Source organism: Streptomyces sp. NPDC007905, assembly GCF_042959345.1.
Taxonomy (GTDB): domain Bacteria; phylum Actinomycetota; class Actinomycetes; order Streptomycetales; family Streptomycetaceae; genus Streptomyces.
On record NZ_JBIBKS010000015.1, the window covers coordinates 1 to 112,391 of the forward strand.

The following is a 112,391-nucleotide window of genomic DNA, read 5'->3' on the forward strand; positions in this document are numbered from 1 at the left end:
ACGTAGCCGCGACCGCGCTCGACGGTCAGCTCCATCTCCAGCTTGCCCTTGCCGTTGAGCGTGGCGAGGACGAGGTCGGGGTTGTGCACCTCGACACCGGCCGGGGGCGCGATGTCGGCGGCGGTGACCAGACCCGGGCCCTGCTTGCGCAGGTACATCACGACCGGCTCGTCGTGCTCCGAGGAGACGACCAGCTGCTTGATGTTGAGGATCAGGTCGGTGACGTCCTCCTTGACGCCCGGCACGGTGGTGAACTCGTGCAGCACGCCGTCGATGCGGATGCTGGTGACAGCGGCACCCGGGATCGAGGACAGGAGGGTACGGCGGAGGGAGTTGCCGAGGGTGTAGCCGAAGCCCGGCTCCAGCGGCTCGATCACGAACCGGGAGCGGAACTCGTCGACGACCTCTTCGGTCAACGAGGGACGCTGAGCGATCAGCATGTGTGGATCAGATCCTTCTTTCGTGGACGCCCGCTATTTGACGTCCGACGGAAACCGCACCCATGAACAGCGCGGATACTGCAAGGGTACGGGCGGCACGGCCCGAAGGAGCCGTACCGCCCGGAACCCGAAGCCTGACGAAGGCCGTGCGTCAGACGCGGCGGCGCTTCGGCGGACGGCAGCCGTTGTGCGGGGTCGGGGTGACGTCCTGGATGGAGCCGACCTCGAGGCCCGTGGCCTGCAGGGAGCGGATCGCGGTCTCACGACCGGAACCCGGGCCCTTGACGAACACGTCGACCTTGCGCATGCCGTGCTCCTGGGCGCGGCGGGCGGCCGACTCGGCAGCCATCTGCGCGGCGAACGGCGTGGACTTCCGGGAGCCCTTGAAGCCGACGTGGCCGGCGGAGGCCCAGGAGATCACGTTGCCCGACGGGTCCGTGATGGAGACGATCGTGTTGTTGAACGTGCTCTTGATGTGCGCGTGGCCGTGAGCGACGTTCTTCTTTTCCTTGCGGCGCACCTTCTTGGCAGCGCCCTGACGTCCCTTGGGGGGCATCTACTAACTCCTACGGGAGGTGGTCGGTCCTACAGCGAAGACCGTGGACAGAGGTCCGCTGCGGACTACTTCTTGCCCGGCTTCTTCTTGCCGGCGATGGCGCGACGCGGGCCCTTGCGGGTACGAGCATTGGTGCTGGTGCGCTGACCGCGGACGGGCAGACCGCGACGGTGACGGAGACCCTGGTAGCAACCGATCTCGACCTTGCGGCGGATGTCGGCCTGGATCTCGCGACGGAGGTCACCCTCGGTCTTGATGTTGTTGTCGACGTACTCGCGGATCGCGACCAGCTGCTCTTCGCTCAGGTCACGAACACGGGTGTTCGGGTCGATGCCCGTCTCCGCCAGCGTCTGCTGCGAAAGGGTCCGGCCGATGCCGAACACGTAGGTGAGGGCGACCTCCACGCGCTTCTCGCGCGGGATGTCAACACCGGAAACGCGTGCCATTCAATGGCTCCTGGTGATCTTCGGAGGTCTTCCGCAGAACCGGCTCCCGGCCGCCGTACCAGGTACGAACCGGGTCCCCGGCCTCCGAACCGGGGGTGTCGAGCTGGAGGGCTCGGGTTCTGCGTATGAACATATTCAGCTTGCGTCGCGCGAATCTCTGCGATGGGTGCAGAGGGTTCGGTCGTGCGTCAGCCCTGGCGCTGCTTGTGGCGCGGGTTGTCGCAGATGACCATGACCCGACCGTGACGGCGGATCACCCTGCACTTGTCGCAGATCTTCTTGACGCTCGGCTTGACCTTCATTGGGTGAGGTTCTCCGGGTCAGTGCCATCGCTCCGGGCGGACCCGGGGCTCGGGCAAGATCTACTTGTACCGGTAGACGATCCGGCCACGCGTCAGGTCGTACGGAGACAGCTCCACCACGACCCGGTCGTCAGGGAGGATACGGATGTAGTGCATACGCATCTTGCCGCTGATATGTGCCAGGACCTGGTGGCCGTTCTGGAGCTCGACCTTGAACATGGCGTTCGGCAGAGACTCGACGACAGTGCCCTCGATCTCGATGGCACCTTGCTTCTTGGCCACGCTTCGCCCTTCGAATCGACTACCTTGATCGACTCTCTTGCTTTCCCTTATGGGCGCATGCGGACATGCGGGTGCACGAGAGCCGACGAGTCAGTCTACGTCAGGGCACCCGGAAACACGAATCGGGGAAGTCTGCCCCACAGCGGAGATCCTCATGCAGGGGAGAGCCGGAGCGACCGTCGTTCCGTCGTCCGCCGCAGGACCCTGCCGTCCGTCGTGACGTCGGTCCGGTCGACCCGTCCTCGACGCCGCCCTCGCGGGGCTCGGCGCCAGGAGCGTCCTGAAGGGCTTTCGAGCGGCTGCGCCGGCCTGTGACCGGCGTCTCACGGGCGCGGGCCGTCGTCATGCCAGCGGGTCGGGCGCCGCCGTCACGCCGTACTCCGCCAGCTTCGCCCTGCCGCCGTCCGTGGCCGTCAGCACCAGAGGACCCTGCTCGGTCAGCGCGACCGAGTGCTCCCAGTGGGAGGACCACGTGCCGTCCGTCGTGATGACCGTCCAGTCGTCCGACAGCACCTCGGTGCGCGGGGTGCCGAGGGAGACCATCGGCTCGATCGCGAGGCAGAAGCCCGGGACCAGCTTGGGGCCCTTGCCCCGGCGGCGGTCGACGTAGTTCAGCAGGTGCGGGTCCATGTGCATCTCGGTGCCGATGCCGTGGCCGCCGTAGTCCTCGATGATCCCGTACTTGCCGCCGCCGGGCTTGGGCTGGCGGCGGATGTACGTCTCGATCGCCCGGGAGATGTCGACCAGGCGGTTGCCCTGCTTCATGGCCGCGATGCCGGCCCACATGGACTCTTCCGTGACCCGGGAGAGCTCGATCAGCTCCGGGGCGTGGCCGGAGCCCACGAACGCGGTGTAGGCGGCGTCGCCGTGCCAGCCGTCGACGATCGCGCCGCAGTCGATGGAGATGATGTCGCCGTCCTTCAGGACGACGTCCTCGGAGGGGATGCCGTGGACGACCACGTCGTTCACGGAGGTGCAGATGGTGGCCGGGAAGCCGCCGTAGCCGAGGAAGTTCGACTTGGCGCCGTGCTCGGCGAGCACCTTGCGGGCCACCTCGTCCAGGTCCTTGGTGCTGGCACCCGGCACCGCCGCCTCCCGAGTGGCCGCGTGGATCGCGGCGACGACCAGGCCCGCCGCACGCATCTTGGCGATCTGCTCGGGGGTCTTGATCTGCACCATGGGGGTCCTGCGCTCTCCGTCACACGTCGACTGGGTTACGTACACAACACTACGGCCGCGGCACCCGGGGGGGGGGCACCGCGGCCGGAAGGACCGCGATCTACTTGTTCTCGGCCTTCTCGCGCTTGAGGGCCTCCAGCGCCCGCTCGGTGACCTCGTCCACCGGGCCCAGCGCGGAGATCGTACGGACCAGGCCCTGCGACTTGTAGTAGTCGATGATCGGCTCGGTCTGCGTGTGGTAGACCTCCAGCCGCTTGCGGACGGTCTCCTCGGAGTCGTCGTCGCGCTGGTACAGCTCCCCGCCGCAGACGTCGCACACGTCGTCCTGCTTCGGCCGGCTGTACGTCACGTGGAAGACGTGGGACGAGTCGTTGCGGCAGATGCGCCGGCCGGCGATCCGCTTGACGACCTCCTCCTCCGGGACCTCCAGGTCCAGGACCGCGTCCAGCGTGATGCCCTCGTTCTCCAGCAGCTGGTCCAGCGCCTCCGCCTGCGAGACGTTGCGCGGGAAGCCGTCCAGCAGGAACCCGTTCTCCGCGTCCGGCTGCTCCATGCGGTCCTTGGCCATCGCGATGGTGACCTCGTCGGGTACAAGGTTGCCGGCGTCCATGTAGGACTTCGCGAGCTTGCCCAGCTCCGTCTGCCGACTGATGTTGGCCCGGAACAGGTCGCCCGTGGAGATGTGCGGGATGCCCAGCTTCTCTGCGAGTCGGACGGCTTGCGTTCCCTTACCGGCACCCGGCGGCCCGACGAGGACGATACGCATCAGCGGAGGAACCCTTCGTAATTGCGCTGCTGGAGCTGGCTCTCGATCTGCTTCACCGTCTCGAGACCGACACCCACGATGATCAGGATGCTGGTCCCGCCGAACGGGAAGTTGTTCGACGCGTTGAACCCGACCAACGCCATTGTTGGCACGAGAGCAATCAGACCCAGATACAGCGAACCCGGCCAGGTGATCCGGTTGAGCACGTAGCTGAGGTACTCAGCGGTCGGTCGGCCAGCCCGGATGCCCGGGATGAAGCCACCATACTTCTTCATGTTGTCGGCGACTTCCTCGGGGTTGAAGGAGATCGCCACGTAGAAGAACGCAAAGAAAACGATGAGCAAGAAGTACAGAGTGATGTAAATCGGGTGACTGCCCTTGGTCAGATTCTGCTCGACCCAGGTCTTCCAGCCCGAATTGCCTCCCGCGAACTGCGCCACCAGCGCCGGAATGTAGAGCAGCGACGAGGCGAAGATGACGGGAATCACACCCGCCTGGTTCACCTTGAGCGGGATGTACGTGGACGTACCACCGTAGGAACGACGGCCGATCATGCGCTTCGCGTACTGCACCGGGATGCGGCGCTGGGCCTGCTCGACGAAGACGACGAGCCCGACCATCACCAGGCCGACCAGGATGACGGTGCCGAACTCGATCCAGCCACCGGCCAGGGTGCCCTGCTTCTTGATGGCCCACAGCGCGGACGGGAAGGTCGCGGCGATCGAGATGAACATCAGGATCGACATGCCGTTGCCGATGCCACGGTCGGTGATCAGCTCACCGAGCCACATCACGACGGCCGTACCGGCGGTCATGCAGATGACCATGGTGATGGTGGTGAAGATCGCCTGGTTCGGGACGATCGAGCCGGCGACCTGGCAGCCGTTGAACAGCGCGCCGCTGCGAGCGGTGGCCACCAGACCGGTGCCCTGGAGGATGGCGAGTGCCACCGTCAGGTAACGGGTGTACTGCGTGATCTTCGCCGTACCCGCCTGACCCTCCTTCTTCAGGGCCTCGAGGCGCGGAATGACCACGGTCAGCAGCTGAAGGATGATGCTGGCCGTGATGTACGGCATGATGCCGAGCGCGAAGATCGTGATCTGCAGCAGCGCGCCACCGCTGAACATGTTGACCAGTCCGAAGAGGCCCTGGTTGGCGGACGCCTCGTCCATGCACTGCTGGACTGCCTTGTAGTTGACGCCCGGGATCGGAACGTGGGTACCCACCCGGTACACCACGATGATGCCCAGCGTGAAGAGCAGCTTCTTACGCAGGTCGGGCGTCCTGAACGCCCGGGCGAACGCGGTGAGCACGGTGCCTCCTGCGACCCCCGCGCAACTGCGTCAAGGGTGACGGTCTTGAGGTTCGACGAATGACTAACGGCCAACTGCCGCTCAGAGTGCCCCATGGGAAGCACTCCGTGAAAGTGGGCAGTGCAGGCCACCTTACCTGTGCGACCGCTGCCCTAGGAACGACCGACCGGGGATACCCCTATCTGTGGAGTATCCCCGGTCGGGGTGGTTCACGTCATCAAGGCGTCCGAGGGACTCAGACGAGCTCGGTGACCGTACCGCCGGCGGCGGTGATCTTCTCCTTGGCGGAGCCGGAGACGGCGTCGACCGTCACCTGCAGCGCCACGGAGATCTCGCCCTGGCCGAGGACCTTGACGAGGCTGTTCTTGCGAACGGCACCCTTGGCCACGAGGCCCTCGACGGTGACCTCGCCACCCTCGGGGTACAGCGCGGCCAGCTTGTCGAGGTTCACGACCTGGAACTCGGTCTTGAACGGGTTCTTGAAGCCCTTCAGCTTCGGGAGGCGCATGTGGAGGGGCATCTGGCCACCCTCGAAGCGCTCCGGAACCTGGTAACGGGCCTTGGTGCCCTTGGTACCACGACCGGCCGTCTTACCCTTCGACGCCTCACCACGACCCACACGGGTCTTGGCGGTCTTGGCGCCCGGGGCGGGACGGAGGTTGTGGATCTTGAGCGGGTTGTTCTCCGCCATGATCAGTCGACCTCCTCGACCGTCACGAGGTGGCGGACGGTGTGCACCATGCCGCGGAACTCGGGACGATCCTCCTTGACGACCTGCGTGTTGATGCCCTTGAGACCAAGGGAGCGCAGGGTGTCACGGTGGTTCTGCTTGCTGCCGATGTACGACTTCGTCTGCGTGATCTTGAGCTTGGCCATTACGCAGCACCAGCCCCGGCACGCGCACGCAGCAGAGCCGCGGGGGCGACGTCCTCGAGGGGCAGACCACGGCGGGCCGCGATCTCCTCGGGACGCTGCAGGCCCTTGAGGGCCTCCACGGTCGCGTGCACGATGTTGATCGCGTTCGACGAGCCGAGCGACTTCGACAGCACGTCGTGGATACCGGCGCACTCGAGCACGGCACGCACCGGGCCACCGGCGATAACACCGGTACCGGGAGACGCGGGCTTGAGCAGAACGACGCCGGCAGCCTTCTCACCCGTGATCGGGTGCGGGATGGTGCCCTGGATACGGGGGACCTTGAAGAAGTGCTTCTTGGCCTCCTCAACACCCTTGGCGATGGCGGCCGGCACCTCCTTGGCCTTGCCGTAACCGACACCCACGGTGCCGTCACCGTCGCCCACCACGACCAGCGCGGTGAAGCTGAAGCGACGACCACCCTTCACAACCTTGGCGACGCGGTTGATCGCGACAACGCGCTCAACGTACGCGGTCTTCTCGGCGGCAGCAGCGCCGCCGTCACGGCCCTTCCGGTCCCGCCGCTCGCCGCCACCGGCACCGCCACCGCGGCGCTGGGGTCCAGCCATTGGAATTACCTCTCTCTGTTTCCGCTAGCTACGGCAGGCTCAGAACTTGAGCCCGGCTTCGCGGGCGGCGTCCGCCAGGGCGGCGATGCGCCCGGCGTACTGGTTGCCACCACGGTCGAACACGACAGCCTCGACGCCGGCGGCCTTGGCACGCTCGGCGACCAGGGCGCCGACCTGCTTGGCCTGCGCGGACTTGTCGCCCTCGCCACCACGGACCGACGCGTCCAGAGTGGACGCGGAAGCAAGGGTGTGGCCCTTCAGGTCGTCGATCACCTGCGCCACGATGTGGCGGTTGGAGCGGGTCACGACCAGACGGGGGCGCTCCGCCGTACCGGAAAGGTTCTTGCGGATCCGGATGTGACGGCGCTTGATCGCGGCGCGCTTGTAGGCGTCGCCCTTGAGGATCTTCTGCCCGTATGCCATGGCTTACTTACCCGCCTTTCCGACCTTGCGGCGGATGACTTCGCCCTCGTACTTGACACCCTTGGCCTTGTACGGGTCGGGCTTGCGCAGCTTGCGGATGTTGGCCGCAACCTCGCCGACCTTCTGCTTGTCGATGCCCTCGACCTGGAAGCGGGTCGGGGTCTCCACCTTGAAGGTGATGCCCTCGGGCGCCTCGACGACGATCGGGTGGCTGTAGCCGAGCGCGAACTCGAGGTTCGAGCCCTTGGCCGTCACGCGGTAACCGACACCGCTGATCTCGAGCTTCTTCACGTAACCCTGGGTCACGCCGGTGATCATGTTCGCCACCAGCGTGCGGGACAGGCCGTGCAGGGCCTTGTTCTGACGCTCGTCGTTCGGGCGGGTGACGTTCAGAACGCCTTCCTCACCCTTGACGATCTCGATCGGTGCCACGACGGTGTGGGTCAGCTCGCCCTTGGGGCCCTTGACCGAGACCGTACGGCCGTCGATGGTGACGTCCACGCCGGCGGGAACCGTGATGGGGAGCTTGCCAATACGCGACATAGCTGTTTCCTCCGTTCCCTTCCGCTACCAGACGTAGGCGAGGACTTCCCCACCCACGCCCTTCTTGCCGGCCTGCTTGTCGGTGAGGAGGCCGTGCGACGTGGAGATGATCGCCACGCCCAGGCCGCCCAGCACCTTCGGCAGGTTGGTGGACTTCGCGTACACCCGGAGACCGGGCTTGGAGATCCGCTTGATGCCCGCGATGGAGCGCTCACGGTTCGGCCCGAACTTCAGCTCGAGGACGAGGTTCTTGCCGACCTCGGCGTCCTCGATCTTCCAGCCCGTGATGAAGCCCTCCTGCTGGAGGATCTCCGCGATGTGCGACTTGATCTTCGATGCCGGCATCGTCACGGAGTCGTGGTATGCCGAGTTCGCGTTACGCAGACGCGTAAGCATGTCTGCGATCGGATCAGTCATGGTCATGAATTGGCCTTCGGCCTCTCTCGCCGGGGTTTCCTGGTGCGCCATCCCTCTCCCCGATCCGAGACGGGACGGGTGCGGCGCGGTGGACCTACGGCGTAGTAAGTCGTACGGGCGACCGTCAGGCGCCCAACCCTCCAAGCCTAAGCCATGGAGAGGAGGGCGCCTGACACGCCCATTGCTTACCGAGAGCCCTGGAATCCCTAAATAAGGGGGATTACCAGGAGCTCTTGGTCACGCCCGGCAGCTCGCCACGGTGAGCCATCTCACGAAGGCACACGCGGCACAGGCCGAACTTGCGGTACACGGAGTGCGGGCGGCCACAGCGCTGGCAGCGGGTGTAGCCACGCACACCGAACTTCGGCTTGCGAGCAGCCTTAGCGATCAGAGCCTTCTTCGCCATCTCGCTCACGCCTCCTTGAACGGGAAGCCGAGGTGACGAAGGAGCGCACGGCCCTCAGCGTCGTTGGTCGCCGTGGTCACCACGGTGATGTCCATACCCCGGGTGCGGTCGATCTTGTCCTGGTCGATCTCGTGGAACATGACCTGCTCCGTGAGACCGAAGGTGTAGTTGCCACGGCCGTCGAACTGCTTGGGGGACAGGCCGCGGAAGTCGCGGATGCGCGGCAGCGCGAGCGACAGGGTGCGGTCCAGGAACTCCCACATGCGGTCGCCACGGAGCGTGACGTGGGCACCGATCGGCTGGCCCTCACGCAGCTTGAACTGCGCGATGGACTTGCGGGCCTTGGTGACGGCCGGCTTCTGACCGGTGATCGTGGTGAGGTCGCGGATCGCGCCCTCGATCAGCTTGGAGTCGCGGGCGGCGTCGCCCACACCCATGTTGACCACGATCTTGACGAGGCCGGGAACCTGCATGACGTTCTCGTACTTGAACTCGTCACGCAGCTTGCCCGCGATCTCCTCGCGGTACTTCTGCTTCAGACGCGGAGTGGTGGTGGTAGCCATCAGATGTCCTCACCCGTCCGCTTGGCAACGCGGATCTTGTTGCCCTCGTCGTCGAAGCGGTAACCGACACGCGTGACGACCTTGTTGCCGTCCTTCTCCACGACGAGCTGAACGTTGCTCACGTGAATCGGGGCCTCGGTCGTGACGATGCCACCGGCCTGCGAACCGCGAGCGGTCGGACCGGCCTTGGTGTGCTTCTTGACCCGGTTGACACCCTCGACCAGGACACGGTCCTCGCGGGGGTAGGCCGCGATGACCTTGCCCTGCTTGCCCTTGTCCTTGCCGGTGATGACCTGGACCAGGTCGCCCTTCTTGATCTTCATGCTTACAGCACCTCCGGAGCCAGCGAGATGATCTTCATGAACTTCTTCTCGCGCAGCTCACGCCCGACCGGGCCGAAGATGCGGGTGCCGCGAGGGTCGCCGTCGTTCTTCAGAATGACGGCGGCGTTCTCGTCGAAGCGGATGTACGAGCCGTCCGGACGGCGGCGCTCCTTGACGGTGCGAACGATGACCGCCTTGACGACGTCACCCTTCTTCACGTTGCCACCGGGGATCGCGTCCTTGACGGTGGCGACGATGACGTCACCGATGCCCGCGTAGCGGCGACCGGAGCCACCGAGCACACGGATGCAAAGGATCTCCTTCGCACCAGTGTTGTCGGCGACACGCAGTCGCGACTCCTGCTGGATCACGTCTATCTCCTGATCGTCTGCCGGTTCCCGGCAGGGGCCTCAGTCACGAGGACCCCTGCCGAGCCTGGCGGAACTGACCTGCGGGGTTGGTCCCGCAGGAAATTACTTGGCCTTCTCGAGGATCTCGACGACGCGCCAGCGCTTCGTCGCGGACAGCGGCCGGGTCTCCATGAGGAGGACGCGGTCGCCGACGCCCGCAGCGTTCTGCTCGTCGTGCGCCTTGAGCTTGTTCGTACGGCGGATGACCTTGCCGTACAGCGCGTGCTTGACGCGGTCTTCAACGGCGACGACGACGGTCTTGTCCATCTTGTCGCTGACGACCAGACCCTCGCGGGTCTTGCGGAATCCGCGTGCCTCGGTGTTCTCAGTCACGTTGCTCTCGCTCATCAGGCGCTCTCCACCGTCTCGATGCCCAGCTCGCGCTCACGCATCAGGGTGTAGATCCGCGCGATGTCCTTACGGACGGCCTTCAGCCGACCGTGGTTCTCGAGCTGGCCCGTCGCCGCCTGGAAGCGGAGGTTGAACAGCTCTTCCTTGGCCTCGCGGAGCTTGTTCAGAAGCTCCTCGTTGCCCAGCTCGCGCAGCTCGGACGCCTTGGTACCGGCCGACATCACGCTTCACCTGCCTCGCGCTTGACGATCCGGCACTTCATCGGCAGCTTGTGGGCCGCACGGGTCAGCGCCTCACGGGCGATTTTCTCGTTGGGGTACGACAGCTCGAACATGACGCGTCCGGGCTTGACGTTGGCGATCCACCACTCCGGAGAACCCTTACCGGAACCCATGCGGGTCTCGGCGGGCTTCTTGGTGAGGGGACGGTCCGGGTAGATGTTGATCCAGACCTTGCCGCCACGCTTGATGTGGCGGGTCATCGCGATACGAGCCGCCTCGATCTGGCGGTTCGTCACGTAGGCCGGGGTCAGCGCCTGGATGCCGTACTCGCCGAACGCAACCTGCGTTCCACCCTTGGACATACCGTTGCGCTTCGGGTGGTGCTGCTTGCGGTGCTTGACCCTACGGGGGATCAGCATGTCGGTCAGGCCTCCGTTCCGGTGCTCTCAGCCGGAGCGGACGCGGGAGCCTCGGCCTTGGGGGCCTCGGCGCCGGCAGCCTGCTGCGGCTTGCGACCGCGCCGCTCGCCACCACGGCCACCACGGGCCGGGCGGTCTGCACCGCCACGGGCCGGGCGGTTACCCGCACGGGCCGCAGCGTTCTCGGCGCGGACCTCGGCGATGTTCTTGACGTCGCCCTTGTAGATCCAGACCTTCACGCCGATGCGGCCGAAGGTCGTCTTGGCCTCGAAGAAGCCGTAGTCCACGTTCGCGCGGAGCGTGTGCAGGGGCACGCGGCCCTCGCGGTAGAACTCCGAGCGGGACATCTCGGCGCCGCCGAGGCGGCCACCGCACTGGATCTTGATGCCCTTGGCGCCGGCCTTCATGGCGGACTGCATGCTCTTGCGCATGGCCCGACGGAAGGAGACGCGGGAGGAGAGCTGCTCGGCGACGGCCTGGGCAACCAGCTGAGCGTCGGTCTCGGGGTTCTTGACCTCGAGGATGTTCAGCTGGACCTGCTTGCCCGTGAGCTTCTCGAGGTCACCGCGGATGCGGTCGGCCTCGGCGCCACGGCGGCCGATGACGATGCCCGGACGAGCGGTGTGGATGTCCACACGCACGCGGTCACGGGTGCGCTCGATCTCAACCTTCGAGATGCCGGCGCGCTCCATGCCGGACGTCATCATCCGACGGATGGCGACGTCTTCCTTGACGTAGTCCTTGTACAGCTTGTCGGCGTACCAACGCGACTTGAAGTCGGTCGTGACACCGAGCCGGAACCCGTGCGGGTTTACCTTCTGGCCCATTACCGGGTTCCTTCCTTGCTGCTGACGACCACGGTGATGTGGCTGGTCCGCTTGCGGATCCGGTAGGCACGGCCCTGGGCACGCGGACGGAACCGCTTCAGGGTCGGGCCCTCGTCGACGTAGGCCTCGGAAACGATGAGGCTGTCGACATCGGTGTGGTCGTAGTTGTGCGCGGCGTTGGCGATGGCGCTGTCGAGCACCTTGCCGACGGGCACGGAGGCTGCCTGCGGAGCGAATCGCAGAACAGCCTGAGCCTCCGTGGCGTCCATGCCACGGATAAGGTCCACCACGCGGCGGGCCTTCATGGGCGTGACGCGGATGTACCGCGCCTGGGCCCTGGCTTCCATGGTTGTCCCTTCAGTTACTTACGTGTCTGAATGCGATCCGCTACTAGCGGCGCTTCGACTTCCGGTCTTCCTTGACGTGGCCCCGGAAGGTGCGGGTCGGCGAGAACTCGCCGAGCTTGTGGCCGACCATCGACTCGGTGACGAACACCGGGATGTGGGTCTTGCCGTTGTGCACCGCGATCGTGTGGCCGAGCATGGCCGGGACGATCATCGAGCGACGGGACCAGGTCTTGATGACGTTCTTAGAGCCCGCTTCGTTCTGGGCGTCCACCTTCTTGATCAGGTGGTCGTCGACGAAGGGTCCCTTCTTCAAGCTACGAGGCATCTCAACCCGTCCTTAGCGCTTCTTGTTCGTCTTGCGGCGGCGGACGATGTACTTGTTCGACGCCTTCTTGGGCGAACGAGTACGGCCTTCCTTCTTGCCCCACGGGGACACAGGGTGGCGACCACCGGAGGTCCGGCCCTCACCACCACCGTGCGGGTGGTCAACCGGGTTCATGACCACACCACGGACGGTCGGGCGAACGCCCAGCCACCGCTTGCGGCCCGCCTTGCCCCAGTTGATGTTGCTCTGCTCGGCGTTGCCGACCTCGCCGATGGTGGCGCGGCAGCGGACGTCGACCAGGCGGATCTCACCGGACGGCATGCGGAGGTGGGCCATCGAGCCCTCCTTCGCGAGCAGCTGCACGGAGGCACCGGCGGAGCGGGCGAACTTGGCACCGCCACCGGGACGGAGCTCGATCGCGTGGATCGTGGTACCGACCGGGATGTTGCGGAGGGCCAGGTTGTTGCCCGGCTTGATGTCGGCCCCGGGACCGTTCTCGACGCGGTCACCCTGCTGCAGGTTGCGCGGGGCGAGGATGTAGCGCTTCTCGCCGTCGGCGTAGTGCAGCAGCGCGATGCGCGCGGTGCGGTTGGGGTCGTACTCGATGTGCGCGACCTTCGCCGGCACGCCGTCCTTGTCGTGACGACGGAAGTCGATCACGCGGTAGGCGCGCTTGTGTCCGCCACCCTGGTGGCGAACGGTCACACGACCGGCGTTGTTACGGCCGCCCTTGCTGTGCAGAGGGCGGACCAGCGACTTCTCCGGCGTGGACCGCGTGACCTCGACGAAGTCGGCGACGCTGGCGCCACGACGGCCCGGCGTAGTCGGCTTGTACTTGCGGATTCCCATTTCTCAGTCCTCGTCCGATATCGGACGATCCGACCCGCTTACGCGGTCGGACCGCCGAAGATGTCGATACGGTCGCCCTCGGCGAGGGTCACGATCGCGCGCTTGCTGCCGGCACGCTGACCGAAACCGGTCTTCGTGCGCTTGCGCTTGCCCTGGCGGTTGATCGTGTTGACCCCGGTGACCTTGACCGAGAAGACCGCCTGGACGGCCTGCTTGATCTGGGTCTTGTTGGCGTTCGGGTCGACGATGAACGTGTACTTGTTCTCGTCGAGAAGCGCGTAGCTCTTCTCGGAGACGACCGGCTTCAGCAGGACGTCACGGGGGTCCGTGTACGACTTGCTCAGCGGGGTCTCGACGGTGTTCTTGCCCTCGGTGGCGTGGCGACGCGCCTTGGCGACGCGCGCGGCCTTGGCGGCCTTGGCAGCCTTGGAGGCAATGCTCGGGTGACGCGTAGCCATCAGGCCTCGCTCCCTTCGGTGTCAGCGGCCTTGGGGCCAGACACGAAGGACTCGAACGCGGCCTGGGTGAAGACCACGTCGTCCGAGACGAGAACGTCGTACGTGTTCAGCTGGCCCGGCTCCAGGATGTGGACCTGGGGCAGGTTGCGGGCGGACAGCCACGCGGCCTCGTCGGCGCGCTCGACGACCAGGAGCAGGTTCTTGCGCTCCGAGATCTTGCCGAACAGGCTCTTGGCGGCCTTGGTGCTGGGGTTCGCGCCCTCGACCACGCCGGAGACGACGTGGATGCGGTTGTGACGCGCCCGGTCGGTGAGGGCGTGGCGCAGGGCCGCGGCCTTCATCTTCTTCGGGGTGCGCTGCGAGTAGTCACGCGGCACGGGACCGTGCACGACGCCACCACCGGCGAACTGCGGCGCGCGGGTCGAACCCTGACGGGCGCGACCGGTGCCCTTCTGGCGGTACGGCTTCTTGCCGCCACCACGGACTTCACCGCGACGCTTGGTCTTGTGCGTGCCCTGACGGGCAGCGGCGTTCTGCGCGACGACGACCTGGTGGATCAGCGGGATGCTGATCTTCTCCACGCCGAAGATCTCCGCGGGGAGCTCGACGCTACCGGTCTTCTCGCCGGCAGGCGAAAGGATGTCAACAGTGCTCATCGGTACCTCAGGCCCCCTTGGCCGCGGTGCGGACCAGGACGAGGCCGCCGTTCGGACCGGGAACCGCGCCCTTGATGAGCAGCAGACCCTTCTCCGCGTCAACGGCGTGGACGGTCAGGTTCTGGGTGGTGACCCGCTCGTTGCCCATGCGACCCGCCATGCGGAGGCCCTTGAACACGCGGCCCGGGGTGGCGCAGCCACCGATGGAACCGGGCGAGCGGTGCTTGCGCTGGGTGCCGTGTCCGGCGCCGAGGCCCTTGAAGTTGTGACGCTTCATGACACCGGCGAAGCCCTTGCCCTTGCTCTTGCCGGTCACGTCGACCTTGATGCCGGCCTCGAACACCTCGGCGGTGATCTCCTGGCCGAGGGTGTACTCGCTGGCGTCAGCGGTACGGATCTCGACGAGGTGGCGGCGGGGAGTGACGTCGGCCTTGGCGAAGTGGCCCTTGAGGGGCTTGTTCACCTTGCGCGGGTCGATCTCGCCGAACGCGATCTGGACGGACTCGTAGCCGTCGACGTCGTTCGTGCGGACCTGGGTGACGACGTTGGGGCCGGCCTTGACGACGGTGACCGGAACAACACGGTTGTTCTCGTCCCACACCTGCGTCATGCCGAGCTTCTCGCCCAGGATGCCCTTGATCTGCTTAGCCATCGTTCAGATCACCGGCCTCAGAGCTTGATCTCGATGTCGACACCGGCCGGGAGGTCGAGTCGCATCAGAGAGTCAACGGTCTTGGGGGTCGGGTCGAGGATGTCGATCAGGCGCTTGTGCGTGCGCATCTCGAAGTGCTCGCGCGAGTCCTTGTACTTGTGCGGCGACTTGATGACGCAGTACACGTTCTTCTCAGTGGGCAGCGGCACCGGGCCCGCGACCGACGCACCAGTCCGGGTCACCGTCTCGACGATCTTCTTCGCCGAAGAGTCGATGACCTCGTGGTCGTAGGCCTTGAGCCGGATGCGGATCTTCTGTCCCGCCATGGCTACTCAGTAGTCCTGTCTCTTCTCACGCTCTGGAACCCGGCGGATTCCCTCTGCTGCCTTCGCTTCTCCGACCCACGCGGTCGGGCGTGTCGCGCTCCCGCTGACACAGATGTCCCTTGTTCGAACATCCCTGCGGGGAATGCACACGGCCCTTCCGGAACCGCAAGCCGGGGGCGGAAGGCCCACCGGGCGCCTGGCCGGTGCCGCGCCCACGCTTCCCGGAAGATTCCCGTACGTCCGCCCCAGTGCTGCCATCAGGCAGTTAGGACGACGAGTACTGTGGGACTCGCTTCCGGTCCTCCCGGCGGGAGGCGCGCAGCATCAACACTCGACCGAGCAACTCGGACAGTCTGCCATATGGGGCAGGGGCCTGGCCAATCGGGTCGAAGAGATTACCCCGAAGGTGATGTAGGTCAAACCGGTGTGCTCTCCGGACGGCTACGGAGCGGCCGCCGGGCCGGCCACGGGACCTCACCGGGCGGGCCCGCCCGGGAGCCCACCGTCCTGGACGCCGACTCACTCACGGCACTCCCCGTCTTCTGCCCCTCAGCCACACCCGAGAGTTCCAACAGTGGCCGGGAAGTAGGCACGCATGAACTTTTCGATGTCGTTGCGGTAACTACGGTCGACAGGATTGGCCTTTTCCAGCAGGACCGTGAGGGTGAAGCAAGAACCAATACTGGTCTCGCAACGGGCAGTGGAGATCGCTCCATTATTACCCACAGTGGTCTCGTACGTAGCGTTCAGGCGAACTGGCTCTGCGATGCTCGAAACAGAGTTGCCGGCTTGCGCGACCTCATAGGGGTCAACTGCGTCCGGATGCCAGGCAAACCTCATGGAGAGAGCGCTCTCCCCATTGGTGAGAACCTCACACCACGAGGAGGGCTGCGGCTTAAGATGGTCAACTTTATTGCGTTCGGTCACCGTGCCCCGTGCCCGCAGAAGTGCCCGGGAGAGGCTCCGGCTCACTTCAGTTCCACACAACGAGCCAGGCAGCTCTGCGTCATCGCTGCGCGTCCCAAACCAGACTCCAGCCCCAACTGCCGGAATCAGGGCCGCAAACGGAAGTAGGATCTTGAGAGAGCGCGTCCCTTGTCGACCTCCCCGGACACGCCCCGCGCGTGATCGATGCCGGCTTCCACAGACTTCTCCGCCAGATCCTGTCGAGCATAGGACGGCTCATTTCCAACCGTGGGCTTTGCTCCATTCCTCGGCGAGCGCGGTCAGCTGGCCATTCCTGTGCTGGTAACTCGCGAAGGTGTCCTTTGCCTGCTGATCATCCAGCCGCTTCTGTTCATCGGCCAACCACTTCTCCGTGACGAAGTCGAACCCCTCCTGGACATCATCACTCGCCACCGGGATATAACTGATCGCCTTGTCGAAGAGTGGCTTCGCTTCGAATTCTGCTGTTTTGGGGTCTCCCTGCGCCTGGATGCGGGCCTCCTCCAGGAAGCCGACCGTGCGCCCGGCGCGGGTCAGGGATTCCGAGGAGTTCGAGTGGTCCTTGTAGATGTCCGAGACCATCGCCTGGTTGAGGCCACCGTTCAGCGTGCCGTAGGCGTCCTTGTCCTTGGAGATCTGCTTGGCCACCTCGAAGAGCTGGTCCTGTTTCAGGGGGGAGTGCGCGATGTCGATCTCGCTCATGGACGCGTGGACCGTGGCGCCGTGATTCACCAGGAGGTCGGCCATAGGCTTGCGCAGCGCCGGAGGGAAGTCATCGCCGCTCTCCGCGAGGTAGCCGAGGGCTGACCTGACAACCGCCTCGTTCTGCTTCCCGTGCGACTTCCCGTGTGACACGTAGTGCGCATGCCCGGGGCCGCCGGGTCGATCCCGGTCGCCGCCGCCTGGAGCGCCGCACCGAAGCCCGCCCGGTTGTCCGCGTCGAGGCCGGTCGCGTACGTGGTGGCCGTCGGCCCTTGCCGTACGTGCAAGGTGACGTCCCAGTCCCGGTCCTTCATCAGGTACTTCATGTGCGCGTCCGAGGACAGACAGTGCGCCGCGGTGGCAGGGTCCCAGGTCATGAGGCCCAGCGCGCCGTCCACCGGGTCGTTGGCGAACCAGACCGCCCCTCGTCCACCCCTCACCGCACACCGTGCTGCAGCCGCCGACTCTCCGGCGGACCCAGGCACAGCGCCGGCAGCCCTTCCGTGTCGATCAGGAGCCGTTGCAGCACCACCGTCGGATCCACCCTCCAGAACCTCAACCGGTGAACGCCGATCCTCGTCACGGTGTGTTGTGTGGGCGTCGCGTTGACGTTGTCCGAGGTGGTCCGCGCCCGGACGGGAGGGGCCGGTCGGTCCGGGAACCGGTCGTGGCCGCCGTGGCAGCCGTGGCCGCCGGTAGTTTCGGAACCGCTTCCGGGAACGCGAAGGGGCCCGCACGACCGAAGTCGTACGGGCCCCTCCGACAGCTACCAGGTCAGAGACCGGGCCGGGTCAGTTCAAGATCACTTGTTGATCTTGGTGACCTGGCCGGCGCCCACGGTCCGGCCACCCTCACGGATGGCGAACTTCAGGCCCTCTTCCATGGCGACGGGCTGGATGAGCTCCACCGTCATCTCGGTGTTGTCACCCGGCATGACCATCTCGGTGCCCTCGGGGAGGGTCACGACGCCGGTCACGTCCGTCGTACGGAAGTAGAACTGCGGACGGTAGTTGTTGAAGAACGGCGTGTGGCGGCCACCCTCGTCCTTGGAGAGGATGTAGGCCTGCGCCTCGAACTCGGTGTGCGGGGTGACCGAGCCCGGCTTGATGATGACCTGGCCGCGCTCGACGTCCTCGCGCTTGATGCCACGGAGCAGCAGACCGACGTTCTCACCGGCCTGGCCCTCGTCGAGCAGCTTGCGGAACATCTCGATGCCGGTGACCGTGGTGGTGGTCTTCTCGGTCTTGATGCCGATGATGTCGACGGTCTCGTTGACCTTGAGCACACCGCGCTCGATACGACCGGTGACGACGGTGCCACGACCGGTGATCGTGAAGACGTCCTCGATCGGCATCAGGAACGGCTTGTCGACGTCACGCTCGGGCTCCGGGATGGAGGTGTCCACGGCGTTCATCAGGTCCAGGACCGACTGGGTCCACTGCGCGTCGCCCTCGAGGGCCTTCAGCGCGGAGACACGCACGACCGGCAGGTCGTCGCCCGGGAACTCGTACTCGGAGAGGAGCTCACGGACCTCGAGCTCGACGAGCTCCATGATCTCCTCGTCGTCCACCATGTCGGCCTTGTTCAGGGCGACGACGATGTACGGAACGCCGACCTGGCGGGCCAGGAGCACGTGCTCCTTGGTCTGCGGCATCGGGCCGTCGGTGGCGGCGACCACGAGGATGGCGCCGTCCATCTGCGCCGCACCCGTGATCATGTTCTTGATGTAGTCCGCGTGACCCGGGCAGTCGACGTGGGCGTAGTGACGCGCCTCGGTCTGGTACTCGACGTGCGCGATGGAGATGGTGATACCGCGCTGACGCTCCTCGGGCGCCTTGTCGATGTTGTCGAACGGGGTGGCCTCGTTCAGGTCCGGGTACGCGTCGTGCAGCACCTTGGTAATGGCGGCCGTGAGGGTCGTCTTACCGTGGTCGATGTGACCGATGGTGCCGATGTTGACGTGCGGCTTAGTCCGCTCGAACTTCGCCTTCGCCACTGGGGTCCTCCTGTGGAGTGGTTCTGTACGCCTTACTTCATCGGCGCCAGGTGATCTTTGCTGTAAAGGCCCGGAACCCGGGACATTCCTCCGCGTTTACGGCGGAATGCCCCTGGAGGCTCCGGAGTCAAGCCTACGGCGTGTTAACGCGGTGCGTTACTCGCCCTTGGCCTTCGCGATGATCTCCTCGGCGACGTTCCGCGGAACCTCGGCGTAGGAGTCGAACTGCATCGAGTAGCTTGCGCGACCCGACGTCTTGCTGCGGAGGTCGCCGACGTAGCCGAACATCTCCGACAGGGGCACGAGGCCCTTGACGACGCGGGCACCAGCCCGCTCCTCCATGGCCTGGATCTGGCCACGGCGGGAGTTGATGTCGCCGATGACCTCACCCATGTAGTCCTCGGGCGTGGTGACCTCGACGGCCATCATCGGCTCAAGGAGCACGGGCGAAGCCTTGCGCGCGGCCTCCTTGAAGGCCTGCGAACCGGCGATCTTGAAGGCGAGCTCGGAGGAGTCGACCTCGTGGTAGGCACCGTCGTGCAGGATCACGCGGACACCGGTCATCTCGTAACCGGCGAGGATGCCGAACTGCATGGCCTCCTGCGCACCGGCGTCGACCGAAGGGATGTACTCCTTCGGGATACGACCACCGGTCACCTTGTTCACGAACTCGTACGAGGTGTCGCCACCCTCGAGCGGCTCGATGCCGATCTGCACCTTCGCGAACTGACCGGTACCACCGGTCTGCTTCTTGTGGGTGTAGTCGACGCGCTCGACGGCCTTGCGGATCGTCTCGCGGTACGCCACCTGCGGCTTGCCGACGTTGGCCTCGACCTTGAACTCACGGCGCATACGGTCGACCAGCACCTCGAGGTGCAGCTCGCCCATACCACCGATGATGGTCTGGCCGGTCTCCTCGTCCGAGTGGACCTGGAAGGACGGGTCCTCCTCGGCCAGGCGCTGGATCGCGACGCCCAGCTTCTCCTGGTCGCCCTTCGACTTGGGCTCGATGGCGACCTGGATGACCGGCGCCGGGAAGTCCATGGACTCCAGGATCACCGGCTGCTTGTCGTCGCACAGCGTCTCACCGGTCGTGGTCTGCTTCAGACCCATGACGGCGATGATGTCGCCGGCGCCCACCGAGTCGATCTCCTCACGCTTGTTCGCGTGCATGCGGTAGATCTTGCCGATGCGCTCCTTCTTGCCCTTGACGGAGTTCAGCACCGAGGTGCCGGACTCCAGGCGGCCCGAGTAGACCCGGACGAAGGTGAGCTTGCCGAGGTGCGGGTCGCTCATGATCTTGAACGCCAGCGCGGACAGCGGCTCGTCGTCGGACGGCTTGCGCTTGACCACGACCTCCGGGTCCTTCACGTCGTGGCCCTCGATGGCCTCGACGTCCAGGGGGGAGGGGAGGTAGCGCACGACCGCGTCGAGCAGGGGCTGGACACCCTTGTTCTTGAACGCGGTACCGCAGAACACCGGGGTGACCGTGGTGTCCTTGGACTTGCCGGACGCGATGGTGATGCGACGGATCGCGGCGTACAGCTGCTCCTCGGTGGGCTCCTGGCCCTCCAGGTACAGCTCCATGATCTCTTCGTCGTTCTCGGCCACGGCCTCGAGCAGCTTGCCGCGGTACTCCTCGGCAGCCTCGGTGTGCGTGTCCGGGATGTCGACGACGTCGTACATCTCACCCTTGGTGGCCTCGGCGGACCACACGAGCGCCTTCATGCGGACCAGGTCCACGACGCCCTTGAAGTCGGCCTCGGCACCGATCGGGAGCTGCATGACGATCGGCTGCGCGCCCAGGCGGTCGCTGATCATGTCGACGCAGCGGTGGAACTCGGCACCGGTCCGGTCGAGCTTGTTGACGAAGCAGATACGCGGAACGCCGTAGCGGTCCGCCTGACGCCACACCGTCTCGGACTGGGGCTCGACGCCGGCGACGCCGTCGAACACCGTCACGGCACCGTCGAGCACGCGCAGGGAACGCTCCACCTCGACGGTGAAGTCGACGTGGCCCGGCGTGTCGATGATGTTGATCGTGTGGTCGACGTCTTCGAGCGGCCAGTGACAGGTGGTGGCAGCAGAGGTGATCGTGATGCCACGCTCCTGCTCCTGCTCCATCCAGTCCATGGTGGCAGCGCCGTCGTGGACCTCACCGATCTTGTAAGACACACCGGTGTAGAACAGGATCCGCTCGGTGGTGGTCGTCTTGCCCGCGTCGATGTGGGCCATGATCCCGATGTTGCGGACCTTGGCCAGGTCAAGTGAAGTGGTAGCCATAAGGCTTCAGTCTTCTCTCGGTCTCGATGTGGGTAGCGACTACCAGCGGTAGTGCGCGAAGGCCTTGTTGGACTCGGCCATCTTGTGCGTGTCCTCGCGCTTCTTCACAGCGGCACCGAGGCCGTTGGAGGCGTCGAGAAGCTCGTTGAGCAGCCGCTCGGTCATGGTCTTCTCGCGGCGGGCGCGGGAGTAACCGACCAGCCAGCGCAGCGCGAGCGTGTTGGCACGACCGGGCTTGACCTCGATCGGAACCTGGTACGTCGCACCACCGACACGGCGGGACTTGACCTCGAGGGTCGGCTTGATGTTCTCCAGCGCGCGCTTCAGCGTGATGATCGGGTCGTTGCCCGTCTTCTCACGCAGACCCTCCATGGCGCCGTAGACGATGCGCTCGGCGGTGGAGCGCTTGCCGTTCAGCAGCACCTTGTTGATCAGGGAGGTCACCAGAGGAGAACCGTAGACCGGGTCGATGATGACCGGGCGCTTCGGGGCGGGGCCCTTACGAGGCATTCTTACTTCTCCTTCTTGGCGCCGTAACGGCTGCGAGCCTGCTTGCGGTTCTTGACACCCTGGGTGTCGAGCGAGCCGCGGATGATCTTGTAGCGAACACCCGGCAGGTCCTTCACACGGCCGCCGCGCACGAGCACGATGGAGTGCTCCTGCAGGTTGTGTCCCTCACCCGGAATGTAAGCGGTGACCTCGATCCCGCTGGTCAGACGCACACGCGCGACCTTACGCAGGGCCGAGTTCGGCTTCTTCGGGGTGGTCGTGAACACACGCGTGCAGACGCCGCGACGCTGAGGGGAACCCTCGAGTGCGGGCGTCTTGTTCTTCTCGACCTTGTCCTGCCGGCCCTTGCGGACCAGCTGCTGGATCGTAGGCACTACTTCTCCGGTTTCTGTGTGCCGAGTAAAGCTAACCTGGAACTTCTCCGACCCACGCGGTCGGGTGTGTCGAATCCCGCAGACCTTCGCCGCCAGGCGAAAAGGGCGCAGATTTCGGTGGCCGGTGACGGCTCGCCATGCGGTTGAAGGCACGCACGAGAGCCAGGGCACACCCCAGGCACAAGGTCTGAGCGTACCTACCCAGTCGAGCTCGGTCAAAATAAAGAGGGTTCATATGCGCGTGCACCGGTTTTCGCAACCCACCGTGACCCGGAAGAGCCCCGGGTAACCTCCGGCCATGCGTTTACACCCCAGACTGACACCAGACGCCGCATTAGCCGATTTCGTCGTGGATGTCGCCAACGTCGTACGAGAGACGACGCTCGGCGGGAACCGGGGCGCGGATCTCGGCCGGTTCCTCGCGCTGCTCGACGGGCTCGCCGCGTTCGCCGGGGACGACACCGCACAGGTGTACGCCGTATGCGACCGCTCGCTGCTCACCGACGGGCGGCTGACGCGCGAGGAGCGGCAGACCCTCACCGGGTGGCACCGGGCCGGGCTACTGGCCGTGTGGGACGTGGCCGACCACCCGATCATCCAGGCCGCCGAGGCGACGACGGCGCAGGTCGTCACGTACGACGGCTTCGTCGACTTCCACCGCCGCCACCCCTGGCTGTACGGCAACCGCGACCGGTTCGTGGAGCCGTTCCCCGGTCCCGGCGGCACCGTCTCGGTCCGGCGCCGGATCATGCCGGAGCCGGAGGACTGGCAGATGTCCCGCAAGGAGGAGGAGAGCGCCCTGATGGCGGCCGGCCTGTACGACCGCCGGGACGGCACCGGTCCCCGCACGGAGCTGCTGCTGCGCAGGTGGCGCTGCCCGGAACCGGACTGCCCGGCGTTCGGTCCCGCGGCACCGGGGACGCTGCCCAAACGGCAGGGCCGGGGCGGGCGGGTGGTGTGCCCCGAGCACCTGACGGAGCTGACCGATCTCGGACGCCGGCCCCGCCAGATGCAGCTGAAGGTCCGGGTGGACGGCACGGTACGGCACCGGTTCCTCGTCACCGAGGGCCAGGACCTGGCGGTCGGACGTCATCCGCGCGCGGAACCGGGCGAGCGGCTGCTGCCCTGGCTGCCCGAGCGGTCCCCGGCCCGCTCCTGGATCAGCCGCGACCACGCGCTGCTGCGAGTCTCCGGGACACGCCTCCTGGTCAGCGACACCAGCACCAACGGCACCCGGATCCGGCTGCCGGACGGCCGGACGCACCGGGTCCCGACCGGCGGTTTCCGGGCCGTCGGCCGCCGGGACGCCGTGCTGTTGCACGACACGGTGCGACTGGAGGTCAGCGGACGGTCGTTCTTCTACGAGGAACGGGCCGAGGGCGAGCCGGCACACCGCCCGCTGCCCGGGAACACGGGGGAGGCTCAGCAGCGGACCATGCTGGCGCCGCCCCCGCCCCGGTCCGGTGGCGGCCGGGGCAAGCAGCCCGGGGCAGGCCGGAAGCGGCGGCGACGATGAGATCGGGAACGCTGGTCCTCGGCCGGTACGAGATCGAACGGGAACTGGGGCACGGCGGCCAGGGGACGGTCTACCGGGGCCGGGACACCCGGCTGGGCACGCGCCGGCTCGTCGCGGTCAAGGCCCTGCGCACGGCCCCCGGCGAACCCACCGCACACCGCTGGATGATGGCGAAGCGCTTCGACCGCGAGGCGGAGATCCTCGCCGATCTCCAGCACGACCACATCGTGACGGTGTACGACCGGGGAGAACACGACAGGGCACCTCTGCTGGTCATGGAGTACGTGACCGGGTCGTCCTTGGCCGCGCGCATGGCGGCCCCGGTACGGCCCGAGGCGGCAGAGGTGGCGGCCTGGGGGGCGCAGGCGGCGACCGGGCTGCTCGCCGCGCACCGGGCGGGCGTGTCGCACCGGGACATCAAGCCGTCCAACCTGCTGGTCAGCGGAACCGGCCTGATCAAGATCTGCGACTTCGGTCTGGTGACGCGGCCGACTCCACAGTCCGCGCAGCTCACCACAGTGGGCGAGGGCGTACTGGGCTCCCCCGGATACATGTCCCCCGAGCAGGCGGCCTGCCGGCCCGGAGACCCCCGCTCCGACGTCTTCTCCCTGGGAGTGACGTTGTACGCGCTGCTCGCGGGCGGGTCTCCGTTCGCCGCCGAGAACGCCGCGCGGGCCCGGGTGCGCGTGCTCGACGAGACCCCGCCGCCCGTGTCCTACTGGCGGCCGGACGTCCCCGCCCCGCTCAGTGACCTGCTCGCCGCCATGATGACGCGGGAGCCGGTGGGACGCCCGCAGTTGCCGGAGGTGCTCGCCGCGCTGCAGGGTCTCGCGCGGCTCCCGGTCCACGGTCCTGTGCGGGATGCGGTAAGGGAGCTGCACGCGTCCGCACCGGCACCGGCACCGGCACCGGCACCGGCACCGGCCCTGAGCGTCGACGAGCGGGACGTACCGACGGGAGGACCCGGTCCGCGGTCCGACCGTCTCACCGAGAAGTACTGGCCACGCCTCGAGAAGGCGGAGGGGTTGTTGCAGCTCGGCTGCTGGGAACAGGCAGACGAGGCGTTCCGCGACCTCGCGCTGGACATCACCGCCGAAGGGGGGCGGGCGCAGGATCACGCGGCGCTCTTCGCGGCCCTGTACGGGCGGGTGCGCGCGCTGGAGGGACGAGGGCGGCGGATCCAGGCGGCCCAGCGGCTGGATCGGCTCCGGCGGCGGGTCGGGGCCGCCCTGGGGGAAGGGCACCCCCTCGCCCGCGTGGTGTCGGCGCACCGGGTTCCCCCGGGGCCCTGAACGGTGTCACGAAGGGAGGCCCTTCAACCAGTTCTTGAACTTGGCCAGTTTGGTACCTGAGTTCGGCTCCACCTGCTGTACGACACTTTCGGGGGCTTCTTCTGCGCGTTCGGGGCGGCCTGAGGCTTCTTGGTCTGCGTCTTGGTCTGCGTGGCCTTGACCGGTGTCTTCTTCGTCTTCGGCTGGGGGGCCTTCGGCTGGGCCGGCCTCGACTGGGTGGACTTCGACTGGGTGGACTTCGACTGGGTGGACTTCGATTTCGATGGCGCGGGCTTCGATGGCGCGGGCTTCGATGGCGCGGGCTTCGATGGCGCGGGCTTCGATGGCGCGGGCTTCGATGGCGCGGGCTTCGATGGCGCGGGCTTCGGCTGCGCGGCGCTCTTGGCGGTCTTCGCTGTCTTGGCTGCCTGCGCTGCCTTGGTCGGCTGAGCCGTCTTGGCAGTCTGTGCCGATTTCGACTTCTTGGCGTCGGCCGCCTTGGCCTGGGCGGCGGCCTGTCGGCGGGCCAACGGGAGGAGGGCCGCTTCCACCGCCGCGCCCTGCCTGCTGCCATGCCCGCCCAGATCGGCCAGGACCGGCGCGAACCACGCACTCCTCGGTCCCGGCTTCGCGACCTCCTTGCCGGCCGCCTCGCTCAGTCTCCGCCAGGCGTGATCGGTGTCCAGACCGAGCAGCAGTCCCGCCGCGAACACCTGGTCGGTGCGCTCGACCGGAGTCACCCCGTGACGCCCCAGGACGCGCCACAGCGTTCGCTGGAACTTCACCTGCTTCTCTCCCGCGGGGCCCAGGGCGGCGAGGGCGGGGAACCCTCCCAAGGCGTCCAGGGCCAAGGGCGCGGCGAGCGCCCGTACGAAGGGGTGGGCTTTGGTCTCGCCCTTCCTGTCCAGTACGGGCACACATGCGTCGATCACGCCCTGCACGGTGACGTTGCGGCCGCCATACAGGGCGGCACCGCCCGGGTCGAGCCAGCGCAGCAGGTACAGCAGCTTCACGTCCGTAGCGGCTCCGCCGGTGAGCCTTTGCCGGAGGCTGTCGAGCGAATCGACGCGGCCCTTGGGACTCTCCTTCAGGGTGCGCAGCCACGCCGCCAGCTCCCCCGCGCGCGGCGCACCGGGCGCGCGGAGGAAGACGCGCATGGCCTCGTCGTGGTGCGTCCGCAAAGCCCGGGCCAGTTCCGCGCCGGTTCGGTGCCGTCCGTGGAAGTCCAGGAACGGCACGGAGACGGGCTGGGTCTGCGCCTTCGGCTGTGCTTTCGGTTGCGTGTGCGGCTGTGCCTTCGGCTCCGGCTCGACGGCTGCTGCCTTCTCCGCGAGGGCGTTCTCGTGGGCGGCCGCCAGCGCCACGGGCCCGCAGACGGCCCGTACGACCATGCCCATCGCACTGTCGCGTCCGCCGAACCGCAGGACAAGGGCGTCGTACCAGGGCACTGCCGTCCCGGCCGGAGCGGACTGCGACTGTGCCCGTTGCCGCACGGCGGTCTCGGCGCCGGGATAGGGCAGCAGGGCCAGCAGCATCAGCGCCTCGACGACGGACTGCGAGGGTTCGAGCAGTCGCCGCACGTGAGGGCTCTGCTCGGTGACGGCCCGCTCCCATTCGCCGAGAGCGGACCGCCACGCGCGGTGGACCTGCTTGAGCGCCTCGAAACCGGGACAGTGCTTCCAGTGCGCCAGCAGGTTGCCGCTCCTGATGACGGCCATCGCCCGGCGGTCGGAGGCATCGGCCACCGCCTCACCGGCCCGGGCGCAGAGTCGCACCAGAGTGGCCGGCCGGAGCGGTCCGGCCTCCAGGACCGGCGGGCTCATCGGGTCCAGCCAGTACAGCAGGTGGTTGAGCCGGACGATCGGCTCCTCGGTACCCGACGCGATGTGCGGCGGGAGGCTCTTCCCGGCCCAGGTGGCGAGCGCGCGCAACCGGGCGGTGGCGTCGGCCGCGGGCAGTCCGAAGAACTCCTCGACCGCGCGTTTGGGCCGTCTGGCCAGCGTGGCGGCCAGATCCTGCGCGGACCGGTAGCGCTTGCCCTCGTACGCGAAACCTCCGGTCCCGCTCTGCCCGGCCGGCTCGGCCTTCGGCCGCGGCGGGGCCGTCACCGGCTTCGGGGAAACGGGTGCAGGGCGCACGGAAACGGGGTCGCGGACCGTGTCCGGGAGGCCCGCGCCGACCGGCTTGAGGACCGGCGCCTCCTCGCCGTGCATCCAGGCCAGGGTCTCGCTGCTGCCCCAGCGGCGGTCGCGGTCGGCCACCAGCAGTCCGGTGCACAGCGCTCGCCATCGAGGAGGCAGTTTGTCCAGGTGGGTGATCTCGCCGGCGCGCACCAGCGCCTTGATCTCCGTGGGGCTTCGACCACCGAACAGAACGGCACCGGTGGCCAGTTCGTAGACGATGGCCCCCAGTGACCACCAGTCCCAGGCAGGAGTGATGATCTGGTCGTGCGCCTCGGGTGGCGCGTATCCGACCGTGTAGGCGATGCGGGTCTGCTGGAGCGGCGCCCGGCTGATGCCGAAGTCGGTGATCTTCACGGCCTGGGTGGCCGGGTCGTAGAGGATGTTGGACGGTTTCAGGTCCCGGTGGACGATGTCGACGGTGTGCAGTTGGTTGATGCCGCCGATGAGTTCGCACACCACTGCGAACAGCTCGCTCTGGGGCATCGGGCCCTGGCCCTGGAGGCTGCGCCAGGGGAGGTACGGCATGACCTCGTAGTCGCGTCCGTCCGACAGCTGGCCGGTGGGCTTGATGTGCATCAGAGCGCGGTGGGTGAGCGATTCGAGGCGGTCCCAGACCCGCCGGTCGGCCGCACCCTGCTCGTGGTAGATCTTCAGCGCGCATTCCCGGCCCTCCCGGTCGAGAGCGCGGTAGACAACGGCCTCTCCGCCGCTGCCGATCTGTTCCAGCACGTCGTACCGCGAGCCGAGGGGTTCCGGTAACCGCATCAGTGATCACCGTCCGGTACGACCCGCGCCTCGACGTCCCTGGCCAGCCGCAGCAGGACCCCCGGGCGGAGTGCGGTCCTGGTGTGCGGGGTGAGGCGCCGGCCGTCGAGGAAGGTGCCGTTCATGGAGCCCTCGTCCCGGACCCAGGCCGTTCCGTCCTCGTCCACCTCGACCGTGGCATGGCTGCGGGAAAGGTTCCGGTGCACGCCGAGGATCTTCGAGCGGCCCTCGGTGCGGCGCCCCAGCAGCACCTGGCCGCCGACCGGCACCCGTACCACTCCCACCCGGAATTCCAGCCGTAGACCACGAGCCGGGCGCTCCCGCGCCGTGAGCGTCCCCCGGGCGTCGCCGCCGTTCGCCGGGTCGCCGGTGAACGACAGCGGTGTCAGACATGATCGACACACCAGCTGCCGCGGCCGCTCCGCCTCGGCCCCGCAGCCGTGGCACCGCCCGCACGCCCCCATTGGTCTACCTGCCCCCCGAACCACACGGAACCGCTCCATCGTAGCGATCCGGGCCCCGACGCGTCCGGCAACGCCGAAGGGCGGCCACCCCGGATGGGGTGACCGCCCTTCGGTTCAAGCTGCCCGCTTACTGGTTGTACGGACCGTAGTCGTAGTCCTCCAGCGGAACGGCCTGGCCGGAGCCGGTGCCGAACGGCGAGTAGTCGATGTCGTCGTAGCCGACGGCCGAGTACATCGCGGCCTTGGCCTCCTCGGTCGGCTCGACCCGGATGTTGCGGTAGCGGGACAGACCCGTACCGGCCGGGATGAGCTTACCGATGATGACGTTCTCCTTGAGGCCGATGAGGCTGTCGGACTTGGCGTTGATCGCCGCGTCCGTCAGGACTCGGGTCGTCTCCTGGAAGGAGGCGGCCGACAGCCAGGATTCCGTCGCCAGCGAGGCCTTGGTGATACCCATCAGCTGCGGACGACCGGAGGCCGGGTGACCGCCCTCCTGGACCACACGACGGTTCTCGGTCTCGAACTTCGAGCGCTCGACCAGCTCGCCGGGCAGCAGCTCGGCGTCGCCCGACTCGATGATCGTCACGCGGCGGAGCATCTGCCGGATGATGATCTCGATGTGCTTGTCGTGGATCGACACACCCTGCGAGTTGTAGACCTTCTGGACCTCGCCGACCAGGTGGACCTGGACGGCACGCTGACCCAGGATGCGCAGCACGTCGTGCGGGTTGGTGGCACCCACGGTGAGCTGCTGGCCCACCTCGACGTGGTCGCCGTCGCGGACCAGGACCTTGGCACGCTTGGAGATCGGGTACGCCGTCTCGTCGCTGCCGTCGTCCGGGGTGACGATGATCTTCTTCGTCTTCTCGGTCTCCTCGATCCGCACGCGGCCGGAGGCCTCGGAGATCGGGGCGACACCCTTCGGGGTACGGGCCTCGAAGAGCTCGACGACACGGGGCAGACCCTGGGTGATGTCGTCACCGGCCACACCACCGGTGTGGAAGGTACGCATCGTCAGCTGGGTACCGGGCTCACCGATGGACTGGGCGGCGATGATGCCGACCGCCTCACCGATGTCGACCAGCTTGCCGGTGGCGAGCGAACGGCCGTAGCACATCGCGCAGGTACCGACGGCGGACTCGCAGGTCAGGACCGAGCGGGTCTTGACCTCCTCGACGCCACGGCCGACGAGCTCCTCGATGAGGACGTCGCCCAGGTCGGTGCCGGCCGGGGCCAGCACCTGGCCGTCGACCACGATGTCCTCGGCGAGGCAGCGCGCGTACACGGACGTCTCGACGTCGTCCGTCTTGCGCAGCACGCCGTCCGCGCCCCGCTCCGCGATCTTGAGCTTGAGGCCGCGGTCGGTGCCGCAGTCCTCCTCGCGGATGATGACGTCCTGCGAGACGTCGACCAGACGACGGGTGAGGTAACCCGAGTCGGCGGTACGCAGGGCGGTGTCCGCCAGACCCTTACGGGCACCGTGCGTGGAGATGAAGTACTCCAGCACGGACAGGCCCTCGCGGAAGGACGCCTTGATCGGACGCGGGATGGTCTCGTTCTTCGCGTTCGACACCAGACCGCGCATACCGGCGATCTGCCGCATCTGCATCATGTTTCCTCGGGCACCCGAGTCAACCATCATGAAGATGGGGTTGGTCTTGGGGAAGTTCTCGTTCATCGCCTCGGCGACCTCGTTGGTCGCCTTGGTCCAGATCGCGATGAGCTCCTGCGTGCGCTCTTCCTTGGTGATCAGACCGCGCTCGTACTGCTTCTGGACCTTCTCGTCCTGCGCCTCGTAGCCGCGGACGATCTCCTTCTTCGCCTCGGGAACGACGACATCGGAGATGGCCACGGTGACACCGGAACGGGTCGCCCAGTAGAAGCCGGCCGCCTTCAGGTTGTCGAGCGTCGCCGCCACGATGACCTTGGGGTAGCGCTCGGCCAGGTCGTTGACGATCTCGGAGAGCTGCTTCTTGCCCACCGAGTAGTCGACGAACGGGTAGTCCTCGGGCAGCAGCTCGTTGAAGAGCGCGCGACCCAGGGTCGTACGCAGCCGGAACGAGTCACCCTGCTGCCACTCGGGCTCGCCCTCCTCGCGCGCCGGCGGCATCCAGCCGCGCGGCGGGATGGTGCCCACCGGGAAGCGGATGTCGATCTGCGACTGCAGCGCCAGCTCGCCGGCGTCGAACGCCATGATCGCCTCGGCCGTGGAGCCGAACGCGCGGCCCTCGCCCTTGGTGTCACGCAGCTCGCCGTCGGTGGTGAGGAAGAACAGACCGAGGACCATGTCCTGGGTCGGCATCGTCACCGGACGGCCGTCGGCCGGCTTGAGGATGTTGTTCGAGGACAGCATCAGGATGCGGGCCTCGGCCTGCGCCTCCGCGGACAGCGGCAGGTGCACGGCCATCTGGTCACCGTCGAAGTCCGCGTTGAACGCGGTGCAGACGAGCGGGTGGATCTGGATGGCCTTGCCCTCGACCAGCTGCGGCTCGAAGGCCTGGATGCCGAGGCGGTGCAGGGTGGGAGCACGGTTCAGCAGCACCGGGTGCTCGGCGATGACCTCTTCGAGGACGTCGTACACGACGGTGCGGCCGCGCTCCACCATGCGCTTGGCGCTCTTGATGTTCTGCGCGTGGTTCAGGTCGACCAGACGCTTCATCACGAACGGCTTGAAGAGCTCCAGCGCCATGGCCTTGGGCAGACCGCACTGGTGCAGCTTCAGCTGCGGGCCGACGACGATGACGGAACGCGCCGAGTAGTCGACTCGCTTACCGAGCAGGTTCTGACGGAAGCGACCCTGCTTGCCCTTCAGCATGTCCGACAGCGACTTCAGCGGACGGTTGCCGGGGCCCGTGACCGGGCGACCACGACGGCCGTTGTCGAAGAGCGCGTCGACGGCCTCCTGGAGCATGCGCTTCTCGTTGTTCACGATGATCTCGGGCGCACCGAGGTCGAGAAGGCGCTTCAGGCGGTTGTTGCGGTTGATCACACGGCGGTACAGGTCGTTCAGGTCGGAGGTCGCGAAGCGGCCACCGTCCAGCTGCACCATCGGACGCAGGTCCGGCGGGATGACCGGGACGCAGTCCAGAACCATGCCCTTGGGGCTGTTGGAGGTCTGCAGGAACGCGGACACGACCTTCAGCCGCTTCAGCGCACGGGTCTTCTTCTGGCCCTTGCCGGTGCGGATGATCTCGCGGAGGCGCTCGGCCTCCTCCTCGAGGTCGAAGGACTCCAGGCGCTTCTGCAGCGCCGCGGCACCCATCGAGCCGTCGAAGTACGTGCCGAAGCGGTCCCGCAGCTCACGGTAGAGCAGCTCGTCGCCCTCGAGGTCCTGGACCTTGAGGTTCTTGAACCGGGTCCACACCTCGTCGAGGCGGTCGATCTCGCGCTGCGCGCGGTCGCGCAGCTGCTTCATCTCGCGCTCGGCACCCTCGCGCACCTTGCGGCGCACGTCGGCCTTGGCACCCTCGGCCTCCAGCTCGGCCAGGTCGGCCTCGAGCTTCTTGGCGCGGGCCTCCAGGTCGGCGTCGCGGCGGTTCTCGATCTGCTGGCGCTCGACCGAGACGTGCGCCTCCAGGGAGGGCAGGTCGCGGGTACGGCGCTCCTCGTCGACGTACGTGATCATGTACGCCGCGAAGTAGATGACCTTCTCGAGGTCCTTGGGAGCCAGGTCGAGCAGGTAGCCCAGGCGGCTCGGGACACCCTTGAAGTACCAGATGTGCGTGACGGGCGCGGCAAGCTCGATGTGGCCCATCCGCTCACGGCGCACCTTGGCGCGCGTGACCTCGACGCCACAACGCTCGCAGATGATGCCCTTGAAGCGGACGCGCTTGTACTTGCCGCAGTAGCACTCCCAGTCCCGGGTCGGACCGAAGATCTTCTCGCAGAAGAGTCCGTCCTTCTCGGGCTTGAGGGTGCGGTAGTTGATGGTCTCGGGCTTCTTGACCTCGCCGTGGCTCCACTGACGGATGTCGTCAGCGGTGGCCAGGCCGATCCGGAGCTCGTCGAAGAAGTTGACGTCGAGCACTATGCGTCAATCCCTCTCAGGGTCGAAAGTCTTTGGTCTGATACGGGGGCCTGGGGGTCGGCGGGGCCCTGTGGGTGAGGGCCCCGCCGGACTCCCGTCAGACCTCTTCGACGCTGCTCGGCTCGCGCCGGGACAGGTCGATACCGAGCTCCTCCGCAGCGCGGAAGACATCCTCGTCGGTGTCACGCATTTCGATGGACATACCGTCGCTGGACAGCACCTCCACGTTCAGGCAGAGCGACTGCATCTCCTTGATCAGCACCTTGAAGGACTCGGGGATGCCGGGCTCGGGGATGTTCTCGCCCTTGACGATGGCCTCGTAGACCTTCACGCGGCCGGTGACGTCGTCGGACTTGATGGTCAGCAGCTCCTGGAGGGCGTACGCGGCGCCGTAGGCCTCGAGGGCCCACACCTCCATCTCACCGAAGCGCTGGCCACCGAACTGCGCCTTACCACCCAGCGGCTGCTGGGTGATCATCGAGTACGGACCGGTCGAGCGGGCGTGCAGCTTGTCGTCGACCAGGTGGTGCAGCTTCAGGATGTACATGTAGCCGACCGAGATCGGGTCCGGGAACGGCTCACCGCTACGGCCGTCGAACAGCCGCGCCTTACCGGTCGGGAGCACCATGCGCTCGCCGTCCCGGTTCGGGATGGTGTGCTGCAGCAGACCGGCCAGCTCGTCCTCACGCGCACCGTCGAACACCGGGGTGGCGACGTTGGTGCCGGGCTGGACGCTGTCCGCGCCGATGGCCTGCAGGCGCTGGGCCCACTCGTCCGCGAGGCCGGAGACGTCCCAGCCGCGGCTGGCGAGCCAGCCGAGGTGGATCTCCAGGACCTGTCCCGGGTTCATTCGGGACGGCACACCCAGCGGGTTGAGGATGATGTCGACCGGGGTGCCGTCCTCCAGGAACGGCATGTCCTCGATCGGCAGGATCTTCGAGATGACACCCTTGTTGCCGTGCCGGCCGGCGAGCTTGTCACCGTCGGTGATCTTGCGCTTCTGCGCGACGTAGACGCGGACCAGCTGGTTCACGCCCGGCGGCAGCTCGTCACCCTCCTCGCGGTCGAAGACGCGCACACCGATGATCTTGCCGATCTCGCCGTGCGGCACCTTCAGCGAGGTGTCACGAACCTCACGGGCCTTCTCACCGAAGATCGCGCGCAGCAGGCGCTCCTCCGGGGTCAGCTCGGTCTCACCCTTGGGCGTGACCTTGCCGACGAGGATGTCACCGGCGACGACCTCGGCACCGATGCGGATGATGCCGCGCTCGTCGAGGTCGGCGAGGACCTCCTCGGAGACGTTCGGGATGTCCCGGGTGATCTCCTCGGGGCCGAGCTTGGTGTCACGGGCGTCGACCTCGTGCTCCTCGATGTGGATCGAGGAGAGGACGTCGTCCTGCACGAGGCGCTGCGACAGGATGATCGCGTCCTCGTAGTTGTGACCCTCCCACGGCATGAACGCCACGAGCAGGTTCTTGCCGAGGGCCATCTCACCGTTCTGGGTGGCCGGGCCGTCGGCGAGGACCTGGCCCTCGATGATCCGGTCGCCCTCGTTGACGATGACCTTCTGGTTGACCGAGGTGCCCTGGTTGGAACGGGCGAACTTGGCCAGGCGGTACGTGATGTACGTGCCGTCGTCGTTGGCGGTGGTGATGTAGTCCGCGGAGACCTCCTGGACCACACCGGCCTTCTCGGCCTTGACCACGTCGCCGGCGTCGACCGCGGAGCGGTACTCCATGCCGGTGCCGACGAGCGGCGCCTCGGACTTGATCAGCGGCACGGCCTGACGCATCATGTTCGCGCCCATGAGGGCACGGTTGGCGTCGTCGTGCTCGAGGAAGGGGATCATGGCGGTCGCGACCGACACCATCTGGCGCGGCGAGACGTCCATGTAGTCGACGTCCTCGGGGCTGACGTAGTCGACCTCGCCGCCACGGCGGCGGACCAGGACACGCGCCTCGGTGAACCGGAGATCGTCGTTCAGCGTGGCGTTGGCCTGCGCGATGACGAAGCGGTCCTCCTCGTCGGCCGTCAGGTAGTCGACCTCGTCGGTGACCTGGCCGTCGATGACCTTGCGGTACGGGGTCTCGACGAAACCGAACGCGTTGACCCGGCCGTAGGAGGCGAGCGAGCCGATCAGGCCGATGTTCGGGCCTTCCGGCGTCTCGATCGGGCACATACGGCCGTAGTGCGACGGGTGCACGTCACGGACCTCGAAGCCGGCCCGCTCACGGGAGAGACCACCCGGGCCAAGAGCCGACAGACGGCGCTTGTGGGTGAGACCCGACAGCGGGTTGTTCTGGTCCATGAACTGGGACAGCTGGCTGGTGCCGAAGAACTCCTTGATGGAGGCGACGACCGGCCGGATGTTGATCAGGGTCTGCGGCGTGATCGCCTCGACGTCCTGAGTGGTCATGCGCTCGCGCACGACGCGCTCCATACGGGCGAGACCCGTACGGACCTGGTTCTGGATCAGCTCGCCGACGCTGCGCAGGCGGCGGTTGCCGAAGTGGTCGATGTCGTCCGTCTCGACAACGATGGTGTCGCCGTTGTCACCGGTGGTCTCGGTCTCGCCGGCGTGCAGCTGCACCAGGTACTTGATCGTCGAGATGATGTCCTCGACGGTCAGGATGCCCGCGTCGAGCGGAGCGTCCGCGCCCAGCTTCTTGTTGACCTTGTAGCGGCCGACCTTGGCGAGGTCGTAGCGCTTCGGGTTGAAGTAGAGGTTCTCAAGGAGCGTCTGCGCGGCCTCACGCGTGGGGGGCTCGCCCGGACGCAGCTTGCGGTAGATGTCGAGCAGCGCGTCGTCCTGGCCCTGGGTGTGGTCCTTCTCCAGGGTGGCGCGCATCGACTCGTAGTCGCCGAACTCCTCGAGGATCTGCTCGGTCGTCCAGCCGAGCGCCTTCAGCAGCACGGTGACCGACTGCTTGCGCTTGCGGTCGATACGGACACCGACCATGTCGCGCTTGTCGATCTCCATCTCCAGCCAGGCACCCCGGGACGGGATGATCTTGGCGGAGAAAATGTCCTTGTCGGACGTCTTGTCGATGGTGGAATCGAAGTAGACACCGGGGGAACGGACCAGCTGGGACACCACGACACGCTCGGTGCCGTTGATGACGAAAGTGCCCTTGTTCGTCATGAGCGGGAAGTCGCCCATGAAGACGGTCTGGGACTTGATCTCACCGGTCTCGTTGTTGGTGAACTCGGCGGTGACGAAGAGCGGGGCGGCGTACGTGAAGTCGCGCTCCTTGCACTCGTCGATGGAGTTCTTCGGCGGCTCGAAGCGGTGGTCCCGGAACGTCAGCGACATCGACCCGGAGAAGTCCTCGATCGGGGAAATCTCCTCGAAGATCTCCTCCAGACCGGACTTGGTGGGGACGTCCTGACCGTTCTCAAGAGCCTCCTCGACGCGAGCCTTCCACGCGTCGTTGCCGAGCAGCCAGTCGAAGCTCTCGGTCTGGAGCGCGAGAAGGTTCGGAACCTCGAGGGGCTCCTTGATCTTTGCAAAGGAAATGCGCAGCGGGGCGGTGCTGGCGCCGTTGTTCGTATTCGCGGTCGAGGCAGTGCGCGAGGCGGCCAAGAGGGGGTCCTTCCGAGGGCTCGGACTCACTACGCGCGTACCGGTCCCTCTCCCATACACGGAGACAGAAACCCCAGGTCAAAGTGGCTTCGGTCATCGATGCTCGAGTGAGGGCAGACCCCTGGTGACGGGCAGGGGGCAGCTAACAGGCAGCGCAAAGGGTCAGTGTAGCCACTTGGCACACTGATGTCCAGCCCGGGTTTTGCGAGACCCTCGTAGTGCTCAACGCCTTCGTCAACGCCCTCGGCATGCCTGCCCTCAACGCACGTTGATACTGCCCTCTTCGTCGTCGATCCATGCCTCGGATTCGGATCCTTGTGACGACGCGTCCTGAGAATTGCGCGCTGCGTGCGGTTCGTCAAGGCCCCCCAGCCCAAACGAGACTGGCCGGAAACACGACGAAGATCACCATACCCTTCGCGGTCGCGAGTGCAAGGCAACCGAGGCCGTCCTCCGGATACGCCGAAGAGCGACCACCCGGATGGATGATCGCTCTTCGGTGCGTTCGCGTTACAGCCCTAGGAGGCTGCGCTCAGCGCGCAAGGAATCTCGGAGAGACTCCGCGAGGTCTTACTTGACCTCGACGGAGGCACCCGCGGCCTTGAGGGACTCGGCGGCCTTCTCAGCGGCCTCCTTGTTGACCTTCTCGAGGACCGGCTTCGGGGTGCCGTCGACGAGGTCCTTGGCCTCCTTCAGACCCAGGGAGGTCAGCTCACGCACGACCTTGATGACCTGGATCTTCTTGTCGCCGGCGCCGGTGAGGATGACGTCGAACTCGTCCTTCTCCTCCTCGGCCTCGGCGGCAGCGCCACCGGCGGCACCGCCGGCCACGACGACCGGGGCGGCAGCGGCAGCGGTGACGTCGAACTTGTCCTCGAAGGCCTTCACGAACTCGGAGAGCTCGATGAGGGTCATCTCCTCGAACTGGGCAAGCAGCTCGTCCTGGGTGAGCTTCGCCATGATGGCGGGTCCTTCCACTCAATCGGCAGGTGCCGGATGTACTGGATGTGGCGGGCGTACGTCGGCCCGCTGCGACCCTCGCCGCGTCATGCGGCCAGGATCAGAAAGCGAGCCGAATTACTCGGCACCGCCCTGCTCGGCCTGCTTGGCACGGAGCGCGTCCACGGTGCGGACGAGCTTCGAGGGCAGCGCCTGGAAGACGGAGGCAGCCTGGGACTGCTTCGCCTTGAAGGCACCGGCCAGCTTGCTGAGCAGAACCTCGCGGGACTCGAGGTCCGCAAGCTTCTTGATCTCGTCGGCGGACAGCGCCTTGCCTTCAAGGACACCGCCCTTGATCACGAGATTCGGGTTGTCCTTGGCGAAGTCACGGAGACCCTTCGCCGACTCCACCGGGTCACCGGTGACGAAGGCGACTGCCGTCGGACCGTTGAACAGGTCGTCCAGCGTCGTGATCCCGGCCTCGTTGGCCGCAATCTTGGTCAGCGTGTTCTTCACCACGGCGTACTGGGCGTTCTCACCGAGCGACCGGCGCAGCGTCTTGAGCTGCGCCACGGTGAGACCGCGGTACTCGGTAAGCACAGCAGCGCTGGAGTTGCGGAACTGCTCCGTCAACTCGGCCACTGCGGCAGCCTTGTCGGGCCTCGCCATAGAGCCTCGGCCTCCTTCCGGGTGATTCTGACCGCGCGGACCCGAAGGAGGACTGGGGAAACGAAACGCCCCGGCGCAGGCGCACGGGGCGGACTCGACCGGCCGCACACGCCTGAGCGTGTGATCCGGGAGTACTTCCACAGTCACCTGCGCGGGTCGTCCACTTTTCAGCGGATCCTTCGGCCACCACACCCTCGTTCGAGCGCGTGGCAACGACCAGCGGTCTTTGGCTTCTGTAGGAGAGTACGGGACCGGGGCGCTGTCGAGCAAATCGGGCTCTACGGCGCTCAGCACCCGCCTGCCGGGGGCCTGGAGTGGGTCGACGGCCCGAGCCGTGGGAAGCGGCAGCGCGTCGGCCCGGGCCCGTGGGAAGCGGCAGCGCGCCGCCGGAGCGGAACCGGCCGGCCGTGCCCCGAGCTCGCTCCCTGCGGTTCCCCCAAGACACGCACGGCTGCGCGTGGTCGGCACAGGCCGCGATCGCGAGCGTGCCTCGGGGGATCCCGGGGTTCCGCTGGATTCAGGAACTGGTGCCGGAGCCGCCCGGCACGGAGGTCGCGCTGCCGCTCGACACGTTGCCGCCGGACTTCATCAGGTCCTTGAAGTCCTTGGTGTCGCCCGCCGGGGGCGCCTCGGCGGAGACCTTGACGCCGTAGTCGCTGTAGTAGGCCGTGCTGGTCATGGCGCCGGACGCGGTGTCCGCCTTCTCGACCTTCTTGACCAGCAGGTCCTGGTCGTTCACCCAGATGTCGACGGTCTCCGTGGTGACGCCCGCCTGGCTGAGCTGCTTCTTCAGACCGGCCAGCTGGTCGGCGGTGAGGTTGCTGTTCTTGCCGGCGAGGTCGGCCACGTCGACCGTGCCCGAGTAGTGCGTGGCGCTGACGCCGGAGACCTTCTCCTCGCCGACCTTCTTCACATCGCCGGAGGCCAGCAGCAGCTTCACCGACTGGTTCGGTGTGGTGTTCTGCATCTGGTCCTTCAGGTACGCGCCGGAGCTGCCGCCGAGCTTGGCGAGGTCGTCGTACGCGTACCTGATCCAGTGCTTGCCGAACTGCTGGGCGAACTTCTCGCTCATCTTCGCGTAGTAGGCGTCCGGCAGATAGCGGGCCTCCATCGACGTGGAGCCGGCCTGGCGCATGGCGTCGGCCATCCGGCCGCCGGTGTACGTGATGGTGAGGTTGCCCTTGAGGCCGCCGCCCCAGGCGAGGGCGCCGTTGGCCGTCATCGACATGGCGTCGCCGACGGACGTGCTGGAGCGGACCTTGGCGGACTCGGCCTTGTCGGTGGACTTCTCGGCGGAGCGCAGGGCTGCCAGGGGTCTGACGTGCGTGATGCTCTTGCCGACCGCCTTGTCGCCCTTCCCGGAGTCGGCGGAGCCGCAGGCGGCCACTCCCGTCAGCGCGGCCACCACCGCGACGGACAGGGTCACCCGGCGTACGGTCGTGCTCTTCATGTCGTCCCACCCCTATGCGAGTCCTGTGCCTGCACGTAACCCAGGCCACTGACAGTCGTGCGAAAGGTCGCACAAAGAAAGGACGGGCCCCGCACCTCGAAGGTTGCAGGGCCCGCCCTCCACTTACGCGTACCTGACGCGGCTACCGGGGTGAGCGCGGCGCTCAGACGGCGGCCGGGTCCTCCTCGACGAGGAGGTTGCGGGTGCGGTTCGGGTCGAGCGGGATGCCGGGACCCATCGTGGTGGTGATGGCGGCCTTCTTGATGTAGCGACCCTTGGCGGCGGACGGCTTCAGACGGAGGATCTCCTCCAGCGCGGCGCCGTAGTTCTCCACCAGCTTGCTGTCGTCGAACGACGTCTTGCCGATGATGAAGTGCAGGTTCGAGTGCTTGTCGACGCGGAACTCGATCTTGCCGCCCTTGATGTCGTTGACGGCCTTGACCACGTCGGGGGTGACGGTGCCGGTCTTCGGGTTCGGCATCAGACCGCGCGGGCCGAGGACGCGGCCGAGGCGGCCGACCTTGCCCATGAGGTCCGGGGTGGCGACGACGGCGTCGAAGTCCAGACGGCCCTTCGACACCTCGTCGATCAGCTCGTCGGCACCGACGATGTCGGCGCCCGCGGCACGCGCGGCCTCGGCACGGTCACCGGTCGCGAAGACCAGGACCCGGGCGGTCTTACCGGTGCCGTGCGGAAGGTTCACGGTGCCACGGACCATCTGGTCGGCCTTGCGCGGGTCGACACCCAGACGGAAGGCGACCTCGACGGTGCCGTCGAACTTGGTCGTGGAGGTCTCCTTGGCGAGACGGACGGCCTCGAGCGGGGCGTAGAGCTTCTCCCGGTCGATCTTGGCGTCCGCAGCGCGGAGGGCCTTGCTGCGCTTGCTCACAACTGCTCCTGTGTGTTCTGAAAGGAGTCGTGGTACGGGCCGAGCAGGCCCTGCCACGTGCGGCTTTCTACGGCCGCATGACTGCTGGGGGTGGCGTTCAGCCCTCGACCGTGATGCCCATGGAGCGGGCGGTGCCGGCGATGATCTTCGACGCGGCGTCCAGGTCGTTGGCGTTCAGGTCGGGCAGCTTGGTCTGGGCGATCTCGCGGACCTGCGCCTCGGTGATCTTGGCGACCTTGGTCTTGTGCGGCTCGCCGGAGCCCTTCTCCACACCCGCGGCCTTGAGGATCATCTTCGCGGCCGGCGGCGTCTTGGTCACGAAGGTGAAGGAACGGTCCTCGTAGACCGTGATCTCCACCGGGATGACCCAACCGCGCTGCGACTCGGTCGCGGCGTTGTAGGCCTTGCAGAACTCCATGATGTTGACGCCGTGCTGACCGAGCGCGGGGCCGACCGGCGGGGCCGGGTTCGCCGCACCGGCGTTGATCTGGAGCTTGATGAGCCCCGTGACCTTCTTCTTCTTGGGAGGCATGCTCTCTCCGGGTCCTTACTGAGAGTTGGTTACCATCTGGGCCATTCGGATGCACCAGGAAGTGCATGATCCCGCAGATGGCATACCGCACAACGATAGCCGCTGTCCCCTCGGGACCGGAAATCGTCCAGGTCAGACGGCCTGCGAGTGCCTGCGGCGGGCCGGACCGAGCGGTACTGCGGGAGGGACCGGAGCGAGCGGTACCGCCGGAGGGAAGGGCCACCGCCGGGCTGCGGGTGGCCCGTGGCTGGTCGCGCGGTTCGCGGTCCCTGAGTCGCCCACGCGTGCGCAGTTCCCCGCGCCCTTGAGTTCGCATACGCGCATCGGCCGTCGCCCTGCCGCCGCCACAGCGCACGGCGACGCCCCCGGCCGCCCCGCGTCCGTCGCGCCTGTCATGCCGTGGTCGGCTCGCGCAGCAACACTGTTCGAAGGGATCAGCGGCGCCGGAAGGGTCCGGCCGTATGCCTCACGCTGCTCCGGGTGCCCACGCGGCCACGGTGGCGCACACGAGGCCGGCGTAGCGATGGCGCAGTGACGGCCCAGTGACGGCCCGCCACGCACGACAGAGCCCCTGCCCAACGGAAACCGCGGGGCAGGGGCTCTCTCGGATGATCGTTGACCTAGTTCTTCTGGATCTGGTCGAAGGAGAGCTCGACCGGCGTCTCGCGGCCGAAGATCTCCACCAGGCCCTTGACCTTCTTCGAGTCGGGGTTGATCTCGTTGATGGTCGCCTGCAGCGTGGCGAACGGGCCGTCGGTGACGGTGACCGAGTCTCCGACCTCGAAGTCCAGCACCTGGACCTCGACCTTGCGCTGCGGGGCGGGCTTGCCCTCGGCCTCGGCGGCCTCGCGGGCGGCCTTCTCCTCGGCCTCCGGGGCGAGCATCTTGACGATCTCGTCCAGGGTCAGCGGGTAGGGGTCGTAGGCGTTGCCGACGAAGCCGGTGACGCCCGGGGTGTTGCGGACGACGCCCCAGGACTCGTTGGTCAGGTCCATGCGGACCAGGACGTAACCCGGCAGCTTGTTCTGCTTGATCGTCTTGCGGTCGCCGTTCTTGATCTGGACGACCTCTTCCTGGGGCACCTCGGCCTGGAAGATGTAGTCCTCGACGTTCAGCGAGACGGCGCGCTGCTCCAGGTTGGTCTTCACGCGGTTCTCGTAGCCGGCGTAGGTGTGGATGACGTACCACTCGCCGGGCAGGGAGCGCAGTTCCTCGCGCAGGGCCTGGACCGGGTCGACGGGCTCGGCGGGCTCTTCCTCGACGGCTTCGGCGGCCAGGGTGTCGGGCTCCTCGGCCTCGACGTCCTCGCCTTCCTCGTCCTCGACGTGAAGAGCGACCTCCTCGGCCGGCTCCCCCAGTTCGGCCTCGGCAGCCTCGAACTCGTCCTGCTCGTCCGCGCCCTCGACGATGTCGAGCTCGTCGTCCACCGTCTCGGCGGCATTCCCGCGAGGCTCGATGGCGTCGTTCAGGTTCGGGTCAGACACGATGGCTGCTTCTTCCTGGATACATAGGGGTGGAACATGCGAAAACGGGCGCCGGTACCACGGCGCCCTTCGCTCTTGGCTCAGCCGAAAACGTACTTGGCCGCGTGGTTGAGCCCATAGTCAATCACGGTCACCAAGGCGATCATGATCGCGACGAAGAAGATCACCACGGTTGTGTACGACGACAGCTGGTGGCGCGTCGGCCAGACGACCTTGCGGAGTTCCGCGATGATCTGGCGGTAGAAGATGGCGAGGCGCTTCAGCGGGCCCTTCTTGGCGCGCTTGCCGCCCTTGCGGGCCTTCTGCTTGGACTCGGGCACCTCATCGGCATCAGGCGTGTCGATGGAGCCCACGGCGTCCGTCATTCGTCCTCACCTGATCCCGGGTCGTGGCCGTGCCGCGCCCGGTTTCTGAGCCGCACGGCGGTGCATTGCTGTACGTACATGCGCACACATCCTGGCGGTGTGTGTAGCAGGGCCGGAGGGACTTGAACCCCCAACCGCCGGTTTTGGAGACCGGTGCTCTACCAATTGAGCTACGACCCTTTGGTTGTTCCCCAACGTACCGCATCCGACCGGATGCTCGGTGTGCACCTGCTGTGGAGCGGCTGCTGAAGGCCAACGAGGTGAGAGTGTACGTGGTCCACGGCCCGGCGTCGAACAGAAAGTGCCTGCCCGGGGCGGCCCGCCCGAAGATCGTCCTGGCCGGAGGCCGGATTCGGACCCCTGTTCACGCCTCGACCCGTCGGCTGTTCAGTCTGTGAAACCCGTGTGCCGGAGACATTTCCGGTCTGGAACGATGGGCCTCATGAGCGCTGCAACCCCTCCCACCGAGCGCCGGGTCTCCGCCCGAGTCGGCGCGATCTCCGAGTCCGCCACCCTCGCCGTGGACGCCAAGGCCAAGGCCCTGAAGGCCGCCGGGCGGCCGGTGATCGGCTTCGGCGCCGGTGAGCCCGACTTCCCGACCCCGGACTACATCGTCGAGGCGGCCGTCGAGGCCTGCAAGAACCCGAAGTATCACCGCTACACGCCGGCCGGCGGCCTGCCCGAGCTGAAGGCCGCGATCGCCGCGAAGACGCTGCGCGACTCCGGCTGGGAGCCCGACGTCTCGCAGATCCTGGTCACCAACGGCGGCAAGCAGGCCATCTACGAGGCGTTCGCCGCGATCCTCGACCCGGGTGACGAGGTCATCGTCCCCGCGCCGTATTGGACGACGTACCCGGAGTCGATCCGTCTGGCCGGCGGTGTCCCGGTGGAGGTCGTCGCCGACGAGACGACCGGCTACCGGGTCTCGGTCGAGCAGCTCGAGGCGGCGCGCACGGAGAAGACGAAGGTCGTGCTCTTCGTCTCCCCGTCCAACCCGACCGGCGCGGTGTACTCCGAGGCCGAGACCGAGGCGATCGGCCGCTGGGCCGTCGAGCACGGCCTGTGGGTGCTCACCGACGAGATCTACGAGCACCTCGTCTACGGCGACGCGGTATCCGTGTCCCTGCCCGCGCTCCTGCCCGAGCTGCGGGACAAGTGCATCGTGGTCAACGGTGTGGCGAAGACGTACGCCATGACGGGCTGGCGCGTGGGCTGGGTCATCGGCCCGAAGGACGTCGTCAAGGCCGCGACGAACCTGCAGTCGCACGCCACCTCGAACGTCTCCAACGTGGCCCAGGTGGCCGCCCTGGCCGCCGTCTCCGGCGACCTGGAGGCCGTGGCGAAGATGCGCGAGGCATTCGACCGGCGGCGCAAGACCATCGTGCGGATGCTCAACGAGATCGACGGCGTGGTCTGCCCGGAGCCCGAGGGCGCCTTCTACGCCTACCCGTCGGTCAAGGGTCTGCTCGGCAAGGAGATCCGCGGCAAGCGCCCGCAGGACACCGTCGAACTGGCCGCGCTGATCCTGGAGGAGGCCGAGGTCGCGGTCGTCCCGGGCGAGGCCTTCGGCACGCCGGGCTACCTGCGGCTGTCGTACGCGCTCGGCGACGAGGACCTGGTCGAGGGTGTGAGCCGGATCCAGAAGCTGCTGGCCGAGGCCCGGGACTGAACACCTCTTTTCCGAGCTCCACGCACGCGTGCGGGCCGTTTCCCTCCGGGGAGGCGGCCCGTTCGCGTGTGCGAGCAAGACCACGTTCGGGGAAAGAGCTACCGGGGTGAGGGGGACGTGCGGCAGGATCCTGGGATGGAGCGTGTACGTGATCTCTCTGAGCTGCCGAAAGCCCATCTGCACCTGCACTTCACCGGCTCGATGCGGCCCGGGACCGTCCTGGAACTGGCCGACAAGCACGGCGTGCGTCTGCCCGAGACGCTGACGGACGCGCTGACCAGCGGGGAACCGCCCAAACTGCGGGCCACGGACGAACGGGGCTGGTTCCGCTTCCAGCGGCTGTACGACGCGGCGCGTTCCTGCCTCAGGGAGCCGGAGGACATCCAGCGGCTGGTCCGGGAGGCCGCGGAGGAGGATCTGGAGGACGGCTCGCGCTGGCTGGAGATCCAGGTGGACCCGACCTCGTACGCGCCCCGCCTGGGCGGTCTCATCCCGGCGCTGGAGATCATCCTGGACGCGGTGGAGACGACCGCGCGGGACACCGGCCTCGGCATGCGCGTGCTGGTGGCCGCGAACCGCATGAAGCACCCCCTCGACGCGCGCACGCTGGCCCGGCTCGCGGTGCGGTACGCCGACCGGGGTGTGGTGGGCTTCGGGCTGTCCAACGACGAACGGCGGGGCATGGCACGGGACTTCGACCGGGCCTTCGCCATCGCACGCGACGGCGGCCTGCTCTCCGCCCCGCACGGCGGCGAGCTGACCGGCCCGGCGTCGGTGCGCGACTGCCTGGACGACCTGCAGGCCCACCGGCTGGGCCACGGGGTGCGCGCGGCGGAGGACCCACGGCTGCTGAAACGGCTCGCCGACCGGGGCGTGACCTGCGAGGTCTGCCCGGCCTCGAACGTGGCGCTGGGCGTCTACGAGAAGCCGGAGGACGTACCGCTGCGCACACTCTTCGAGGCCGGCGTCCCGATGGCCCTCGGCGCCGACGACCCGCTGCTCTTCGGCTCCCGGCTGGCCGCCCAGTACGAGATCGCCCGCCACCACCACGACTTCACGGACGCGGAGCTCGCGGAACTGGCCCGGCAGTCGGTCCGGGGCTCGGCGGCCCCGGAGGACGTCAAGGCGCGGCTGCTGGCCGGCGTGGACGACTGGCTGACCCGCCCGGCCGTCTGACGTGGGCGTAGGGCGCATAGGGCTGGAAACAGATCAGCACTCGGGGCTTCGCCGGGGGTTCGGCTCGTCCTCTCGGGTCTGGGCGCGCGCAGCCGCAAGGACGCGGGAGTGGCCGCACGGCTCACCCTTACGGTCCTCGGGGCCGTGGAGACAGAGGGGTTCGGCGGCTGCTGGTGGTCAGCGCGGGACCGGTCGGTCCGGCCCCCGAGGACGACGGCGTCCTGGACCGCGGAATGCGGGGCCTGGTGTCGGCGATCCTCAAGGACGTCTACGCCGACCTGCGCGAGATGGAGGCCGAGCTGGCGCGCAGCGGCGCGGACTGGACGTCCGTACGGCGGCCCCGTCTGCTGGACAAGCCGCTCACCGGCCGCTGTCGCACGGTCGTCGGCGGCTTCCCGCCCAGGGGCCGCTTCATCGCGCGCGCCGACGTAGCCCACGCGATGCTGTCCATGATCGACGAGATCGGGACGGTGAAGCAGGGAGCCGGCGTCGCGTACTGAGCTGGCGGCCGAAGGCCACGGATCCCTACGGCCACCCTGCGCGGACACCTGCGCGGTCTGCGCGGTCTGCGCGGCTAGAGGCTCACGCCGACCGTCACCGGCTCGTTGACCAGTGTGATCCCGAAGGCCTCGCGGACCCCGGCGACGACCTCGCGGGCCAGGGCCAGCAGGTCCTCGGTGGTGGCGCCGCCCCGGTTGGTCAGGGCGAGGGTGTGCTTGGTGGAGATTCGGGCGGGCCCGGTGCCGTACCCCTTGGTGAAGCCGGCCTTGTCGATCAGCCAGGCCGCCGAGGTCTTGGTACGGCCCTTGCCCGCAGGGTAGGCGGGCGGCTCGACGCCCTCGCCCAGCCGCTCCCGCACGCGCGCGTGAAAGGCGGCGAACTGCTCCTCGGTCAGGATCGGGTTGGTGAAGAAGGACCCGGCGGACCAGGTGTCGTGGTCCTCGGGGTCGAGGACCATGCCCTTCCCGGCCCGCAGCCTCAGGACGGTCTCGCGGGCCGTGGCGAGCGGCACCCTCTCCCCCGGCTGCACACCGAGCGCCCGGGCCGCCTCGGCGTACTTGACCGGCGCCGACAGTCCGTCGGCGTCCTCGAGCTCGAAGCGGACGCGCAGCACGACATAGCGCTCGGGGTCGGCCTTGAAGCGGCTGTGCCGGTACGAGAAGGCGCACTCCTCGTTCGTCAGCGTGACCGTCTGGCCGGCCCGGCGGTCGTACGCGATCACCTCGGTGATCGTCGAGGAGACCTCCTGGCCGTAGGCGCCCACGTTCTGGATCGGGGTGGCGCCCGCGGAGCCCGGGATCCCGGCCAGGCACTCGATCCCGGCCAGCGCGGCCTCCACGGTGCGGGCGACGGCGTCCGTCCACACTTCGCCGGCCGCCAGTTCCAGCGTGGTGCCGCGCAGCTCGATCCCTCGCGTGGCGATGCGCACGGCGGTGCCGTCGAAGCCCTTGTCGCCGATGACCAGGTTGGAACCGCCGCCGATGACCAGCAGCGGTGTCCCGCTGTCGTCGGCCTCGCGGACGGCGTCGATCACCTCGGTGTCGGTGGAGGCGGTGACCAGCCGGACCGCGGGGCCGCCCAGTCGGAAGGTGGTCAGCGGGGCGAGGGGGGCGTCGTGGAGTACCTGCACGGCCCCAAGACTACGAGACGGGACCGACAGCCCTGCGGCGCCTGGGGGCGGAGCCGCTCAGTGCCGTGGATCCAGTCCGGAGCGGAGAGGGCAGGATTCGAACCTGCGTGGGCCGCATGGGCCCGACCTCGAGGCGTGCTCGCTGGTCCCCGATCAACCACTCCGGGCACCTCTCCCTGTTCAACGTTCCCGGCTCGGTTTCCCGTGCCGTTCACATGAAGAAGAGTGCCAGCGCACGCTGACGGCGCGCTGACGCGCCGTGGTCCCCGTTCGGCAACGCACCCGCGCGTGGACCGGAAGAGGTCCACGCGCGGGTGCGGGTGCGGGTGCGGGTTCGGGGAGTCCGCCGGCTCAGGTCAGCTGTCCGGAAGGCTCCTCCTGCCGGTCCAGCGGCATCGCCACAGGTGCTGTGCCTTCAGCGACGCTCGGTGGTTCGGCACGGTCCAGGGCAGGTTGGGCACGACCGCCCCCTTCCGTTTCCCCGCCGTGCGGAGTCAGTGGGACAGGCCGCCCGTGCGGAGTCAGTGGGACAGGGCCTCGGTGGCCGGCGCGGGGGCCTGCTCGGCCACCACCGTGTTCCCCTGCGCTCGCCGCCGGGCCGGGATGAGCAGGGCCGCGACCGCGGCCAGGGCGACCACCCCGGAGCCGGTGACGAGGGCGGGCCGCAGCCCGTCCACGAAGGCCTGCGCGCTCTCGTAGCCGCCCTCTGCGGAGAAGATCGACGACATGACCGCGATGCCGAGCGCGCCACCGACCTCACGCAGGGCGTTGTTGGCGCCGGAGGCGATGCCCTGCTCCTGCGGCCGGACGCTGGAGATCACCAGGTTGGCGGCGGGGGCGAAGTACAGGGCCATGCCGATGCCGCTGATGACCAGTGCAGGCAGCTGGGCGGTGTAGGAGACATCCGCGGCGACCACGGAGGCCATGTAGCCGAGACCGATGGCCTGCAGGAACAGGCCGGTGGCGACGACCGGTCGGCCGCCGATGCGGTCGGAGAGGATGCCGGCGACCGGTGCGACGAGCATGGGCATACCGGTCCACGGCAGCATCCTCAGGCCCGCCTCGGTGGGCGAGTAGCCGAGTACGCCCTGCATGTACTGGCTGAGCAGGAAGATCGAGCCGAACATCCCGACGAACATCAGCAGGCTGGCCGCGTTGATCCCGGAGAAGGCGCGGGAGCGGAACAGCCGCATGGGGAGCATCGGGTTCTTGGCGCGGGTGCTGTAGAGGACGAAGCCCACCAGCAGGGCGCTTCCGGCGAACAGCGCGGTCAGCACCAGGGATTCGGTCCAGCCGTCGGCGGGCCCGCGGACCAGGCCGTACACGATCCCGAAGAGTCCGCCGCTGGCGAGCAGGGTGCCGGGGAGGTCGAGCCGGGCGCCGGTGCCGTGGGACTCGGCGAGGCGCAGCCGGGCGAGCGGCAGCAGGGCCACGCCGAGCGGGACGTTCAGCCAGAAGATCCAGTGCCAGGAGATGTGCTCGGTGAGGCTGCCGCCGATGAGCGGCCCGGAGGCGACGGCGAGGCCGTTGACGGCACCCCAGATGCCGTACGCCATGCCCCGCTTGGCGACGGGCACGGCCGCGGTCAGCAGGGTGAGCGTGAGCGGCATCATCACGGCCGCGCCGACGCCCTGCACCGCGCGGGCGGCGATGAGGGAGCCGATGCCGGGTGCCATGGCCGCGGCGGCGGAGGCGCCGGTGAAGACGGCGAGTCCGGCGAGGAAGAGCCGGCGGCGCCCGAAGCGGTCGCCGAGCGCGGCACCGAACATCAGCAGGACGGCGAAGGTGAGCGTGTAGGCGCTCACGGTCCATTCGAGGTCGTCCAGCGCGCCGCCGAGGTCCCGGCGGACGGAGGGCAGGGCGGTGGTGACGACGAGGTTGTCGAGGGCCGCCATGAACCCGGCGACGCTGGTGATGACGAGGGCCCAGGCGGCGCCCCCGCGACGTGCGGTCTGCTCTGACATCGCTCCCCCAGTGGGTGATCACTGCCATGTGATTAGTTATTGCTGACTAACTTTGCTGCTCATGAAAGAGCGGAACCTCCCGCCCTTCCGTGTCCTACTTCTCCGGCCGCCCGGTGATCCGGGCCGACGGATACATTCCCTGCCAGACCCGGTGGTCGGGCGGAAAACCCATGGCCGTAAGGGTGTTGATGAGCATGCCGTACGCCAGGAAGGTCGTGGTCTCCTTGTCGTCCGCCCCCAGCGGCAGATGCACGGTCTCCCACAGCTTCATCCAGCCGGCCCGTACGGTCTCACCGAACTGGTGGTCGCCTTCCGCCTCGGCGGCCGCGACCGTGATGTACGTCTGCATCTGCATCTGCAGCGTCTCGGGGCGTTCCGTGATCAGACGCACGTAGGCGTTCGCCATGGCGTGCAGGGCCTCCTCGCCCTGCAGCCCCTCGGCCACCTCCTCGAAGGCCCGGCACGTGTCCTCCACGCACCGCAGCGACGCGGCCGCGAAGATCGCCTTCTTGCCCGGGAAGAGCCGGAAGAGGTAGGGCTGCGAAACGCCCACGCGTTTGGCGATCGCCTCCGTCGAGGTGCCGTAGTAACCCTTCTGCGCGAACTCCGCGACTGCCGCGCGGATGACGCTCTGGCGCCGCTCCTCTGCGCTCATCCTGACCATGCGAGGAAGTTAGTACTCAATCACTAACTACGTCAAGGGGCTTGTTCCGTGCGGCTTCCGTGCATCCGTGCGGCTTCCGTGCAGGAGTCAGGGCGCCCACCCATGGGTCGGCGCCCTTACCCGGAGCCGCTGTCAGGCCAGTCGTACGACCGCCCGGGACATGCCCAGCACCTTCTGGCCGCCGCTCGTCGCGGTCAGGTCCACGCGCACGGTGTTGTCGTCGAGCTTGGCCGCGACCTTGCCGCTGACCTCGATCACCGCGCCCTTGTCATCGTTGGGCACGACGACCGGCCTGGTGAAGCGGACGCCGTACTCCACGACCGCGCCCGGGTCACCCGTCCAGTCGGTGACCACGCGGATCGCCTCGGCCATGGTGAACATGCCGTGCGCGATGACGTCCGGCAGGCCCACCTCCTTGGCGAACTTCTCGTTCCAGTGGATCGGGTTGAAGTCCCCGGAGGCACCCGCGTACCGCACCAGCGTGTCGCGGGTCACGGAGAAGGTCTGCGCCGGCAGTTCGGTGCCGACCTCGACGTCGTCGTACGCGATCTTCGCCGTCATCGGTACCTCACACCCCCTCGGCCGCACGGGCCACGAGCTTGGTCCAGGCGGTCACCACGTGCTCGCCCGCCTCGTCGTGCACCTCGCCCCGGATGTCCAGGACGTCGTTGCCGGCGAGGGACTTGATCCCCTCGATGGTGGAGGTGACCGAGAGCCGGTCACCGGCGCGCACCGGGCGGGTGTAGGCGAACTTCTGGTCGCCGTGCACCACACGGGTGTAGTCGAGACCGAGCTGCGGATCCTCGACGACCTGTCCGGCGGCCCGGAAGGTGATGGAGAACACGAAGGTCGGCGGGGCGATCACATCGGGGTGACCGAACGCCTTGGCGGCCTCCGGGTCCGTGTACACCGGGTTGTTCTCCCCGACCGCCTCGGCGAACTCGCGGATCTTCTCCCGGCCCACCTCGTAGGGCGCGGTGGGCGGATAGGTCCGCCCCACGAAGGACTGGTCGAGCGCCATGGCCCGGCACCTCCTGGTCTCAGCAGCGTGTCTGCTCTCGGCATGTGAAACGACGTGAGGCCGCCCCCCGAACTGCGGGGGCGGCCTCACGTACGAGCCTGATTTATCGCGTCTCGCGGTGCGCGGTGTGCGCGTTGCAACGCGGGCAGTGCTTCTTCATCTCAAGACGGTCCGGGTTGTTACGCCGGTTCTTCTTGGTGATGTAGTTCCGCTCCTTGCACTCCACGCAGGCCAGCGTGATCTTCGGGCGGACGTCGGTGGCAGCCACGTGAGTGCTCCTAAGACGAACGGGTGGGCTAATTCAACGCAAGCAAGAGTAGCCGATCGAAGGACCGACCCCGCAATCGGCTACTGTCAGTAGCGGTGACCGGACTTGAACCGGTGACACAGCGATTATGAGCCGCTTGCTCTACCGACTGAGCTACACCGCTTTGATGAGATCGGCCCCGCCTCGCGACGGGAAACCTCTCACACCAGAGCCCCAAAACGGAATCGAACCGTTGACCTTCTCCTTACCATGGAGACGCTCTGCCGACTGAGCTATTGGGGCGAGCGATGAAGACATTACACGGTCCGCCGCCGTTCACCCAAATCCGTATCGGGCCGCCCGCCGCACCCCTCTTCCCGGGCCTCCCCACTGCCTCGCGAGGCGCGTGCGGCGCGGCCACGCGCGCGTGGGAGCCCGCTGTACGGGAGGGCTGTGCGTGCACCGCGAGGGGCGGACCACACCGGTACGACTATTGCGCTCCTCCGCGCCCTGCCCGGCTCCCCGGCCTAGGCTCGACTCACTCTGCGTGATCTTGAGTCCGTCGCGGACTCGAGCCCTCACGCGACCCTCCCCCGAGCCCCGGCCGACCCCTGGGAGTCCGATGCCAGACAGCCAGCCGCAGCCGCCCCCGTCGTCGAACCCGTCCGGCTCCTCCGGACAGCCCGACCCGGCCGCCCTGCTGCTGTGCGGGGCGCGGCTCACCGACGGCCGGACCGTGGACGTACGGCTGGGCGGCGGGCGCATCGAGGCGGTCGGCACGGCCGGCAGCCTGACACCAGGGCCGGCCCGGAAGAGCGCGGCCCGTGTGGACCTCGGCGGCTACCTCCTCCTCCCCGCCCCGGCGGAGCCGCACGCCCACAGCGACACCGCACTCTCCGCCGAGCACCCCGGGCCGGTCTCGTACACCCCCGAGGACGTCCAGCGCCGTGCCACGGAGGCGGCGCTGCTGCAGCTCGGCCACGGCGCGACGGCGGTACGCACGCACGTGCGCGTGGGCGACGTCCAGGGCCTGGGCGCGCTCGGCGCCGTTCTGCAGGCACGGCGGTCCCTGCGGGGGCTCGCGGAACTGACCACGGTGGCGATGCCGCGTCTGCTGACCGGGGTGGCCGGCTCCGACGGGCTCGCGATGCTGCGGGACGCGGTGAAGATGGGCGCCTCGGTGGTGGGCGGCTGCCCCGACCTGGACCCCGATCCCACCGGCTACGTGGAGGCCGTACTGGAGGTGGCATCGGAGCACGGCTGCCCGGTGGACCTGCACACCGACGCCGCCGACCCGGCCCGGCTGTCCCGGCTCGCGGCCATGGCGGGTGGTCTGCGCCCCGGCGTGACGGTCGGCCCGTGCGCCGGTCTCGCACGCCTGTCCACCGAGGCCGCCACCCGGCTCGCGGACCAGCTCGCGGCGGCCGGTGTGACGGTGGTGTGCCTGCCCCAGGGCGGTTGCGGGGGCGCGGACCGACGGGGCACCGCGCCGGTACGGCTGCTGCGCGCGGCCGGGGTGAGGGTGGCGGCCGGCAGCGGCGCCCTCCGGGACGTCTCGAACCCGGTCGGCCGCGGCGACCCCCTGGAGGCTGCCTACCTCCTCGCCTCCGTCCACGGCCTGCGCCCCGAGGACGCCTACGAGGCGGTGAGCGGCTCGGCCCGCGCGGTCCTGGGCCTGCCCGAGGTCCGCGTGGAGGCGGGTTTCCCCGCCGAACTCCTGGCGGTGCGCGGCGACCGCCTGTCCGGCGCCCTCTCCCTCGCCTACAGCCGGATCGTGATCCACCGCGGGCGGGTGGTGTCCCGCACGAGCGCGGTCCGCGAGTACTGCAACTCGGCGGCAGCGGCGGAACTGGGGCTGCCCCGGCAGGGGAGGAAGGACTTGTCCTGAAGGGCGCGCTCGCTGCCGTACGGGGCGTACGGGGCGCGTGCCGCAGGCTGCGCGCCTGCGTCCGTGCGCCGAGGCGCCCTTGAGCCCCGGCATGCTCACCGTGTTAACTCGTGCGGCGGATGCGCTTCTTCGGGCGTACGGTCGGAATCATGCGCATTGTCATCGCTGGTGGTCATGGTCAGATCGCGCTGCGGCTGGAGCGGCTGCTCTCCGCGCGCGGGTACGAGGTCGCGGGGATCATCCGCAAGGCCGAACAGGGCGACGATCTGCGGGAGGCCGGCGCCGAACCGGTCCTGCTCGACATGGAGTCCGCCTCGGTGGAGGAGGTAGCGGCACATCTGCAGGGAGCGGACGCGGCGGTCTTCGCGGCCGGCGCGGGCCCGGGCAGCGGTAAGGCCCGCAAGGAAACGGTGGACAAGGGCGCGGCCATACTGTTCGCGGACGCGGCCGTCCGCGCGCGCGTACGCCGTTTCGTCGTGGTCTCCTCGATGGGCGCGGACCCCGCGCACCGGGGCGACGACGTCTTCGACGTGTACCTGCGCGCCAAGGGCGAGGCCGACGCGTACATCTCCCGCCAGGAAGCCCTCGACTGGACCATCCTGCGCCCCGGTACGCTGACGAACGACCCGGGCACCGGCCTGGTCCGCCTGGAGGCCCACACCGGACGCGGCACGGTCCCCCGGGACGACGTGGCCGCCGTACTGGCGGAGCTGGTGGAAACCCCGGCGACGGCCGGCCTGACGCTGGAGCTGATCAGCGGGTCGACACCGGTGTCGGTCGCCGTGAGGTCGGTCGCGGGGAACTGAGGCGGGCCGCCGGCCGTTCACCCGTCAGAAGAGAGGCAGCTGCCCGGGGAAGTCCGGGACGACGTATCCTTCCAACGACGGCTGGGCCGCCCCGAGTTGAGCCTGCGTCCGCGACCCCGGACACGAGACGAGTTCCCCGCTCTCCCGCGCCCCGGGCGGATCGTGCCGCGCGAAGCGCCCCGCGACGACGGCAATCTCGCGACGACACACAGGGCAGGTTCTGCGACGGGAGGCCATGCCGTCAGTGTGCCCGCTCCCCGTCCGAACGAAGTCGCCGCCGTCGGCCGCGGCACGGCCGGCTCCGAAAGCGGCTGGGAGACGCCCGTCCCTCCGTTCCAGCCCACCCCCGGAGCCGAGGTTGGTGCGGCGTAGGTAACGTCCGAGCACCTAGCAGGCAAATTCCGGCCTCCCGGCAGGTAAAGTCCGACCACCTGTCTGAAGAGAGAACATCCGTACGCACCGGCGAGTCCGTGCGCGAGGATGCTGAGTTGCCTGGAGCCCGCGAAGTGTCAGCATCGCCCTTGCCCGCTCGGTTGCGCACCGCAGCGGCACGCCTCCTCCTGCCCACGGTGCTCGCCCTGTCGTTCGCCGTTCAGGCAGTGGGGGCCCTCCTACCCAGCGTTCCCCTGCTCATCGCCTCCGCCGTTGTCGGGCTTGCGGCGGACATCGCCCTGCACCGGTGGCAGCGCAACGTCGCCACTGCGCTCGGGAAGCTGCAGGCGACCGTGGCCGTGCGTCAGGTGGCCCGGGACCTTCTGCTGTTGACCGGCCTGCTCCGTATAGAGGAACAGGACTACGAGACGAGGTACCTGGCCCTCCTCTGCGGTCTGCTGGTCTTCTACGCCCTGCACTTCGCATGCCAGGCGGTTGCGATCTCCGTACGCCGCACCCGCACCCTGCCCGTGGTGACCCGCAACATCGACGCCTCGCCCCTGCGGCTGAGCCCCGCTCCCCCGGCGCTGCTGATGCACCGCTCCGGGCAGCGGCTCCTCACGTTCGGTCTGCCCTCGACGGCCGGCCTGCTGGCCACCGCAGTGACCGGCTCGGCCCGGTGGGCCGCCGCGGGAATCGCCTTGTCCGCCGCCTTCGCGGCGGTGGCCGTCGGCATCCTGCTGCTGCGGCTGCTGCCGGGACGCCGGCCGGTGACGAGCGAGCAGGCCCTGGAGTGGTTCGAGGCCTGGCTCGCGGAGTACCAGCCGACGGTCGGCATGTACTTCTCCGGCGGCACGAGCTCGGCCTACCAGGCGAACATGTGGCTGGACCCGCTGGCCCGGCTGGAGGGTCGTCCGCTGATCGTGCTGCGCGAGCGCTTCATGGTGAAGAAGATCGCGTCCACGGACATCCCGATCGTGTGTCTGCCGAAGGTCGCCGACCTGATGAGGCTGGAGCACTCGACGCTGAAGATGCTGATCCACCCGTCGAACTCGGGGAAGACCTCGCAGGTGCTGCGGATCCCCACCATCAAGCACGCGTTCGTCAACCACGGCGAGAGCGACAAGCTGTCCAGCTGCAATCCGTACGCGAAGGCGTACGACGAGGTGTGGGTGGCCGGTCCCGCGGCGCGCCAGCGGTACGCCCTGGCGGGCGTGGGTGTCGACGACAGGGACGTCGTGGAGATCGGACGCCCGCAGCTGCACGCGATCGAACCGTACGCCGGTGCGCCCGCGGGCCTCTACACCACGGTTCTCTACGCCCCCACCTGGGAGGGGTGGGACGGCAACCCGGGCAACACCTCCGTCGTCGAGGCCGGCGAGAACATCGTCCGTGCCCTCCTGGCCGACCCGGGGGTCCGGCTCCTGTACAAGCCGCACCCGCTGACCGGCTCGGTCGATCCCCGGGCGGGAGCCGCGAACGCCCGGATCCAGGAGATGATCCGCGCCGCGAACGCTCTCCGTGCCGCGGAACACGCCGGTGAGAGGCCCGCGCCCGCCGCAGCGCAGGAGCTGGCCCTGCGGACCGCCGAACTCGACCGGCTGACCACGTCCTCGTTCCGGGCGAGCGTGGACGACGCGGAGCGGATGCTGCTCCAGACGGCCCCCGAACCCGGTCGGGCCGCGGCCGTGGCCGCCGCGACCGCCGCCTGGGAGGCCGCGTACTGGGCGTCGTTCCCCGCGTGGGAGCACCAGATCGTCGTCGGGGCGCGGCCGACCGTCTACGCCTGCTTCAACGTGGCCGACCTGCTGGTCAGCGATGTCTCCAGCGTCATCTCCGACTACCTGGCGAGCGAGAAGCCCTACGCCGTCGCCAACACCAGCGGCCTTTCCGAGCAGGACTTCCGCACCACCTTCCCCACTGTCCGGGCAGGCGCCGTCCTCGCTTCGGACGCCTCCGGCATACCGGCCCTGCTGGAGTCCGTGCGCCATCCCGAGAAGGACACCTACGCCGAGGCCCGCAGCGAGCTCAAGCTGCATCTGCTGGGCCCCTCCAACCCGCCGTCCGTCGTCCGCTTCAACGAGGCTGCCCGCGCGCTGTGCGCGGCGGCCGACGAACACCGGGCGAGCATGGCCGTGCGAGCGCTCCCGGTGATCCCGAGTCAGCGGGACGCCGGGTCGCCGCTGGACAACGAGCACGTCAGGGGCTGAGCCCCGGGACGTGCACGCCGGTGTCCCCGAAGGCGCCGGCATCCGTCGGCATCCGTCGGCACTCTGGGGAAGACCCCCTCCGATCTGCGGAAAAGCGGAACGGAGGGGGTCTTTTCGTGCTCGGCGTCGAGAGGCGGGGCCGGCCTCACCGGGCAACGGCTGAGTCCACTCGCGCTCAGGAGCAGAGATTCACGTGCCGCACGGCCAGTACGTGCCCCGCCGCGTCGATGAGGCGGCTGCGGGCGAGGTGTCCGCCGGCCACGGCATTGGTGATCGCCGAGGCGATCGAGGACGTCTGGGAGCTGACATTGCCCCCCAGGTCGAACAAGACCATGTCGGCGCCGGAGCGCAGGGCCTGGACGGCGGCGGTGGGGACGCTGAAGCCGGCGGCGGAGATCGCCTTGGCACTGAGCGAGTCGGTGACCACCAGCCCCTTGAAGCCCAGCTTGCCGCGCAGCTCGTAGCTGATGGCGGTGGGTGACAGACTCGCCGGATTGGTGCCCAGGCCCGGCACGACGTTGTTGGAGACCATGACGGCCGGGGCGCCGGCCTTGATGGCCTCGGTGAACGGCGGGATGCCCACCTTCTGCAGGGTGGACCAGGGCAGGGTGCGGGCGGGGCCGAAGTCGGAGTTGTAGCTGGAGCCGCCGAGGCCCGGGAAGTGCTTGACGACAGGTATCACGTGTCCGGCGCGCAGCCCGTCCATGTACGCGACACCGTCCTTGGAGACCACCGAGGTGCTGCCGCTGAAGGACCGCCATCCGTCGGGGTTGGTCCGGCTGGGGGCCACATTCCTGCCGTCGACGTCGACCACCGGCGCGAGGTCCATGTTCACCTGCGCGGCCGCCATCCTGGTGGCGACCTTCGTGACGTTCTGCTGGATCTGGGCCGGGGTCCAGTGCGTGCCCATGTACGCGGGCCAGGGCAGGGATCCGACGAGGTTCGCCATGCGCTGGATGGCGCCGCCCTCCTCGTCGGTCATCACCAGCAGGCCCAGGTGGCCGGGTACGTGGGACTTCAGGGCGGTCAGCCGGGAGCCGAGGTCGGACGGCGCGTTGCTGCCGAACAGCACCACACCGCCCGCACCGGAACCGACCTCGGACGTTGCGTCGGACACCGAGGTCTCCGACACCGGGACGGCGATGGTCAGCATGGCCAGACGGCGGTTCGACCACCCGGCCAACTTCGTGCTGTTGGTGCACGCGGTGGCGGCGGTGAGGTCCGGGGCGAAGGACGAAGCTGAAGGGGAAGGCACGGCGGGCGGGGCGTGGGACACGCCGGGCCCACCGGAGTGCGGGGACGCCTTGGGGGCGCCCGTGCCGCAGCCCGCCAGGACCACCACTGCCGCGGCGGCAGTGCTCAGTCTGCGTACGGTCGTGGCCCGGCTGGGGAGCCCCGGTGGCGCTGTCGCGCTTCTTCGGTCACGGTACGACGGGACGTTCATCGCCCGGCCTCCTTCCGAAAGACGCGACGGTACCCGTCGCGCTGATGGCCGTATGAGCCTGAGGTGGGCCTCACGAAGCGTGCGATGCGCTCCAGCCCGCATTTGTTCGAAACCTCCGCGGTCGGCGTACCACCAGAATCTCGCGACTCGGAGCCGGCCGGAAATCCAGCAGACGTGACAGGCCCCGCGGCCGGTCAAGCTGCCCAACGGTCACTGCGCCCCAAACCGGCGTGGGCAGACGCCCGCTCCCGCGTCCTCCCCTTATCGGAGTTCGAGTACCGGAGTTCGAGTCGACGTTGGCCAAGCGCCCTTATGATCTTCGCCACCGAGTCGTGTTCACCTGGCTCGGCTCCGGTGGGGACCCTCAGCTCGTGGCGGATGCCGCCGGCTTTCGAACGCGAGACAGCGCAGCCATGAGACAGCGCGCTGATCTCCAAGGGGCATGCCAAAGGGCCCGTGACCTGCTGAGTCAGCAGGTCACGGGCCCTTTTTCCCGTGTGGCGGCGCCAGGATTCGAACCTGGGAAGGCTGAGCCGGCAGATTTACAGTCTGCTCCCTTTGGCCGCTCGGGCACACCGCCGGGGTTGATGCCGTTCGAACCGCTTTTCGGCGGTGCTCCCTGGCAACGACGTAAACAATACCCGATGCCGAGGGGTGCTTCGCCACCCGTTTGATCTGCGTCCCTCGGGTCCCGGGGTGGCTAGGCTGGTGCGGATGCGGCCCGGCGTCAGGCCGGGCTCGGCGGCCGCCGCCACGCACCCGATACGCACCCGATACAAGGAGCCACAGGACATGGCCGACTCCAGTTTCGACATCGTCTCGAAGGTCGAGCGGCAGGAGGTCGACAACGCCCTCAACCAGGCCGCCAAGGAGATCTCCCAGCGCTACGACTTCAAGGGCGTGGGTGCCTCGATCTCGTGGTCCGGTGACAAGATTCTCATGGAGGCGAACTCCGAGGACCGGGTGAAGGCTGTCCTCGACGTCTTCCAGTCCAAGCTGATCAAGCGCGGCATCTCGCTCAAGGCGCTGGACGCGGGCGAGCCTCAGCTGTCCGGCAAGGAGTACAAGATCTTCGCCTCGATCCAGGAGGGCATCTCCCAGGACAACGCGAAGAAGGTGGCGAAGATCATCCGCGACGAGGGCCCCAAGGGCGTGAAGGCCCAGGTCCAGGGTGACGAGCTGCGGGTCAGCTCCAAGAGCCGCGACGACCTCCAGGCCGTGATCGCCCTGCTGAAGGGCAAGGACTTCGACTTCGCGCTGCAGTTCGTGAACTACCGGTAGGACGCCGGCAGGAACGACCGGAAGGGCGGGCACCCGGCGGTGGCCGCCCTTCCGTCGCGTGCGGCTCAGTCGCGCGAGTTGCCGAACAGGATGCGGTAGAGGATCAGCAGGACGAGCGAGCCGCCGATCGCGGCGGCCCATGTCGCGCCGTCGTAGAAGTGCTTGGTGACCGGGTGGTCCAGCCAGCGGGCCGAGATCCAGCCGCCGATGAACGCGCCCGCGATGCCGATGAGGGTCGTACCGATGAAGCCGCCCGGGTCGCGGCCCGGCAGCAGGACCTTGGCGATGGCTCCGGCCAGAAGCCCCAGGATGATCCAACCGATGATGCTCATGCCGTGAACCTGCCCTCCCGCGCTGTGCCCGCACTGTCGAGCCTCTGAGATTCCGGTGAGGATCGGCTGTCGGTCGCGCGCGTGTTCGTGCCGTGTTGATGAAGAGGACGTCACGGGGCCATCGCCCGGTTGCGGCGATCAGTAGGGTGCGGCGCATGACAGCTACCGGCACCGCGTTGCGACGCACCCTGGGCGTGCGGGACGCCGTGGTCGTCGGCCTCGGCTCGATGGTCGGGGCGGGCGTCTTCTCCGCCCTGGGTCCGGCCGCGCGCGCCGCCGGGCCGGGGCTGTTGCTCGGTCTGGCCGTGGCGGCCGTGGTGGCCTACTGCAACGCCGTGTCCTCGGCCCGCCTGGCCGCCCGCTATCCGGCGTCGGGCGGGACGTACGTGTACGGCAGGGAGCGGCTGGGCCCGTTCTGGGGTTACCTCGCCGGCTGGGCGTTCGTGGTCGGCAAGACGGCCTCCTGCGCTGCCATGGCGCTCACCGTGGGGGCGTATGTGTGGCCGGGGCAGGCGCACGCGGTGGCGGTGGCGGCCGTGGTGGCCCTGACCGCCGTGAACTACGGCGGCATCCAGAAGTCGGCCTGGCTGACGCGGGTGATCGTGGCCGTCGTGCTGGCCGTTCTGGCCGCCGTGGTGGTTGTCTGCCTGACCTCGGCGCAGGCCCGTGCCGGGCGGCTCGGTATCGGGGTGTCGTCGGGTGTGGGCGGGGTGCTTCAGGCGGCCGGTCTGCTGTTCTTCGCGTTCGCGGGCTACGCCCGGATCGCGACCCTGGGCGAGGAGGTGCGCGATCCCGCGCGCACCATTCCCCGGGCCATCCCGCTGGCCCTCGGTATCGCCCTGGTCGTGTACGTGGGCGTGGCGGTGGCCGTGCTGAGTGTGCTCGGCTCCGACCGGCTGGGGCACGCGGCGGCGCCGTTGGCCGACGCGGTGCGGGCGGCCGGGGTGCCGGGTCTCGCGCCCGTGGTGCGGGTGGGGGCCGCGGTGGCCGCGCTCGGGTCGCTGCTCGCGCTGATCCTCGGCGTGTCCCGGACGACGCTCGCCATGGCTCGCGACCGCCATCTGCCCGGGGCGCTGGCCGCCGTGCATCCGCGGTTCCACGTCCCCTACCGGGCGGAGTTGGCCGTGGGCGCGGTGGTCGCCGTGCTGGCCGCGACGGTGGACGTGCGCGGCGCGATCGGTTTCTCCTCGTTCGGCGTGCTGGCCTACTACGCGGTGGCCAACGCCTCCGCCTGGACGCTGAGCCCGGCCTTTTCGGCACGGGTGGTACCGGCGGTGGGCCTGCTGGGCTGCGTCACGCTGGCGTTCGCGCTCCCGGTGGTCTCGGTCGCCGTGGGAGCGGGGGTGCTGGCGGTGGGCGTGGCGGTTTACGGCGTACGACGCTGGTGGGCGGGGTGGCGCCGGGCCTGACGTAGGCCGGCGCGCGGAGTCCCTCCGACTTCGCGGCGCCGACAAGTCCGACCCCGCTCCCCGTGGGGGTCGGCCGGAGCCGCGAGTCGGCTTCCTCGACGAGTCGGCTTCTCAGCGGCTCGGCTGTCAGCGCGTCGCGAACGGCTGGTCCGTCGGGACGATCTCGTGGCCCCGCGGCAGCGGAGGGCGGAATCAGCTGGAAGTCCGGCCATGCCGAACAGGATGTCCCGGGGACGTTCCCGGTCACGTTACGAGGGCGCTCCGGTTCCGCCTGAGCGCATGATCAGCTGATACTGGTGGCAGCAGGTGTGCCGGCGGAGCGACCTGGAGAGGTACTGATCATGAAGGTGTTCAACCTGCTGCTCAACATCCTGTGGCTCGTCCTCTGCGGGCTCTGGATGGCGATCGGTTACCTGATCGCTGCCCTGATCTGCTTCGTCCTGATCGTCACCATCCCGTTCGGCATCGCGGCGCTGCGTATCGCCGGATTCGTCCTCTGGCCGTTCGGCCGCACCACTGTGGAGAGGCCGGGCGCCGGCGCGCCGTCGTGCATCGGCAACGTCATCTGGGTGGTCTTCGCCGGATGGTGGCTTGCGCTGGCCCACCTGATCACGAGCATCCCTCTGTTCCTGTCGATCATCGGAATTCCCTTCGGCTGGGCGAACCTGAAGCTCATCCCCATCTCGCTCATGCCTTTGGGACGGGATGTCGTACCTACGGACGAGGCGTTCGGCGAACGCTGACCTCGTTCCAGTCGGCGTTCTGATGGCCGGCGGTGCCGCGCTCGGCGCGGCCGGGACTGGCGTCGTGCTTGGGCGGCCGCCCGCTCAGGACCGACGATTGCGGCACTTACGCGACCCCGGTGGGGGTACTGGTCCGGCCCAATGAGCGGACGTCAGGTGCTGCTACGGGGTTCGGCACCGCTCCCGGTGCCGCCACCCCGAGTTCGGGACGTTGGGCGTGAATGTTGTCGGACGATATGTGGGATTCCTTTTAGCCGACCTTCACCGGGAGCCACCTGCCATCTTCTCGAGCCGGGCGATGCGCTCCGCCATCGGCGGGTGCGTGGAGAACATCTTCGACAGTCCCTGACCGGGGCGGAAGGGGTTCGCGATCATCATGTGACTCACGGTCTCGATCCGGGGCTCGGGCGGCAGCGGGAGCTGCTGGGTGCCGATCTCCAGCTTGCGCAGGGCACTGGCGAGGGCCAGCGGGTCGCCGGTGATCTGGGCGCCCGAGGCGTCGGCCTCGTACTCCCTGGAGCGGCTGATCGCCAGCTGGATGAGGGTGGCGGCGAGCGGGCCCAGGATCATGATCAGCAACAGGCCGAGCAGGCCCGGCCCGTCGTCGTCGTCCGAGCGACCGACGGGGATCAGCCAGGCGAAGTTGACCAGGAACATGATCACCGAGGCGAGGGCGCCGGCCACCGAGGAGATCAGGATGTCGCGGTTGTAGACGTGGCTCAGCTCGTGGCCGATGACGCCGCGCAGCTCGCGCTCGTCGAGGAGGCGCAGGATGCCCTCGGTGCAGCACACGGCCGCGTTGCGCGGGTTGCGGCCCGTCGCGAAGGCGTTGGGTGCCTCCGTCGGGGAGATGTACAGGCGGGGCATGGGCTGGCGGGCCTGCGTGGACAGCTCACGGACCATCCGGTACAGCGCGGGGGCCTCGAACTCGCTCACCGGGCGGGCGCGCATCGCGCGGAGCGCCAGCTTGTCGCTGTTCCAGTACGCGTACGCGTTCGTGCCCAACGCGATCAGGACCGCCACGATCAGTCCCGTACGGCCGAAGAAGCTGCCGATGACGATGATGAGTGCGGACAGTCCCCCGAGGAGTACTGCGGTCCTTAGCCCGTTGTGCCGGCGGTGCACGTGCGCCCTCCAAGTCGTGCAGCAGGGGAACACTTTCGTCCAGTGGACCCTCCCGCTCTGGTCAACGCCAGGCGGCGGCCGCGAGTTCCCTTGGGTGCGCGTGGGCGCGCGTCGGCCGTGCGGGTGACGTGCTCATACGTGCTCCTACGGCCCTCCGCGCGCGTGGGAGCACGGGTGCCCCACGCGCGCGTGGCAAGTCCTCAGAACAGTCCGGCGGCGGCGAAGCGCAGAACCAGCTGGGGTACGCCGGACAGGGCCACGCCGAGGACGCCGGTGAGGGCGAGCGCGGCGGTGAGGGGGGCCGGGATCCGGTGCCGTGCGGGTTCGCCCTCGGGGGCGCGGAACAGCAGGGCCGTCCACTGCAGGTAGTAGAAGAGGGCGATCACCACGTTGACGGCCATGACCACGGCGAGCCAGCCCAGGCCCGCGTCGACGGCCGCGGAGAACACGGTGACCTTGGCGAACAGGCCGATGATGCCCGGTGGCAGCCCGGCGAGGCACAGCAGGAAGAAGGCCAGGAGCAGGGCCGTGACCGGGTTGGACGCGTACAGGCCGCGGTAGTCGCTGATCCGGTTGAGGGACTTCGTACGGCCCACCAAGGCTGCCACGGCGAAGGCGCCGAGGTTCACGGCGGCGTACATGAGGGCGTACGCGACGGTGGAACCAATGGCCTTCTGGGCGTCCTTGGCGTACCCGGCGGCGGCGATGGGCACCAGCAGGTAGCCGGCCTGGCCGACGGAGGACCAGGCGAGCAGCCGTACGGCGCTGTACGCGCGCGTGGCCTGCTGGCGCAGGGCGCCGACGTTGCCGACCGTCATGGTGAGGGCGGCCAGGGCGGCGAGCGCGGGCCCCCAGACGTCGGCGTACGAGGGGAAGGCGACGACGGTGACGAGGATCAGGCCGGAGAAGCCGACCGCCTTGCCGACGACCGACAGGTAGGCGGCGATGGGCAGCGGCGCGCCCACGTAGGTGTCGGGCACCCAGAAGTGGAACGGGACGGCTGCCGTCTTGAAGGCGAAGCCGACCAGGGTGAGGACGACGCCGGTCTGGGCGAGGGTGTGGAGCTGCCCGTCCACGTGCTGGATCCGCTGGGCGACCTGGGTGAGGTAGAGAGTGCCGGTGGAGGCGTAGACGAAGCTGATGCCCATCAGACTCACCGCGGTGGCGGTGACCGAGGACAGGAAGAACTTCAGGGCCGCCTCGGAGGACCGCTTGTCGCCGTGCCGGATGCCGACGAGGGCGAAGGCGGGCAGGGAGGCGACCTCCAGGGCGACGATCAGGGTGGCCAGGTCCCGGGAGGCGGGCAGCAGGGCGGCACCGGCCGCGGAGGAGAGCAGCAGGAACCAGAACTCCCCCGCCGGGACGCGCCGGTGGTCGTCCTCGAGGTTCGTGACCGACAGCAGGGCCGCGAGCAGGGCACCGCCGAGAACCAGGAACTGGATGGCGAGTGTGAAGTGGTCGGCGGTGTAGCTGCACACGCGCGCGTGCCCGGTCAGGCAGAAGGTGCTGCGGTCACCGTCCAGGAGCGGAAGCAGCATCAGCGTGGCGGCGGCCAGGCCGGCGACGGAGGCCCAGCCGAGGAGCGGCTTGCGGGTCTCCGGCACGAACAGGTCGGCGACGAGCACCGCGAGCGCGACCACCGCGGCGATGGTGGGCGGCGCGATCGCGAGCCAGTCGACGGACTGGACCGCGGACTGGGCCAGCGGCGGGGCCAGGGCGCTCATCGGGTGCCTCCTGCGAGGAGCTGCTGCACGGCCGGGTCGGTCAGGCCGAGCAGGGCCCTCGGCCACAGTCCGGCGAGGACGGTGAGGGCGACGAGCGGGGTCCAGGCCGCGAACTCGTACCCGTACACGTCGGCGAGCTTCGGGGTTTCCCGCTGTACGTCGCCCATGCAGACCCGGCGGACCACGATCAGCATGTACGCGGCCGTCAGCAGGGTGCCGAACGCACCGATCGCCATGAAGGTGAGGAACGCGGGCCGGCTGAGGTCGGTGGCGGGCTTGAACGCGCCGAACAGGGCCAGCATCTCCCCCCAGAACCCGGCGAGTCCGGGCAGCCCGAGCGAGGCCACGGCGCCGAAGGCGAGCAGTCCGCCGAGGCGCGGTGCCTTGCCGTACAGGGCGGCGCCGGTCTCCTCGGCGAGGGTGTCCAGGTCGGTGCTGCCGGTACGGTCCTTGAGCGCGCCGACCAGGAAGAACAGCAGGCCGGTGATGAGGCCGTGGGCGATGTTGGCGAAGAGGGCGCCGTTCACGCCGGTCGGGGTCATGGTGGCGATGCCCAGCAGGACGAAGCCCATGTGACCGACGGAGGAGTAGGCGATCAGCCGCTTCAGGTCGCCCTTCGCACCCCGCTTGGCCAGGGCCAGGCAGGCCAGCGACCCGTAGATGATCCCGACCACGGCGAACGCGGCGAGGTACGGCGCGAAGGTGTGGAAGCCGTCCGGCGCCACCGGCAGCAGGATGCGGACGAAACCGTACGTACCCATCTTCAGCAGGACACCGGCCAGCAGGACCGAGCCGACGGTCGGCGCGGCGGTGTGGGCGTCGGGCAGCCAGCTGTGCAGCGGCCACATCGGCGTCTTGACCGCGAGCCCGATCCCGATTGCCAGAACCGCGATGACCTGCACGGATGCGGTCAGTGACCGGCCGTTGTCAGTGGCGAGTGCCACCATGTCGAACGTGCCCGCCTTGATTCCGATCAGGAGCAGGCCGAGCAGCATGACGACGGAGCCGAGCAGCGTGAACAGGATGAACTTCCACGCGGCCCGGGTCCGGCCCTCGCCGCCCCAGCGGGCGATGAGGAAGTACATCGGGATGAGCACTGTCTCGAACGCGAGGAAGAACAGCAGCAGGTCGAGGACGGCGAAGGTCGCGAGGGTGCCGGACTCGAGCAGGAGCAGCAGCGCGACGAACGCCTTCGGGGACGGGCCCGAAGGCGGCTTGAAGTACGAGTAGAGCGCGCAGAGGAAGGTCAGCAGCGCGGTCAGCACCAGAAGGGGGAGGGAGATGCCGTCGATGCCGAGGTGGATCCGCACGTCGAGTGCCGGGATCCAGCTGATGTCGGTCGTGGCCTGCATCTTCGACGGATGGTCGTGGTCGAAGCCGAGCGCGAGGACGATCGCGGCGACGAGGATCACGGCGGTCACGGTCACGCCGTGCCGCAGCACGGCCTGCTCGGGCGACTTCCCCTTCAGTCCGGGCGGGGCCGGCAGGAGGGCGGCGACGGCGCCGAGGAGCGGGCCGACGACGACGAATGCCAGAAGGAACTGCATCACGGACTCATTGATATCGATCACGCCTGCTCACGCTCCCGTGGCGACGAGGAGGACGGCGACCGCCAGGACGACGGTGCCGGCGAGCAGCGCGCTCACATAGGTCTGCACATTGCCGGTCTGCGCACGCCGTACGGCGGCCCCGAGCAGCCGGGGCAGGGCGGCCGCGCCGCGTACGTAGGTGTCGACGACCTCACGGTCGAGGAACCGGACGAGACTCGCTCCGGCCTGGACCGGGCGGACGAACAGTGCCGAGTACACGGCGTCCAGGTGGAAGCCGGCGGCCGCGTGCCGGTGCAGCGGGCCGAGCAGCAGCCGACCGGGGTCCGCCGGGTCGGGCGCGTAGGCGATGTCGCCGTAGACGGGCTCGTGACTGGCGATGGCCTCGGCCTCGACCAGGCCCGCGTCACCCTCGGGGTGGGCGGCGACCGCGCCGAGCGGGACCCGGGCGGCGAGTGCGCCGGTGCGCTGCCAGGCGCCGTAGGTGACGAGCCCGCCGACCAGGGCGAGGCCGGTGCCGAGGATCGAGGTGGTGAGGGTCGGGGTCAGGTCGTGGCCGTCGAACCAGTCGGGCAGCGAGCGGTAGGCGAACCCGCCGAAGGCGAGGGACGGTACGGCCAGGACCCACAGCACCACGGTCATCGTCAGCGGCTGGCGGCCGTGGTCGGGAGCCTCGGCGCCCCGGCCGCGGAAGGCCAGCAGCCACAGGCGGGTGGCGTAGGCGGCGGTGAGCAGGGCGGTGACCAGGCCCGAGACCAGGACGAGCCAACCTGCGGCGCCGGGTGCGTGCTCGGTGTGGCCGCCGGCCACGTGCTCGGCGGCGCCGAGGACGGACTCCTTGGAGAAGAAGCCGCTGAAGGGAGGGATCGCGGCGAGCGCGAGCAGGGCGACGGTCATCGTCCAGTAGGCGTCCGGGATGCGGTCGCGCAGGTGGCTCATCCGGGACATGGCGGCCAGCGAGTTGGTGCCGGCGGCGTGGATGATCACGCCGGCGGCGAGGAACAGCAGCGCCTTGAAGGCGCCGTGGGACAGGAGGTGGAAGACGGCGGCACCGCGCTCGCCCACGGCGAGGGCGCCGGTCATGTAGCCGAGCTGGCCGATGGTCGAGTAGGCGAGGACGCGCTTGATGTCGTCCTGGGCGAGTGCGGCGAGGCCGGAGCCGGCCATCGTGACGGCGGCCATCGCGGCGAGGACGACCATCGCGGCCTGGGACGCCTCGAACACCGGAAGGAGGCGGGCGACGAAGTAGACACCGGCGGCGACCATCGTCGCGGCGTGGATCAACGCCGAGACGGGCGTCGGACCCGCCATCGCGTCGGGGAGCCAGGTGTGCAGCGGGAACTGCGCCGACTTGCCCGCCACGCCCGCGAGCAGCAGCAGGGCGATCAAGGTCGGGTGGTGGAGTCCTCCGCTCACCACGGTGCCGAGGACGCGGGTGATGCTGAACGAGCCGGCGTCGGTGCCCAGCGCGAACAGGCCGATGAGGAACGGCACGTCGCCGAGCTTGGTGACCAGGAAGGCCTTCAGGGAGGCGGCACGGGCCTCGGGCGTCTCCCAGTAGTGGCCGACCAGGAAGTAGGAGCAGATGCCCATGACTTCCCAGCCGACCAGCAGCACGATCAGGTCGCCCGAGTAGACGACCAGGAGCATCGCGGAGGTGAACAGGGAGACGAGGGCCGCGTAGGAGGGGTAGCGCGGGTCGTGGCGCAGGTAGCCCGTCGAGTAGATCTGCACGCAGCTCGCGACGAAGGCGACCAGGACGGCGACGAGCGCGGCGAAGCCGTCGATGTCCAGGGCCAGGTCGATCGGGACCGAGCCCGTGGGGGTCAGCTGGGTGTGGGCCTCGATGGCCGGACCGCCGCCCTGGCGTACGGCGACCAGCGCGGCCAGCACGAGTGCGGCCAGGGTCGGCAGCACGGCGAGCGGGCGGACGAAGGCGGGGGCGGTACGGCCCAGGAGCAGCCCGGCCGCGGCGCCCAGGAACGGCAGGAGGGGGACGAGGACGGCGAGGGTGGTCGTGGTCACGCGGTGGCCTCAGCCTTCTCGGCCGCGGGGGTGTCGGTGCCGGGGCCGTCGGTGTCGTCGCCGTGGCCCTCGGCGGTGTCGCGGAGCTTGTCGATGTCGGAGGTGCCGCGGTTGCGGTACACGGCGAGCACGATCGCGAGGCCGATGCCGATCTCGGCGGCGGCGATGGCGATGGTGAACAGGGTCAGCGCCTGGCCGGAGTGCAGGGTCTCCTCGGCGGCCCGGCTGAGCCAGACGTCGAAGGCGACCAGGTTGAGGTTGACGGCGTTGAGCATCAGCTCGACCGACATCAGGACCAGGATCGCGTTGCGGCGAGCGAGGACGCCGTACAGACCGGTGCAGAAGAGGAGGGCGGAGAGGACGGCGGGATAGGCGAGATGCATCAGCGGGCGCCTTCCTTGCCGGAGACCGCGGGGGTGGCTTCCCCTGCGGTGGCGGGCGTGGCGTCCGCCTTGGCCTTGCGGGACAGGACGATCGCGCCGACCAGGGCCGCGAGGAGGAGGACCGAGAGCGCCTCGAAGGGCAGGACCCAGTTCTGGAAGAGGCTCTCGCCGGTGACGCGGGTGGTGCCGGCGGCCGGGCCGCTCAGGTCGATCCAGGTCGTGCGGAACGCGTCGACGACCACCCAGACCAGGGCGCCGGCGGCGGTCACCGCGACGACGAGGGCGGCCCAGCGGTTGCCGGAGTCGGCGTCCGGGGAGCGGCCGATCGGGGCCTTGGTGAGCATCAGACCGAACAGGAGGAGGACGACGACGGAACCTACGTAGATGAGGACCTGCACCCAGGCGATGAACTCGGCGGTGAGCAGCAGGTACTCGACGGCGAGGCCGCCGAGCGTGACCACCAGCCACAGGGCGGCGTGCACCAGCTGCCGGGTGGTGACGGTGACGAGGGCCGCGCCGAAGGTGGCCACGCCGACGAGCAGGAAGGCGATCTCGACGCCGGTCGGGGAGAGGAAGCCGTGCTGGGCTGCGGCGAGGTTCACGACTCACCCCCCTGCGGCTCCTGCGGTCCGGCCTGCGCGGCGGCCAGCTTCTCGGCGGTCTTGCGGGCGGCGGCGATCTCCTTCGGTTCCTCCGCGCCGGCGTCCAGGGCGGGCGGGGCCGGGACGGTCCACATCCACTCGCGGAGCTTGTCGCGCTCGTGGGTGAGGTCGCGGATGTCGGTCTCGGCGTACTCGAACTCCGGGGACCAGAACAGCGCGTCGAAAGGACAGACCTCGATGCAGATACCGCAGTACATGCACAGGGAGAAGTCGATGGCGAACCGGTCGAGGACGTTGCGGCTGCGCTCGCGACCTCCGGGGGCGGTCGGCGGGACCGTCTCCTTGTGGGAGTCGATGTAGATGCACCAGTCCGGGCACTCGCGGGCGCACAGCATGCAGACCGTGCAGTTCTCCTCGAACAGGCCGATCACGCCACGGGTGCGGGGCGGCAGTTCGGGAAGGGTGTCCGGGTACTGCTCGGTGACCGTCTTCTTCGTCATCGTGCGCAGGGTGACGGCCAGGCCCTTGGCGAGGCCGGAGCCGGGAATCGGGGCCATGTCAGGAGATCACCACCTTGACGATGCCGGTGAGGGCGATCTGGGCGAGGGAGAGGGGGACGAGGAGGGTCCAGGAGAGCTTCTGGAGCTGGTCCTCGCGCAGCCGGGGGTAGGTCACGCGGAGCCAGATGACGACGAAGGCGAGGATCGCGGTCTTCAGCAGGGTCCACAGCCAGCCCAGGCCGTCGGCTCCCCAGGGGCCGTGCCAGCCGCCCAGGAAGAGGACGGTGGTCAGGCCGCACAGGACGATGATTCCGGCGTACTCGGCGAGCAGGAACAGGGCGAACCTGAGGCCGGTGTACTCGGTGTACGCGCCGAAGATGATCTCCGAGTCGGCGACGGGCATGTCGAAGGGCGGGCGCTGCAGTTCGGCGAGGCCTGCCACGAAGAACACGACCGCGCCCACGATCTGCCACGGCAGCCACCACCAGTGGAAGGCGTGCAGGATGCCCGGCAGGGAGACGGTTCCGGCCGCCATGGCGACGGAGGCCGCGGCGAGCAGCATCGGGAGTTCGTAGGCGAGGAGCTGGGCGGCCGTGCGCAGGCCGCCGAGCAGGGAGAACTTGTTCGCGCTGGCCCAGCCGGCCATGAGCGAGCCGAGGACGCCCACGCCCATCACCGCGAGCACGAAGAAGATGCCCGCGTCCAGGACCTGGCCGACGGCCCCTTCGCTCGGCCCGATCGGGATGGCGAGCAGGACGAGCAGGTACGGCAGCAGGGCCACGGCGGGGGCCAGTTGGAAGACGCGGCGGTCGGCGCCCGCCGGGACCACGTCCTCCTTCTGCGCGAACTTGACGCCGTCGGCGATGAGCTGGGCCCAGCCGTGGAAGCCGCCCGCGTACATCGGGCCGAGGCGGCCCTGCATGTGGGCCATCACCTTGTGCTCGGTCTGACCGACGATCAGGGGGAAGGTGAGGAAGACGCCGAACACGATCAGGAGTCGCAGGGCGACGTCCAGCGCGCCGTTCACTGCGGGCCTCCTGCGGGGTCGTCGGGGGTGTTGCGGTCTTCGGTCGCCTCGGCTCCTTCGGGCCGGGTCTCAGGCACCCGTTCCTCTTCCGGCGCCTGTCCGGGCTTCGGCGTTCGCTCCGGCTCCGGAGTCTGCTCGGGCTTCGCCGTCTGCTCGGGCTCCGGCGCCTCTACCCGTCCCGGCGCCTGTCCGGGCTTCGGCGTTCGCTCCGGCTCCGGAGTCTGCTCGGGCTCCGGATTCCGCTCCTCGTCGAAGGCCGGGCGGGCGTGGTGCCACGGGGCGTCCGAGCTGCGCGGGGCCGCACCGGGCCGGGAGGGGCGGTCGGGGCCGTCCGCTTCCGCCGGCTCGGCCTGCTCCGGTTCCGGTGTCCGAGTCCGCTGCGAGGCCGAGCCCTGCGACGCGCTGCGGGCACGGCGCGGCCGTACCGGCGCCGCGGGGCCATGGGCCACCGACGCCTCCGCTGCCGACGCCTCCGCTGCCGGGCCCTCCGGGGCCGGCCCCTCCGTAGCCTCCCGGGAAGCGTCGCCCGCGGTCGCAGCCTGGGCCGGCTCGGCCGCGCCCTCGGCCGCAGCGCGGGTCCGCTCGGCCGCGTCCTCGGCCGCAGTCGCCGCCTGGCTCACCGAGCCCTCGCTCGCGCTCCTCGTCCGACGCGGCCGAGCAGCCGCGCCGGCAGGCGCTCCCGCCCCACCGGCGTCGGCACCAGCGCCGGCACCAGCCACGGTGACCTCTCCCGTCTGGCCGGCCGAGCCCTCCGCCGCCGTACGAGTACGCCGTACCGGGCGTTCGCCCGCCGCCCGCACGGGTCGCTCGCCCGCCGCACGTCCCGCCCCCCGGGCCGGGCGCGCCGGAGCGGGGGGCAGCTGGCCCTTGAGGGGGCCCCACTCATTGGGGTCGGGGACGCCAGGAGGCAGCATCTGGCGGCGCTTGGGACCGCCGTGGTCGGATTCGCCCGGCTCCTTGGCGCCGGGCCAGGCCTTCGCGACGCGGGCGGCGAGGACGAAGTCCTTGCGCAGGGGGTGCCCCTCGAAGGCCTCCGGGAGGAGGAGGTGCTCCAGGCCCGGGTGGCCCTCGAAGACGACCCCGAACATCTCGTGCGTCTCACGCTCGTGCCAGGCAGCACCGGCATAGACGCCGACGGCGGAGGGCAGCGTCGGCGCCTCGTGCGGCACCGTCGTCCGCAGCAGCAGACGGCGGACCGGGGCGAGCGCGACGACGTGGGCGGAGACGCGGAAACCCGTGCCCGGTTCGTCGACCGCGCTCAGCCAGTCGAAGTAGGTGCAGGTCAGGGTCGTACGGGCGGTCTCCAGGGCGGTGAGCCAGGAGGACGGCGGGACGTCCACCGTGAGGACCTCGTACGCCTCCTCGGCGGTGGCCTCCGTACCGAAGAGCTCCTCGGCGGGGGCGGGCAGCCAGCCGGCCGTGCTCATCGCGCGTCCCCCTCGCCGGCCGCAGGGACGGGCGGCTTCACCAGGCCGCTCTGCAGGGCGGCGACGGACGGCCGGGTAGTCCCGTACCGCTCCTCCAGCGACTCGCGGGCGATCTTCTCCTGGAGTTTGAGGATGCCCTGGAGCAGCGCCTCGGGGCGTGGCGGGCAGCCGGGGACGTACACGTCGACCGGGATGATCTGGTCGACGCCCTTGGTGACGGAGTAGGAGTCCCAGTAGGGGCCGCCGCAGTTGGAGCAGGCGCCGAAGGAGATGACGTACTTGGGTTCCGGCATCTGCTCGTACAGGCGCTTCACGGCCGGGGCCATCTTGTCCGTGACCGTGCCGGAGACGACCATCAGGTCGGCCTGGCGGGGGCCCGGGGCGAAGGGGATGACGCCGAGGCGGATGAAGTCGTGGCGGGCCATCGACGCGGCGATGAACTCGATCGCGCAGCAGGCGAGGCCGAAGTTGAACACCCACAGCGAATAGCGGCGGCCCCAGTTCAGGACCACCTTCATCGGCTCGGGCGCGAGCCGGGCGAGGGCGCCCAGCCGCTTCGGCTCGGGAAGCAGCAGAGGCTCGGGAGCGGACGGGTTCACGTCCATGCCAGGACCCCCTTCTTGTAGGCGTACAGCAGGCCCACGGCGAGGAAGCCGAGGAAGATGAACATCTCCACCAGGGTTGTCGCGCCGTAGCCGGGGGCGGCGAAGACCGTCGCCCACGGGAACAGGAAGATCGAGTCGACCGCGAAGATCACGTAGAGGAAGGCGTAGACGTAGTAGCGGACCTGGGTGTGGGCCCAGCCCTCGCCGACGGGGTCGACGCCGCACTCGTAGGTCAGGAGTTTCTCGGGGGTGGGCACCACCGGCCGCAGCAGGCGCCCGGCGCCGAAGGCGACCGCGACGAAGAGCACGCCCACGAGGGCGAGCAGTCCCACGACCGAGTAGGACCGGAAGTAGCCGGCAGCGACGTCCGCCGCGGCGACCGTCGAGTTCCCCAACGTCTCCCGCACCGTCCGCCCTCGCTCTCTGACCTCGTGACTTGGTGACTTGGTGATGCAATGTAATTCGAGGATCTGTACGCACGGGAGTCTAGGCCCTGATAAAGACGCGGTAAGCAGCCCGTCACACCGTGAGACGCGAGGACCGCGTGGAGGGTGGGGTTTTCCCCAGGGCATGGGGGCGGTGGACCGCATGGCGCAAGGGGTGCCGGGCACGGCAGGCTGGCCGCCATGACCGCTCCCGCCTCCGCCGCCGAACGGACCGACGGCCCCGACCGCCTTCCTCCGGCCCGGCTCGCCCTGGACGCGCACACCTGGAAAGAGATCGCGCATCTCCTGCTGAACCTGCCGGCGTCGCTGTTCGGCTTCACGTATGTGTTCACCGTGGTGTTCGTCAGCGGAATCCTCACCCTCACGGTGATCGGACTCCCGCTGCTGGCCGTCTGTCTGCTGGGCGCCCGTCAACTGGGCAAGCTGGAGCGGATCCGGTCCCGGGCGCTGCTCGGGCTGCACGTCGAGGAGCCGACGCCGCTGCCGCTCGCCCGGGGCGGGGGGCCGACACAGCGGCTGTGGCTGGCGCTGAAGGACCCGGTGGGCTGGCGGACGCTGCTGTACGACCTCATCCGGCTGCCGTGGGGGATCCTCACCTTCTGCACCGTGCTGACCTCGCTGTTCGTGTTGTGGCCGGTGCTGCCATTCATCGCGCGGGGACTTTCCAACGCGGACCGGGCGATGGTGCGCGGGCTGCTGTCGCCCTCCGACGAGCTGGAACGCCGTATCGCCGAGCTGGAGTCGGACCGGGGAGTCGTGGTCGACACGGCGGCCGCCGACCTGCGCCGCATCGAACGGGACCTGCACGACGGGGCACAGGCCCGGCTGGTGAACCTCGCGATGGGGCTCGGCCTGGCCAAGGAGAAGCTGCTGGAGGATCCGGACTCGGCGGCGGTGATGGTGGAGGAGGCGCACGGCGAGGTGAAGCTCGCGTTGCAGGAGCTGCGCGATCTGGCCCGGGGCATCCATCCGGCCGTGCTGACCGACCGCGGCCTGGACGCGGCCCTGTCCGCGGTCGCCTCCCGCTGCACGGTGCCGGTGAAGGTGACGGCGGACCTGCCGGACCGGCCGGCGGCGGCCATCGAGGGCATCGCCTACTTCACCGTCTCCGAGTTGCTGCAGAACGTCAGCAAGCACAGTGGGGCGCGCTCCGCCGCGGTGGACGTGTGGCGCGCGGAGGACCGGTTGCTCATCCAGGTCCGGGACGACGGCCGCGGGGGCGCCCGGCTGGAGGGCGGCAGCGGGTTGCGGGGTCTGGCGGAGCGGCTCGGCGCGGTGGACGGCCTGTTCGTGGTCGACTCGCCGGCCGGCGGCCCGACGGTGGTCACCGCGGAGCTGCCCTGGCGTGACCGCCAGGACTGACAGTGAGGATGTGTGGTGGCTTCTCCGGAGGGTCCGAGTCACGGACTGACCGACCAGGCCCGCACGCCCCAGGGGGTGGGGAAAACCCCCGGTCCAGGACGCCGACGGCCTCCATGGCCCGCGCAGGCGCCGCGCACCAGGCTGGAGACACGGCAGCACCGCCGCCAGGTCGAGGAGAACGGGACAACACCGATGGCCACGGAGTACGGACAGGAGTACGGGCGGGGACACGGGCACGCGGCCGGCTCCGGCTTCCCCACCGCCGAGGGGGAACGGCGCCACCTGCTGCCCGCCACGCTGCGGGCGCCCGTCGAGGCGCGCGCCTGGCGCGAGTTCGGGTACGTGCTGCTGGGCCTGCCGATCGCGGTCGCCCTGTTCAGCTGGACGGTCACCATGGTGGCGCTGGGCGCGGGCCTGCTGGTGACCTTCCTCGGGATCCCGGTGCTGGCGGTGGCGCTGGCCGGGTGCCGGGGCTTCGGCGCGCTGGAGCGGACGCGGGCGCGCGCGCTGCTGGGTCTGGAGGTGGCCGCCCCGGAGCCGCTGCGGACGGCCAAGCCGGGGGCGTTCGCGTGGATGGGCGCGGTGCTGAAGAGCGGCACCTCGTGGCGGCACCTGCTGTACGCGCTGCTGCAGTTCCCCTGGGCGGTGTTCTCGTTCGTCGTGGCGGTGAGCTTCTGGACGTACGGCTGGGCGCTGCTGACGTACCCGCTGTGGTTCTGGCTGTTCCCGATGTACGGCGGCCACGGCGGCCTGCAGCTGTACGGCGACGAGCACCACAGCGTCTATCTCGACAACCCGTTCGAGATCACCCTGACCGCGCTGGTCGGACTGCTGTTCACGCTGGCCACGCCGTGGATCGTGCGGGCGCTGACCACGGTGGACGGCCTGCTGGTGCGCGGGCTGCTCGGCCCGTCGCGGCTGTCGGCTCGGGTCGTGGAGCTGGAGTCGGACCGCGGGGTCGTGGTCGACACGGCGGCCGCCGACCTGCGCCGCATCGAACGGGACCTGCACGACGGGGCGCAGGCCCGGCTGGTGGCCCTGGCGATGGATCTGGGCCTGGCCAAGGAGAAGCTGCGGGAGGACCCGAGGGCGGCGGCCCGAATGGTGGAGGACGCGCACGGCGAGGTGAAGACGGCCCTGCAGGAGCTTCGGGATCTGGCGCGCGGGATCCATCCGGCCGTGCTGACCGACCGCGGCCTGGACGCGGCCCTGTCCGCGGTCGCCTCCCGCTGCACGGTGCCGGTGCGGGTGGAGGTCGACCTGCCGGCCCGGCCGGTCCCGGCCATCGAGGGCATCGCCTACTTCACCGTCTCCGAGCTGCTGCAGAACATCAGCAAGCACAGCCGGGCGCGGGTCGCCTCGGTGGATGTGTGGCGTGCGGAGGACCGGCTGATGATCCAGGTCATGGACGACGGGGTGGGCGGCGCGGACGCGTCCCGCGGTTCGGGCCTGGCCGGTCTGGCCGGACGACTGAGCGCGGTGGACGGAGTCCTGGTGGTGGACTCGCCGGCGGGCGGCCCCACCCGGGTGATCGCCGAGCTGCCCTGGCGGGGCTGAGCGGACCCGCCCGGAGGGACGGTCCCCGAAGACCGCGCTTCCCCGGCTCATATCGTCGCCGACACCGCGCTTCCCCGGCTCACCGTCGCCGACACCGAACGCTTCCCCGGCTCCTGCGCATGACGGCCCGATTGCTGGAATGCTGGACCTTCGTACGGACGGGACCGTCGGAAGACGCGGGCTGCACGGGGGGCCGGGATCGTGGAGGACAGGGTGCGGGTGGTCATCGCCGAGGATTCGGTGTTGCTCAGGGAGGGCCTGACCCGGTTGCTGACCGACCGCGGGCACGACGTCGTGGCCGGTGTCGGGGACGCCGAGGCGCTGGTCAAGACCATCGCCGACCTGGATGCGCAGGGCGCGCTGCCCGACGTGGTGGTGGCGGACGTACGGATGCCGCCGACGCACACCGACGAGGGGGTGCGGGCGGCCGTACGGCTGCGCAGGGCGCATCCGGGGCTCGGGGTGCTGGTGCTGTCACAGTATGTGGAGGAGCGTTACGCCACCGAACTGCTGGCCGGTTCCAGCCGGGGCGTGGGCTATCTGCTCAAGGACCGGGTCGCCGAGGTGCGCGAGTTCGTCGACGCGGTGGTGCGGGTGGCCGAGGGCGGCACGGCGCTGGACCCGGAGGTGGTCGCGCAGCTGCTCGGGCGCAGCCGCAAGCAGGACGTGCTGGCGGGGCTCACTCCGCGTGAGCGCGAGGTCCTGGGGCTGATGGCGGAGGGGCGGACGAACTCGGCCGTCGCCCGGCAGCTGGTGGTCAGCGACGGCGCCGTGGAGAAGCACGTCAGCAACATCTTCCTGAAGCTCGGGCTGTCCCAGAGCGACGGCGACCACCGGCGTGTTCTGGCCGTTCTGACCTACCTGAACTCGTAACGGGCCGACACTGTGTCAGCAGCGTGTCAGTCCGTCCGGCTTCTGTGGAGGCCGGGTACCCGGGTGGGAGGCCACTGAGAGAACCGAGGGAATCGCAGGGAGCGTCTTCATCGACGCTTCAGCGGTGCGGGACATCATGACAAGTCAGCGCGACAGGCCGTCTCGAAAAGTCGTCCACCATACGGATGGCCGCGGGAAGCGACCCTAACCGACGTAGGGTTGATCCTGGGATGGCCCGTGGGAAGACCATTGCCCGGACAGCCGCCTCGAAGGAGGTCCAGTTCAGTGACCAGCCAGGTCAGCAGCCCAGCGGAGCAGGCCGACGCAACCGTCGTGGGAGAGCAGCGCAAACCGGGCGGAGCAAAGGACGTGCGGCGCCTGGACCGGGTGATCATCCGGTTCGCGGGGGACTCGGGTGACGGCATGCAGCTCACCGGTGACCGGTTCACCTCGGAGACCGCGTCCTTCGGCAACGACCTCTCCACCCTCCCGAACTTCCCCGCGGAGATCCGCGCCCCCGCCGGCACGCTGCCCGGTGTCTCCTCGTTCCAGCTCCACTTCGCCGACCACGACATCCTCACCCCGGGCGACGCGCCGAACGTGCTGGTCGCGATGAACCCGGCCGCCCTGAAGGCCAACATCGGCGACGTGCCGCGCGGCGCCGAGATCATCGTCAACACGGACGAGTTCACCAAGCGCGCGTTGCAGAAGGTCGGCTATGCCGCCTCCCCGCTGGAGGACGGCTCGCTGGACGGCTACAACCTGCATCCGGTGCCGCTGACCACCCTCACGGTGGAGGCGCTGAAGGAGTTCGACCTCTCCCGCAAGGAGGCCGAGCGCAGCAAGAACATGTTCGCCCTCGGCCTGCTGAGCTGGATGTACCACCGGCCCACCGAGGGCACCGAGAAGTTCCTGAAGGGCAAGTTCGCCAAGAAGCCCGAGATCGCCGCCGCCAACATCGCCGCGTTCCGCGCGGGCTGGAACTTCGGCGAGACGACGGAGGACTTCGCGGTCTCCTACGAGGTCTCCCCCGCCGCCAAGGCCTTCCCCGTCGGCACCTACCGGAACATCTCCGGCAACCTGGCCCTGGCCTACGGCCTGATCACCGCGTCGCAGCAGGCGGATCTGCCGCTGTTCCTCGGCTCGTACCCGATCACCCCGGCCTCGGACATCCTGCACGAGCTGTCCAAGCACAAGAACTTCGGCGTACGCACCTTCCAGGCCGAGGACGAGATCGCCGGCATCGGCGCGGCCCTGGGCGCGGCCTTCGGCGGTTCGCTCGCGGTGACGACGACGTCCGGCCCCGGTGTGGCCCTCAAGAGCGAGACGATCGGTCTGGCGGTCTCCCTGGAGCTGCCGCTGCTGGTGGTCGACATCCAGCGCGGCGGTCCCTCCACCGGGCTGCCGACCAAGACCGAGCAGGCGGACCTGCTGCAGGCGATGTTCGGCCGCAACGGCGAGGCGCCGGTCCCGGTCGTCGCCCCGAAGACGCCGGCCGACTGCTTCGAGGCGGCGCTGGAGGCCACCCGGATCGCGCTGACCTACCGCACCCCGGTGTTCCTGCTCTCCGACGGCTACCTGGCCAACGGTTCCGAGCCGTGGCGGATCCCGGACCTGGACGAGCTGCCGGATCTGCGCGTGCAGTTCGCCTCGGGCCCGAACCACACCCTTCCGGACGGCACCGAGGTCTTCTGGCCGTACAAGCGGGATCCGCAGACCCTCGCCCGCCCGTGGGCGATCCCGGGCACGCCGGGCCTGGAACACCGGATCGGCGGCATCGAGAAGCAGGACGGCTCGGGCAACATCTCCTACGACCCGGCCAACCACGACCTCATGGTCCGCACCCGCCAGGCCAAGATCGACGGCATCGAGGTCCCGGACGTCGAGGTCGACGACCCGCACGAGGCGAGAACGCTGGTCCTGGGCTGGGGTTCGACCTACGGCCCGATCACGGCAGCGGTACGGCGGCTGCGCGCGGCCGGCGAGTCGATCGCACAGGCGCACCTGCGCCACCTCAACCCCTTCCCGCGCAACCTGGGCGCGGTGCTGGGGCGGTACGAGAAGGTGGTGATCCCCGAGATGAACCTCGGGCAGCTCGCCACTCTGATCCGGGCGAAGTACCTGGTCGACGCCCACTCGTACAACCAGGTCAACGGCATGCCGTTCAAGGCGGAACAGCTCGCCGCCGCGCTGAAGGAGGCCATCGATGACTGACGCCACCAAGGGGCTGCTGCAGCTGGTCCCGAAGGCCGAGGCCAAGCAGTCGATGCGGGACTTCAAGTCCGACCAGGAGGTGCGCTGGTGCCCGGGCTGCGGTGACTACGCGATCCTGGCCGCCGTCCAGGGCTTCATGCCGGAGCTGGGGCTGGCGAAGGAGAACATCGTCTTCGTCTCCGGCATCGGCTGCTCCTCCCGTTTCCCGTACTACATGAACACCTACGGGATGCACTCCATCCACGGCCGCGCCCCCGCCATCGCCACCGGCCTCGCGAGCTCGCGCCGGGATCTGAGCGTGTGGGTGGTCACCGGTGACGGCGACGCCCTGTCCATCGGCGGCAACCACCTGATCCACGCCCTGCGCCGCAACGTCAACCTCAAGATCCTGCTGTTCAACAACCGGATCTACGGGCTGACCAAGGGGCAGTACAGCCCGACCTCCGAGGTCGGCAAGATCACCAAGTCGACGCCCATGGGCTCGCTGGACGCGCCGTTCAACCCGGTGTCACTGGCCATCGGCGCGGAGGCGTCCTTCGTCGCGCGCACGATCGACTCCGACCGCAAGCACCTGACCGAGGTGCTGCGCGCCGCCGCGGACCACCCCGGCACGGCCCTGATCGAGATCTACCAGAACTGCAACATCTTCAACGACGGCGCCTTCGACGCCCTGAAGGACAAGCAGCAGGCCGAGGAGGCCCTGATCCGCCTCGCGCACGGGCAGCCGATCCGGTTCGGGCCCGACGGCACGCGCGGTGTCGTACGGGACCGGCAGACCGGCGATTTGAAGGTGGTGACGGTGACGGCGGAGAACGAGGCGGACGTCCTGGTGCACGACGCGCACTCCGCGTCCCCCACCACCGCCTTCGCCCTCTCCCGCCTCGCCGACCCGGACACGCTGCACCACTCCCCGATCGGCGTGTTCCGCTCCGTCGAGCGGCCGGTCTACGACACGGCGATGGCCGACCAGCTCGACACGGCCATCGAACAGCACGGCAAGGGCGACCTGGCCGCGCTGCTGGCCGGCGGGGACACCTGGACGGTCATCGGCTGAGGACCGACCCGTTTCGCTATGAGGCCCGGGACTGGACTTCCCGGGCCTCGTCGTATGCCTGGCGGGCCTTCTCCACCCGGCCCATGCGGTCGTGCGTCCACCGGGCCAGGGACCGCACCTGCTCCGCCGCCTCGCGGCCGAGGTCGGTCAGCGAGTAGTCGACGCGGGGCGGGATGACCGGCTGGGCGTCCCGGTGGACCAGGCCGTCGCGCTCCAGGGTCTGCAGGGTCTGGGTGAGCATCTTCTCGCTGACGCCCCGCCCGCCCCACCGGCTGATGGCCCGGCGCAGCTCGCTGAAGCGGTACGGCCGCTCGAGCAGCTCGATCAGGACGAGGACGCCCCAGCGGCTGGTGACGTGCTCCAGGACGAGCCGGTAGGGGCACAGCGCCTCGGCTTCCAGGACCTTTCCACTTACTGCCATGCCAGTACCTTACTTCAAAGTGGGTACTTTCACTTGGTTAGTGCCCCTCCTAAGGTGAGTGCCCTAGGCACCCCCCAAGGAGTTGTGAAGCATGAGCATCGTCGTCACCGGAGCCACCGGACACCTCGGCCGTCACGTGGTGGAACAGTTGCTGGAGAAGGTTCCGGCGGAGCAGATCACCGCCGTCGTGCGCGACGAGGCGAAGGCCGCCGACTTCGCGGCCCGCGGGGTCGCGCTCGCCGTCGCCGACTACGACAGGCCGGAGACCTTCGACGGCCTGTTCGCGGCCGGCGACAAGGTCCTGCTGATCTCCGGCAACGAGTTCGACAAGGGCCGGGTGCGGCAGCACGAGGTCGTCATCGACGCCGCGAAGGCGGCAGGCGTGGCACTGCTGGCGTACACGAGCGCGCCCCGCAGTCTCAAGGCCGCGCTCGCCGACGACCACCGGGCCACCGAGGAGGTGCTGCTCGCCTCCGGTCTGCCGTACAGCCTGCTGCGCAACGGCTGGTATCACGAGAACTACACGGAGAACCTGGGCCCGGTGCTGGAGCACAACGCGGTCGTCGCGGCGGCCGGCGAGGGCCGGGTCTCCTCGGCCTCGCGCGCCGACTACGCCGCCGCCGCGGTCGCCGTGCTGACCGGCGAGGGGCACGAGAACACGACGTACGAGCTGGGCGGCGACGAGGCGTGGAGCTTCGCCGAGTACGCGGCCGAGCTGAGCCGGCAGACCGGCAAGGAGGTCGTCTACAACGCCGTCTCCGGCGAGGTGCTGAAGGGCATCCTGACCGGCGCCGGGCTCCCGGAGCCCCTCGTCGAGCTCTTCGTCGGCGTCGACGCGTCGATCGAGAAGGGCGAGCTGGTGGTCACCACCGGCGACCTGTCCCGCCTGGCCGGCCGTCCGACCACCCCGCTCGCGGATGCGGTCACGACCGCGATCAAGGGCTGAACCGCCCCCTCGCGAGCGCTTGAGCACACCCACCCACCATCTGTCATGACCGTATGGCGATACGGGCATGACAGGCAGGGGTGCTCGGCGCTACCTTCGTTCCCGCGTGCGTAGGTGAGGCGAGAAGGAGGGGCCCATGGCCGGGACGTCCAAGGGTGAGCATCGGACAGGCCTGCTGAACGGCTTCGCCGCGTACGGCATGTGGGGACTGGTCCCCCTGTTCTGGCCGCTGCTGAAGCCCGCCGGGGCCATGGAGATCCTGGCCCACCGCATGGTGTGGTCCCTCGCCTTCGTCGCCGTCGCCCTGGTCGCCGTACGGCGCTGGGCCTGGGCCGGCCGGCTGCTGCGGCAGCCACGGCGGCTGGCCCTGGTGGCGGTGGCCGCGGCCGTCATCACCGTGAACTGGGGCGTCTACATCTGGGCCGTGAACTCCGGCCATGTGGTCGAGGCCTCCCTCGGGTACTTCATCAACCCGCTGGTGACCATCGCGATGGGCGTGCTGCTCCTGAAGGAACGGCTGCGGCCCGCGCAGTGGGCGGCGGTCGGGGTGGGTTTGGCAGCCGTCGTCGTCCTGACCGTGGGCTACGGCCGCCCGCCGTGGATCTCGCTCTGTCTCGCCTTCTCGTTCGCCACCTACGGGCTGGTGAAGAAGAAGGTCGCCCTCGGCGGCATCGAGTCGCTGGCCACCGAGACCGCCATCCAGTTCGTGCCCGCGCTCGGCTATCTGCTCTATCTCACCGCGCACGGCGGCTCCAGCTTCACGACCGAGGGTGCGGGACACGGGGCCCTGCTCGCCTCGACCGGCGTCGTCACCGCGCTGCCGCTGGTCTGCTTCGGCGCTGCGGCGATCCGGGTGCCCCTGTCCACGCTGGGGCTGCTGCAGTACCTGGCCCCCGTCTTCCAGTTCCTGCTGGGCATCTTCTACTTCCACGAGGCGATGCCGCCCGAGCGCTGGGCCGGTTTCGCGCTGGTGTGGCTGGCGCTGGGTCTGCTCACCGCCGACGCGCTGCGCTCCGCGCGCAGGCCCAGGGCGGTCGTCGTGCCGCCCCGGGTCGGGACGATGCCCGACTCCGCTCCGGTGGACGCCTGACGGGAGCCGAGTGTCGGTGGGGGGCCGTTACAACTGGTACCCATGTCTACGCGGACACCCGCACCGCTGCACCGGAAGCTCGTCACCGACGCGGCCGGCCCACATGCGCAGGCCGACTTCCGGACGCCGCGCTGCACTACGAGGCCGGGGACTACGAGGCCGGGGACTACGAGGCCGGGGACTACGAGGCCGGGGACAACAGCGCGCCGGTCGAACGGCTGCTGTCGCTCGGCGCGCTGCCCGAAGCGGCGACGGTCGAGTACCACGGCCGCCCCGCCTTCCGTGACCTGATCGCCGTACGGCACCCGGGGACCCCTGCGACCCGGACTCGGGCACCGGGCGGGGGCGGGCGGCAGCTCTTCCAGCGCGTCCCGGAGACGAAGACCGTCAGCAACCGGCTCCACCTCGACCTGCACTCCGGCGACGGCCGACGCGTGGACGAGGTGCCGCGCCGCGCCTGGAGGCGCTGGGGGCGCGGTCCTGCAGGAGGTGAGGGAGCCCGCCGGCGAGGGGGTGGTGATGGCGGATCCGGAGGGCGACGAGTTCTGCGTCCAGTAGCCGGCAGGTGCCGCGGGCGGGCGGGTTACGCCTGCGCCGCCCGGGCCGCGCGGTCGGTCAGGCGGACCATGCGGGCGCGGGCGGACTCCAGCGGCCGCGGATCCTCGGACGCGGGGCCCGGCTCCGCGGTGAGGTCCGTCCACAGCCCGATCAGGTCGCGGCCCAGCCGCAGGCCCTCCTCCGGGTCGCGCACCGCCCGCCAGGCGGTGGCCGCGCTCTGCACGTTGCCGTAGGCCGCCTCCGCGTCCCGGGCCTGCCGGCGCAGCCGGGCGAGGTCCAGGGAGAGGTGGAAGGCACGGACCGGGTCGCCCGCCAAGTAGGCGATGTAGGCGGTCAGTTCGCGAAGATGCAACACCTCGGGGTGGCGCGGGCCGAGCACACCGGAGGCCTCGACGACCGTGCGGTCGGCGAGTTCGGCGGCGGCCTCGATACGACCGTCCCGGACGGCCTCGTTGATCCGCGCCATCGGCCCGGTGAGCAGTTCGGCGCCCTCCGCCGTCTCGGTCACGGGCTCGTCCCCGAGCACCTCCTCGGCGACGGCGTCGAAACCGCGCGCGGGGGTGGGGGTGGAGGACGTGGCCGGGGCGGGCTCGGGGTCGAGCAGGGGGGCCGGCACGGGCTTCGGCTCCGGGGCGGGCACGGGGGCGGGCTCCGGGGCGGATTCGGGTACGGCGGCGGAGGCGGGGGGCGCGTCCGCTTCCGGTACGGCAGCCCGAGCAGGGGGCGCGTCCGCTTCCGGTACGGCAGCCCGAGCAGGGGGCGCGTCCGCTTCCGGTACGGCGACGGAGGCAGGGGGCGCGTCCATGACGGGCGGCGGTCCGAACTGTCCCGTGGGCATCTGCACCACACCCGGACCGCCCGGCGCACCTCGCGGAGCGACCCGTACCGGATCTCCCGCCATCCGGCTGGAGCCGTCCGCCGAGACCTCGAGCGGGACCACGCAGCCGGCGCACTCGTCGTGGATGGTGGCGCGTATGGGGGCACCCAGGCTGATGGCCAGGCGCTGCAGGTGGTTCAGCACGGCCTGCTGTATGTCCTCGCCCGGTGCCGCGGCGACCGCCGTCCCGCCCACCGACGCGCTGCCCTCGCCGGACACCCGGACGTACACCACCGCAGGGTGTGCCGCGGGCTGCTGCGCCCGCTTCTTCTCGAAGCTGAGTCGAGACATCGGTTCCCTCACTCCCCCGGCGCCGCGATCCGGTCGTACGCGTCCTGTCATCCAGTCTGTGGGCTCAGCTCGGCTCGCGCGTCACCGCGACGTCACAGCCTCGCACCAGCCGCACCCCTTGAAGAAGATGCTTGCGTATGCATAAAATGCATGCGCTTATATTCGCGGTACGACATCGCTCACCCTGGGGGACCCATGAGCCGCCGCTTCCTGTTCGTCCTGGGCAGCGCCCGCCTCGAAGGCAACACCGAACTGCTGGCCCGCGAGGCCGCCGAGCAGCTGCCCGCGGATGTCGAGCAGCAGTGGATCCGTCTCGCCGAGCACCCGCTGCCCGACTTCGTGGACCTGCGGCACGACAGCGACCATGTGCGGCCGCCCTCGGACACCGAGACCGGCCTGCTGCTGGACGCCACGCTCGCGGCCACGGACATCGTGATCGCCTCACCGCTGTACTGGTACTCGGTGTCCAGCCTCACCAAGCGCTACCTGGACTACTGGTCGGCCTGGCTGCGCACCCCGGGCCTCGACTTCCGGGCCACCCTGGCCGGAAACACCCTGTGGGGCGTCGCGGCGCTCGCCGACCGGGACCCGTCGGTCGCCGACCCCTACGTCGGCACGCTCAACAACTCCGCCGCCTACCTGGGGATGCGCTTCGGCGGGGTGCTGCTGGGCAACGGCAGCGCGCGCGGGGACGTACGCAAGGACACCGACGCGCTGGCGCGCGCCAAGACCTTCTTCGCGCAGCGGGCGCCGCTCGCCCGCTTCCCGCACCAGGACGCCTGAGGCCTGCTACGCGCTGATGTCCTTCGTCGTGAACCGCGCCCAGGCCGCCGAGCCGAACACGGCCGCGTACAGCGCCTGGAGGCTGAGGTTCTTCACCAGGTCGTCCCAGTAGACGGGCTCGCGCATCAGGTCGGCGAAGGACAGCCAGTAGTGGGGGAAGAAGTACGGCTGCAGAGCGTGCAGCTGGGGTATCTGGTCGAGGATCTGAACGGTGATGAGCAGGCCGACGGTGGTCGCCATCGCCGCGATGCCGCTGTTGGTCAGGGTCGACACGAACAGGCCGAGGGCCGCGATGCCGACCAGCGAGGCGGCGACGACCTGGGCGATCAGCAGCGCCCGGCCGAGGCCCTCGGCGAAGGTGATCCGGGTGCCGGAGATGGTCGTGAGGCCGCCGAGCGGGAACAGCAGCGCACCGACGATCAGCGCGGAGACGGCCACGACCAGGGTGGCCAGCACGCAGAAGGCCATGACCGTCGTGTACTTGGTGAGCAGCAGACGCGTCCGGCCGGCCGGGGCGACCAGCAGATAGCGCAGGGTGCCGCCGCCCGCCTCGCCCGCGATGGCGTCGCCCGCGACGACGCCCACCGCCATCGGCAGGAAGAACGGCAGGGTCGCGGCCAGTGCCGTGAACACCAGGAACAGGCCGTTGTTGGTGATCTGCGCGATGAACGCCGGCCCCTCACCCCCGCCCCGGCCCGACGCCGGGCCGCCCCGCGTCTCGATCTTCACGGCGATGCCGACCAGCACCGGCACCGCCGCCAGCACCCCGAGCAGCGCGAGCGTGCGCCAGCGCCGGACGGTGGTGACCAGCTCGCTGCGCAGCAGCCCGAAGGTCCACAAAGCACTGACCCGGCGCACGGCGGGTGCCTGGGGTGCCTCAGCCCGCGACATCGAAGCCTTCCCCCGTCAGTGCCACGAACGCGTCCTCCAGCGAGGCCCGTTCGAGTGTGTAGCCCCGCACGCGGACGCCCGCCGTGACCAGGGCGGCGTTCACCTCGGCGAGGTCCCGCTCGGGCGGTTCGCCGGTCACCCGGTCGCCGTCCACGGCGACGTCCCCGATGCCCTGCTCCTTCAGCACCCGGGCCGCCTCGCCCGGGTCGGGGGTGGTCACCACCAGCCGGCCGCGCGCCCCGGCCGCCAGGTCGGCCACCGCGCCCTGCGTGATCAGGCGGCCCTGGGCCATCACCGCCGCGTGCGTGCACACCTGCTCGATCTCGTCGAGAAGGTGGGAGGAGAGGAACACGGTCGTGCCGTCGGAGGCCAACTCCCGGATCAGGGCACGGATCTCGCGCATGCCCTGCGGGTCGAGGCCGTTGGTCGGCTCGTCCAGGACGAGCAGCCTGCGCGGCTGGAGCAGGGCGGCGGCCAGCCCCAGGCGCTGCTTCATGCCGAGCGAGTACGCCCTCGCCTTCTTGGCCGCGGCGGCCGTCAGGCCCACCCGGTCCAGGGCGGCGGCGACGCGTGCGCGCCGGGTGCGGGGGTCGGCGGTCGGGTCGGCGGCGTCGTAGCGCAGCAGGTTGTCACGGCCGGAGAGGAAGCCGTACAGGGCGGGGCCCTCGATCAGCGCGCCGACGTGCGGAAGGACGGCACGGCCGGCCCTGGGCATGGGGCGGCCCAGGACGCGGGCCGTGCCCGAGGTCGGCTCGATCAGGCCCATCAGCATGCGGATGGTGGTCGTCTTGCCGGAGCCGTTGGGGCCGAGGAAGCCGAAGACGCTGCCCGCCGGGACGGCCAGGTCGAGACCGTCGACGGCGAGCTGTCCGCCGCGGTAGCGCTTGGTGAGGCCGCGCGTGGCGATGACATGCGCCGGCGCGTCCCCCGACTCCCGCTCCGTGGCGGACGGTTCGTCCATCGGCTCCCCTCGATTCGTCGTGCCCGGGAAGGGTTACTTCCCTTCGTTCGCCGCCTTCACCAGCGTGTCCTTGGTGACCGCTCCGGCGTACACCTTGCCGTCGTCGGTGATCAGGGCGTTGACCAGGCGGGTGGAGAAGACCGTGCCCTTGCCGAACTTCCCGGAGACCTGGTCGCCGAGCGAGCCGAGGAAGCCGCCGAGGTCACCGCCCCGGGAGCCGGACGGCAGGCCGCCCTTGGTGCCGGTGTCGAAGGTGGCGACGGACGTCCAGCCCTTGCCGAGCACCGTGGCCCCTCCCAGGCCCTTGGCGAAGTCCTCGCCGGGCTTCGGGGCGTGCTCCGGCGCTTCGGTCCCCTTCTTGCCGTCGGGCTTCTCCTCGGTGATCTTCGCGCCCTTGGGCGGAGTGAAGTCGAAGGTGGAGGCGGCCGGCTTGGCGAAGGACACCTGGGTGAAGCCCGCGTCGAGCACGGCGGCACCGCCGCTCTTCGGGGTCAGCGTGAACTTCAGCGGCTGACCCGTCTTCGCGTCCACGGCGATGGTGATCGCGCCGACCGTGGTACCGGACTGCTTGGGCTTGATCAGCAGCTTGTAGGCGTCGCGTCCGGCGACCTGCGCGGTGCCGTCGACGGTCACGGACGTGGTGTCGTCGACCGACTTCAGGGCCTCGTCGGCGAAGTCCTTCGGCGTGGCCGGCGGCTCGGCCCGGTGCTCCCTGCCGGAGTCGGCGGCGGTGCCGTGGAAGACCTCGTTGCTCTTGCTCTCGTAGCCCCAGACGTCCTTGCCGTCGTGGATGAGGCTGTACTCGGCGCCGCTCTCCAGCAGCGACAGCTTCTGCCGGTCCGGGCCGTCGGCCGCCACGCGCAGGGTGTGCGTGCCGGACACCAGCTCGGTGAGCTTGGACGTCGGGTCGGCGGAGGAGCCGCCGCCGCGGGCCGCCCCGGACGCCAGGCTGCTCTCCAGGCCGCCGAGGTCCGGCAGGCCGAGGTCGGTGCTGACCTTCACCGTGCCGGACAGCTGCTGCACGTCCGACTTGGCGATCTTCTCGATGAGCTGCTGCGCGGTGATCTTCGGCAGGTCGGGGTCACCGGAGTTGGCGAGCGCCGGGACCAGCCCGATCGTGGCCGCCGCCACCCCCACCACCGCGACCGGGACCACGTACCGGGCGGCCTTGCGGCGTCCGGAGTGCAGGTCCTCGTCCTGAACGGCGCCCGTTGCGTCGTCGGATTCGTACGGTGCCATCTGTGCCTTACCTCCGTCGTCGGCGGCGGCTGTCCCCACACTGGTCCACCTGAGCCGCCATTCTCACCCGAATCGGTGAGGAGTGGTGATTTCCGTGGTTTCCATCTGACCAAATCGGCCGTGAGGAAGCGTCAGACCTCGGAGCCAACTCCGTGTACGCCTGCGGTATGACACACAGGGGCGGCACCTCCCCCGACCCGTAGGGGTCGGGCGGGAGACACCGCCCTCGCGCCGAGTACGGGGCCTCAGCCGGCCCGGTGCACCACCGCGTCGCACAGCTCGATCAGCGCCGCCTTGGAGTCGCACTCCGGCAGCGGGGCCAGCGCGGAGCGCGCCTCCTCCGCGTACCGGACGGTGTCCCGGCGGGCCTGCTCCAGCGCGGGGTGCGCACGGAGCCCGGCGAGCGCCTCGGCGTGCCGGGCGTCGTCGGTGAGGTCGGAGTCCAGCAGCGCGCACAGCGCGACGTCCTCGGGCAGCCCCAGCCGGGCGGCCCGCTCGCGCAGCCGCAGGACGGGCAGCGTCGGGATGCCCTCGCGCAGGTCGGTCCCCGGGGTCTTGCCGGACTCGCGCGAGTCGGAGGCGATGTCCAGGACGTCGTCCGCGAGCTGGAAGGCGACCCCGAGCCGTTCGCCGTACTGGGTGAGCACGTCGACGACCGTCTCGTCGGCCCCGGACATCATCGCGCCGAACCGGCACGACACGGCCACCAGGGAGCCCGTCTTGCCTCCGAGCACGTCCAGGTAGTGCTCGACCGGGTCCCGCCCGTCCGAGGGGCCCGCCGTCTCCAGGATCTGCCCGGTGACCAGCCGCTCGAACGCGAGGGCCTGCACCCGGACCGCCTCGGGGCCGAGGTCGGCGAGGATCTGGGAGGCGCGGGCGAAGAGGAAGTCGCCGGTGAGGACCGCGACGGAGTTGCCCCAGCGGGTGTTGGCGCTGTCCACGCCGCGCCGCACGGACGCCTCGTCCATGACGTCGTCGTGGTACAGCGTGGCGAGGTGGGTCAGCTCCACGACGACGGCCGACGGCACGACGCCTGGCGCGTACGGGTCGCCGAACTGTGCCGCGAGCATCACGAGCAGCGGCCGGAACCGCTTCCCACCGGCTCGTACGAGGTGTTGCGCGGCCTCCGTGATGAACGGGACCTCGCTCTTGGTGGCTTCGAGCAAGCCTTCCTCGACAGCCGCCAATCCGGCCTGGACATCGGCTTCCAGAGCCTGGTCCCGCACGCTCAGCCCGAACGGCCCGACGACGGTCACGAGGGGTCTCCTGTCTGCTGGTGTCTGGTGGCGATTACACGGTTTGTCGATAGGTCGCTGCCCTCACTCAAGTCAGCGTATCCGGTCCTGTTTCGATCACCGATAGCGCCCACCGGTCCAGCCCGGCGGTATCGGATCACGGCCGGTATGTTTTTGATGATCCGATAAGGATGGACATCTATTGACTTAACAGGAACTAGTCCGGTTTGTCGCGAACTGGACGGTGGGCGGATTACTCCTTTTGCGCCACGACCGACAAAACTCCCGAATCCCCCATGTCCGGTTTGGTACACTTTGCTATTTCGTGAATTGGGTCACGCATACCCATGTACCCGGCTGATCGCCCCACCACCGGTTCCCCCTTGCCACGTCAGCCAGTTGAGGGTTGGCAACCGCAAAGGATCAAGCACCCCATATGGCACAGATCAAGGTCAACGGGGTCTTTGTGTGAATCCCATACTTGTTCCGGACATGTGCTCTCGCATAGCTTCCCGCCCTGTCAGGCGAACGCCGAATCCTGCCGCGTCTGACACCACCCATCGACGAACTCATTCGTACGGCAGGAGCGGGGGACCCAGGTAAGCCGCTGTCCCGGCACGACACACGTCGTGCCGGTACGGCTAGGGGTGAAGCCGTGCCTCCCACCAGAGGCACGGCCGGGCACCTCCCCGCCCGAACCCGACAGCTCACCTCGCAGGCGACGGAGAGGAATTTCGCCATGCCTGCTGCCGCTCAGCCCCGCCGCGTCCGCACCAACCGCCTCATCCGCACGCTCGCCGTCGCCGGCACCGGCGCCGCCGTACTCGCGCTTCCGCTCATCGGCGCGACCGGCGCCTCCGCCGCCACCCCCACGGCCACCACGCCCTCCACCACCCTTGCCGGCTACCCGAACAACCTCGACGGCTGGATCCGCGAGTCGCTCGCGATCATGGCCCAGAAGGGAATCCCGGGGACGTACAACGGCATCTACCGCAACGTCATCCGTGAGTCGTCGGGCAACCCGCTGGCCATCAACCTCTGGGACTCCAACGCGGCCAAGGGCATCCCGTCCAAGGGCCTGCTCCAGGTCATCGACCCGACGTTCAAGGCCTACCACGTGGCCGGAACGTCCTACAACATCTACGACCCGGTCGCGAACATCACGGCCGCCTGCAACTACGCGGCCGCGCGCTACGGGTCGATCGACAACGTCTTCGGCGCCTACTGATCGCTACCGGTGGCAGGCCACTACTGATATCCCGGTCAGTCTGTCGGGAACAGTCTTTCGAGGACGACGGCGATGCCGTCGTCCTCGTTCGACTGTGTGACCTCGTCGGCGACCGCCTTGAGTTCGGGGTGGGCGTTGGCCATGGCGACACCGCGTCCGGCCCAGTCGAACATGGGGATGTCGTTGGGCATGTCACCGAAGGCGAGGGCCCGTTCGGCGGCGATCCCCAGATGGTCGGCGGCCAGCGCCAGCCCCGTCGCCTTGGTGACACCGCAGGGCTGGAGTTCCACCGTCCCCGGCCCCGACATCGTGACCGTCGCCAGCGAGCCCACCGCCGAGCGCGCGATCGCCGCCAACTCGTCGTCGGACAGCGTGTGGTGGCGCAGCAACACCTTGCTGATCGGCTCGCACCACAGATCGTCCCGCCGGCCGACCCGCACCGCGGGCAGAGTGGGGTGCGGCATCAGATACCCCGGTTCGATCAGCGTCAGCCCGTCCACGCCGTCCTGGTCGACGGCCGCATAGACCTGGCCCACCTCGGCCTCGATCTTGCCGAGCGCGGTCTCGGCCAGTTCCCGGTCCAGCCGGACCGACCACAGCAGGCGGTCGGCGCCGGCGTCGTAGACCTGCGCGCCCTGCCCGCACACCGCTAGCCCCGTGCAGCCGAGCGCGTCCAGGAGCGGCCGTACCCGGGGCGCCGGGCGGCCCGTCACCACCAGGTGCCGGGCGCCGGCCCGCGCCACCCGCTCGAGCGCGGCGAGCGACCGGTCGGAGACGGTGTCGTCGCCGCGCAGCAGCGTCCCGTCCAGGTCGGTGGCGATCAGTGCGTGTGCGGGGGGTGCGGCCATGATCAGAGAATACGGACAGCGCGCCCCGCCGACTCACCGCGATGTTCCCGGACTTGTGTGCTGCTCAGCCCCAAGTGGTGCCCGCGGGCTCCCTGATGGTGGCATTGATGCGGTTGAACATGTTGGTGAGCGAGATGGTGAGGATCAGCGCGGAGAGCTGCTTCTCGTCGAAGTGGCCGGCCACCTCGTCCCACAGCGCGTCCGGCACCGGCTCCTCGGAGAGGTCGGCCAGCCGCGTGACCCGCTCGGTCAGCTGCAGCGCCGCACGCTCGGCCCGAGTGAAGCAGGGCGCCTCACGCCAGGCCACGACGCCGGCGATCCGCTCCTCGCTCGCACCGGCCTTGCGCAGGTTCACCGTGTGGCCGTACACACAGGCGCTGCGCCCGTTGATCTGGCTGGCCCGCAGCCCGACGATCTCGGCCAGCTCCTGCGGCAGTCCGCCCCCGCCGATCCCCTGGAAGATCGTGCCGATGCCCTTCAGGGCGGCCGGAAGGACGTACGCCGGGTTGGTCATCCGCGCCTGCCTGGTGCTGCCTCCAGTGGCCGTGGTGCGCGTCGGGTTGCTCGCACTGCACTGACGGAGCGGGGGCGGATGGTGTGACAGACCGGCACGGAGAATCTTCGGCCCATCTTCCGAAGGCGGCGACGGGCGTCATCGAGCGCTCCCCCAAGGAGCTGAAGCCGGAGATCTACACTCTCTCCTTCCGTATCCGGCGGGTGGACGACGACGACCTCCGCCCGTACGTGGCCGTCGGCTACAACACCGAGAACCAGTACGAGCGCGAGAAGGTTCACAGGGACCGCGGCGAGGCCCGCTGGTACTGCGCCGGCCGGCTGCTGGACGGCTTCGAGATGCTCGGAAGGTCCCGAGGACCCGGTCGGGGCGCGCCCGTAGAAGGAGGTCGAGGGGCTCGGGCGGCGGTTCGAGGAGAGGGATCCCGACGGGAGCGGGACGTCCGACGTGAGGTGCTCGGGACGCACTTCGCCGACGCCTGGGTCGAGCCGGCCCGCCGGCTGCACGCGGACGGCCGGATCGAGAAGGTCTTCGGCCGCCCGCTGCCCGTCGTGATCTTCGACATGTACTGCCCGGGCTGGGAGGTGGAGGCCACCACGGCCGCCAACCCGCCCGAGCTGATCGAGGGGTTCCTGAAGGGGCAACGGGCGGCCGAGGAGGCGTAGGGGGCCTCGGGCCTCTCAGCCGTGGGCGGCCGCCAGGTGCTTGGCCAGCCGTGGCGAGGCGAATTCCGTGCCGCAGACGAAGCGCATCACCGGACCGTACGAGGACGCCGCCGGGAGGCCGGTGAAGTACAGGCCGGGCACGGACGAGACGTATCCGGCGCCGAGCCTGGGCGTGCCCCGGCTCACCGCGAGCCGCGTGCGCAGTTCGTGGCAGAGGAAGTCCATCGCCGCGATGTCCACCCGGTAGCCGGTGGCCGCGATGACGTGGTCGGCGGAGAGCCGCTCGGTGCCTCCACCGTGGGTGCGGACGGTGAGAACGGGGCTGCCGTCCGGTGCCTCGGCGGCCACCACCCGCTCGACCTCCTGGACCTGCACCTTGCCCTCGAACCGGTCGCGCAGCCACCAGGCGCCGAGCGGGCCGAGGACCCGGCGGACCAGGTAGTGGCGGGTCCGGTCCGGCAGGAAGCGGTAGGGGTGGGGGTAGTAGCTGAGCGCCCACAGGGACCAGGCGCGGCCGAACGGGGACTCGGGGCGCAGCCTGGGCTGGTGCCAGGGCGGTGCGCCGAAGGCGACCCGGCCGCGGCCGCGCGAGACCACGCGCACCTGGGCGCCGGCCTCGGCCGCGAGGGCGGCCGTCTCCAGGGCGGACTGGCCTGCGCCGACGACGATCAGCTCCTTGCCGGCGAAGCGGGTGAGGTCGTGGTGCTGGGAGCTGTGGGAGACCGGGCCCGTGGGCGTCGGTCCGTCGGCCGCCGCTCCCGCCAGCTCCGCCGGGAGGTGGGCGAGCCCGGACAGACCGGTGGCGACCACGACGGCGCGGGCGTTGAACAACTCCCCCGAGTCCAGTTTGAGTTCGAACCCGCCGCTCTTGTCACGGTCGACGGAGACGACCCGGACCCGCTCCAGGTCGGGCAGCAGCTTCTGCTGGAACCACTCGCCGTAGGCGATGAAGGTCTCCACCGGGATGATGTCCTCGTCGGTCACCAGCCGGCGGATGCCGGCCGCGTCGCAGTAGTCGGCGAGGGTGTGGCCGGGCTGTGGGCAGTCGAGGCTGGATGCGGCGGGAGTCGACTTCAGGAGCATGCCCTCGGGCATGTGGTCGCGCCAGCTGACCATGGGGTCGCCGAAGACGCGGACGGGGATCCCGCGCGCCCGCAGATGGGCGGCGGTGGACAGGCCGAACGGCCCGGCCCCGATGACTGCGACCGGTCGAATCACGAAGTCCCTCCCCAGAGACACGGTGCGCCACCTTCGTGGCCTTGCCTACTTCGTGGCGGTGTTGGTGCTGCTGCCTCGGCGGCTGGTCCGCCACAGCTGATAGAGGTGCTTCGCGCCAGGGCGCACGAAGCGGGCGAGCATCGTGAGGAACGGCAGCGGGTCGTCACCCGCGAGCCAGGCCAGCTCCGTCCCGCTCGCCTTCACCGGCGCGTGCGGCGTCGTATAGCCGCTGCGGCGGTAGGCGAGGAGGGCGGGCAGGTCGATGTTCTCCACGATGTAGCGGTGGCCGGCCCGCTGTTCCCCCTCCGGAACAGGTCGGCCGGTCAGATGCAGGTGCATCGCGCGTACGACGTCCACGCCCGACTCGTTCTCGAAGAGCCGGAACTGGGCGCCCATGCGCGGGTTGAAGTCGAGGAGTTTGTACCGACCGTCACGCCGGTCGAAGCGCAGGTCGAGGTCGATGATTCCGCTGAAGCCGATCTGTTTGATGAAACGCGCGGCGAGGTCCGCGAGTTCCGGGTTGTCGACGACGTACGCGTTCGCCGTCATGCCCGCGTGCGGCGGCCAGGAGCGGACCTTGACGCCGGTGAAGAGGGCGAGCGGGGCGGAGTCGGCGTCGAAGCAGGCGTGCACGATCCAGTCCTCCGCCTCCTCCCTCGGCAGGTACTCCTGGAGGATCACCCCGGGTTGCTCGCCCCAGTCGCGGGCGAGGGTGAGCAGGCCCTCGCGCGTGGCGATCCTCGTCGTGCCGTTGACGGCGGGCCGTCTGCGCCGTACGAACGCCTCGCGGTTCTTGGCCACCACCGGGAAGCGGGCCTTGTCGGCGAAGGCGACGATCTCCTCGTAGGTCGCCGGGAACGCGGCCGACGGGCTCGCGATGCCGTGTTCCACGCACAGCTCGTGCAGGCCCTGCTTGCTGGCCAGCCGGCGCGGCAGTGCGGGGGCGACGCGCGGGAAGAGAAAGGAAACGGCCAGGTCGTCCTGGTGTTCGGCGATCAGGACGGCGGCCTCCTCGTCGGTCGGGATCAGAACGGTCGGGCGGCCGATCCGACGGCCGATGCGCAGCAGGCCCTCGACCAGGTGACCCGGATCCTCGGACCCGGTCGTCGGCCAGACGAACGACCTTGTGAGATAGCGGGAGGAGGCCGCCGGTGTGTAGGGATCCTCGGTGATGGCATACATGGGCACACCCAGGCGGCCCAGGCTGCGGATCGCGCCGACACCCCCATGGTGCAGCGGATAGTCGCCGAACTTGACGATCAACCCCGGCACGTCACGGTCGGCCTCCCAAGGCACACTGACGGCGTTTCCGGCCACGGGTCCCCCCACGTGTCCCCCCTACGGACCGGACCCACCCCGTCCGTGTCCCCCAAAGGACGCTAAGCCGGAATTGCCGCCTCCCACAAGGCCTATTCGGACATTGCGAACTCTTTAGACATCAATCGAGCAACCATTCGAGGCATGACCCAGCAGCCGTGAGCCACTGCCCAAGACATGCGACTCAGCCGTAACGTGTGCCGCGACCACATGGAACGCATCGCCATGCATGGCGCGGATGAGAGTGAGGCAGCACCCCATGCCCCCCTTCGACGTCCCCGAGGGCGACCCCTTCGGTCCGCACAACCTTCCCTATGGCGTGTTCTCGCCCTCCGGCAGCACGGAGCGGAGGGTCGGCGTCCGACTCGGTGACCACGTTCTCGACGCCGGCGCCGCGGCCGCCGCCCTGGGCTCGCCGTACGTCTCCCTGCTCGCGCAGCCCACCCTCAACCCCCTCCTGGCCGCCGGGCGCACGGCCTGGTCGGACGTGCGGCGGGCACTGACGGCGTGGGTGACGGTGCCCTCGCACCGATCGGAGATCGAACCGCTGTTCCACCCCCTGTCGTCGGTGACCCTGCATCTGCCCTTCGAGGTCGCCGACTACGTCGACTTCTACGCCTCCGAGAACCACGCCCGGAACGTCGGCCAGATCTTCCGCCCGGACGCCGAGGACTCGCTGACCCCCAATTGGAAGCACCTTCCGATCGGTTACCACGGCCGCTCCGGCACGGTGGTCGTGTCGGGTTCGGACGTCGTACGGCCGTCCGGGCAGCGCAAGGGCCCCGGCGACCCGGCACCCGTCTTCGGCCCCTCGATCCGGCTGGACATCGAGGCCGAGGTCGGCTTCGTGGTGGGCGTGCCCTCCGAGCGGGGCGGCCCGGTCGCGCTCGGCGACTTCCGGGAGCACGTCTTTGGACTGTGCCTGCTGAACGACTGGTCGGCACGGGACATCCAGGCCTGGGAGTACGTCCCCCTCGGCCCGTTCCTCGGCAAGTCCTTCGCGACCTCCGTCTCGGCGTGGATCACCCCACTGGAGGCGCTGGAGCACGCGCGCGTGGCACCCCCGGAGCGCACGCACCCGCTGCTCCCCTACCTGGACGACTCGGCCCCCGGGATCGAGCCGGGCGGCTACGACCTGCGGATCTCCGTCGCGATCAACGGTCATGTGGTGTCCGAGCCGCCGTTCTCCACCATGTACTGGACCGCCGCCCAGCAACTCGCCCACATGACGGTGAACGGCGCTTCGCTGCGCACCGGCGACCTGTACGGCTCGGGCACGGTGAGCGGTCCGCAGGAGCGCCAGCGCGGTTCACTCCTGGAGCTGACCTGGAACGGCCGCGATCCGCTCGAACTCCCGGAGGGCAAGCGGGCATTCCTGGAGGACGAGGACGTCGTGACGCTGTCGGCGTGGGCCCCAGGGGCGGACGGGACCCGGGTCGGACTGGGAGAGGTCAGCGGGCGCGTCGTGTCGGGGTGAACGTCGGCTTCCAGCAACCGTTTGACGCAAGTCCGTCGTGGGCGCCCCTCTTGTACTCGCCGCCTGATACAAGCAGGTGAGTACAAGATGTCCGCTTTCGCAGGGATCGCCACCCGGCCCGGCGACGAGCAGTCCCGCCGCGACCGGACCCCGGCCGTCCTCGCCGCCTGGGGACTGGTGGTGTCCACCTTGCTGCTGGGGGCGGCCCGAGAACTCGCTGCCCTTGCGAGAGGATTCGCGGCGCAGGTGCGGCCGCTCGGGGCCACGGAGGAAGAGGTGGTCGCGGCGGTGCGGGCAGCGATGCGGGCGTAGGGGTGGGAGTGCGGGCATAGGAGTGGGAGGCCGGCTGCCGGGAGCCAGCCCCGCGCAAGCGCCGGGAGGGGCCCAGGGAAGCGCGCGGAAGGACGCGATCGGTGCTCGACACCTGACTCCTGCCCCCAGTCCCCGTCATACTGACGGGGACACGCACCACGCGATGCGCCCCGGCGCATCGCCACCGCACCACCCGGACCACGCGATGCGCCCCGGCACATCGCCACGGCACCACCCGCACCCGCACGCCTCTCCGACCAGGAACCGGAGCCCCGGCATGACCGTCTGCCTGCTCCTGCTGAGCGTCGTCGCCCTGACGGCCGCCGTGCCGGCGCCGCGTGCGCTGACCCGGGCGGCCTGGCCCGAGCGGGAACCCGTGGTCGGGCTGTGGGTGTGGCAGTGCCTGGTCGCCACGGTCCTGCTGTGCTGTCTCACCGCGCTGGTCCTGGGCGCGGCGGCCGTCTTCCACACGGTCCGCGACCGCGTGTTCGCCCCGGCGCCGCCCGCCGTGACCGCCGCGTACGACCTCTCCACGGCCCCGGTGTGGGCGGTCGCCCTGACCATGCTGCTGGCCTGCGGGGCCGCCTGGACGACGGCGATGCTGGGCCGGGAACTCGCCGAGGCCCGCCGACGCCGTGGCCAGACCCGCGCGCACCTGCGCGAACGCGCACCCGACCTCCCGGCGGGGTTGCCGGCGGCGCGCGGGCCGATGCTGGTGCTGGAGGACGAGTACCCGGACGCCTGGTGGATGCCGGGGCATCCGCCGCAGCTGGTCGTGACCACCGGGGCGCTGCACCGCCTCACCGACCACCAACTGGACGCCGTCCTCACCCACGAGCGCGGCCACGCCCGCGCCCACCACGACTGGCTGCTCCACCTGTCCACCGCGCTGGCCACGGGCTTCCCGCGCATCCCGCTCTTCGCCCACTTCTGCGACCAGACGCACCGGCTGGTCGAACTGGCCGCCGACGACGCGGCCTCCCGCCGCTGCGGCCACGTCACCACCGCCCTGGCCCTGATCGAGCTGAACCAGCATCGGGGCGTCCTGTCCTGCGCCTCCAGCCGCCGCCTCCTCGGCGAACGCGTGGACCGCCTCCTGGAGCCCCCGCCACGGCTGCTGCGCCGACAGCGGGCACTTACGACGACGGTGGCTGCGCTGGTGCCCCTGCTGCCGCTTCTGATCACGTTCGCTCCGGCACTGACGGCACTGTCGTAGCCCGGTCGGGGCTGCCGCCCCAGTCCTTCGCTTCGGCGCGGCCGGCCTCGTCCTGAGGCGCCGGGCGGGCCGAAGGTGCCTCGACACCACGTCGCCCGGGGTGGCAGATCTTCCTCGCCACTCGAAGAAACCGCAGCTCAGCGCCCGATCCAACACCCCTTCACATGGCGCAACACTCCGGCAACACCCCTTTCCCTACCTTCTGGGTATGGTTCCAGCCATGCCAGCCACCGACCGCCCCCGAGACCACGCCGGTCAGGGCGCCGCGACCACCGTCGCCGCCCACCGCGCACGGCGTCGGCTCCGTGCGGACCGGGCCCGGCAGCTCGCCGACCTCCTGCGCCACCAGGTCCTCAGTGGCGCTTTTCCGGACGGCGCCCTCCCCCACGAATCCACCCTCGCCACCGACTACCGCGCCTCCCGCAACACCGTCCGCCAAGCCCTGGACCTGCTCCGGGCGGAGGGCCTGGTGGAACGACAGCCCGGAGTCGGCACCGTCGTCGTCGCCCAGAAGTACCCCCATGGGCTCGACCGCCTGATGGGCCTCGCGGAAACCCTCCGCGAACACGGCCGCGTCACCAACGAGGTCCGCACCATGGGCCCCGCCCCCGCGCCCGCCCCGGTGGCCGAACGCCTCCGCGTGCCGGCCGGCGCAGACGTCCTCTACATCGAACGTCTGCGCCGCCTGAACGGCCTCCCCCTCTCCCTCGACCTCACCTACATCCCGCTCGACGTCGGCACCGCCCTGCTCGGCGCCGACCTGGAGAACACCGATGTCTTCCGCCTGCTGGAAGCCATCACCGGTCAGCCTCTCGGCCACGCCGAGATCACCCTGGAGGCAGTGAACGCGGACGCCCACTCCGCTGCCGTGCTCCAGGCCCCGCGCGGCGCGGCCGTGCTGATGCTGGAACGCCTCACGCACCTCGCCGACGGCCAACCCGTCGACCTGGAGTTCATCCGCTTCCGCGGCGACCGCATCACCATGAGCGGTCTTCTTCACCGCGCCGTGTAGCTCCCCACCCTCCCCGTAACCCCTGCCTGACCCGTTTCCTGGAGACAGCCATGCCCTTGGCGCCCCAGCGGGCCGACGTGCCCGTGACCATCGACGAGTCGAAGTGCATCGACGGCTGCACGCTCTGCGTGGACATGTGCCCGCTGGACTCCCTCGCCATCGACGAGAGCAGCGGCAAGGCGTACATGCACGTCGACGAGTGCTGGTACTGCGGCCCGTGCGCGGCCCGCTGCCCCACCGGAGCCGTCACGGTCAACATGCCCTACCTGCTCCGCTGATCCTTCCGACCTGCTCCAGCGAGAGGCCGAACCACCATGAAACGCACGGCAGTTGCCCTGTCCACCGCAGCGCTCCTCCTCCCGCTGTCCGCCTGCGGCGGCAGCGCCGAGGCAGGCAGCGGCTCCACGGTCACCGTGACCGTCGGCTATCAGTCCAAGACCATCAACACGGTCACCGCGGGGACTCTGCTCCGCTCCCTGGGCTACTTCGAGAAGCAGCTGAACTCCCTCCACGACGGACACACCTACAAGGTCGACTGGCAGGACTACGCCACCGGCGCACCGATCACCGCCCAGATGACCGCCGGGAAGATCGACATCGGGTCGATGGGAGACTTCCCGCTGCTGCTGAACGCGGCCCGCGGCAAGCAACTCGGCCGCCCCACCCACCTGGTGTCGGTCACCGGCTACAACCTGCGTGGCGGCCTCAACACCGTGGTCACGCCCCCCGACTCCAAGCTCTCGTCCCTCAGGGACCTCAAGGGCAAGAAGGTCTCCACGAGTGTCGGCTCCGCCGCCGACGGGACCCTCGTACGGGCCCTGCAGCGCGCCGGTATCGACCCCAACACCGGTGTCTCCAAGCTCAACCAGCAGCCCGCCGTGGGCGCCTCGGCCCTCTTCGCCGGCAGCGTGGACGCCCTGTCGCAGTTCGTCGCCTGGCCGGGCCTGCTCGCCTACCAGGGCAAGGCGAAGGCCCTGTACGACGGCGCCCAGCTGAACCTGCCCACCTTCCACGGCGTCACCGCGCGCGAGGACTTCGCCAAACAGCACCCGGCCGTCCTGGATGCCTTCCTCAAGGCACAGAAGCAGGCCACGGACTACCTCAACGGCCACCCGGTGACAGCCGCGGAGAAGGTCGCCAAGGCCACTGGCCTGCCCGCCGAGGTCGTCTACCTCTACAACGGCGCCCACGGCATCGCCACCTTCGACCCGGCCGTCAAGCCGCAGCTCGTCTCCGCGCTGAAGCAGGACGTGTCCGTGCTGAAGGCCGCCAAGCTGACCGGTGACATCGACGTGGACTCGTTCGTCGACGACCAGTACGTGAAGAAGGCTCTCGGCGCCTCCTACGCCGAGCGGCTCGCCGCCACGCCCGCACCGGCGGCGGGGGAGGTGTGGGCCAAGGGCAGCGAGAGGACCGTCTCCTTCAAGTCCCCGAAGGCGTTGCTGGCCTACGTGGCCGCGCACCGGCGCGGCATCCGCGCCGCCTACGTCCCCGACGCCACCACCGGCACCCTCTGGTTCGCCGACAAGGCGGTCTGGGTGACCGACGGCGACCAACTGCTGCCCTTCGTGGCCCCTGCGACCGCTCAGGCGTACATCGCGGCTCACGGGGGTGCCCGTACGGTGTCGTACACCGACGCGCTCGGACGGTCCTCATGACAGGGCGGCCGCTCGCCCGGTATGCGCTGCGGGCGGCGTCCCTGGCCGCCGCCCTCGGGCTCTGGCAGCTGCTGACCAGCCTGGATGTCGATCTGTGGCTGCGCTTCTCGCAGTTCCCGACGGTCGCCGACGTGGCCCGGGCCTTCGCCGACCGGCTCTCCGGCGGCGACTACTGGACCGACCTCACCGACAGCCTCACACGGATCCTCACCGGCTTCACTCTGGCGGCCGTCCTCGGCGTTGCGACAGGCGTGCTCGTGGCCCGCTCGCACCTCGCCGAGGACCTGCTCGGCCCAGTCATGGAAGTAGTCCGGCCGATCCCCGCCATCGCCCTCGTCCCCGTCGCGATCCTCCTCTTCCCCTCGAACGAGCAGGGCATCGTCTTCATCACCTGCACCGCCGCCTTCTTCCCCGTGCTGGTCTCCACCCGGCACGCCGTCCGGGCGCTCAGCCCCGTCTGGGAGGAGGCGGTGCGCACCCTCGGCGGCGGCCGGCTGCGGATCCTCGGCTCGGTCGTGCTGCCGGGCGCGCTGCCCGGCATCTTCGGCGGCCTGTCGGTCGGCATCGGCGTCTCGTGGATCTGCGTGATCTCCGCCGAGATGATCTCCGGCCAGTACGGCGTCGGCTACCGCACCTGGCAGGACTACACGGTCGTGAACTACCCGGGTGTCTTCGTCGGCATGGTCACGATCGGCGTCCTCGGCTGGGTCACTTCCACGGCCGTGGAACTCCTCGGCCGCCGCCTGACCCGCTGGCTGCCCCGCACCTCGTACGTCCCCGGCGGCCGGTACCGCACGCCGGTGCCCCGCAGCGCCGCTCCGGTCACCGTGAAGGCAGACGGCGACTCCGAGAACCAGCCCGAGAACCAGCATCAGGGCCACGACGACACCGAGCAGGAGGCGCGCGATGAGCACCTCGTCTGAGACGGTCGAGACAGTCGCCGCTCCGGACGCGTCGGCCCGGGAGGGTGTAGCCGGTACCCGGCTCACCCTGCAGGCCGCCGTCCTCGGTCGGCCGGACGTCCCGGTCCTGTACGACGTCGACCTGGACGTGGCGCCCGGCGAGATCCTTACCGTCGTCGGCCCTTCCGGCTGCGGCAAGTCGACGCTGCTGCGCACGCTCGCCGGACTGCTGTCCCCGCTCGCCGGGGCGGTGGAGCAGGACGGCGACCCGCTGACCGAGCCGTCCGCCGACCGCGCGCTGATCTTCCAGGAGGACGCGCTGCTGCCGTGGCGCACCTTGCGCGCCAACGTCGAACTTCCGCTCGCGATCAAGGGAGTTCCGCGCTCGGAGCGCCGCTCCCAGGCCGAGTCCTGGCTCACCCGTGTCGGACTCGCCGCACAGGCACGGCAGTTGCCGCACCGCGTGTCCGGTGGGCAACGCCAGCGCGCGCAACTGGCCCGCGCCCTGGCCGGCAGTCCCCGCGCCATTCTCATGGACGAGCCCTTCGGCGCCCTCGACGCGCAGACCCGCTCCGGCATGCAGGACCTGCTCGTGGAGGTGTTGCGCGGTTCGGGCGCGACCGTCGTCTTCGTCACCCATGACGTGGACGAGGCGCTCTTCCTCGGCGACCGCGTCGCCCTCCTCGGCTCCGGCCGCGTGGCCGCCGTACGCGACGTGCCGCGCCCGCGCGACCGCGCGGCCTTCGACGATCCGGCCCGCGTGGCACTGCGCCGCGCCGTCCTCTCCTCGCTCGGCACCTGAAAGGCACCCCGGTGACCACCCCCGCCAACGCCCCAGCGCAGACCCCCCTGGAGATCCCGGCCATCACCGACGCCGAGGAGCTGACCTGCGACGTCCTCGTCATCGGCGGCGGCACCGCCGGCACCATGGCCGCCCTGACCGCCGCCGAGCGGGGCGCGCGCGTCCTGCTCATGGAGAAGGCCCACGTCCGCCACTCCGGCGCGCTGGCCATGGGCATGGACGGTGTCAACAACGCGGTCGTCCCGGGTCGCGCCGAGCCCGACGACTACGTCGCCGAGATCACCCGCGCCAACGACGGCATCGTCGACCAGTCCACCGTCCGCCAGACCGCCACCCGCGGCTTTGCGATGGTGCAGCGTCTGGAGTCGTACGGGGTCAAGTTCGAGAAGGACGAGCATGGCGCGTACGCGGTCCGCCAGGTCCACCGCTCCGGCTCGTACGTACTGCCGATGCCGGAAGGCAAGGATGTCAAGAAGGTCCTGTACCGGCAGTTGCGGCGTCGTGAGATGCGGGAGCGGATACGCATCGAGAACCGGGTGATGCCGGCGCGCGTGCTGACGGCGCCGGACGACGGGCGGGCGGTGGGAGCGGTCGGCTTCAACACCCGCACCGGCGCCTTCGTCACCGTCCGCGCGGGGGCGGTGATCCTCGCGACCGGCGCTTGCGGCCGCCTCGGTCTGCCGGCCTCCGGATACCTCTACGGCACCTACGAGAACCCCACCAACGCCGGTGACGGGTACGCCATGGCCTACCACGCGGGCGCCGAGCTGACCGGCATCGAGTGCTTTCAGATCAACCCGCTGATCAAGGACTACAACGGACCGGCCTGCGCCTACGTCGCCAACCCCTTCGGCGGCTACCAGGTCAACCGGCACGGCGAGCGCTTCGTCGACTCCGACTACTGGTCCGGGCAGATGATGGCCGAGTTCGCCGCCGAGGTCGCCAGCGACCGCGGCCCCGTCTACCTGAAGCTGAGCCACCTGCCCGAGGAGTCGGTCGCCGCGCTGGAGTCCATCCTGCATTCCACCGAGCGACCCACTCGCGGCACCTTCCACGCCGGACGCGGGCACGACTACCGCACCCACGACATCGAGATGCACATCTCCGAGATCGGCCTGTGCGGCGGCCACTCCGCCTCCGGCGTCCGCGTCGACGACCACGCCCGTACGACAGTCCCCCGCCTCTACGCCGCGGGCGACCTCGCCTGCGTCCCGCACAACTACATGATCGGCGCCTTCGTCTTCGGCGACCTCGCGGGCGCGGACGCCGCCCAGTACACGGCGTACGAGGGAGAGCTTCCCGCGGACCAGGTGCGCGAGGCGCACGAGCTGGTCTACCGCCCGCTCCGCAACCCGGACGGCCCGCCGCAGACCCAGGTCGAGTACAAGCTGCGCCGCTTCGTGAACGACTACGTGGCACCGCCCAAGTCCGGCGCCCGGCTGTCCCTCGCCCTGGAGGCCTTCGAGCGGATGCGCGCCGACATCGCCGCGATGGGCGCCCGGACACCGCACGAGCTGATGCGCTGCGCCGAGGTCACCTTTATCCGCGACTGCGCGGAGATGGCCGCCCGAGCCTCCCTCGCCCGTACCGAGTCCCGCTGGGGGCTCTACCACGACCGCATCGACCACCCCGGGCGCGACGACGCCTCCTGGTTCCACCACCTCGATCTGCACAAGTCCCCCTCTGGTGCGATGGAGTTCACGGCCCGTCCCGTGGCTCCCTATCTGGTCCCGGTCGAGGGCTTCGCCCCGGCCGGCGGTCCCTCCCGGCGGCTCGGCGAGGTCCGTCCCGAGGACGTCGCCACGGCCGGCCCGCGCGATCTGGCACCGGTCGCGGCCGGTCCGACGTCCGCCCGCGCGGCCGGGACCGTGGGCGCGAGCGGCGCCCGTGGCACCGCCTCGCCTCGGCTCCTGGAGCTGCTGGAGCTGGCCGAGGAGGAGCCCGAACTTGCCTCCCTCAGGTCTTACTTGTCGGATCCCGACGCCGCGGTCCGCCGTACGGCTGTCTCGGTCCTCACCGAGACCCTGCCGCCCGGCACCGGGCAGGCGCTGGCCGGTGCCCTCGGCGACCCGGATTCCGAGGTCCGCCGGGCCGCTGCGGCCTCCCTGCGCGAACTCGTCGAGACCTTGCCGTCCGAACCCGCGCTGGGCGCCGTCCTCACCGGCGCGCTGAGCGAGGCCGACCCCGTGGTCCGTGCGGCGGCCCTCGATGTGCTGCGCGCGCTGCGGCTGGGCGGAGCCGCCGTGTTCGCCGCCGCGCTGGACGATCCCGACATCTCCGTCCGCATCGAGGCCGTGCGCGCCCTCGTGTCGGTCGACGCGGCCGAACCGCTGGCGGGCGCCGCGGACGATGCCTCCCGGGAGGTCCGCGTCATCGTGGCCAAGGCGCTGGCCGCCGTCAGCCCGGCACCGTTGGACCCGCGGGCCCGGGAGCTGCTCACCGGCGCCCTGGACCGGCTGACCGAGGACGCCGACCCGCTGGTGCGCGGTGCCGCGCTGGGGGCGCTTGCCACGGCCGGCTGCCCGGCGCCACTGGCCGCGCGTGCCGTGGCCGCCCTGTCCGATCCGGCCTGGCAGGTCCGATCAGGCGCCGCCACCGCGCTGTCGGTCGCGCACGCCGAGACGGCCGTCCCCGCCCTCGCCAAGGCCCTCGCCGATGCGAACGCCGACGTGCGCAAGGCAGTGGTCCTGGCCCTGACCCGGCATCACGCCACCGAGGAGGCCCGCGCGGCCCTGGCCACGGCCACCGCAGACTCGGACGCCGACGTGAGGGCCTACGCGGCGCGCGGGCTGTGAGGCCCGGTCCGCCCAGCTCCCTCTGTGCTGCCGGAGTGCCGGGCTATATCCAGTCGTCCGGCTCCGGCTCGTCCCCCGGCTCAGGCCACTCGTCCGCCGGAGACTCATCACCTGTCGGGGATGCGCCGGCGGACGGCCTGGGACCCTCCAGGGAGTTCAGCGCCTCCAGCACCCCTTCGCCGTACGTCGCCAGCTTCTTCTCGCCGACGCCGCTCACCGCGCCCAGCTCCCGCACCGAGCCGGGCCAACGGGTGACGATCTCCCGCAGGGTGGCGTCGTGGAAGATGACGTACGCGGGGACGCCCTGCTCCCGGGCCTGTTCGGCGCGCCAGGCGCGCAGGGCCTCGAAGGCGGGAAGCAGCTCGTCGGGCAGCTCGACCGCGGCGGCCTTGACCTTGCGGTCGCCCCGGCCGGAGGAGGCGCCCGAAGCCGAGCGGGAGGAGGCCGGCTTCGGCTCCTTGCGCAGCGGCACCTCCCGCTCCCGGCGGAGCACCGAGCCACTTGCCTCGGTGAGCACCAGCGTGCCGTACTCCCCCTCGACCGCGAGCAGTCCCTGGGCCAGCAGCTGCCGGACGACACCCCGCCACTCGCCCTCGGTGAGGTCCTGGCCGATGCCGAAGACGGACAGCTGGTCGTGGTCGAACTGGATCACCTTGCCGGTGCGCTTGCCCAGCAGGATGTCGACGATCTGCACGGCGCCGAACTTCTGTCCGCGCTCCCGCTGCAGCCGTACCACCGTCGACAGCACCTTCTGCGCGGCGACCGTGCCGTCCCAGGTCTCGGGCGGAGTGAGGCAGGTGTCGCAATTGCCGCACCCCGCGGCGGACGGTTCCTGGCCGAAGTAGGCCAGCAGCTGGCCGCGCCGGCACTGGGCGGTCTCGCACAGGGCGAGCATGGCGTCGAGGTGGGCGGCGGCCCGGCGGCGGAACGCCTCGTCGCCCTCGCCGGACTGAATCAGCTTGCGCTGCTGTATGACGTCGTTGAGGCCGTAGGCCATCCAGGCCGTGGAGGGCAGGCCGTCGCGGCCCGCGCGGCCCGTCTCCTGGTAGTAGCCCTCGATCGACTTGGGCAGGTCCAGGTGGGCGACGAACCGCACGTCCGGCTTGTCGATGCCCATGCCGAAAGCGATGGTCGCGACGACGACCAGGCCCTCCTCGCGCAGGAACCGTGACTGGTGGGCCGCGCGCGTGCCGGCGTCCAGGCCCGCGTGGTAGGGCACCGCCTCGATGCCGTTGCCGCTCAGGAACTCGGCGGTCCGCTCCACCGAATTGCGGGAGAGGCAGTAGACGATGCCGGCATCGCCGGCGTGCTCCTCCCTCAGGAAGGCGAGCAGCTGCTTCCTGGGGTCGGCCTTGGGAACGATCCGGTACTGGATGTTGGGCCGGTCGAAGCTGGCGACGAAGTGGCGGGCCGTCGGCAGGTTCAGCCGCTGGGTGATCTCCTGGTGGGTGGCGTGGGTGGCCGTGGCCGTGAGGGCGATCCGCGGGACGTCCGGCCACCGCTCGCCGAGCAGGGAGAGGGCCAGGTAGTCGGGGCGGAAGTCGTGGCCCCACTGGGACACGCAGTGCGCTTCGTCGATCGCGAAGAGGGAGATCTTGCCCCGGGAGAGCAGGTCGAGGGTGGTCTCCACCCGAAGCCGCTCCGGGGCCAGGTACAGCAGGTCCAGCTCGCCCGCGAGGAACTCGGCCTCGACCACGCGTCGCTCGTTGAAGTCCTGCGTGGAGTTGATGAAGCCGGCCCGCACCCCCAGGGCACGCAGGGCGTCCACCTGGTCCTGCATCAGCGCGATCAGCGGCGAGACCACCACGCCCGTACCGGGTCTGACCAGGGCCGGAATTTGATAGCACAGCGACTTGCCGCCGCCGGTCGGCATGAGGACGACGGCGTCTTCGCCCGCCACCACGTGCTCGATGACGGCCTGCTGCTCGCCGCGGAAGGCGTCGTACCCGAAGACCCGGTGCAGCGTGGCCAGCGCCTCGCTCTCGGTCGCGCCCGGCCCCTCGGTCACTGTTGGCATCTCGCTGATCCCGCCCGTTCCGCTCATCTTCTGTCCCCCGTGTCCTGTCCCCCGTGCGTCGTCCCTCGACCACTGCGTCCACGATAGGGGCCCGCGCCGACAGTGCAGGAAATTGTCCACAGGTGCGGGTGACTCGTCATATCAACCCATCGGGTGTTTCCTGGCGGCCGCCGATCAACCGATTGGGTGCTCCTGGATGGCCGCCTCCCCCTGCCCGGAAACAGGCTGCTGGGGCGGGCCGGGAGGAGGCCCGCACGCCGACGGATCACGCTTCACGTCCGATTCCCCGTGGGCACGGGTGTGCACGGTTCCACCCGCGCGTGCCCCTAGGAGCCCATCTCATGATCGCTCGTCTCGCCGGAGCCGCTCTCGCCCTCGTCTCGGCCCTCGCCGTGCCCGCGTCCGCGCCGGCCCACGCCACCGGCCTGGACCCCTTCACCGAACAGCAGCTGGCCCAGGCATACGCCGCCACGGCGCAGTACAGCTACCTGCCGCTCGCCACCGCCAATGGCTACGAGCCCCACCTGTGTCTGGCCCGAGCCCAGGGCGGCATGGGCTTCCACTACTTCAACGAGTCCCTCTTCGGCTCCCTCGACCCGAAGAAGCCCGCCTCCCTGCTCTACGAGGACGCCGCCGACGGCAAGCGCCGGCTCGTCGGGGTGGAGTGGGTCGTTCCGGTCACCGGGAAGAACATGCAGCGGCCCCGCCTGTTCGGGCAGGACTTCCAAGGCCCGATGGACGGTCACTACCCTGGCATGCCCCGCCACTACGACCTGCACGTATGGCTCTACAAGAAGAACCCCAGCGGCCTCTTCGCCCAGTGGAACCCGACCGTGAAATGCCCCTCCTCGACCATGCAGGGCATGTCGGGCCACTGACGTGCGACGGCCCCCGCTCCTCGCTCGGAGGAACCGGGGCCGCACGGACTGGGCGGGGCGCCTCAGCGCACGAACACTCCGGCCTGGCTCGCCAGGTTCAGGAAGTACTGCGGCGCCACACCGAGCACCAGCGTCACCGCCACACCCACGCCGATCGCCGCCATGGTCAGCGGCGACGGCACGGCCACGGTCGGGCCCTCGGGCCGCGGCTCGCTGAAGAACATCAGCACGATCACCCGGATGTAGAAGAACGCGGCGATCGCCGAGGAGATCACACCGACGACGACCAGCGGGGCCGCGCCGCCCTCCGCCGCAGCCTTGAACACGGCGAACTTCCCGGCGAAACCGGAGGTCAGCGGGATGCCGGCGAAGGCCAGCAGGAACACCGCGAACACGGCCGCCACCAGCGGCGAGCGGCGGCCGAGCCCGGCCCACTTGGACAGGTGGGTCGCCTCGCCGCCCGCGTCGCGCACCAGCGTGACCACCGCGAAGGCGCCGATCGTCACGAACGAGTACCCGGCCAGATAGAACAGGACGGACGACACGCCGTCCTTCGAGGTCGCGATGACACCCGCGAGGATGAATCCGGCGTGCGCGATGGACGAGTACGCCAGCAGTCGCTTGATGTCGGTCTGTGTGATCGCGACGATCGCGCCGCCCAGCATGGTGATGACGGCGACCGCCCACATGACCGGCCGCCAGTCCCAGCGCATGCCCGGCAGGACGACGTACAGCAGGCGAAGGAGCGCGCCGAACGCCGCCACCTTCGTCGCCGCAGCCATGAAGCCGGTCACCGGGGTCGGCGCGCCCTGGTAGACGTCGGGTGTCCACATGTGGAACGGCACCGCGCCCACCTTGAACAGCAGGCCCATGACGACCAGCGCGGTGCCGATCAGCAGCAGCGCGTCGTTGCCCATGGTGTTCGCCAGTGCCGGATCGACGTTGGTGACCGTGCCGTCGACGACCTGCGCGATGCGGGCGTACGACACCGAGCCCGCGTAGCCGTACAGCAGAGCGATGCCGAAGAGCGTGAACGCGGAGGCGAACGCGCCGAGCAGGAAGTACTTGACCGCGGCCTCCTGCGACATCAGCCGCTTGCGGCGGGCCAGCGCGCACAGCAGGTACAGCGGCAGGGAGAAGACCTCCAGGGCCACGAACAGCGTCAGCAGGTCGTTGGCCGAGGGGAACACCAGCATGCCGGCGATCGCGAAGAGCAGCAGCGGGAAGACCTCGGTCGTGGTGAACCCGGCCTTGACGGCGGCCTTCTCGCTGTCGCTGCCCGGCACGGACGCGGCCTGTGCCGCGAACGAGTCGACCCGGTTGCCGTGCGCCGCGGGGTCCAGGCGCCGCTCGGCGAAGGTGAACAGGGCGACCAGACCGGCCAGCACGATGGTGCCCTGCAGGAACAGGGACGGCCCGTCCACCGCGATCGCGCCCATGGCCGCGATGTGCGCCTTGGTGGTGCCGTACCCGTCGGCCGCCAGCGCCACGACCGCGGCGAACGCGGCACAGAGAGCTACGACGGACACGAACAGCTGCGCGTAGTAGCGGGACCTGCGCGGGACGAACGCCTCGACGAGCACCCCGATCAACGCCGCACCGACGACGATCAGGGTCGGCGACAATTGTCCGTATTCGATCTTCGGCGCCGGGATCTTGGAGATCGGGTCGGCCGCGGTTGTCCACAGGCTGTGGACGACTGTTGCGCTCACTTGGCCGCCTCCACCGAGGGCTTGGGGTCGGTCTTGTGTACGTCGGACATCGTCTGCTTGACCGCCGGGTTGACGATGTCCGTGACGGGCTTCGGGTAGACGCCCAGGAAGATCAGCAGCACGATCAGCGGGGCGACGACCACCAGCTCGCGCGCGCGGAGGTCGGGCATCGCGGAGACCTCGGGCTTCACCGGGCCCGTCATCGTCCGCTGGTACAACACGAGGGTGTAGAGCGCGGCGAGGACGATGCCGAAGGTGGCGATGATCCCGATCGCCGGGTAGCGCGTGAACGTGCCGACCAGGACCAGGAACTCACTCACGAACGGCGCGAGCCCGGGGAGGGAGAGGGTGGCGAGCCCGCCGATCAGGAAAGTGCCGGCGAGCACCGGGGCGACCTTCTGGACACCGCCGTAGTCGGCGATGAGCCGCGAGCCGCGCCGGGAGATCAGGAAGCCGGCGACCAGCATCAGGGCGGCGGTGGAGATGCCGTGGTTGACCATGTAGAGCGTGGCGCCGGATTGACCCTGGCTGGTCATCGCGAAGATGCCCAGGATGATGAAGCCGAAGTGCGAGATCGACGCGTACGCCACCAGCCGCTTGATGTCCCGCTGGCCGACCGCGAGCAGCGCCCCGTAGATGATGCTGATGAGCGCCAGTACCAGGATGACCGGCGTCGCCCACTTGCTCGCGCCCGGGAACAGCTGGAGGCAGAAGCGGAGCATCGCGAAGGTGCCCACCTTGTCGACGACCGCGGTGATGAGCACGGCGACCGGGGCGGTGGACTCCTGCATGGCGTTAAGCAGCCAGGTGTGCAGCGGCCACAGCGGTGCCTTCACCGCGAAGGCGAAGAAGAAGCCGAGGAACAGCCAGCGTTCGGTGTTCGTCGCCATGTGCAGCGAGCCGTTCGCACGGGCCTGGGCGATCTCCGTGAGCGAGAAGTTACCCGCCACCACGTAGAGGCCGATCACCGCGGCCAGCATGATCAGACCGCCGACGAGGTTGTAGAGCAGGAACTTCACCGCCGCGTACGACCGCTGCGTCGAGGCCGCCTCCTCGCCGTGCTCGTGGGCACGGTCCCCGAAGCCGCCGATGAGGAAGTACATCGGGATGAGCATGGCTTCGAAGAAGAGGTAGAAGAGGAAGACGTCAGTGGCCTCGAAGGAGATGATCACCATCGCCTCGACGGCCAGGATCAGCGCGAAGAAGCCCTGGGTGGGGCGCCAGTGGCGGTTGCCGGTCTCCAACGGGTCGGCGTCGTGCCAGCCGGCGAGGATCACGAACGGGATCAGCAGGGCGGTCAGGGCGATCAGGGCCACCGCGATGCCGTCGACGCCCAGCTCGTACCTGACCCCGAAGTCCGTGATCCAGGCGTGGGACTCGGTGAGCTGGTAGCGGGCTCCGCCCGGGTCGAAGCGGATCAGGACGGTGATCGCCAGGGCGAGGGTGGCGAGTGAGACGATCAGCGCCAGCCACTTGGCGGCGGTGCGGCGCGTGGCCGGTACGGCGGCCGTGGCGACCGCTCCGACGGCCGGGAGTGCCGCCGCCGCTGTCAGCAGGGGAAAGGACATCGGTATCAGACCGCCCTCATCAGCAGGGTCGCGGCGACCAGGAGGGCCGCACCGCCGAACATCGAGACCGCGTAGGAGCGGGCGAACCCGTTCTGGACCCGGCGCAGCCGCCCGGACAGGCCGCCGAAGCCGGCCGCCGTGCCGTTGACGACGCCGTCGACCAGGGTGTGGTCGACGTACACCAGGGAGCGCGTGAGGTGCTCGCCGCCGCGCACCAGGACGACGTGGTTGAAGTCGTCCTGGAGCAGGTCGCGCCGCGCCGCCCGGGTGAGCAGCGAGCCGCGCGGGGCGACGACCGGGACGGGCTTGCGGCCGTACTTGGCCCAGGCGATGGCGACACCGATGACCAGGCAGACCAGGGTCGCGCCGGTGACCGTGGCGGCACTGACCGGCGAGTTGCCCTCGCTGTGGCCGGTGACCGGCTCGAGCCAGTGCAGGAAGCGGTCACCGAGGTGGAAGAAGAAGCCGGCGAAGACCGAGCCGACGGCCAGCAGGATCATGGGGATCGTCATGACCTTGGGCGACTCGTGCGGGTGCGGCTCGGCGTGCTCGCCGCGGTGCTCGGCTACGGGCTCCGCACTCGGCGCCTCCGGGGAGCGAGTGGGTTGGTTCTTCCAACGCTCCTCTCCGAAGAACGTCATCAGCATCACGCGCGTCATGTAGAAGGCGGTGATGGCAGCGCCCAGCAGAGCCACGCCGCCGAGGATCCAGCCCTGCGTTCCGCCCTTCGCGAAGGCCGCCTCGATGATCGCGTCCTTGGAGTAGAAGCCGGACAGGAACGGGAAGCCGATGATGGCGAGGTAGCCGAGACCGAACGTGACGAAGGTGATGGGCATGTACTTGCGCAGGCCGCCGTACTTGCGCATGTCGACCTCGTCGTTCATGCCGTGCATGACGGAACCGGCGCCGAGGAACAGCCCGGCCTTGAAGAAGCCGTGCGTGACCAGGTGCATGATCGCGAAGACGTAGCCGATGGGGCCGAGGCCCGCGGCCAGCACCATGTAGCCGATCTGCGACATGGTCGAGCCGGCCAGCGCCTTCTTGATGTCGTCCTTCGCGCAACCGACGATCGCACCGAACAGGAGCGTGACCGCACCGACGACGGTGACCGCCAGCTGGGCGTCGGGAGCCGCGTTGAAGATGGCACCGGACCGGACGATCAGGTAGACGCCCGCCGTCACCATCGTCGCGGCGTGGATCAGGGCCGACACCGGGGTGGGACCCTCCATGGCGTCCCCGAGCCAGGACTGCAACGGCACCTGGGCGGACTTGCCGCAGGCCGCGAGCAGGAGCATCAGGCCGATCGCGGTGAGCCTGCCCTCGCTGGTGTCACCGGTGTGGCTGAGGACCGGGCCGAAGGCGAAGCCGCCGAAGGTGGTGAACATCAGCATGATCGCGATCG

At 69.5% G+C, this 112,391-nt stretch carries 110 protein-coding genes, 4 tRNA genes, 4 pseudogenes and 1 riboswitch (1 of these 119 running past the window's edge); of the genes and pseudogenes, 32 read left to right on the forward strand and 86 right to left on the reverse strand.

The genetic code is table 11. The features are described 5' to 3' along the window. The 36 genes and pseudogenes from ACFZDC_RS25330 to rpsL form a co-directional block, all read right to left on the reverse strand. Positions 1-440, reverse strand: a 440-nt coding sequence (locus ACFZDC_RS25330; protein ID WP_351256666.1) for a DNA-directed RNA polymerase subunit alpha, incomplete at its 3' end; no start/stop codon positions are given. 151 nt (positions 441-591) lie between these two features. Next, entirely contained in the window at positions 592-996 is a 405-nt protein-coding gene (gene rpsK / locus ACFZDC_RS25335) for a 30S ribosomal protein S11 (RefSeq protein ID WP_003956432.1), read from the reverse strand. Between the two features lie 65 nt (positions 997-1,061). Continuing rightward, positions 1,062-1,442, reverse strand: coding sequence for a 30S ribosomal protein S13 (gene rpsM, locus ACFZDC_RS25340; RefSeq protein WP_020135802.1), 381 nt, complete (start codon positions 1,440-1,442; stop codon positions 1,062-1,064). 188 nt (positions 1,443-1,630) lie between these two features. Further along, the gene (rpmJ, locus tag ACFZDC_RS25345) at positions 1,631-1,744 is read right to left on the reverse strand and encodes a 50S ribosomal protein L36 (RefSeq protein ID WP_003974245.1); all 114 of its coding nucleotides are present in this window, start codon (positions 1,742-1,744) and stop codon (positions 1,631-1,633) included. Between the two features lie 60 nt (positions 1,745-1,804). Beyond that, complete coding sequence (infA, locus tag ACFZDC_RS25350) at positions 1,805-2,026, reverse strand: translation initiation factor IF-1 (protein ID WP_003948620.1); 222 nt, start codon at positions 2,024-2,026, stop codon at positions 1,805-1,807. Positions 2,027-2,368: 342 nt separating this feature from the next. Then, positions 2,369-3,205, reverse strand: a complete 837-nt coding sequence (map, locus tag ACFZDC_RS25355) for a type I methionyl aminopeptidase (protein ID WP_391327353.1) — start codon at positions 3,203-3,205, stop codon at positions 2,369-2,371. Between the two features lie 100 nt (positions 3,206-3,305). Continuing rightward, positions 3,306-3,971: an adenylate kinase gene (locus tag ACFZDC_RS25360; RefSeq protein WP_391327355.1), complete on the reverse strand. Its 666-nt coding sequence runs from the start codon at positions 3,969-3,971 to the stop codon at positions 3,306-3,308. Further along, positions 3,971-5,284: a preprotein translocase subunit SecY gene (gene secY / locus ACFZDC_RS25365; RefSeq protein WP_391327357.1), complete on the reverse strand. Its 1,314-nt coding sequence runs from the start codon at positions 5,282-5,284 to the stop codon at positions 3,971-3,973. The genes ACFZDC_RS25360 and secY overlap by 1 nt, the downstream gene beginning before the upstream one ends. 235 nt (positions 5,285-5,519) lie before the next feature. Further along, entirely contained in the window at positions 5,520-5,975 is a 456-nt protein-coding gene (rplO, locus tag ACFZDC_RS25370; RefSeq protein WP_003974249.1) for a 50S ribosomal protein L15, read from the reverse strand. A gap of 2 nt (positions 5,976-5,977) precedes the next feature. Continuing rightward, positions 5,978-6,160: a 50S ribosomal protein L30 gene (rpmD, locus tag ACFZDC_RS25375; protein WP_391327359.1), complete on the reverse strand. Its 183-nt coding sequence runs from the start codon at positions 6,158-6,160 to the stop codon at positions 5,978-5,980. Then, positions 6,160-6,768: a 30S ribosomal protein S5 gene (rpsE, locus tag ACFZDC_RS25380; protein ID WP_030671799.1), complete on the reverse strand. Its 609-nt coding sequence runs from the start codon at positions 6,766-6,768 to the stop codon at positions 6,160-6,162. The genes rpmD and rpsE overlap by 1 nt, the downstream gene beginning before the upstream one ends. Positions 6,769-6,807: 39 nt before the next feature. Beyond that, entirely contained in the window at positions 6,808-7,191 is a 384-nt protein-coding gene (gene rplR, locus ACFZDC_RS25385; RefSeq protein ID WP_053661883.1) for a 50S ribosomal protein L18, read from the reverse strand. A 3-nt stretch (positions 7,192-7,194) separates the two neighbouring features. Further along, a complete protein-coding gene (rplF, locus tag ACFZDC_RS25390; RefSeq protein ID WP_234513432.1) occupies positions 7,195-7,734 on the reverse strand; it encodes a 50S ribosomal protein L6 in 540 nt (179 codons plus the stop codon). A 24-nt stretch (positions 7,735-7,758) separates the two neighbouring features. Then, entirely contained in the window at positions 7,759-8,157 is a 399-nt protein-coding gene (gene rpsH, locus ACFZDC_RS25395) for a 30S ribosomal protein S8 (RefSeq protein WP_007494756.1), read from the reverse strand. 214 nt (positions 8,158-8,371) lie between these two features. After that, complete coding sequence (locus tag ACFZDC_RS25400) at positions 8,372-8,557, reverse strand: type Z 30S ribosomal protein S14 (RefSeq protein ID WP_003948630.1); 186 nt, start codon at positions 8,555-8,557, stop codon at positions 8,372-8,374. A 5-nt stretch (positions 8,558-8,562) separates the two neighbouring features. Continuing rightward, a complete protein-coding gene (gene rplE / locus ACFZDC_RS25405) occupies positions 8,563-9,120 on the reverse strand; it encodes a 50S ribosomal protein L5 (RefSeq protein ID WP_061920719.1) in 558 nt (185 codons plus the stop codon). Then, complete coding sequence (gene rplX, locus ACFZDC_RS25410) at positions 9,120-9,443, reverse strand: 50S ribosomal protein L24 (protein ID WP_030671805.1); 324 nt, start codon at positions 9,441-9,443, stop codon at positions 9,120-9,122. Before rplX ends, rplE begins: the two co-directional genes overlap by 1 nt. A gap of 2 nt (positions 9,444-9,445) precedes the next feature. Further along, positions 9,446-9,814 (reverse strand): 50S ribosomal protein L14, encoded by a 369-nt coding sequence (rplN, locus tag ACFZDC_RS25415; protein WP_003998823.1) that lies wholly within the window; start codon positions 9,812-9,814, stop codon positions 9,446-9,448. A 102-nt stretch (positions 9,815-9,916) separates the two neighbouring features. Next, positions 9,917-10,201: a 30S ribosomal protein S17 gene (gene rpsQ / locus ACFZDC_RS25420; protein WP_014674375.1), complete on the reverse strand. Its 285-nt coding sequence runs from the start codon at positions 10,199-10,201 to the stop codon at positions 9,917-9,919. Then, positions 10,201-10,425 carry a 50S ribosomal protein L29 gene (gene rpmC / locus ACFZDC_RS25425; RefSeq protein WP_010036720.1) on the reverse strand — a complete coding sequence of 75 codons (225 nt, stop codon included), beginning with the start codon at positions 10,423-10,425 and terminating at the stop codon, positions 10,201-10,203. The genes rpsQ and rpmC overlap by 1 nt, the downstream gene beginning before the upstream one ends. After that, positions 10,425-10,844 (reverse strand): 50S ribosomal protein L16, encoded by a 420-nt coding sequence (rplP, locus tag ACFZDC_RS25430; RefSeq protein ID WP_009190136.1) that lies wholly within the window; start codon positions 10,842-10,844, stop codon positions 10,425-10,427. The genes rpmC and rplP overlap by 1 nt, the downstream gene beginning before the upstream one ends. A gap of 5 nt (positions 10,845-10,849) precedes the next feature. After that, positions 10,850-11,671 carry a 30S ribosomal protein S3 gene (gene rpsC, locus ACFZDC_RS25435; RefSeq protein ID WP_003998826.1) on the reverse strand — a complete coding sequence of 274 codons (822 nt, stop codon included), beginning with the start codon at positions 11,669-11,671 and terminating at the stop codon, positions 10,850-10,852. Next, on the reverse strand, positions 11,671-12,018 hold the full coding sequence (gene rplV, locus ACFZDC_RS25440) for a 50S ribosomal protein L22 (protein WP_391327364.1): 348 nt from the start codon (positions 12,016-12,018) through the stop codon (positions 11,671-11,673). The genes rpsC and rplV overlap by 1 nt, the downstream gene beginning before the upstream one ends. Before the next feature lie 43 nt (positions 12,019-12,061). Next, on the reverse strand, positions 12,062-12,343 hold the full coding sequence (gene rpsS / locus ACFZDC_RS25445) for a 30S ribosomal protein S19 (RefSeq protein ID WP_095748093.1): 282 nt from the start codon (positions 12,341-12,343) through the stop codon (positions 12,062-12,064). A 12-nt stretch (positions 12,344-12,355) separates the two neighbouring features. Further along, positions 12,356-13,192, reverse strand: coding sequence for a 50S ribosomal protein L2 (rplB, locus tag ACFZDC_RS25450; RefSeq protein ID WP_031167077.1), 837 nt, complete (start codon positions 13,190-13,192; stop codon positions 12,356-12,358). 38 nt (positions 13,193-13,230) lie between these two features. Continuing rightward, positions 13,231-13,650: a 50S ribosomal protein L23 gene (gene rplW / locus ACFZDC_RS25455; RefSeq protein ID WP_145886671.1), complete on the reverse strand. Its 420-nt coding sequence runs from the start codon at positions 13,648-13,650 to the stop codon at positions 13,231-13,233. Then, the gene (rplD, locus tag ACFZDC_RS25460; protein WP_391327368.1) at positions 13,650-14,306 is read right to left on the reverse strand and encodes a 50S ribosomal protein L4; all 657 of its coding nucleotides are present in this window, start codon (positions 14,304-14,306) and stop codon (positions 13,650-13,652) included. Before rplD ends, rplW begins: the two co-directional genes overlap by 1 nt. Positions 14,307-14,313: 7 nt before the next feature. Then, positions 14,314-14,958 carry a 50S ribosomal protein L3 gene (rplC, locus tag ACFZDC_RS25465; RefSeq protein WP_020135811.1) on the reverse strand — a complete coding sequence of 215 codons (645 nt, stop codon included), beginning with the start codon at positions 14,956-14,958 and terminating at the stop codon, positions 14,314-14,316. 17 nt (positions 14,959-14,975) lie between these two features. After that, positions 14,976-15,284 (reverse strand): 30S ribosomal protein S10, encoded by a 309-nt coding sequence (rpsJ, locus tag ACFZDC_RS25470; protein ID WP_003948644.1) that lies wholly within the window; start codon positions 15,282-15,284, stop codon positions 14,976-14,978. A gap of 549 nt (positions 15,285-15,833) precedes the next feature. Then, the gene (locus ACFZDC_RS25475; protein WP_391327370.1) at positions 15,834-16,211 is read right to left on the reverse strand and encodes a hypothetical protein; all 378 of its coding nucleotides are present in this window, start codon (positions 16,209-16,211) and stop codon (positions 15,834-15,836) included. Between the two features lie 255 nt (positions 16,212-16,466). Further along, entirely contained in the window at positions 16,467-16,931 is a 465-nt protein-coding gene (locus ACFZDC_RS25480; RefSeq protein WP_391327371.1) for a hypothetical protein, read from the reverse strand. 436 nt (positions 16,932-17,367) lie between these two features. Then, positions 17,368-17,562 (reverse strand): annotated as a pseudogene (locus tag ACFZDC_RS25485) (hypothetical protein); the annotation flags it as partial. A 171-nt stretch (positions 17,563-17,733) separates the two neighbouring features. Then, on the reverse strand, positions 17,734-18,927 hold the full coding sequence (gene tuf / locus ACFZDC_RS25490; RefSeq protein WP_263211576.1) for an elongation factor Tu: 1,194 nt from the start codon (positions 18,925-18,927) through the stop codon (positions 17,734-17,736). 156 nt (positions 18,928-19,083) lie between these two features. Continuing rightward, on the reverse strand, positions 19,084-21,210 hold the full coding sequence (gene fusA, locus ACFZDC_RS25495; protein ID WP_391327374.1) for an elongation factor G: 2,127 nt from the start codon (positions 21,208-21,210) through the stop codon (positions 19,084-19,086). Positions 21,211-21,249: 39 nt separating this feature from the next. Next, positions 21,250-21,720 (reverse strand): 30S ribosomal protein S7, encoded by a 471-nt coding sequence (gene rpsG / locus ACFZDC_RS25500; RefSeq protein ID WP_003992340.1) that lies wholly within the window; start codon positions 21,718-21,720, stop codon positions 21,250-21,252. A 2-nt stretch (positions 21,721-21,722) separates the two neighbouring features. Then, positions 21,723-22,094, reverse strand: coding sequence for a 30S ribosomal protein S12 (gene rpsL, locus ACFZDC_RS25505; protein WP_003948652.1), 372 nt, complete (start codon positions 22,092-22,094; stop codon positions 21,723-21,725). A gap of 349 nt (positions 22,095-22,443) precedes the next feature. On the opposite strand from rpsL, the gene ACFZDC_RS25510 reads away from it, so the two are divergent. After that, entirely contained in the window at positions 22,444-23,610 is a 1,167-nt protein-coding gene (locus ACFZDC_RS25510; RefSeq protein ID WP_391327376.1) for a hypothetical protein, read from the forward strand. Continuing rightward, entirely contained in the window at positions 23,607-24,902 is a 1,296-nt protein-coding gene (locus tag ACFZDC_RS25515; protein WP_391327378.1) for a protein kinase, read from the forward strand. The genes ACFZDC_RS25510 and ACFZDC_RS25515 overlap by 4 nt, the downstream gene beginning before the upstream one ends. Before the next feature lie 23 nt (positions 24,903-24,925). On the opposite strand, the gene ACFZDC_RS25520 is transcribed toward ACFZDC_RS25515, so the two are convergent. The 12 genes from ACFZDC_RS25520 to ACFZDC_RS25575 form a co-directional block, all read right to left on the reverse strand. Beyond that, positions 24,926-27,829 (reverse strand): protein kinase, encoded by a 2,904-nt coding sequence (locus ACFZDC_RS25520; protein WP_391327380.1) that lies wholly within the window; start codon positions 27,827-27,829, stop codon positions 24,926-24,928. After that, complete coding sequence (locus ACFZDC_RS25525; RefSeq protein WP_391327382.1) at positions 27,829-28,113, reverse strand: FHA domain-containing protein; 285 nt, start codon at positions 28,111-28,113, stop codon at positions 27,829-27,831. Before ACFZDC_RS25525 ends, ACFZDC_RS25520 begins: the two co-directional genes overlap by 1 nt. A 307-nt stretch (positions 28,114-28,420) precedes the next feature. Further along, positions 28,421-32,320, reverse strand: coding sequence for a DNA-directed RNA polymerase subunit beta' (locus ACFZDC_RS25530; protein WP_391327383.1), 3,900 nt, complete (start codon positions 32,318-32,320; stop codon positions 28,421-28,423). Positions 32,321-32,417: 97 nt separating this feature from the next. Continuing rightward, complete coding sequence (rpoB, locus tag ACFZDC_RS25535) at positions 32,418-35,903, reverse strand: DNA-directed RNA polymerase subunit beta (protein WP_391327385.1); 3,486 nt, start codon at positions 35,901-35,903, stop codon at positions 32,418-32,420. 570 nt (positions 35,904-36,473) lie between these two features. Next, the gene (gene rplL, locus ACFZDC_RS25540; RefSeq protein ID WP_391327387.1) at positions 36,474-36,863 is read right to left on the reverse strand and encodes a 50S ribosomal protein L7/L12; all 390 of its coding nucleotides are present in this window, start codon (positions 36,861-36,863) and stop codon (positions 36,474-36,476) included. Positions 36,864-36,980: 117 nt separating this feature from the next. After that, positions 36,981-37,511 (reverse strand): 50S ribosomal protein L10, encoded by a 531-nt coding sequence (rplJ, locus tag ACFZDC_RS25545; RefSeq protein WP_391327389.1) that lies wholly within the window; start codon positions 37,509-37,511, stop codon positions 36,981-36,983. 517 nt (positions 37,512-38,028) lie between these two features. Beyond that, positions 38,029-38,961 (reverse strand): hypothetical protein, encoded by a 933-nt coding sequence (locus ACFZDC_RS25550; protein ID WP_391327391.1) that lies wholly within the window; start codon positions 38,959-38,961, stop codon positions 38,029-38,031. A 163-nt stretch (positions 38,962-39,124) separates the two neighbouring features. Next, the gene (gene rplA / locus ACFZDC_RS25555; RefSeq protein ID WP_391327393.1) at positions 39,125-39,850 is read right to left on the reverse strand and encodes a 50S ribosomal protein L1; all 726 of its coding nucleotides are present in this window, start codon (positions 39,848-39,850) and stop codon (positions 39,125-39,127) included. Positions 39,851-39,947: 97 nt separating this feature from the next. After that, positions 39,948-40,382, reverse strand: a complete 435-nt coding sequence (gene rplK / locus ACFZDC_RS25560) for a 50S ribosomal protein L11 (RefSeq protein ID WP_037858373.1) — start codon at positions 40,380-40,382, stop codon at positions 39,948-39,950. 620 nt (positions 40,383-41,002) lie between these two features. Further along, positions 41,003-41,866: a transcription termination/antitermination protein NusG gene (nusG, locus tag ACFZDC_RS25565; protein ID WP_391327395.1), complete on the reverse strand. Its 864-nt coding sequence runs from the start codon at positions 41,864-41,866 to the stop codon at positions 41,003-41,005. Between the two features lie 80 nt (positions 41,867-41,946). Next, a complete protein-coding gene (gene secE, locus ACFZDC_RS25570) occupies positions 41,947-42,231 on the reverse strand; it encodes a preprotein translocase subunit SecE (RefSeq protein WP_391327397.1) in 285 nt (94 codons plus the stop codon). Positions 42,232-42,338: 107 nt separating this feature from the next. Continuing rightward, positions 42,339-42,411, reverse strand: a tRNA-Trp gene (locus tag ACFZDC_RS25575). A gap of 262 nt (positions 42,412-42,673) precedes the next feature. Between ACFZDC_RS25575 and ACFZDC_RS25580 the strand changes: the two genes are divergently transcribed. The 3 genes and pseudogenes from ACFZDC_RS25580 to ACFZDC_RS25590 form a co-directional block, all read left to right on the forward strand. Then, positions 42,674-43,900, forward strand: a complete 1,227-nt coding sequence (locus ACFZDC_RS25580) for an aminotransferase class I/II-fold pyridoxal phosphate-dependent enzyme (RefSeq protein WP_391327399.1) — start codon at positions 42,674-42,676, stop codon at positions 43,898-43,900. A 135-nt stretch (positions 43,901-44,035) separates the two neighbouring features. Then, entirely contained in the window at positions 44,036-45,076 is a 1,041-nt protein-coding gene (locus tag ACFZDC_RS25585) for an adenosine deaminase (RefSeq protein WP_391327401.1), read from the forward strand. Positions 45,077-45,136: 60 nt separating this feature from the next. Then, positions 45,137-45,576 (forward strand): annotated as a pseudogene (locus ACFZDC_RS25590) (NAD(P)-dependent oxidoreductase); the annotation flags it as partial. 74 nt (positions 45,577-45,650) lie between these two features. Here the strand turns inward: ACFZDC_RS25590 and ACFZDC_RS25595 are convergent. The 9 genes and pseudogenes from ACFZDC_RS25595 to ACFZDC_RS25635 all read right to left on the reverse strand — a co-directional run bounded on the left by ACFZDC_RS25595 (position 45,651) and on the right by ACFZDC_RS25635 (position 50,905). Then, the gene (locus ACFZDC_RS25595) at positions 45,651-46,706 is read right to left on the reverse strand and encodes a UDP-N-acetylmuramate dehydrogenase (protein WP_391327403.1); all 1,056 of its coding nucleotides are present in this window, start codon (positions 46,704-46,706) and stop codon (positions 45,651-45,653) included. A gap of 82 nt (positions 46,707-46,788) precedes the next feature. Then, a pseudogene (locus ACFZDC_RS25600) lies at positions 46,789-46,882 on the reverse strand. 345 nt (positions 46,883-47,227) lie between these two features. Next, entirely contained in the window at positions 47,228-48,670 is a 1,443-nt protein-coding gene (locus tag ACFZDC_RS25605; RefSeq protein ID WP_391327405.1) for a DHA2 family efflux MFS transporter permease subunit, read from the reverse strand. A 94-nt stretch (positions 48,671-48,764) separates the two neighbouring features. Then, on the reverse strand, positions 48,765-49,334 hold the full coding sequence (locus ACFZDC_RS25610) for a TetR family transcriptional regulator (RefSeq protein WP_391327407.1): 570 nt from the start codon (positions 49,332-49,334) through the stop codon (positions 48,765-48,767). A gap of 132 nt (positions 49,335-49,466) precedes the next feature. Further along, a complete protein-coding gene (locus ACFZDC_RS25615; protein WP_391327409.1) occupies positions 49,467-49,895 on the reverse strand; it encodes a MaoC/PaaZ C-terminal domain-containing protein in 429 nt (142 codons plus the stop codon). 7 nt (positions 49,896-49,902) lie between these two features. Continuing rightward, complete coding sequence (locus ACFZDC_RS25620; RefSeq protein ID WP_391327411.1) at positions 49,903-50,355, reverse strand: MaoC family dehydratase N-terminal domain-containing protein; 453 nt, start codon at positions 50,353-50,355, stop codon at positions 49,903-49,905. Between the two features lie 103 nt (positions 50,356-50,458). Then, positions 50,459-50,623 (reverse strand): 50S ribosomal protein L33, encoded by a 165-nt coding sequence (rpmG, locus tag ACFZDC_RS25625; RefSeq protein ID WP_003948671.1) that lies wholly within the window; start codon positions 50,621-50,623, stop codon positions 50,459-50,461. A 90-nt stretch (positions 50,624-50,713) separates the two neighbouring features. Continuing rightward, positions 50,714-50,786: transfer RNA gene (locus tag ACFZDC_RS25630), tRNA-Met, on the reverse strand. Positions 50,787-50,832: 46 nt separating this feature from the next. Continuing rightward, positions 50,833-50,905 (reverse strand) — tRNA-Thr (locus ACFZDC_RS25635). 319 nt (positions 50,906-51,224) lie between these two features. On the opposite strand from ACFZDC_RS25635, the gene ACFZDC_RS25640 reads away from it, so the two are divergent. Both ACFZDC_RS25640 and ACFZDC_RS25645 read left to right on the forward strand, forming a co-directional pair. Beyond that, positions 51,225-52,490 (forward strand): amidohydrolase family protein, encoded by a 1,266-nt coding sequence (locus tag ACFZDC_RS25640; RefSeq protein ID WP_391327412.1) that lies wholly within the window; start codon positions 51,225-51,227, stop codon positions 52,488-52,490. A gap of 149 nt (positions 52,491-52,639) precedes the next feature. Further along, complete coding sequence (locus ACFZDC_RS25645; protein ID WP_391327414.1) at positions 52,640-53,296, forward strand: NAD(P)H-binding protein; 657 nt, start codon at positions 52,640-52,642, stop codon at positions 53,294-53,296. 24 nt (positions 53,297-53,320) lie between these two features. Here ACFZDC_RS25645 and ACFZDC_RS25650 read toward each other — a convergent pair whose 3' ends face one another. Then, a complete protein-coding gene (locus tag ACFZDC_RS25650) occupies positions 53,321-53,533 on the reverse strand; it encodes a hypothetical protein (protein WP_391327416.1) in 213 nt (70 codons plus the stop codon). Positions 53,534-53,865: 332 nt separating this feature from the next. Between ACFZDC_RS25650 and ACFZDC_RS25655 the strand changes: the two genes are divergently transcribed. Further along, positions 53,866-55,878, forward strand: a complete 2,013-nt coding sequence (locus tag ACFZDC_RS25655; protein WP_391327737.1) for a hypothetical protein — start codon at positions 53,866-53,868, stop codon at positions 55,876-55,878. A gap of 175 nt (positions 55,879-56,053) precedes the next feature. Here ACFZDC_RS25655 and ACFZDC_RS25660 read toward each other — a convergent pair whose 3' ends face one another. Together ACFZDC_RS25660 and ACFZDC_RS25665 are read right to left on the reverse strand one after the other, a co-directional pair. Beyond that, positions 56,054-57,322 carry a glycoside hydrolase family 3 N-terminal domain-containing protein gene (locus ACFZDC_RS25660; protein WP_391327418.1) on the reverse strand — a complete coding sequence of 423 codons (1,269 nt, stop codon included), beginning with the start codon at positions 57,320-57,322 and terminating at the stop codon, positions 56,054-56,056. 498 nt (positions 57,323-57,820) lie between these two features. Then, positions 57,821-57,902, reverse strand: a tRNA-Tyr gene (locus ACFZDC_RS25665). 212 nt (positions 57,903-58,114) lie between these two features. Between ACFZDC_RS25665 and ACFZDC_RS25670 the strand changes: the two genes are divergently transcribed. Continuing rightward, complete coding sequence (locus ACFZDC_RS25670; protein ID WP_324931552.1) at positions 58,115-58,603, forward strand: YajQ family cyclic di-GMP-binding protein; 489 nt, start codon at positions 58,115-58,117, stop codon at positions 58,601-58,603. 65 nt (positions 58,604-58,668) lie between these two features. Here the strand turns inward: ACFZDC_RS25670 and ACFZDC_RS25675 are convergent, their stop codons facing one another. Then, positions 58,669-58,935, reverse strand: a complete 267-nt coding sequence (locus ACFZDC_RS25675) for a GlsB/YeaQ/YmgE family stress response membrane protein (RefSeq protein ID WP_391327421.1) — start codon at positions 58,933-58,935, stop codon at positions 58,669-58,671. A gap of 155 nt (positions 58,936-59,090) precedes the next feature. Here ACFZDC_RS25675 and ACFZDC_RS25680 point away from each other — a divergent pair, with 155 nt between their 5' ends. Next, positions 59,091-60,344 (forward strand): amino acid permease, encoded by a 1,254-nt coding sequence (locus ACFZDC_RS25680; protein WP_391327423.1) that lies wholly within the window; start codon positions 59,091-59,093, stop codon positions 60,342-60,344. A 341-nt stretch (positions 60,345-60,685) separates the two neighbouring features. Beyond that, positions 60,686-61,087: a YccF domain-containing protein gene (locus ACFZDC_RS25685; protein WP_391327425.1), complete on the forward strand. Its 402-nt coding sequence runs from the start codon at positions 60,686-60,688 to the stop codon at positions 61,085-61,087. 261 nt (positions 61,088-61,348) lie between these two features. Here the strand turns inward: ACFZDC_RS25685 and htpX are convergent, their stop codons facing one another. The 11 genes from htpX to ACFZDC_RS25740 form a co-directional block, all read right to left on the reverse strand. Next, positions 61,349-62,212 (reverse strand): zinc metalloprotease HtpX, encoded by an 864-nt coding sequence (gene htpX, locus ACFZDC_RS25690; protein ID WP_391327427.1) that lies wholly within the window; start codon positions 62,210-62,212, stop codon positions 61,349-61,351. Positions 62,213-62,412: 200 nt separating this feature from the next. Next, positions 62,413-63,936, reverse strand: a complete 1,524-nt coding sequence (locus ACFZDC_RS25695; protein WP_391327429.1) for a proton-conducting transporter membrane subunit — start codon at positions 63,934-63,936, stop codon at positions 62,413-62,415. Next, on the reverse strand, positions 63,933-65,507 hold the full coding sequence (locus tag ACFZDC_RS25700) for an NADH-quinone oxidoreductase subunit M (protein WP_391327431.1): 1,575 nt from the start codon (positions 65,505-65,507) through the stop codon (positions 63,933-63,935). The genes ACFZDC_RS25695 and ACFZDC_RS25700 overlap by 4 nt, the downstream gene beginning before the upstream one ends. Before the next feature lie 6 nt (positions 65,508-65,513). Then, positions 65,514-67,508, reverse strand: a complete 1,995-nt coding sequence (locus tag ACFZDC_RS25705) for an NADH-quinone oxidoreductase subunit L (RefSeq protein WP_391327432.1) — start codon at positions 67,506-67,508, stop codon at positions 65,514-65,516. Next, positions 67,505-67,891 carry an NADH-quinone oxidoreductase subunit NuoK gene (gene nuoK / locus ACFZDC_RS25710; RefSeq protein WP_391327434.1) on the reverse strand — a complete coding sequence of 129 codons (387 nt, stop codon included), beginning with the start codon at positions 67,889-67,891 and terminating at the stop codon, positions 67,505-67,507. Before nuoK ends, ACFZDC_RS25705 begins: the two co-directional genes overlap by 4 nt. Beyond that, the gene (locus ACFZDC_RS25715) at positions 67,891-68,493 is read right to left on the reverse strand and encodes an NADH-quinone oxidoreductase subunit J (protein WP_391327436.1); all 603 of its coding nucleotides are present in this window, start codon (positions 68,491-68,493) and stop codon (positions 67,891-67,893) included. Before ACFZDC_RS25715 ends, nuoK begins: the two co-directional genes overlap by 1 nt. Next, positions 68,490-69,050, reverse strand: coding sequence for a 4Fe-4S binding protein (locus ACFZDC_RS25720; RefSeq protein ID WP_391327438.1), 561 nt, complete (start codon positions 69,048-69,050; stop codon positions 68,490-68,492). The genes ACFZDC_RS25715 and ACFZDC_RS25720 overlap by 4 nt, the downstream gene beginning before the upstream one ends. 1 nt (position 69,051) lies before the next feature. Beyond that, the gene (locus ACFZDC_RS25725; RefSeq protein WP_391327440.1) at positions 69,052-70,020 is read right to left on the reverse strand and encodes an NADH-quinone oxidoreductase subunit H; all 969 of its coding nucleotides are present in this window, start codon (positions 70,018-70,020) and stop codon (positions 69,052-69,054) included. Next, positions 70,017-71,447: an NADH-quinone oxidoreductase subunit C gene (locus tag ACFZDC_RS25730; RefSeq protein ID WP_391327442.1), complete on the reverse strand. Its 1,431-nt coding sequence runs from the start codon at positions 71,445-71,447 to the stop codon at positions 70,017-70,019. Before ACFZDC_RS25730 ends, ACFZDC_RS25725 begins: the two co-directional genes overlap by 4 nt. Next, positions 71,444-72,052 (reverse strand): NADH-quinone oxidoreductase subunit NuoB, encoded by a 609-nt coding sequence (locus tag ACFZDC_RS25735; protein ID WP_391327443.1) that lies wholly within the window; start codon positions 72,050-72,052, stop codon positions 71,444-71,446. The genes ACFZDC_RS25730 and ACFZDC_RS25735 overlap by 4 nt, the downstream gene beginning before the upstream one ends. Further along, on the reverse strand, positions 72,043-72,459 hold the full coding sequence (locus ACFZDC_RS25740; protein ID WP_391327445.1) for an NADH-quinone oxidoreductase subunit A: 417 nt from the start codon (positions 72,457-72,459) through the stop codon (positions 72,043-72,045). Before ACFZDC_RS25740 ends, ACFZDC_RS25735 begins: the two co-directional genes overlap by 10 nt. Before the next feature lie 219 nt (positions 72,460-72,678). Here ACFZDC_RS25740 and ACFZDC_RS25745 point away from each other — a divergent pair, with 219 nt between their 5' ends. From ACFZDC_RS25745 to ACFZDC_RS25765, 5 genes are all read left to right on the forward strand, one after another. Then, positions 72,679-73,860, forward strand: coding sequence for a sensor domain-containing protein (locus ACFZDC_RS25745; protein WP_391327447.1), 1,182 nt, complete (start codon positions 72,679-72,681; stop codon positions 73,858-73,860). A gap of 192 nt (positions 73,861-74,052) precedes the next feature. Then, positions 74,053-75,417 carry a sensor domain-containing protein gene (locus tag ACFZDC_RS25750; protein WP_391327449.1) on the forward strand — a complete coding sequence of 455 codons (1,365 nt, stop codon included), beginning with the start codon at positions 74,053-74,055 and terminating at the stop codon, positions 75,415-75,417. Positions 75,418-75,630: 213 nt separating this feature from the next. Then, complete coding sequence (locus ACFZDC_RS25755) at positions 75,631-76,290, forward strand: LuxR C-terminal-related transcriptional regulator (RefSeq protein WP_391327738.1); 660 nt, start codon at positions 75,631-75,633, stop codon at positions 76,288-76,290. A 285-nt stretch (positions 76,291-76,575) separates the two neighbouring features. Then, positions 76,576-78,504, forward strand: coding sequence for a 2-oxoacid:acceptor oxidoreductase subunit alpha (locus ACFZDC_RS25760; protein WP_391327451.1), 1,929 nt, complete (start codon positions 76,576-76,578; stop codon positions 78,502-78,504). Then, a complete protein-coding gene (locus tag ACFZDC_RS25765; protein ID WP_391327452.1) occupies positions 78,497-79,558 on the forward strand; it encodes a thiamine pyrophosphate-dependent enzyme in 1,062 nt (353 codons plus the stop codon). Before ACFZDC_RS25760 ends, ACFZDC_RS25765 begins: the two co-directional genes overlap by 8 nt. Before the next feature lie 16 nt (positions 79,559-79,574). On the opposite strand, the gene ACFZDC_RS25770 is transcribed toward ACFZDC_RS25765, so the two are convergent. Further along, positions 79,575-79,979 carry a winged helix-turn-helix transcriptional regulator gene (locus tag ACFZDC_RS25770; protein ID WP_391327454.1) on the reverse strand — a complete coding sequence of 135 codons (405 nt, stop codon included), beginning with the start codon at positions 79,977-79,979 and terminating at the stop codon, positions 79,575-79,577. A 91-nt stretch (positions 79,980-80,070) separates the two neighbouring features. Between ACFZDC_RS25770 and ACFZDC_RS25775 the strand changes: the two genes are divergently transcribed. The 3 genes and pseudogenes from ACFZDC_RS25775 (at position 80,071) to ACFZDC_RS25785 (ending at position 82,573) form a co-directional block, all read left to right on the forward strand. Next, positions 80,071-80,925 (forward strand): NAD(P)H-binding protein, encoded by an 855-nt coding sequence (locus tag ACFZDC_RS25775; RefSeq protein WP_391327456.1) that lies wholly within the window; start codon positions 80,071-80,073, stop codon positions 80,923-80,925. A 136-nt stretch (positions 80,926-81,061) separates the two neighbouring features. Then, on the forward strand, positions 81,062-82,015 hold the full coding sequence (rarD, locus tag ACFZDC_RS25780; RefSeq protein ID WP_391327458.1) for an EamA family transporter RarD: 954 nt from the start codon (positions 81,062-81,064) through the stop codon (positions 82,013-82,015). A 42-nt stretch (positions 82,016-82,057) separates the two neighbouring features. Then, positions 82,058-82,573, forward strand: a pseudogene (locus ACFZDC_RS25785) (VOC family protein). Positions 82,574-82,598: 25 nt separating this feature from the next. Here the strand turns inward: ACFZDC_RS25785 and ACFZDC_RS25790 are convergent. Next, a complete protein-coding gene (locus tag ACFZDC_RS25790) occupies positions 82,599-83,741 on the reverse strand; it encodes a hypothetical protein (RefSeq protein WP_391327460.1) in 1,143 nt (380 codons plus the stop codon). A gap of 195 nt (positions 83,742-83,936) precedes the next feature. On the opposite strand from ACFZDC_RS25790, the gene ACFZDC_RS25795 reads away from it, so the two are divergent. Further along, complete coding sequence (locus tag ACFZDC_RS25795; RefSeq protein WP_391327462.1) at positions 83,937-84,524, forward strand: NAD(P)H-dependent oxidoreductase; 588 nt, start codon at positions 83,937-83,939, stop codon at positions 84,522-84,524. Positions 84,525-84,530: 6 nt separating this feature from the next. On the opposite strand, the gene ACFZDC_RS25800 is transcribed toward ACFZDC_RS25795, so the two are convergent. The 4 genes from ACFZDC_RS25800 to ACFZDC_RS25815 all read right to left on the reverse strand — a co-directional run bounded on the left by ACFZDC_RS25800 (position 84,531) and on the right by ACFZDC_RS25815 (position 88,871). Further along, positions 84,531-85,415, reverse strand: coding sequence for an ABC transporter permease (locus ACFZDC_RS25800; protein ID WP_391327464.1), 885 nt, complete (start codon positions 85,413-85,415; stop codon positions 84,531-84,533). Beyond that, complete coding sequence (locus ACFZDC_RS25805) at positions 85,402-86,376, reverse strand: ATP-binding cassette domain-containing protein (protein WP_391327466.1); 975 nt, start codon at positions 86,374-86,376, stop codon at positions 85,402-85,404. The genes ACFZDC_RS25800 and ACFZDC_RS25805 overlap by 14 nt, the downstream gene beginning before the upstream one ends. Before the next feature lie 33 nt (positions 86,377-86,409). Continuing rightward, positions 86,410-87,615, reverse strand: a complete 1,206-nt coding sequence (locus ACFZDC_RS25810; RefSeq protein WP_391327468.1) for an outer membrane lipoprotein carrier protein LolA — start codon at positions 87,613-87,615, stop codon at positions 86,410-86,412. Positions 87,616-87,860: 245 nt separating this feature from the next. Next, on the reverse strand, positions 87,861-88,871 hold the full coding sequence (locus ACFZDC_RS25815; RefSeq protein ID WP_391327470.1) for a polyprenyl synthetase family protein: 1,011 nt from the start codon (positions 88,869-88,871) through the stop codon (positions 87,861-87,863). Positions 88,872-89,369: 498 nt separating this feature from the next. Next, a riboswitch (cyclic di-AMP (ydaO/yuaA leader) is annotated at positions 89,370-89,584 on the forward strand. Between the two features lie 5 nt (positions 89,585-89,589). Here ACFZDC_RS25815 and ACFZDC_RS25820 point away from each other — a divergent pair. Continuing rightward, positions 89,590-90,078 (forward strand): transglycosylase SLT domain-containing protein, encoded by a 489-nt coding sequence (locus ACFZDC_RS25820; protein ID WP_391327472.1) that lies wholly within the window; start codon positions 89,590-89,592, stop codon positions 90,076-90,078. Positions 90,079-90,113: 35 nt separating this feature from the next. Here the strand turns inward: ACFZDC_RS25820 and ACFZDC_RS25825 are convergent, their stop codons facing one another. Both ACFZDC_RS25825 and ACFZDC_RS25830 read right to left on the reverse strand, forming a co-directional pair. Continuing rightward, positions 90,114-90,926, reverse strand: coding sequence for a Cof-type HAD-IIB family hydrolase (locus tag ACFZDC_RS25825; RefSeq protein WP_391327475.1), 813 nt, complete (start codon positions 90,924-90,926; stop codon positions 90,114-90,116). 64 nt (positions 90,927-90,990) lie between these two features. Next, entirely contained in the window at positions 90,991-91,440 is a 450-nt protein-coding gene (locus tag ACFZDC_RS25830) for a carboxymuconolactone decarboxylase family protein (protein WP_391327477.1), read from the reverse strand. Between the two features lie 83 nt (positions 91,441-91,523). Here ACFZDC_RS25830 and ACFZDC_RS25835 point away from each other — a divergent pair, with 83 nt between their 5' ends. After that, positions 91,524-92,105, forward strand: a complete 582-nt coding sequence (locus ACFZDC_RS25835) for a hypothetical protein (protein WP_391327479.1) — start codon at positions 91,524-91,526, stop codon at positions 92,103-92,105. A 15-nt stretch (positions 92,106-92,120) separates the two neighbouring features. Here ACFZDC_RS25835 and ACFZDC_RS25840 read toward each other — a convergent pair whose 3' ends face one another. Continuing rightward, complete coding sequence (locus ACFZDC_RS25840) at positions 92,121-93,323, reverse strand: FAD-dependent oxidoreductase (RefSeq protein WP_391327480.1); 1,203 nt, start codon at positions 93,321-93,323, stop codon at positions 92,121-92,123. 45 nt (positions 93,324-93,368) lie between these two features. After that, positions 93,369-94,619: an ATP-grasp domain-containing protein gene (locus tag ACFZDC_RS25845; RefSeq protein WP_391327740.1), complete on the reverse strand. Its 1,251-nt coding sequence runs from the start codon at positions 94,617-94,619 to the stop codon at positions 93,369-93,371. 280 nt (positions 94,620-94,899) lie between these two features. On the opposite strand from ACFZDC_RS25845, the gene fahA reads away from it, so the two are divergent. The 9 genes from fahA to ACFZDC_RS25890 all read left to right on the forward strand — a co-directional run bounded on the left by fahA (position 94,900) and on the right by ACFZDC_RS25890 (position 104,814). After that, the gene (fahA, locus tag ACFZDC_RS25850) at positions 94,900-96,117 is read left to right on the forward strand and encodes a fumarylacetoacetase (RefSeq protein ID WP_391327482.1); all 1,218 of its coding nucleotides are present in this window, start codon (positions 94,900-94,902) and stop codon (positions 96,115-96,117) included. 87 nt (positions 96,118-96,204) lie between these two features. Then, the gene (locus tag ACFZDC_RS25855; RefSeq protein WP_391327484.1) at positions 96,205-96,429 is read left to right on the forward strand and encodes a hypothetical protein; all 225 of its coding nucleotides are present in this window, start codon (positions 96,205-96,207) and stop codon (positions 96,427-96,429) included. Between the two features lie 277 nt (positions 96,430-96,706). Further along, positions 96,707-97,645 (forward strand): M48 family metalloprotease, encoded by a 939-nt coding sequence (locus tag ACFZDC_RS25860; protein ID WP_391327486.1) that lies wholly within the window; start codon positions 96,707-96,709, stop codon positions 97,643-97,645. A gap of 220 nt (positions 97,646-97,865) precedes the next feature. Beyond that, positions 97,866-98,657 carry a UTRA domain-containing protein gene (locus ACFZDC_RS25865; RefSeq protein WP_391327488.1) on the forward strand — a complete coding sequence of 264 codons (792 nt, stop codon included), beginning with the start codon at positions 97,866-97,868 and terminating at the stop codon, positions 98,655-98,657. 50 nt (positions 98,658-98,707) lie between these two features. Next, a complete protein-coding gene (locus tag ACFZDC_RS25870) occupies positions 98,708-98,935 on the forward strand; it encodes a ferredoxin family protein (protein WP_030347217.1) in 228 nt (75 codons plus the stop codon). 36 nt (positions 98,936-98,971) lie between these two features. Next, positions 98,972-100,315 (forward strand): ABC transporter substrate-binding protein, encoded by a 1,344-nt coding sequence (locus ACFZDC_RS25875; protein ID WP_391327491.1) that lies wholly within the window; start codon positions 98,972-98,974, stop codon positions 100,313-100,315. After that, positions 100,312-101,238, forward strand: coding sequence for an ABC transporter permease subunit (locus ACFZDC_RS25880; RefSeq protein WP_391327493.1), 927 nt, complete (start codon positions 100,312-100,314; stop codon positions 101,236-101,238). The genes ACFZDC_RS25875 and ACFZDC_RS25880 overlap by 4 nt, the downstream gene beginning before the upstream one ends. Beyond that, complete coding sequence (locus tag ACFZDC_RS25885) at positions 101,222-102,019, forward strand: ATP-binding cassette domain-containing protein (protein ID WP_391327495.1); 798 nt, start codon at positions 101,222-101,224, stop codon at positions 102,017-102,019. The genes ACFZDC_RS25880 and ACFZDC_RS25885 overlap by 17 nt, the downstream gene beginning before the upstream one ends. Before the next feature lie 11 nt (positions 102,020-102,030). Continuing rightward, the gene (locus ACFZDC_RS25890; protein WP_391327497.1) at positions 102,031-104,814 is read left to right on the forward strand and encodes a fumarate reductase/succinate dehydrogenase flavoprotein subunit; all 2,784 of its coding nucleotides are present in this window, start codon (positions 102,031-102,033) and stop codon (positions 104,812-104,814) included. Positions 104,815-104,857: 43 nt separating this feature from the next. Here the strand turns inward: ACFZDC_RS25890 and recQ are convergent, their stop codons facing one another. After that, positions 104,858-106,858: a DNA helicase RecQ gene (gene recQ / locus ACFZDC_RS25895; RefSeq protein WP_391327499.1), complete on the reverse strand. Its 2,001-nt coding sequence runs from the start codon at positions 106,856-106,858 to the stop codon at positions 104,858-104,860. 314 nt (positions 106,859-107,172) lie between these two features. Between recQ and ACFZDC_RS25900 the strand changes: the two genes are divergently transcribed. Beyond that, positions 107,173-107,709, forward strand: a complete 537-nt coding sequence (locus ACFZDC_RS25900; protein ID WP_391327501.1) for a hypothetical protein — start codon at positions 107,173-107,175, stop codon at positions 107,707-107,709. A 62-nt stretch (positions 107,710-107,771) separates the two neighbouring features. Here ACFZDC_RS25900 and nuoN read toward each other — a convergent pair whose 3' ends face one another. The 3 genes in view from nuoN to nuoL are tightly spaced (at most 5 nt apart) and all read right to left on the reverse strand, a layout consistent with a single transcriptional unit that may run on beyond the window. Continuing rightward, on the reverse strand, positions 107,772-109,421 hold the full coding sequence (nuoN, locus tag ACFZDC_RS25905; protein WP_391327503.1) for an NADH-quinone oxidoreductase subunit NuoN: 1,650 nt from the start codon (positions 109,419-109,421) through the stop codon (positions 107,772-107,774). Next, positions 109,418-110,989 (reverse strand): NADH-quinone oxidoreductase subunit M, encoded by a 1,572-nt coding sequence (locus tag ACFZDC_RS25910; RefSeq protein WP_391327504.1) that lies wholly within the window; start codon positions 110,987-110,989, stop codon positions 109,418-109,420. Before ACFZDC_RS25910 ends, nuoN begins: the two co-directional genes overlap by 4 nt. A gap of 5 nt (positions 110,990-110,994) precedes the next feature. Next, on the reverse strand, positions 110,995-112,391 hold the 3' portion of the coding sequence (gene nuoL / locus ACFZDC_RS25915; protein ID WP_391327506.1) for an NADH-quinone oxidoreductase subunit L. 550 nt of this gene lie beyond the right edge of the window; 1,397 of the gene's 1,947 nt are visible here — the last part of the coding sequence; the start codon falls outside the window, past its right edge; its stop codon occupies positions 110,995-110,997.

Bases quoted from the DNA above. Each gene is read 5' to 3' on its own strand.
- rpsK (WP_003956432.1), bottom strand. From the start codon at position 996: ATGCCCCCCAAGGGACGTCAGGGCGCTGCCAAGAAGGTGCGCCGCAAG.
- rpsM (WP_020135802.1), bottom strand. From the start codon at position 1,442: ATGGCACGCGTTTCCGGTGTTGACATCCCGCGCGAGAAGCGCGTGGAG.
- rpmJ (WP_003974245.1), bottom strand. From the start codon at position 1,744: ATGAAGGTCAAGCCGAGCGTCAAGAAGATCTGCGACAAGTGCAGGGTG.
- map (WP_391327353.1), bottom strand. From the start codon at position 3,205: ATGGTGCAGATCAAGACCCCCGAGCAGATCGCCAAGATGCGTGCGGCG.
- ACFZDC_RS25360 (WP_391327355.1), bottom strand. From the start codon at position 3,971: ATGCGTATCGTCCTCGTCGGGCCGCCGGGTGCCGGTAAGGGAACGCAA.
- rplO (WP_003974249.1), bottom strand. From the start codon at position 5,975: ATGGCGGAGAACAACCCGCTCAAGATCCACAACCTCCGTCCCGCCCCG.
- rpmD (WP_391327359.1), bottom strand. From the start codon at position 6,160: ATGGCCAAGCTCAAGATCACGCAGACGAAGTCGTACATCGGCAGCAAG.
- rpsE (WP_030671799.1), bottom strand. From the start codon at position 6,768: ATGGCTGGACCCCAGCGCCGCGGTGGCGGTGCCGGTGGCGGCGAGCGG.
- rplR (WP_053661883.1), bottom strand. From the start codon at position 7,191: ATGGCATACGGGCAGAAGATCCTCAAGGGCGACGCCTACAAGCGCGCC.
- rplF (WP_234513432.1), bottom strand. From the start codon at position 7,734: ATGTCGCGTATTGGCAAGCTCCCCATCACGGTTCCCGCCGGCGTGGAC.
- rpsH (WP_007494756.1), bottom strand. From the start codon at position 8,157: ATGACCATGACTGATCCGATCGCAGACATGCTTACGCGTCTGCGTAAC.
- ACFZDC_RS25400 (WP_003948630.1), bottom strand. From the start codon at position 8,557: ATGGCGAAGAAGGCTCTGATCGCTAAGGCTGCTCGCAAGCCGAAGTTC.
- rplE (WP_061920719.1), bottom strand. From the start codon at position 9,120: ATGGCTACCACCACCACTCCGCGTCTGAAGCAGAAGTACCGCGAGGAG.
- rplX (WP_030671805.1), bottom strand. From the start codon at position 9,443: ATGAAGATCAAGAAGGGCGACCTGGTCCAGGTCATCACCGGCAAGGAC.
- rpsQ (WP_014674375.1), bottom strand. From the start codon at position 10,201: ATGAGCGAGAGCAACGTGACTGAGAACACCGAGGCACGCGGATTCCGC.
- rpmC (WP_010036720.1), bottom strand. From the start codon at position 10,425: ATGTCGGCCGGTACCAAGGCGTCCGAGCTGCGCGAGCTGGGCAACGAG.
- rplP (WP_009190136.1), bottom strand. From the start codon at position 10,844: ATGCTGATCCCCCGTAGGGTCAAGCACCGCAAGCAGCACCACCCGAAG.
- rpsC (WP_003998826.1), bottom strand. From the start codon at position 11,671: ATGGGCCAGAAGGTAAACCCGCACGGGTTCCGGCTCGGTGTCACGACC.
- rplV (WP_391327364.1), bottom strand. From the start codon at position 12,018: ATGGAAGCCAGGGCCCAGGCGCGGTACATCCGCGTCACGCCCATGAAG.
- rpsS (WP_095748093.1), bottom strand. From the start codon at position 12,343: ATGCCTCGTAGCTTGAAGAAGGGACCCTTCGTCGACGACCACCTGATC.
- rplB (WP_031167077.1), bottom strand. From the start codon at position 13,192: ATGGGAATCCGCAAGTACAAGCCGACTACGCCGGGCCGTCGTGGCGCC.
- rplW (WP_145886671.1), bottom strand. From the start codon at position 13,650: ATGGCTACGCGTCACCCGAGCATTGCCTCCAAGGCTGCCAAGGCCGCC.
- rplD (WP_391327368.1), bottom strand. From the start codon at position 14,306: ATGAGCACTGTTGACATCCTTTCGCCTGCCGGCGAGAAGACCGGTAGC.
- rplC (WP_020135811.1), bottom strand. From the start codon at position 14,958: ATGGCTAAGCAGATCAAGGGCATCCTGGGCGAGAAGCTCGGCATGACG.
- rpsJ (WP_003948644.1), bottom strand. From the start codon at position 15,284: ATGGCGGGACAGAAGATCCGCATCCGGCTCAAGGCCTACGACCACGAG.
- ACFZDC_RS25480 (WP_391327371.1), bottom strand. From the start codon at position 16,931: ATGAGCGAGATCGACATCGCGCACTCCCCCCTGAAACAGGACCAGCTC.
- fusA (WP_391327374.1), bottom strand. From the start codon at position 21,210: ATGGCTACCACTTCACTTGACCTGGCCAAGGTCCGCAACATCGGGATC.
- rpsG (WP_003992340.1), bottom strand. From the start codon at position 21,720: ATGCCTCGTAAGGGCCCCGCCCCGAAGCGCCCGGTCATCATCGACCCG.
- ACFZDC_RS25515 (WP_391327378.1), top strand. From the start codon at position 23,607: ATGAGATCGGGAACGCTGGTCCTCGGCCGGTACGAGATCGAACGGGAA.
- ACFZDC_RS25520 (WP_391327380.1), bottom strand. From the start codon at position 27,829: ATGCGGTTACCGGAACCCCTCGGCTCGCGGTACGACGTGCTGGAACAG.
- rplL (WP_391327387.1), bottom strand. From the start codon at position 36,863: ATGGCGAAGCTCACCCAGGACGAGCTGCTTGCCCAGTTCGAGGAGATG.
- rplJ (WP_391327389.1), bottom strand. From the start codon at position 37,511: ATGGCGAGGCCCGACAAGGCTGCCGCAGTGGCCGAGTTGACGGAGCAG.
- ACFZDC_RS25550 (WP_391327391.1), bottom strand. From the start codon at position 38,961: ATGAAGAGCACGACCGTACGCCGGGTGACCCTGTCCGTCGCGGTGGTG.
- rplK (WP_037858373.1), bottom strand. From the start codon at position 40,382: ATGCCTCCCAAGAAGAAGAAGGTCACGGGGCTCATCAAGCTCCAGATC.
- secE (WP_391327397.1), bottom strand. From the start codon at position 42,231: ATGACGGACGCCGTGGGCTCCATCGACACGCCTGATGCCGATGAGGTG.
- ACFZDC_RS25580 (WP_391327399.1), top strand. From the start codon at position 42,674: ATGAGCGCTGCAACCCCTCCCACCGAGCGCCGGGTCTCCGCCCGAGTC.
- ACFZDC_RS25585 (WP_391327401.1), top strand. From the start codon at position 44,036: ATGGAGCGTGTACGTGATCTCTCTGAGCTGCCGAAAGCCCATCTGCAC.
- ACFZDC_RS25605 (WP_391327405.1), bottom strand. From the start codon at position 48,670: ATGTCAGAGCAGACCGCACGTCGCGGGGGCGCCGCCTGGGCCCTCGTC.
- ACFZDC_RS25610 (WP_391327407.1), bottom strand. From the start codon at position 49,334: ATGGTCAGGATGAGCGCAGAGGAGCGGCGCCAGAGCGTCATCCGCGCG.
- ACFZDC_RS25615 (WP_391327409.1), bottom strand. From the start codon at position 49,895: ATGACGGCGAAGATCGCGTACGACGACGTCGAGGTCGGCACCGAACTG.
- ACFZDC_RS25620 (WP_391327411.1), bottom strand. From the start codon at position 50,355: ATGGCGCTCGACCAGTCCTTCGTGGGGCGGACCTATCCGCCCACCGCG.
- ACFZDC_RS25640 (WP_391327412.1), top strand. From the start codon at position 51,225: ATGCCAGACAGCCAGCCGCAGCCGCCCCCGTCGTCGAACCCGTCCGGC.
- ACFZDC_RS25645 (WP_391327414.1), top strand. From the start codon at position 52,640: ATGCGCATTGTCATCGCTGGTGGTCATGGTCAGATCGCGCTGCGGCTG.
- ACFZDC_RS25650 (WP_391327416.1), bottom strand. From the start codon at position 53,533: ATGGCCTCCCGTCGCAGAACCTGCCCTGTGTGTCGTCGCGAGATTGCC.
- ACFZDC_RS25660 (WP_391327418.1), bottom strand. From the start codon at position 57,322: ATGAACGTCCCGTCGTACCGTGACCGAAGAAGCGCGACAGCGCCACCG.
- ACFZDC_RS25670 (WP_324931552.1), top strand. From the start codon at position 58,115: ATGGCCGACTCCAGTTTCGACATCGTCTCGAAGGTCGAGCGGCAGGAG.
- ACFZDC_RS25675 (WP_391327421.1), bottom strand. From the start codon at position 58,935: ATGAGCATCATCGGTTGGATCATCCTGGGGCTTCTGGCCGGAGCCATC.
- ACFZDC_RS25680 (WP_391327423.1), top strand. From the start codon at position 59,091: ATGACAGCTACCGGCACCGCGTTGCGACGCACCCTGGGCGTGCGGGAC.
- ACFZDC_RS25685 (WP_391327425.1), top strand. From the start codon at position 60,686: ATGAAGGTGTTCAACCTGCTGCTCAACATCCTGTGGCTCGTCCTCTGC.
- ACFZDC_RS25695 (WP_391327429.1), bottom strand. From the start codon at position 63,936: ATGAGCGCCCTGGCCCCGCCGCTGGCCCAGTCCGCGGTCCAGTCCGTC.
- nuoK (WP_391327434.1), bottom strand. From the start codon at position 67,891: ATGCATCTCGCCTATCCCGCCGTCCTCTCCGCCCTCCTCTTCTGCACC.
- ACFZDC_RS25720 (WP_391327438.1), bottom strand. From the start codon at position 69,050: ATGGCCCCGATTCCCGGCTCCGGCCTCGCCAAGGGCCTGGCCGTCACC.
- ACFZDC_RS25730 (WP_391327442.1), bottom strand. From the start codon at position 71,447: ATGAGCACGGCCGGCTGGCTGCCCGCCCCCGCCGAGGAGCTCTTCGGT.
- ACFZDC_RS25735 (WP_391327443.1), bottom strand. From the start codon at position 72,052: ATGGACGTGAACCCGTCCGCTCCCGAGCCTCTGCTGCTTCCCGAGCCG.
- ACFZDC_RS25745 (WP_391327447.1), top strand. From the start codon at position 72,679: ATGACCGCTCCCGCCTCCGCCGCCGAACGGACCGACGGCCCCGACCGC.
- ACFZDC_RS25750 (WP_391327449.1), top strand. From the start codon at position 74,053: ATGGCCACGGAGTACGGACAGGAGTACGGGCGGGGACACGGGCACGCG.
- ACFZDC_RS25765 (WP_391327452.1), top strand. From the start codon at position 78,497: ATGACTGACGCCACCAAGGGGCTGCTGCAGCTGGTCCCGAAGGCCGAG.
- ACFZDC_RS25770 (WP_391327454.1), bottom strand. From the start codon at position 79,979: ATGGCAGTAAGTGGAAAGGTCCTGGAAGCCGAGGCGCTGTGCCCCTAC.
- ACFZDC_RS25775 (WP_391327456.1), top strand. From the start codon at position 80,071: ATGAGCATCGTCGTCACCGGAGCCACCGGACACCTCGGCCGTCACGTG.
- rarD (WP_391327458.1), top strand. From the start codon at position 81,062: ATGGCCGGGACGTCCAAGGGTGAGCATCGGACAGGCCTGCTGAACGGC.
- ACFZDC_RS25790 (WP_391327460.1), bottom strand. From the start codon at position 83,741: ATGTCTCGACTCAGCTTCGAGAAGAAGCGGGCGCAGCAGCCCGCGGCA.
- ACFZDC_RS25795 (WP_391327462.1), top strand. From the start codon at position 83,937: ATGAGCCGCCGCTTCCTGTTCGTCCTGGGCAGCGCCCGCCTCGAAGGC.
- ACFZDC_RS25800 (WP_391327464.1), bottom strand. From the start codon at position 85,415: ATGTCGCGGGCTGAGGCACCCCAGGCACCCGCCGTGCGCCGGGTCAGT.
- ACFZDC_RS25805 (WP_391327466.1), bottom strand. From the start codon at position 86,376: ATGGACGAACCGTCCGCCACGGAGCGGGAGTCGGGGGACGCGCCGGCG.
- ACFZDC_RS25810 (WP_391327468.1), bottom strand. From the start codon at position 87,615: ATGGCACCGTACGAATCCGACGACGCAACGGGCGCCGTTCAGGACGAG.
- ACFZDC_RS25820 (WP_391327472.1), top strand. From the start codon at position 89,590: ATGCCTGCTGCCGCTCAGCCCCGCCGCGTCCGCACCAACCGCCTCATC.
- ACFZDC_RS25825 (WP_391327475.1), bottom strand. From the start codon at position 90,926: ATGGCCGCACCCCCCGCACACGCACTGATCGCCACCGACCTGGACGGG.
- ACFZDC_RS25830 (WP_391327477.1), bottom strand. From the start codon at position 91,440: ATGACCAACCCGGCGTACGTCCTTCCGGCCGCCCTGAAGGGCATCGGC.
- fahA (WP_391327482.1), top strand. From the start codon at position 94,900: ATGCCCCCCTTCGACGTCCCCGAGGGCGACCCCTTCGGTCCGCACAAC.
- ACFZDC_RS25855 (WP_391327484.1), top strand. From the start codon at position 96,205: ATGTCCGCTTTCGCAGGGATCGCCACCCGGCCCGGCGACGAGCAGTCC.
- ACFZDC_RS25860 (WP_391327486.1), top strand. From the start codon at position 96,707: ATGACCGTCTGCCTGCTCCTGCTGAGCGTCGTCGCCCTGACGGCCGCC.
- ACFZDC_RS25865 (WP_391327488.1), top strand. From the start codon at position 97,866: ATGCCAGCCACCGACCGCCCCCGAGACCACGCCGGTCAGGGCGCCGCG.
- ACFZDC_RS25870 (WP_030347217.1), top strand. From the start codon at position 98,708: ATGCCCTTGGCGCCCCAGCGGGCCGACGTGCCCGTGACCATCGACGAG.
- ACFZDC_RS25875 (WP_391327491.1), top strand. From the start codon at position 98,972: ATGAAACGCACGGCAGTTGCCCTGTCCACCGCAGCGCTCCTCCTCCCG.
- ACFZDC_RS25880 (WP_391327493.1), top strand. From the start codon at position 100,312: ATGACAGGGCGGCCGCTCGCCCGGTATGCGCTGCGGGCGGCGTCCCTG.
- ACFZDC_RS25885 (WP_391327495.1), top strand. From the start codon at position 101,222: ATGAGCACCTCGTCTGAGACGGTCGAGACAGTCGCCGCTCCGGACGCG.
- recQ (WP_391327499.1), bottom strand. From the start codon at position 106,858: ATGAGCGGAACGGGCGGGATCAGCGAGATGCCAACAGTGACCGAGGGG.
- ACFZDC_RS25900 (WP_391327501.1), top strand. From the start codon at position 107,173: ATGATCGCTCGTCTCGCCGGAGCCGCTCTCGCCCTCGTCTCGGCCCTC.
- ACFZDC_RS25910 (WP_391327504.1), bottom strand. From the start codon at position 110,989: ATGTCCTTTCCCCTGCTGACAGCGGCGGCGGCACTCCCGGCCGTCGGA.